The sequence below is a fragment of the Methanolobus sp. genome (assembly GCF_016278385.1).
Lineage (GTDB): Archaea > Halobacteriota > Methanosarcinia > Methanosarcinales > Methanosarcinaceae > Methanolobus.
Window position 1 is genome coordinate 130,768 of record NZ_JADQBY010000002.1, and the last position, 103,570, is coordinate 234,337.

102 protein-coding genes and 2 pseudogenes (1 of these 104 cut by a window edge) are annotated in these 103,570 nt (G+C 41.5%); 56 read left to right on the top strand and 48 right to left on the bottom strand.

What is annotated here, in order from left to right; genetic code table 11:
* The 6 genes from QZZ23_RS01000 to QZZ23_RS01025 all read left to right on the top strand — a co-directional run.
* Positions 1 to 433, top strand: the 3' portion of a protein-coding gene (locus QZZ23_RS01000; protein WP_292466328.1) for a YIP1 family protein. 188 nt of this gene lie to the left of the window's left edge; the window shows 433 of its 621 coding nt (coding positions 189–621); the start codon falls outside the window, past its left edge; the stop codon is at positions 431 to 433.
* Between the two features lie 17 nt (positions 434 to 450).
* Positions 451 to 1,704: a hypothetical protein gene (locus QZZ23_RS01005; RefSeq protein WP_292466329.1), complete on the top strand. Its 1,254-nt coding sequence runs from the start codon at positions 451 to 453 to the stop codon at positions 1,702 to 1,704.
* Positions 1,705 to 1,715: 11 nt separating this feature from the next.
* A complete protein-coding gene (locus QZZ23_RS01010) occupies positions 1,716 to 2,402 on the top strand; it encodes an ABC transporter ATP-binding protein (protein WP_292466330.1) in 687 nt (228 codons plus the stop codon).
* A complete protein-coding gene (locus tag QZZ23_RS01015) occupies positions 2,399 to 3,586 on the top strand; it encodes an ABC transporter permease (protein ID WP_292466331.1) in 1,188 nt (395 codons plus the stop codon). Before QZZ23_RS01010 ends, QZZ23_RS01015 begins: the two co-directional genes overlap by 4 nt.
* A 122-nt stretch (positions 3,587 to 3,708) precedes the next feature.
* Complete coding sequence (locus QZZ23_RS01020; RefSeq protein WP_292466332.1) at positions 3,709 to 4,818, top strand: hypothetical protein; 1,110 nt, start codon at positions 3,709 to 3,711, stop codon at positions 4,816 to 4,818.
* Positions 4,819 to 4,836: 18 nt separating this feature from the next.
* On the top strand, positions 4,837 to 5,994 hold the full coding sequence (locus tag QZZ23_RS01025) for an ABC transporter permease (RefSeq protein WP_292466333.1): 1,158 nt from the start codon (positions 4,837 to 4,839) through the stop codon (positions 5,992 to 5,994).
* Positions 5,995 to 6,007: 13 nt separating this feature from the next.
* Here QZZ23_RS01025 and QZZ23_RS01030 read toward each other — a convergent pair whose 3' ends face one another.
* From QZZ23_RS01030 to QZZ23_RS01040, 3 genes are all read right to left on the bottom strand, one after another.
* The gene (locus QZZ23_RS01030; RefSeq protein WP_292466334.1) at positions 6,008 to 6,436 is read right to left on the bottom strand and encodes an inorganic diphosphatase; all 429 of its coding nucleotides are present in this window, start codon (positions 6,434 to 6,436) and stop codon (positions 6,008 to 6,010) included.
* Between the two features lie 202 nt (positions 6,437 to 6,638).
* The gene (locus QZZ23_RS01035; RefSeq protein ID WP_292466335.1) at positions 6,639 to 7,808 is read right to left on the bottom strand and encodes an ABC transporter permease; all 1,170 of its coding nucleotides are present in this window, start codon (positions 7,806 to 7,808) and stop codon (positions 6,639 to 6,641) included.
* Positions 7,809 to 7,891: 83 nt separating this feature from the next.
* Complete coding sequence (locus QZZ23_RS01040) at positions 7,892 to 8,518, bottom strand: LysE family translocator (RefSeq protein ID WP_292466336.1); 627 nt, start codon at positions 8,516 to 8,518, stop codon at positions 7,892 to 7,894.
* Positions 8,519 to 8,664: 146 nt separating this feature from the next.
* Here QZZ23_RS01040 and larA point away from each other — a divergent pair, with 146 nt between their 5' ends.
* Complete coding sequence (larA, locus tag QZZ23_RS01045; RefSeq protein ID WP_292466429.1) at positions 8,665 to 9,903, top strand: nickel-dependent lactate racemase; 1,239 nt, start codon at positions 8,665 to 8,667, stop codon at positions 9,901 to 9,903.
* 65 nt (positions 9,904 to 9,968) lie between these two features.
* On the opposite strand, the gene eno is transcribed toward larA, so the two are convergent.
* Positions 9,969 to 11,243: a phosphopyruvate hydratase gene (eno, locus tag QZZ23_RS01050; RefSeq protein WP_292466337.1), complete on the bottom strand. Its 1,275-nt coding sequence runs from the start codon at positions 11,241 to 11,243 to the stop codon at positions 9,969 to 9,971.
* A gap of 159 nt (positions 11,244 to 11,402) precedes the next feature.
* On the opposite strand from eno, the gene QZZ23_RS01055 reads away from it, so the two are divergent.
* On the top strand, positions 11,403 to 11,786 hold the full coding sequence (locus tag QZZ23_RS01055) for a transcriptional regulator (protein WP_292466338.1): 384 nt from the start codon (positions 11,403 to 11,405) through the stop codon (positions 11,784 to 11,786).
* 2 nt (positions 11,787 to 11,788) lie between these two features.
* Here QZZ23_RS01055 and QZZ23_RS01060 read toward each other — a convergent pair whose 3' ends face one another.
* The 5 genes from QZZ23_RS01060 to nadC form a co-directional block, all read right to left on the bottom strand.
* Complete coding sequence (locus QZZ23_RS01060; protein ID WP_292466339.1) at positions 11,789 to 12,235, bottom strand: PPC domain-containing DNA-binding protein; 447 nt, start codon at positions 12,233 to 12,235, stop codon at positions 11,789 to 11,791.
* Positions 12,236 to 12,247: 12 nt separating this feature from the next.
* Positions 12,248 to 12,895 (bottom strand): ABC transporter ATP-binding protein, encoded by a 648-nt coding sequence (locus QZZ23_RS01065; RefSeq protein ID WP_292466430.1) that lies wholly within the window; start codon positions 12,893 to 12,895, stop codon positions 12,248 to 12,250.
* Positions 12,896 to 13,079: 184 nt separating this feature from the next.
* Entirely contained in the window at positions 13,080 to 14,186 is a 1,107-nt protein-coding gene (locus QZZ23_RS01070; protein ID WP_292466340.1) for a cell division protein FtsZ, read from the bottom strand.
* Positions 14,187 to 14,278: 92 nt separating this feature from the next.
* On the bottom strand, positions 14,279 to 15,481 hold the full coding sequence (locus QZZ23_RS01075) for a BatD family protein (protein WP_292466341.1): 1,203 nt from the start codon (positions 15,479 to 15,481) through the stop codon (positions 14,279 to 14,281).
* A 193-nt stretch (positions 15,482 to 15,674) separates the two neighbouring features.
* Complete coding sequence (nadC, locus tag QZZ23_RS01080) at positions 15,675 to 16,499, bottom strand: carboxylating nicotinate-nucleotide diphosphorylase (protein ID WP_292466431.1); 825 nt, start codon at positions 16,497 to 16,499, stop codon at positions 15,675 to 15,677.
* 130 nt (positions 16,500 to 16,629) lie between these two features.
* On the opposite strand from nadC, the gene QZZ23_RS01085 reads away from it, so the two are divergent.
* From QZZ23_RS01085 to QZZ23_RS01095, 3 genes are all read left to right on the top strand, one after another.
* The gene (locus QZZ23_RS01085) at positions 16,630 to 17,445 is read left to right on the top strand and encodes an aspartate dehydrogenase (protein WP_292466342.1); all 816 of its coding nucleotides are present in this window, start codon (positions 16,630 to 16,632) and stop codon (positions 17,443 to 17,445) included.
* A gap of 82 nt (positions 17,446 to 17,527) precedes the next feature.
* Positions 17,528 to 18,445 (top strand): quinolinate synthase NadA, encoded by a 918-nt coding sequence (gene nadA / locus QZZ23_RS01090; RefSeq protein ID WP_292466343.1) that lies wholly within the window; start codon positions 17,528 to 17,530, stop codon positions 18,443 to 18,445.
* A 6-nt stretch (positions 18,446 to 18,451) separates the two neighbouring features.
* A complete protein-coding gene (locus tag QZZ23_RS01095; protein WP_292466344.1) occupies positions 18,452 to 19,315 on the top strand; it encodes a geranylgeranylglycerol-phosphate geranylgeranyltransferase in 864 nt (287 codons plus the stop codon).
* A gap of 1 nt (position 19,316) precedes the next feature.
* On the opposite strand, the gene QZZ23_RS01100 is transcribed toward QZZ23_RS01095, so the two are convergent.
* Both QZZ23_RS01100 and QZZ23_RS01105 read right to left on the bottom strand, forming a co-directional pair.
* On the bottom strand, positions 19,317 to 20,546 hold the full coding sequence (locus QZZ23_RS01100; RefSeq protein ID WP_366931287.1) for a methionine adenosyltransferase: 1,230 nt from the start codon (positions 20,544 to 20,546) through the stop codon (positions 19,317 to 19,319).
* 74 nt (positions 20,547 to 20,620) lie between these two features.
* Complete coding sequence (locus QZZ23_RS01105) at positions 20,621 to 21,325, bottom strand: RNA ligase partner protein (RefSeq protein WP_292466345.1); 705 nt, start codon at positions 21,323 to 21,325, stop codon at positions 20,621 to 20,623.
* 448 nt (positions 21,326 to 21,773) lie between these two features.
* On the opposite strand from QZZ23_RS01105, the gene QZZ23_RS01110 reads away from it, so the two are divergent.
* Positions 21,774 to 23,921 (top strand): methyl-accepting chemotaxis protein, encoded by a 2,148-nt coding sequence (locus QZZ23_RS01110; protein WP_292466346.1) that lies wholly within the window; start codon positions 21,774 to 21,776, stop codon positions 23,919 to 23,921.
* A 96-nt stretch (positions 23,922 to 24,017) separates the two neighbouring features.
* Here QZZ23_RS01110 and QZZ23_RS01115 read toward each other — a convergent pair whose 3' ends face one another.
* Positions 24,018 to 26,255, bottom strand: coding sequence for a CDC48 family AAA ATPase (locus QZZ23_RS01115; RefSeq protein WP_292466347.1), 2,238 nt, complete (start codon positions 26,253 to 26,255; stop codon positions 24,018 to 24,020).
* 668 nt (positions 26,256 to 26,923) lie between these two features.
* Here QZZ23_RS01115 and QZZ23_RS01120 point away from each other — a divergent pair.
* From QZZ23_RS01120 to QZZ23_RS01130, 3 genes are all read left to right on the top strand, one after another.
* Positions 26,924 to 27,289, top strand: coding sequence for a DsrE family protein (locus tag QZZ23_RS01120; RefSeq protein ID WP_292466348.1), 366 nt, complete (start codon positions 26,924 to 26,926; stop codon positions 27,287 to 27,289).
* Positions 27,290 to 27,402: 113 nt separating this feature from the next.
* Positions 27,403 to 27,567, top strand: a complete 165-nt coding sequence (locus tag QZZ23_RS01125; protein ID WP_292466349.1) for a hypothetical protein — start codon at positions 27,403 to 27,405, stop codon at positions 27,565 to 27,567.
* A gap of 103 nt (positions 27,568 to 27,670) precedes the next feature.
* On the top strand, positions 27,671 to 28,042 hold the full coding sequence (locus QZZ23_RS01130; RefSeq protein ID WP_292466350.1) for a hypothetical protein: 372 nt from the start codon (positions 27,671 to 27,673) through the stop codon (positions 28,040 to 28,042).
* Between the two features lie 440 nt (positions 28,043 to 28,482).
* Here the strand turns inward: QZZ23_RS01130 and QZZ23_RS01135 are convergent, their stop codons facing one another.
* Positions 28,483 to 29,181 (bottom strand): (5-formylfuran-3-yl)methyl phosphate synthase, encoded by a 699-nt coding sequence (locus QZZ23_RS01135; protein WP_292466351.1) that lies wholly within the window; start codon positions 29,179 to 29,181, stop codon positions 28,483 to 28,485.
* 45 nt (positions 29,182 to 29,226) lie between these two features.
* Between QZZ23_RS01135 and QZZ23_RS01140 the strand changes: the two genes are divergently transcribed.
* Together QZZ23_RS01140 and QZZ23_RS01145 are read left to right on the top strand one after the other, a co-directional pair.
* Positions 29,227 to 29,943, top strand: a complete 717-nt coding sequence (locus tag QZZ23_RS01140) for a HisA/HisF-related TIM barrel protein (protein ID WP_292466352.1) — start codon at positions 29,227 to 29,229, stop codon at positions 29,941 to 29,943.
* A 42-nt stretch (positions 29,944 to 29,985) separates the two neighbouring features.
* Complete coding sequence (locus tag QZZ23_RS01145) at positions 29,986 to 30,231, top strand: hypothetical protein (RefSeq protein ID WP_292466353.1); 246 nt, start codon at positions 29,986 to 29,988, stop codon at positions 30,229 to 30,231.
* Between the two features lie 19 nt (positions 30,232 to 30,250).
* On the opposite strand, the gene QZZ23_RS01150 is transcribed toward QZZ23_RS01145, so the two are convergent.
* From QZZ23_RS01150 to QZZ23_RS01165, 4 genes are all read right to left on the bottom strand, one after another.
* Positions 30,251 to 31,714, bottom strand: coding sequence for a PAS domain S-box protein (locus QZZ23_RS01150; protein ID WP_366931291.1), 1,464 nt, complete (start codon positions 31,712 to 31,714; stop codon positions 30,251 to 30,253).
* Positions 31,715 to 31,723: 9 nt separating this feature from the next.
* Entirely contained in the window at positions 31,724 to 32,116 is a 393-nt protein-coding gene (locus QZZ23_RS01155) for a PAS domain-containing protein (RefSeq protein WP_292466354.1), read from the bottom strand.
* A 145-nt stretch (positions 32,117 to 32,261) separates the two neighbouring features.
* Positions 32,262 to 32,864, bottom strand: a complete 603-nt coding sequence (tmk, locus tag QZZ23_RS01160; protein WP_292466434.1) for a dTMP kinase — start codon at positions 32,862 to 32,864, stop codon at positions 32,262 to 32,264.
* A gap of 69 nt (positions 32,865 to 32,933) precedes the next feature.
* Positions 32,934 to 33,062, bottom strand: coding sequence for a hypothetical protein (locus QZZ23_RS01165; RefSeq protein ID WP_292466355.1), 129 nt, complete (start codon positions 33,060 to 33,062; stop codon positions 32,934 to 32,936).
* Positions 33,063 to 33,187: 125 nt separating this feature from the next.
* Here QZZ23_RS01165 and QZZ23_RS01170 point away from each other — a divergent pair, with 125 nt between their 5' ends.
* Entirely contained in the window at positions 33,188 to 33,871 is a 684-nt protein-coding gene (locus tag QZZ23_RS01170) for a DUF166 domain-containing protein (RefSeq protein ID WP_366931288.1), read from the top strand.
* 9 nt (positions 33,872 to 33,880) lie between these two features.
* Positions 33,881 to 35,611: a DNA polymerase/3'-5' exonuclease PolX gene (polX, locus tag QZZ23_RS01175; protein ID WP_292466356.1), complete on the top strand. Its 1,731-nt coding sequence runs from the start codon at positions 33,881 to 33,883 to the stop codon at positions 35,609 to 35,611.
* A gap of 434 nt (positions 35,612 to 36,045) precedes the next feature.
* Here the strand turns inward: polX and QZZ23_RS01180 are convergent, their stop codons facing one another.
* On the bottom strand, positions 36,046 to 37,482 hold the full coding sequence (locus tag QZZ23_RS01180) for a methanogenesis marker 14 protein (protein WP_292466357.1): 1,437 nt from the start codon (positions 37,480 to 37,482) through the stop codon (positions 36,046 to 36,048).
* A 9-nt stretch (positions 37,483 to 37,491) separates the two neighbouring features.
* Positions 37,492 to 37,884, bottom strand: a complete 393-nt coding sequence (gene trxA, locus QZZ23_RS01185) for a thioredoxin (protein ID WP_292466358.1) — start codon at positions 37,882 to 37,884, stop codon at positions 37,492 to 37,494.
* A 195-nt stretch (positions 37,885 to 38,079) separates the two neighbouring features.
* On the opposite strand from trxA, the gene QZZ23_RS01190 reads away from it, so the two are divergent.
* From QZZ23_RS01190 to QZZ23_RS01225, 8 genes are all read left to right on the top strand, one after another.
* A complete protein-coding gene (locus QZZ23_RS01190; protein ID WP_292466359.1) occupies positions 38,080 to 39,102 on the top strand; it encodes a restriction endonuclease in 1,023 nt (340 codons plus the stop codon).
* 77 nt (positions 39,103 to 39,179) lie between these two features.
* A complete protein-coding gene (locus tag QZZ23_RS01195; RefSeq protein ID WP_292466360.1) occupies positions 39,180 to 39,389 on the top strand; it encodes a heavy-metal-associated domain-containing protein in 210 nt (69 codons plus the stop codon).
* Between the two features lie 35 nt (positions 39,390 to 39,424).
* On the top strand, positions 39,425 to 42,190 hold the full coding sequence (locus tag QZZ23_RS01200; RefSeq protein WP_292466361.1) for a heavy metal translocating P-type ATPase: 2,766 nt from the start codon (positions 39,425 to 39,427) through the stop codon (positions 42,188 to 42,190).
* A gap of 12 nt (positions 42,191 to 42,202) precedes the next feature.
* Entirely contained in the window at positions 42,203 to 42,436 is a 234-nt protein-coding gene (locus tag QZZ23_RS01205; RefSeq protein ID WP_292466362.1) for a hypothetical protein, read from the top strand.
* Positions 42,437 to 42,514: 78 nt separating this feature from the next.
* Entirely contained in the window at positions 42,515 to 42,919 is a 405-nt protein-coding gene (locus tag QZZ23_RS01210; protein WP_292466363.1) for a hypothetical protein, read from the top strand.
* Positions 42,920 to 43,532: 613 nt separating this feature from the next.
* Positions 43,533 to 43,898, top strand: a complete 366-nt coding sequence (locus tag QZZ23_RS01215) for a response regulator (protein ID WP_292466364.1) — start codon at positions 43,533 to 43,535, stop codon at positions 43,896 to 43,898.
* Positions 43,899 to 43,910: 12 nt separating this feature from the next.
* Positions 43,911 to 46,091, top strand: a complete 2,181-nt coding sequence (locus tag QZZ23_RS01220) for an ATP-binding protein (RefSeq protein ID WP_292466365.1) — start codon at positions 43,911 to 43,913, stop codon at positions 46,089 to 46,091.
* Between the two features lie 50 nt (positions 46,092 to 46,141).
* Positions 46,142 to 49,165: a response regulator gene (locus QZZ23_RS01225; RefSeq protein ID WP_292466366.1), complete on the top strand. Its 3,024-nt coding sequence runs from the start codon at positions 46,142 to 46,144 to the stop codon at positions 49,163 to 49,165.
* 54 nt (positions 49,166 to 49,219) lie between these two features.
* Here QZZ23_RS01225 and QZZ23_RS01230 read toward each other — a convergent pair whose 3' ends face one another.
* The gene (locus QZZ23_RS01230; RefSeq protein ID WP_292466367.1) at positions 49,220 to 50,203 is read right to left on the bottom strand and encodes a radical SAM protein; all 984 of its coding nucleotides are present in this window, start codon (positions 50,201 to 50,203) and stop codon (positions 49,220 to 49,222) included.
* A gap of 60 nt (positions 50,204 to 50,263) precedes the next feature.
* Positions 50,264 to 51,124, bottom strand: a complete 861-nt coding sequence (locus tag QZZ23_RS01235; protein ID WP_292466368.1) for a 4Fe-4S binding protein — start codon at positions 51,122 to 51,124, stop codon at positions 50,264 to 50,266.
* A 250-nt stretch (positions 51,125 to 51,374) separates the two neighbouring features.
* Here QZZ23_RS01235 and QZZ23_RS01240 point away from each other — a divergent pair, with 250 nt between their 5' ends.
* Together QZZ23_RS01240 and QZZ23_RS01245 are read left to right on the top strand one after the other, a co-directional pair.
* On the top strand, positions 51,375 to 52,535 hold the full coding sequence (locus QZZ23_RS01240; RefSeq protein ID WP_292466369.1) for a Coenzyme F420 hydrogenase/dehydrogenase, beta subunit C-terminal domain: 1,161 nt from the start codon (positions 51,375 to 51,377) through the stop codon (positions 52,533 to 52,535).
* Positions 52,536 to 52,915: 380 nt separating this feature from the next.
* Positions 52,916 to 53,632, top strand: coding sequence for a class I SAM-dependent methyltransferase (locus QZZ23_RS01245; protein WP_292466436.1), 717 nt, complete (start codon positions 52,916 to 52,918; stop codon positions 53,630 to 53,632).
* A gap of 45 nt (positions 53,633 to 53,677) precedes the next feature.
* On the opposite strand, the gene QZZ23_RS01250 is transcribed toward QZZ23_RS01245, so the two are convergent.
* Entirely contained in the window at positions 53,678 to 54,520 is an 843-nt protein-coding gene (locus QZZ23_RS01250) for a TrmB family transcriptional regulator (protein ID WP_292466370.1), read from the bottom strand.
* Between the two features lie 199 nt (positions 54,521 to 54,719).
* Here QZZ23_RS01250 and QZZ23_RS01255 point away from each other — a divergent pair, with 199 nt between their 5' ends.
* The 4 genes from QZZ23_RS01255 to QZZ23_RS01270 are packed head-to-tail and all read left to right on the top strand — an operon-like array spanning position 54,720 to position 58,635.
* Positions 54,720 to 55,886, top strand: coding sequence for an S-layer protein (locus QZZ23_RS01255; protein ID WP_292466371.1), 1,167 nt, complete (start codon positions 54,720 to 54,722; stop codon positions 55,884 to 55,886).
* Positions 55,870 to 57,078: an FtsX-like permease family protein gene (locus QZZ23_RS01260; RefSeq protein ID WP_292466372.1), complete on the top strand. Its 1,209-nt coding sequence runs from the start codon at positions 55,870 to 55,872 to the stop codon at positions 57,076 to 57,078. The genes QZZ23_RS01255 and QZZ23_RS01260 overlap by 17 nt, the downstream gene beginning before the upstream one ends.
* A gap of 2 nt (positions 57,079 to 57,080) precedes the next feature.
* The gene (locus QZZ23_RS01265; protein ID WP_292466373.1) at positions 57,081 to 57,776 is read left to right on the top strand and encodes an ABC transporter ATP-binding protein; all 696 of its coding nucleotides are present in this window, start codon (positions 57,081 to 57,083) and stop codon (positions 57,774 to 57,776) included.
* A 52-nt stretch (positions 57,777 to 57,828) separates the two neighbouring features.
* Complete coding sequence (locus QZZ23_RS01270; protein WP_292466374.1) at positions 57,829 to 58,635, top strand: methyltransferase domain-containing protein; 807 nt, start codon at positions 57,829 to 57,831, stop codon at positions 58,633 to 58,635.
* 17 nt (positions 58,636 to 58,652) lie between these two features.
* On the opposite strand, the gene QZZ23_RS01275 is transcribed toward QZZ23_RS01270, so the two are convergent.
* From QZZ23_RS01275 to QZZ23_RS01285, 3 genes are all read right to left on the bottom strand, one after another.
* The gene (locus QZZ23_RS01275; RefSeq protein ID WP_292466375.1) at positions 58,653 to 59,246 is read right to left on the bottom strand and encodes a hypothetical protein; all 594 of its coding nucleotides are present in this window, start codon (positions 59,244 to 59,246) and stop codon (positions 58,653 to 58,655) included.
* A 58-nt stretch (positions 59,247 to 59,304) separates the two neighbouring features.
* Entirely contained in the window at positions 59,305 to 59,973 is a 669-nt protein-coding gene (locus tag QZZ23_RS01280) for a hypothetical protein (protein WP_292466376.1), read from the bottom strand.
* Positions 59,974 to 60,051: 78 nt separating this feature from the next.
* Positions 60,052 to 60,729 (bottom strand): class I SAM-dependent methyltransferase, encoded by a 678-nt coding sequence (locus tag QZZ23_RS01285; protein WP_292466377.1) that lies wholly within the window; start codon positions 60,727 to 60,729, stop codon positions 60,052 to 60,054.
* Positions 60,730 to 60,869: 140 nt separating this feature from the next.
* Here QZZ23_RS01285 and QZZ23_RS01290 point away from each other — a divergent pair, with 140 nt between their 5' ends.
* Together QZZ23_RS01290 and QZZ23_RS01295 are read left to right on the top strand one after the other, a co-directional pair.
* Positions 60,870 to 61,241 carry a YnfA family protein gene (locus QZZ23_RS01290; protein ID WP_292466378.1) on the top strand — a complete coding sequence of 124 codons (372 nt, stop codon included), beginning with the start codon at positions 60,870 to 60,872 and terminating at the stop codon, positions 61,239 to 61,241.
* A gap of 2 nt (positions 61,242 to 61,243) precedes the next feature.
* On the top strand, positions 61,244 to 61,588 hold the full coding sequence (locus QZZ23_RS01295; protein ID WP_292466379.1) for a YnfA family protein: 345 nt from the start codon (positions 61,244 to 61,246) through the stop codon (positions 61,586 to 61,588).
* 49 nt (positions 61,589 to 61,637) lie between these two features.
* On the opposite strand, the pseudogene QZZ23_RS01300 reads toward QZZ23_RS01295, so the two are convergent.
* The 5 genes and pseudogenes from QZZ23_RS01300 to QZZ23_RS14640 form a co-directional block, all read right to left on the bottom strand.
* A pseudogene (locus QZZ23_RS01300) lies at positions 61,638 to 61,853 on the bottom strand (DUF1232 domain-containing protein); the annotation flags it as partial.
* A 158-nt stretch (positions 61,854 to 62,011) separates the two neighbouring features.
* Positions 62,012 to 62,800, bottom strand: coding sequence for a TrmB family transcriptional regulator (locus QZZ23_RS01305; RefSeq protein WP_292466380.1), 789 nt, complete (start codon positions 62,798 to 62,800; stop codon positions 62,012 to 62,014).
* A 30-nt stretch (positions 62,801 to 62,830) separates the two neighbouring features.
* Positions 62,831 to 63,910, bottom strand: coding sequence for a hypothetical protein (locus QZZ23_RS01310; protein ID WP_292466381.1), 1,080 nt, complete (start codon positions 63,908 to 63,910; stop codon positions 62,831 to 62,833).
* A complete protein-coding gene (locus QZZ23_RS01315) occupies positions 63,907 to 66,228 on the bottom strand; it encodes an RND family transporter (RefSeq protein WP_292466382.1) in 2,322 nt (773 codons plus the stop codon). Before QZZ23_RS01315 ends, QZZ23_RS01310 begins: the two co-directional genes overlap by 4 nt.
* 261 nt (positions 66,229 to 66,489) lie before the next feature.
* Entirely contained in the window at positions 66,490 to 67,527 is a 1,038-nt protein-coding gene (locus tag QZZ23_RS14640) for an acyltransferase family protein (RefSeq protein ID WP_366931289.1), read from the bottom strand.
* Positions 67,528 to 67,867: 340 nt separating this feature from the next.
* Between QZZ23_RS14640 and gatC the strand changes: the two genes are divergently transcribed.
* From gatC to gatB, 3 genes are read left to right on the top strand one after another with little or no spacing between them, the layout of a single operon-like run.
* A complete protein-coding gene (gene gatC, locus QZZ23_RS01325) occupies positions 67,868 to 68,149 on the top strand; it encodes an Asp-tRNA(Asn)/Glu-tRNA(Gln) amidotransferase subunit GatC (RefSeq protein WP_292466384.1) in 282 nt (93 codons plus the stop codon).
* A gap of 9 nt (positions 68,150 to 68,158) precedes the next feature.
* The gene (gene gatA, locus QZZ23_RS01330) at positions 68,159 to 69,586 is read left to right on the top strand and encodes an Asp-tRNA(Asn)/Glu-tRNA(Gln) amidotransferase subunit GatA (RefSeq protein WP_292466385.1); all 1,428 of its coding nucleotides are present in this window, start codon (positions 68,159 to 68,161) and stop codon (positions 69,584 to 69,586) included.
* A complete protein-coding gene (gene gatB / locus QZZ23_RS01335; RefSeq protein ID WP_292466386.1) occupies positions 69,586 to 71,007 on the top strand; it encodes an Asp-tRNA(Asn)/Glu-tRNA(Gln) amidotransferase subunit GatB in 1,422 nt (473 codons plus the stop codon). The genes gatA and gatB overlap by 1 nt, the downstream gene beginning before the upstream one ends.
* Before the next feature lie 92 nt (positions 71,008 to 71,099).
* On the opposite strand, the gene QZZ23_RS01340 is transcribed toward gatB, so the two are convergent.
* Positions 71,100 to 71,759 (bottom strand): hypothetical protein, encoded by a 660-nt coding sequence (locus QZZ23_RS01340; RefSeq protein WP_292466387.1) that lies wholly within the window; start codon positions 71,757 to 71,759, stop codon positions 71,100 to 71,102.
* A 221-nt stretch (positions 71,760 to 71,980) separates the two neighbouring features.
* Here QZZ23_RS01340 and QZZ23_RS01345 point away from each other — a divergent pair, with 221 nt between their 5' ends.
* The 5 genes from QZZ23_RS01345 to QZZ23_RS01365 all read left to right on the top strand — a co-directional run bounded on the left by QZZ23_RS01345 (position 71,981) and on the right by QZZ23_RS01365 (position 75,795).
* The gene (locus tag QZZ23_RS01345; protein ID WP_292466388.1) at positions 71,981 to 72,130 is read left to right on the top strand and encodes a 50S ribosomal protein L40e; all 150 of its coding nucleotides are present in this window, start codon (positions 71,981 to 71,983) and stop codon (positions 72,128 to 72,130) included.
* 8 nt (positions 72,131 to 72,138) lie between these two features.
* The gene (locus QZZ23_RS01350) at positions 72,139 to 72,882 is read left to right on the top strand and encodes a geranylgeranylglyceryl/heptaprenylglyceryl phosphate synthase (RefSeq protein ID WP_292466389.1); all 744 of its coding nucleotides are present in this window, start codon (positions 72,139 to 72,141) and stop codon (positions 72,880 to 72,882) included.
* Between the two features lie 66 nt (positions 72,883 to 72,948).
* Complete coding sequence (locus QZZ23_RS01355; protein WP_366931290.1) at positions 72,949 to 74,673, top strand: ATP-binding cassette domain-containing protein; 1,725 nt, start codon at positions 72,949 to 72,951, stop codon at positions 74,671 to 74,673.
* 153 nt (positions 74,674 to 74,826) lie between these two features.
* Positions 74,827 to 75,174: a hypothetical protein gene (locus QZZ23_RS01360; RefSeq protein ID WP_292466390.1), complete on the top strand. Its 348-nt coding sequence runs from the start codon at positions 74,827 to 74,829 to the stop codon at positions 75,172 to 75,174.
* Between the two features lie 72 nt (positions 75,175 to 75,246).
* Entirely contained in the window at positions 75,247 to 75,795 is a 549-nt protein-coding gene (locus QZZ23_RS01365) for a hypothetical protein (protein ID WP_292466391.1), read from the top strand.
* A 34-nt stretch (positions 75,796 to 75,829) separates the two neighbouring features.
* On the opposite strand, the gene QZZ23_RS01370 is transcribed toward QZZ23_RS01365, so the two are convergent.
* Positions 75,830 to 76,099, bottom strand: coding sequence for a DUF3303 family protein (locus tag QZZ23_RS01370; RefSeq protein WP_292466392.1), 270 nt, complete (start codon positions 76,097 to 76,099; stop codon positions 75,830 to 75,832).
* A 220-nt stretch (positions 76,100 to 76,319) separates the two neighbouring features.
* Here QZZ23_RS01370 and QZZ23_RS01375 point away from each other — a divergent pair, with 220 nt between their 5' ends.
* Positions 76,320 to 77,969 carry an AarF/ABC1/UbiB kinase family protein gene (locus QZZ23_RS01375; RefSeq protein WP_292466393.1) on the top strand — a complete coding sequence of 550 codons (1,650 nt, stop codon included), beginning with the start codon at positions 76,320 to 76,322 and terminating at the stop codon, positions 77,967 to 77,969.
* Positions 77,970 to 78,054: 85 nt separating this feature from the next.
* Positions 78,055 to 79,029, top strand: a complete 975-nt coding sequence (locus QZZ23_RS01380) for a DUF128 domain-containing protein (protein ID WP_292466394.1) — start codon at positions 78,055 to 78,057, stop codon at positions 79,027 to 79,029.
* A gap of 4 nt (positions 79,030 to 79,033) precedes the next feature.
* Here the strand turns inward: QZZ23_RS01380 and QZZ23_RS01385 are convergent, their stop codons facing one another.
* The gene (locus QZZ23_RS01385) at positions 79,034 to 79,396 is read right to left on the bottom strand and encodes a hypothetical protein (protein WP_292466395.1); all 363 of its coding nucleotides are present in this window, start codon (positions 79,394 to 79,396) and stop codon (positions 79,034 to 79,036) included.
* Positions 79,397 to 79,871: 475 nt separating this feature from the next.
* Between QZZ23_RS01385 and QZZ23_RS01390 the strand changes: the two genes are divergently transcribed.
* The 4 genes from QZZ23_RS01390 to QZZ23_RS01405 all read left to right on the top strand — a co-directional run bounded on the left by QZZ23_RS01390 (position 79,872) and on the right by QZZ23_RS01405 (position 84,171).
* A complete protein-coding gene (locus tag QZZ23_RS01390) occupies positions 79,872 to 81,284 on the top strand; it encodes an ammonium transporter (RefSeq protein WP_292466396.1) in 1,413 nt (470 codons plus the stop codon).
* A gap of 5 nt (positions 81,285 to 81,289) precedes the next feature.
* Positions 81,290 to 81,628: a P-II family nitrogen regulator gene (locus QZZ23_RS01395; RefSeq protein ID WP_292466397.1), complete on the top strand. Its 339-nt coding sequence runs from the start codon at positions 81,290 to 81,292 to the stop codon at positions 81,626 to 81,628.
* 349 nt (positions 81,629 to 81,977) lie between these two features.
* Entirely contained in the window at positions 81,978 to 83,459 is a 1,482-nt protein-coding gene (locus tag QZZ23_RS01400; RefSeq protein WP_292466398.1) for a response regulator, read from the top strand.
* A 406-nt stretch (positions 83,460 to 83,865) separates the two neighbouring features.
* Complete coding sequence (locus QZZ23_RS01405; protein ID WP_292466399.1) at positions 83,866 to 84,171, top strand: (2Fe-2S) ferredoxin domain-containing protein; 306 nt, start codon at positions 83,866 to 83,868, stop codon at positions 84,169 to 84,171.
* Between the two features lie 58 nt (positions 84,172 to 84,229).
* Here the strand turns inward: QZZ23_RS01405 and QZZ23_RS01410 are convergent.
* A pseudogene (locus tag QZZ23_RS01410) lies at positions 84,230 to 84,358 on the bottom strand (IS5/IS1182 family transposase); the annotation flags it as partial.
* A gap of 493 nt (positions 84,359 to 84,851) precedes the next feature.
* Here QZZ23_RS01410 and nifH point away from each other — a divergent pair.
* From nifH to QZZ23_RS01445, 7 genes are read left to right on the top strand one after another with little or no spacing between them, the layout of a single operon-like run.
* Positions 84,852 to 85,673 (top strand): nitrogenase iron protein, encoded by an 822-nt coding sequence (gene nifH, locus QZZ23_RS01415; RefSeq protein WP_292466400.1) that lies wholly within the window; start codon positions 84,852 to 84,854, stop codon positions 85,671 to 85,673.
* 10 nt (positions 85,674 to 85,683) lie between these two features.
* The gene (locus QZZ23_RS01420) at positions 85,684 to 86,001 is read left to right on the top strand and encodes a P-II family nitrogen regulator (protein ID WP_292466401.1); all 318 of its coding nucleotides are present in this window, start codon (positions 85,684 to 85,686) and stop codon (positions 85,999 to 86,001) included.
* A 19-nt stretch (positions 86,002 to 86,020) separates the two neighbouring features.
* Positions 86,021 to 86,401 (top strand): P-II family nitrogen regulator, encoded by a 381-nt coding sequence (locus QZZ23_RS01425; RefSeq protein WP_292466402.1) that lies wholly within the window; start codon positions 86,021 to 86,023, stop codon positions 86,399 to 86,401.
* The gene (gene nifD / locus QZZ23_RS01430) at positions 86,398 to 87,975 is read left to right on the top strand and encodes a nitrogenase molybdenum-iron protein alpha chain (RefSeq protein ID WP_292466403.1); all 1,578 of its coding nucleotides are present in this window, start codon (positions 86,398 to 86,400) and stop codon (positions 87,973 to 87,975) included. The genes QZZ23_RS01425 and nifD overlap by 4 nt, the downstream gene beginning before the upstream one ends.
* Before the next feature lie 13 nt (positions 87,976 to 87,988).
* Positions 87,989 to 89,359, top strand: coding sequence for a nitrogenase molybdenum-iron protein subunit beta (gene nifK / locus QZZ23_RS01435; protein ID WP_292466404.1), 1,371 nt, complete (start codon positions 87,989 to 87,991; stop codon positions 89,357 to 89,359).
* Positions 89,360 to 89,391: 32 nt separating this feature from the next.
* The gene (gene nifE / locus QZZ23_RS01440; protein ID WP_292466405.1) at positions 89,392 to 90,891 is read left to right on the top strand and encodes a nitrogenase iron-molybdenum cofactor biosynthesis protein NifE; all 1,500 of its coding nucleotides are present in this window, start codon (positions 89,392 to 89,394) and stop codon (positions 90,889 to 90,891) included.
* Entirely contained in the window at positions 90,888 to 92,303 is a 1,416-nt protein-coding gene (locus QZZ23_RS01445) for a nitrogenase component 1 (RefSeq protein WP_292466406.1), read from the top strand. Before nifE ends, QZZ23_RS01445 begins: the two co-directional genes overlap by 4 nt.
* Positions 92,304 to 92,437: 134 nt before the next feature.
* Here the strand turns inward: QZZ23_RS01445 and QZZ23_RS01450 are convergent, their stop codons facing one another.
* The 14 genes from QZZ23_RS01450 to QZZ23_RS01515 all read right to left on the bottom strand — a co-directional run bounded on the left by QZZ23_RS01450 (position 92,438) and on the right by QZZ23_RS01515 (position 103,341).
* A complete protein-coding gene (locus QZZ23_RS01450; protein WP_292466407.1) occupies positions 92,438 to 93,019 on the bottom strand; it encodes a nitroreductase in 582 nt (193 codons plus the stop codon).
* Positions 93,020 to 93,031: 12 nt separating this feature from the next.
* Positions 93,032 to 93,373: a ferredoxin-thioredoxin reductase catalytic domain-containing protein gene (locus QZZ23_RS01455; protein WP_292466408.1), complete on the bottom strand. Its 342-nt coding sequence runs from the start codon at positions 93,371 to 93,373 to the stop codon at positions 93,032 to 93,034.
* 6 nt (positions 93,374 to 93,379) lie between these two features.
* A complete protein-coding gene (locus tag QZZ23_RS01460; RefSeq protein ID WP_292466409.1) occupies positions 93,380 to 93,628 on the bottom strand; it encodes a glutaredoxin family protein in 249 nt (82 codons plus the stop codon).
* Positions 93,625 to 93,954, bottom strand: coding sequence for a Rieske (2Fe-2S) protein (locus QZZ23_RS01465; protein WP_292466410.1), 330 nt, complete (start codon positions 93,952 to 93,954; stop codon positions 93,625 to 93,627). The genes QZZ23_RS01460 and QZZ23_RS01465 overlap by 4 nt, the downstream gene beginning before the upstream one ends.
* 21 nt (positions 93,955 to 93,975) lie before the next feature.
* Entirely contained in the window at positions 93,976 to 94,281 is a 306-nt protein-coding gene (locus tag QZZ23_RS01470; protein WP_292466411.1) for a Rieske (2Fe-2S) protein, read from the bottom strand.
* Between the two features lie 26 nt (positions 94,282 to 94,307).
* Positions 94,308 to 94,622: a Rieske (2Fe-2S) protein gene (locus tag QZZ23_RS01475; RefSeq protein ID WP_292466412.1), complete on the bottom strand. Its 315-nt coding sequence runs from the start codon at positions 94,620 to 94,622 to the stop codon at positions 94,308 to 94,310.
* 73 nt (positions 94,623 to 94,695) lie between these two features.
* Positions 94,696 to 96,057 (bottom strand): MATE family efflux transporter, encoded by a 1,362-nt coding sequence (locus QZZ23_RS01480; RefSeq protein ID WP_292466413.1) that lies wholly within the window; start codon positions 96,055 to 96,057, stop codon positions 94,696 to 94,698.
* A gap of 15 nt (positions 96,058 to 96,072) precedes the next feature.
* A complete protein-coding gene (locus QZZ23_RS01485; RefSeq protein ID WP_292466414.1) occupies positions 96,073 to 96,534 on the bottom strand; it encodes a MarR family transcriptional regulator in 462 nt (153 codons plus the stop codon).
* A 221-nt stretch (positions 96,535 to 96,755) separates the two neighbouring features.
* Positions 96,756 to 97,157, bottom strand: a complete 402-nt coding sequence (locus QZZ23_RS01490) for a hypothetical protein (protein ID WP_292466415.1) — start codon at positions 97,155 to 97,157, stop codon at positions 96,756 to 96,758.
* A gap of 165 nt (positions 97,158 to 97,322) precedes the next feature.
* Entirely contained in the window at positions 97,323 to 98,558 is a 1,236-nt protein-coding gene (locus QZZ23_RS01495) for an ABC transporter permease (protein ID WP_292466416.1), read from the bottom strand.
* Positions 98,555 to 99,919 carry a COG1361 S-layer family protein gene (locus tag QZZ23_RS01500; protein WP_292466417.1) on the bottom strand — a complete coding sequence of 455 codons (1,365 nt, stop codon included), beginning with the start codon at positions 99,917 to 99,919 and terminating at the stop codon, positions 98,555 to 98,557. Before QZZ23_RS01500 ends, QZZ23_RS01495 begins: the two co-directional genes overlap by 4 nt.
* A 26-nt stretch (positions 99,920 to 99,945) precedes the next feature.
* Complete coding sequence (locus tag QZZ23_RS01505; RefSeq protein ID WP_292466438.1) at positions 99,946 to 100,635, bottom strand: ABC transporter ATP-binding protein; 690 nt, start codon at positions 100,633 to 100,635, stop codon at positions 99,946 to 99,948.
* Between the two features lie 887 nt (positions 100,636 to 101,522).
* Positions 101,523 to 102,374, bottom strand: a complete 852-nt coding sequence (locus QZZ23_RS01510; RefSeq protein ID WP_292466418.1) for a hypothetical protein — start codon at positions 102,372 to 102,374, stop codon at positions 101,523 to 101,525.
* Between the two features lie 55 nt (positions 102,375 to 102,429).
* On the bottom strand, positions 102,430 to 103,341 hold the full coding sequence (locus QZZ23_RS01515) for a hypothetical protein (protein WP_292466419.1): 912 nt from the start codon (positions 103,339 to 103,341) through the stop codon (positions 102,430 to 102,432).
* Positions 103,342 to 103,570 lie beyond the last annotated feature (229 nt).

Sequence of the window (103,570 nt, forward strand, 5' to 3'; positions counted from 1 at the left end):
AGCTTTTGCCGTCGTTGGTGCTATCATTGGTACTTTATTAGCATGGTTTATATATACTGTTATTTTCTATCTGGTCTCGATCATTTTCCACGGAGAAGGAGATTTCAAAAGGGTCGCAGAATTTGTCAGCTATGGACTCATACCAAGCATCCCTGCATCTTTGATTAATTTGTACATGACCAGGAATGTATTTGCAAAAATTGATTTTACAGTTACAGATCAGAACCTTATCACAGAATCAATAATGTCTGATCCCACTATGAGGATTGCAACAATACTCGGACTCATATTCCTACTTTGGAGCGCAAACATATGGATTTTCGGACTTATGTACTCAAGGAACATCAGTCTCAAGAATGCAATAATGACTGTCGGAATTCCAATAGTAATATACATGCTTTATACATTAGCTAATCTAACAATGTTACTTTAATCATTAAAGAGGAAAACATGTTTAAGAAAATCATCCTGGCTATGATACTCCTGGCCATATTTTCATCTGCAGGGTCTGCAACAACAGAGATAAGACCAACTCTGACCCTTAATTACGAGATCGAACCGCAGGTATTCATGCCAGGTGACATGGGAACCATCACAGTTACCCTTGAGAACATGGCAACCGGCGAGATATATGTTGAAGAGGATGATGAAACACTGGACATGAATGCATACATCGCCAGTGCAAGCCTTGATGGTAACGATGATCTGCTAATACTCGACAAGAGCTACACAGATATCGGGCTTCTCGGTCCTGGGGACACACTAAAACTTACATTCAATGTCAAAGTTAAGGAAAATGCTTCTACCGGAGTACATTTTGTAGACCTTATAATCGTTGGTGGCAGCAACATGTATGACCTCAATTACCGCATACCTGTAAAAGTAGATGACAGGGATGTGAAGGTAATCGTTTCAAATCTTCCGGCAACCCTGATGAACGAAGTATCCACCATCAGTGTTGATGTAGTAAACAGAAGACCAAATGACATCACAAGTGTCATTGTGACAGCCCATGCCGATGGAATGACTTTCAGTCCTTCTGATTATTTTATAGGCAGTATTGCACAAGGAAACAAATCCGCCGCCACGTTTACCCTGAACACCATGTACTGCGAGGAAGAATACAGTGAAGTCTCTTTTTCAGCCACATATTTCAACGGCGACAATCTGCACAGTTCCGCTACAGCGTCTAGGGATGTTAGAATTATAAAACAGTCCCCTCTTGTATTCACAGGAATTGAAATCGAGAGTACTGGTAACAAGTATACTTTCTCAGGGGACCTGAACAACTTTGGGATTACAGATGCCAAGAATGTCATGGTTTCAATTGATGGCATGGAAGGTGTGGAACCTGTACAGCCTTATGCAAATTACTTTATCGGAACCCTGGAAGCGGATGACTTCAGCAGCTTTGAACTCAGCGCCCGGGTAACATCAAAGAATGTTACTGCAATACCGGTACTCATCGAATTCAGAGACCCTGATAACGCCTACACCACTATTTCCCAGGAAATATCTATGGAAGCAGGAAACACTTATTCCAGCAGTGATGATGAAGGAAACTCCATTGGACTCTGGATCGTTGCCGGATTAATTGCCATCGGTATTGTAGCAGTCATAGGCTATTCATGGAAAAAGCGCAGGGATGAAGAAAAAACAGAGGACGGCGAAGAAACTATTGATGAGGATAAACTCATTGAATAAATGGTGCTTACATGCCAAGTCCGCAATACCCAATAGTACAACTGCAAGATGTAAAACGCATATACACATTGGGAAACAATAAGATATATGCCCTTAACGGAGTCAGCATTTCAATTGAAAAAGGAGACTTTGTCACCATAATGGGCTCCTCTGGTTCGGGAAAGAGCACTCTTTTGAATATGATCGGATGTCTGGACCTGCCTACATCAGGAATAGTTAAGGTCAATAATACAGACCTATCAAAACTAGACGATGATGGCCTTACAGCTATTCGCAGGAATAATATCGGTTTTATTTTCCAGCAGTTCAACCTTATACCAACCCTTACGGCCATCGAAAATGTTGAGATTCCCATGATATTCAACGGGGCATCTCCCGATACAAGAAGAAAGAAAGCACTTGAGATGCTCAAAAAAGCAGACTTACCACTGGAATATGCAAGCCACAAGCCTAACGAAATGTCGGGAGGACAGCAGCAGAGGGTTGCAATTGCAAGGGCACTGGCAAACGAACCGCCCATACTGCTTGCAGATGAACCTACAGGAAACCTGGACACGAAAACAGGGCACAATATTATGGAATTACTGAAGGAACTCAATGCTGCCGGGACAACTGTTATTGTAGTTACGCACGATCCGTTATTGGAAGAGTATTCCCACACAACAATCAAAATACAGGATGGGGAGGTCATAGAATGAAAATCATAGACAGACTCCCTTCCATACTCAAAAACAACATGTATGCCGAACTGGCAAAAAGGAACCTTAAGAGGCAATCCGTCCGGACCATACTTGCAGCAATTGGCATCATCATAGGAGTAATTGCAATATCCTCAATGGGAATCCTGGGTAACAGCCTGAAACTCTCGGTCACTGATTCCTTTGCAGACATAGGAGACAAGCTCATTGTATCCCCTGCACCCGGAGAGGATTCCATCACAGATAAGCAGGTAGACCAGATAAGCAAAGTTGGGGGTATAGAAAGTATAATACCTGTATCATCCAGCGGGGAAGTGGTTGAGTACAGGAAAGACGGAGTGGATATACAGTCTTACGTTGCAGTTTATAATATTGAAAAAGATGAACTCGAGAATCTGGTGGAACTTGAAGAAGGACGCTATTTTAAACCCGGATCAACTGACTGTGTAGTTGGTTCAAGTATAGCCAGTAATCTGGAACTTACTCCCGGGCAAAAGATAGAGATCGACGGCAACAAACTGAGGGTTGTAGGCATTCTAAAGGAGAGAGGACTCGGCTTTGATATCAATACGGACAGCGGTGTTTTCACATCATCCGAAATGTACGATAAATTATACCCTGATGCAGATGAAGGATATGACCAGGTCATTGTAATTGTAGAAAACATAGATGAACTCGATGCTGTTTCTGAAGATATAGAGGAACGCATCAATAAGAAAGATGAGCTTGTTACAGTCTTTGCAACAAATGTGATCACAGAAAGCCTTGATGACGTATTCAGGTCTATTTCCATTTTCCTCATGGGCATTGGCTCAATATCACTTCTTGTTGCGGGTGTGAGCATACTCAATGTGATGCTCATGTCCACCATGGAACGTACAAAAGAGATTGGCATAATGAAAGCAGTGGGAGCTTCAAGAAAAGATATACTAAAGATGTTCCTGCTTGAAGCATTGTTCCTTGGAGTAATTGCCAGTACTGCCGGAGCCATATTGACCATTGGGGGCAGCTATCTTGTCATGTTACTGGTCGTCAAGAACACCTCGTACCTTTTCACTTTATCCAGCATGTTCTATATCACAGAAGGATTCTTCTTTGGGATTGCAACAAGCCTTGTTGGAGGCATGTATCCTGCATGGAAGGCTTCAAGGATGAAGCCACTGGATGCGCTGAGATATGAGTGATGCACAATTTCTGGTGCATCCATTATATATTTCGGTTTACTTTCACCCAAAACAATAATCGGATCCATAGATTGATATAAATAGTATCAAACCGAATTTTATTTAGACACAGGAGCCATGATATGAAAACCGCCTTTTTGTCCCTGACAATCTTTATGCTCATAATAAATCTTACAGGTCTTTCTTTTGCAGCAGATTTTGATGCAGGAACCTATGAATTAAGTATTGTGGATATATATTCGGACCTTGAAACATGCGATGTGACACTGCACAGTTCAGAGCAGGTAAGCGGACTTGAAATTGAGATGTCACTGGAACATTCAGGCACAGTACTGGACAGGAAGACTTTCACCATAGACAGCATAGCACCCGGCTCCGACGTAACTAAAGCCTTTGAATGGGACACTAGCGACAAAGGAGATGGAAAGTACACAGTCAAAAGCACTATTTCCGCAAGTGACCGTATAATCTACAGTAGCACATACAGTTTTGTCAATGGAAGGCAGACAATACCAAGAATCACAGTTGATGACCTTGTTCCGAATTCACAGGGATTCAGTGTCATGATCACACCACTGGAAGCAGTGCTTGTTGATGTTGAATACATGCTTATGGATGGATCTGATGTAATCTATTCCGGAACAGAGAAGAAGATATCTATATCCACGCTGCCAACTGAAGTCAGCAAAGACTGGAATGTACTGCTTGAAAATAATAAGGAATACAGCAGCAGAACTAAAGTCAAGCTCTATTCTCCCACCATAAACTACATTGCACTTACAGAGGAGTTCACAGCGATGGATGATGTTTTCATCAGTGACACCTATGAAGATGAAATTGGAGCCAGTGCTACCATCGATGGCATATCACAGGTACCGTTTTCAGGATCAGTTCGATTTACAGTTTCAGAGACAGATGAAAACGGAGGAAATCTCATCGAATCTGTTACCAAGAAATCTCCGGTACTCCTTAACGGCGATGATGAAACAGTAGAAACAATATGGGAAGAGCGCCTTACCACTGGAGTCTATATGCTTGTAATTGAGGTTATTGGTAATGACGGTGACATTCTTGATGTTGAAGAAAGGGTAATCGAATCAGATTACAAACCGCCAGCCGAGCAGACAAATACAACAAGCACGCAGGACACACAGCAATCCCCCGGATTTTTATTTTTAAGCACATTCCTTATCATTGGAGCAACTGCCTTAATGACCTCCAGACAGAGATAACTCTGAAAGGTGTGACCGATGCGATACGAATTGTTCATTGCACTTCGCCATATAAAGGCAAGAAAACGGCAGACGATTCTTTCAGTTGCAGCCATCGGAATAGCAGTCATGATACTTATGGTATCACAGTCTTTTATGGCAGGGTTCACACAGGAACTTTACAGCAAGACTGTTGATAACCTACCCCATGTTGTTGTTTCACCACAAGATGGTGACAACTATATTTACCTTTACAAGAACATTGTCGACAAGATTAATGATATCGATGGAGTGGTAGCATCATCACCTTACCTTATTGGAGAGGCTTCATTCAAATTCAAGGAAAATACTAAAAATGCTGCTATTAAAGGTATAGTACCGCCACAGGAAGATGCGGTTGCCCATACAAGCAAGGACATTATCGCAGGTGACTTCAATGGCCTTACTTATTCTGACAAAAGCATCATTATAGGTGACAAATTGGCAGAGGATATGGAGCTTGATCTAGGCGACAGCGTTGAAGTTTCATTTCCTAATGCAAACCCGGTTTCTCTAAAAATTGTGGCCATCTACGATACAGGGACTGTACTTGATGAAAGCCTGACCTACACCTCACTGGATACGGCACAGGAATTCTATGATACTGAAGATCTCATAAATGGCATTTCTCTGCGCCTTGATGATTTCAACCGGGACAGGGAAATAGCACAGATTATTGAGAATAATGGTTACAATGCCGATGGCTGGACGGTGAACAACCCGGAGATATTGAGAACCATTGCCATTGAGACAGTATCGAACAATGTGACACTGGGATTCATTCTCCTCATAGCATCCTTTGGAGTTGTAAGCACACTGAACATGGTAGTCATGGGTAAAGTGAAAGAAATAGGTATGTTAATGGCAATGGGTGCCACAAAGTCCAATATCAGATTCATTTTCCTTGTTGAAAGCGCAATACTCGGTCTTTCAGGAGCTGTTCTGGGAACTGCATCAGGAGTTGCTCTTGCATTGTCAATTGGTGGCTACCCTCTTCCCGATGGCGTATATGGTCTAGACTTTATACCAGTGGTTGTAAGAGTTAAAGACGTGCTGACAATAATTACAATTGTCTTTTTACTGAATCTCATTGCTGGCATCTATCCTGCACAGAGGGCAGCCAGTCTTGACCCGGTGGAAGCTATTTCCGCAAAATAAACAGAAAAAGATTTTACTTTTTATTTTGCTTTTCAGGTTTTCCATTATACCAGAATATACCCTGAAACCTGCAATATGTCATTTTTCTTTTCAGAATTAAATAGTACACTATCTTGAACGTAGCATAGAGGTGGAAATAAAAATAGAAGATTTGTTTTGAAAAGAAGCCGCCCAAATAGACAATCTCTTTGTTGTCCTCAAGTGAATCATCAATGAATTTGACAACACCATCTGTTTCAGATACTTCAAGAACAGTGCCTTGAGACATCCGGGAGCCTATGACCATCACATCTTTTTCCATGCCATCATCGGCAAGGCTTCCATCGATAAAACCATAGTTGAATATCGTGGGTATGGGAGACAGAAATTCCCGGATAAAATCGGAGCCTTTTTTATTGTACTTAAAAAAACTGTATTTAGGTGTCTCAATCACGACCTTCATAGAAAGTAATTGGTTCGCTTCATAAAAAAACATAGGTGCGAACGGGCAAAGGGGTTGAATGCACAGGTATGGTGACATAAAGTATATTGGAGAGGTACTAAGTAATATACCCGTTCGCAAATATACTAACTACATACAATGATATAAATATTTCGCCTATATACGAACTAAATCTCGCTTTAAAGTGAAAATGAACTAACAACTACTCACTTTCAATCGCTTCAACAGGATCAAGAGCAGCAGCTTTTCTTGCAGGGTAAACACCTGCAACTATATTAATGAGGAATGAGAAGATAATTGCATAGATATAATTCATAAAATCAGCCTTTAGTGGAAGCGTAGTCAGGCCGAAGTACATCTCACTGGGAAGATCAATCTCATATGAAGAAAGTCCAGCTGAGGCAAAGTATCCAAGTACACATCCAAGCAGCACACCCATGGTACCGAGAATGAGAGATTCCAGCAGGAATATCATTGTTATGTTCTGCTTTGAGGCACCCATTGCCATTAACATGCCTATTTCCCTTTTCTTGTCCATTACAACCGTGAAAAGAGTGTTTGCAATGCCAAAGCCTGCTATCATATAGATGAGTCCGTAATATAGCCACACGATAAGGGTCTGAGTATTGAGAAGGTCAAGTATCTCCTTGTTTGCCTCGATCCAGCTTAAAGCATCTAGTCCTGTATCCTGTTCGATGGAATTTGCAATCACATCCGCCTGGAAAGGATCACTCACCCTTACATTTATCCTGCTTGCAACACCATTCTCTTCAAAGAAATCAAGGGCAGAATCAAAACGAACGTAAGCAATGTTTTCATCATCCGAGGTTCCTGTGTCAAATATACCGATTACCTTGAAGGAAGATGAACCAAAACCCGGCATTACAATATCAACATTATCCCCCATGACAACTTCAAGATCTTCTGCAAGTTTATCACCAATGACAATTCCACTGTTACTTCTGCTAAGGGCTAACAGGTCACCTGAAACCATGTCATCGGAGATGCGCAGAACCGCATCCTGAGCATTTGGATGGATACCATTCAGATTGATGCCTTCGGCATTGTCTCTGTGACTTATGGCTGCCTGTCCCACAAACACGGGAGAGACAGCTTCAACACCCTCTATTGAGGCTATCTGCTCAGAATAATAATTGTAGAAATGAACATAATCCTCTTTCTGATCGGATGAACTCACAACGATATGCGGGGAATTCTCTACCGTGGTTGAAACTAGCTCTTCAGTGAATCCCGTCATCATTGACATCAGAACAACGATTACGGCTATTGCCAGAGCTACCGCAAATACTGCAAAGAAAGTCAGACGCTTACGTGCACTTATATGCCTCAGGGCTATTCTCAGTTCATACATGGACTGGCTACCTATATAGAAGAGATTTGACTGTTATAATATAACTATTCTGTGAATATACAAAAGAATAACCCGGTTATGGCTCACTGATGTGATAGAGCAAGCTCGATACCAATGACAGAGTAAATGCCAGCCTTTGTCCAATTGATCTTCTTACCCATACCGGGCTTTTCCATGATCCTAGTCCCTATCATACCGGCAAAGAACGACACAACGAAAAAGACCACTATTGCCTGTATAAAGAACACGGCGCCCAGAAAGACCATTTGCACAGGGATGCTGCCGGAGTCAGCAGTGATGAACTGTGGAAGGAAGGCCAGGAAGAACAGGGAGACCTTTGGATTCAGGATATTCATGAAGATACCTCTTCTGTAAAGCAATGTAAGGTTCCTTTCTTTGACAGAGCCCGGAGATACGAGACTCCCTTCTTCACGAATTGCATTGTATGCGAGATAGAGTAGATAGATAGCTCCTGCATATTTCAGGAGAGAGAAAGCCACTGTTGAACTGTACAATATCGCAGACACACCTAATGCTGCCGCAGTTGTGTGGACCAGCAGGCCGGTACACAAGCCAGATGCAATTGCCATGCCTGCCTTCTTCCCCTGCGATATGCTCTGGGTAAGCACAAAGAGGATATCCGGTCCCAGGAGAAGTGTCAGGGCCACTGAGGCTGCAATGAAGTACAGGAGTTGCGTGGGTTCTATCAATGACTCACCTTTTTAGAATAACTGGTCGGACAACAAATATCTGATAATCACTTATACGAGAACAGAATTCTATAAATAAAGCTTCCTATTTATGAACTACCCAGTTACTATCATACTATCCCGGAGGAATTTCTATCAAAATACCAATCCCTTATGGAAAAGAATTCGTTGACCTTGATGTGAAGATACCACATGAGGTCATTGCGCCCAACCATGTGGAGGTCGGGGACGAATCTCAAATTATCGCCGAATCATTGAAACGCCCTGTTGGAATGGAATCACTAGATTATTTCATACAGAACAGCAATAAGATACTGATACTTGTGAACGATGCCACCAGACCTACACCAACAGCAAGAGTGCTTGTGGAGATGGTCAATATCCTGAGAGAACATAAAGACGTAAGGTTCCTCGTTGCCACCGGTGCACACAGGGGACCCACCGAAGATGAGTTCAGGTACATATTCGGAGAGATATACGATGAGTTCAAAGACAGGATATTCGTCCACGATGCACGCAAAGATGAGGACATGGAATATCTTGGAGTATCAAGCAACGGAACAGAGATGTACCTCAACAAGATGGTGAACGAGTACAGGAATATCATTGTCATCGGAAGTGTGGAACCTCACTATTTTGCAGGTTATACCGGTGGAAGAAAGGCGTTCCTTCCCGGTGTCGCGTCATATAAGACGATCGAGATGAACCACAAACATGCACTATCCGATGCTGCACAGCCCCTTGCTATTAGAGGTAATCCTGTTGCAGAAGACATGGAAGATGCAATGAAAGTGTTAAAGAACCTCAACGTGTTCTCGATACAGACCGTCCTCACAGCAGACCACGGTCTCTACGCAATGGTATCAGGTGACCTTTTCAAGTCCTTCGATATTGCAATTGAGAGAGCGAACGAGGTGTTCTGCTCAAAATGCAGCCGCAAGGGCAATATCGTGCTCACCGCTGCACCGTATCCAATGGATATCGACCTTTACCAGTCCCAGAAAGCACTTGAGAACGGTAAGCTGGCACTCGAAAATAATGGAATTATCATCCTTGTATCAAAATGCAGGGACGGTGTAGGAGATGATACGTTCCTGAACCTGCTATGTTCTGCGAACACATGCGAAGATGTGATGTGCAAGATCGATGAGGGGTACAAGCTCGGCTATCACAAGGCAGCCAAGATGGCACAGATAGGTGTCTATGCAGAGATGTGGGCCATATCAGAACTTGACCATGACACCATCAGGACTGCAAAATTAACGCCATGCCAGGACATACAGGAAACCTTTGACAGGGCAGTTGAAAAGATTAAGGAACAGGGCAAGGAACCATATGCAGTCATACTGCCACAGGGTAGCCTGACCGTTCCACTACTTGAGTAAAGAAAAATATCTGTTTTTATCGAATAAAGAAAAAAGGATTGAGCAAGTTTGAACTGAATTTCAGTTCAAATTTGCATGTAACGTGCTGCTTCTCCCAGGTCCTCTTCAATTCTGAGAAGCTGGTTGTATTTACCAGTACGTTCACTTCTTGCTGGTGCTCCGGTCTTGATAAGGTCTGCACCGATTGCAACAGAGATGTCTGCAATGGTTGTGTCCTCGGTCTCAGCGGAACGGTGGCTTACCACAACACTGTATCCATTGCGGTTTGCCATATTAGCTGCATCAAATGCTTCTGACAGGGAACCGATCTGGTTCACTTTCAGGAGAAGCGAATTTGCCGCACCCATTTCCACACCTTTCACAAGACGGTCGACATTTGTAACAAAAAGGTCGTCACCGACAATGAAAGTATCCCACGCATCATTGGTCAGGGTCACGAAGTCTTCAAATGCTTCCTCGTGGAATGGATCTTCAATAAGAATGATAGGATAGGTTTCTATAAGCTCAAGGTAGTAATCGATAAGTTCAGCTGGTTTTAACAGTTTTCCGTCGATGGAATAATTGTTGCCATCATAGAACTCTGATGCTGCTGCATCAAGACCAATACTTATCTCGGTTTCTGTGTAACCTGCTTCCTCAATTGCACTTACCAGAGCATCAAGGGCATCATTGGTCATCTCTATGGATGGTGCATAACCACCCTCATAACCTACGTTTGTTGCTGAACCGCCATATTTTGCTTCAAGTATTGTACCAAGTGCATGATAGGTCTCAGCACCCATACGGACTGCCTCGGTATAAGAACTGGCACCTTTTGGCTGTATCATGAACTCCTGTATGGAAAGATCATTACCAGCATGTTTCCCACCATTAAGAACGTTCATTGTTGGAACAGGAAGAGTGTATGCATTGATACCGCCAAGATAGCGGTATAATGGAATGTTCAGAGAGTCTGCGGCAGCCCTTGCAACTGCCATGGAAACACCAAGTATCGCATTTGCACCAAGCTCCATCTTGTTCTCAGTACCGTCCAGAGCAAGCATCACACCATCGATCTCACGCTGTTTCCTGACATCTGCACCCAGAAGCTCAGCTGATATTGCTGTGTTCACATTGTCCACTGCATCAAGAACACCTTTTCCTCTGTATCGGTCTTCTTTGTCGCGCAACTCAATTGCTTCATGACTTCCTGTTGAAGCACCGGAAGGAACGCTTGCTCTGCCAAATCCACATGAAGTATAGACATCTACCTCAACTGTAGGATTTCCTCTTGAGTCCAGAATCTCACGTGCGTGAATCTTTCTTATCTTATAATTAGTGTCATCATCAATATACGGCATCCTATTCCACCTTTGCTTACTTAACACCTACTTTGCAATTACCGTATATATTGTTACCGTTTGCTTCCAAGTATTCATCAGGAGAAAATATACAATAAAATAGTAAATTTAATTATAATAACACAAATTATATAAACTTAAAAGTATTATAGTAATTAGATGAAAAAAGGAGATATTGATTTTTTAGGCGAAAAAGGATATGAAATTATCGAACTTTTACAGGGACTGGATGTACCCAGAACCGAAGCCATATCCATTGCCTGCCTAGTTTGTGGGGGGGAGTTGACCTCCCAAAACATAGAACAGGCATCAGGCTTAAGACAACCGGAAGTAAGCATTGCTATGCGTCCTTTAAGGGAAAGAGGATGGATAGAGGAAAGAAGCGAAAAGAAGAATACTGAAAAAGGCAGACCTGTAAAATACTACAAGCTCATTGTCCCATTTGAAGTAATCGTCAAAGCTTTTGAATCAAAAGCCCTTAAAAAGAATATGGAAATGGTTGAAGCTCTTGAGCAGCTCAAAGAACTTAGCAACAACCAGTAAAATTAACTCCTATCTAAAAAGGTAACAGGGGCGAAACCTCTGTTTGGATCAAATATCCTGCTTGCAGATATACCTGCTATTTCCATAATGAATATTTCTACAACCATGAAAACGTCGCTTTCCCCACGCAGACAGCCTGTTTTGACACTATCACCTCTTCCTGCAGCGGAATGAAGGTGTATCTTCGGTTTTCCTTCTTCCCAGAAGATATTACCAATGCCTATGAGCTCATGCGCATCATTGAACTTTGCCCACTGTGGATCAGGAGGTACATCATTAGTCTTCGGACCTACAACAAGGTTTGCTTCTTTCACAGCCCCAAGCATCATAAACATTGCAGACTTTATGTTCTCTGAAACTGCCAGTCCTTCCAGTTCTGAAAGAATATCGTCACCATGATCCAGACGAACTGTAAATACCCTTCCAATGTTTCCTGTTGAATATTCCATAAACTCACCTTTTTATTGATCATCACCGGAATCTCCGAAGATTCGACCATCGACTATTCTTATTATGCGGTCGGTCTTTCCAGCCATTTCCTCATCATGAGTAACAAGAATAAAGGTCTGTCCCCTGTCACGATTGAGTTTTCGCAGCAGGTCATATATCATATCACTTGCTTTAGTATCGAGATTGCCGGTAGGCTCATCGCCTATTACTATGCCAGGATTGTTAGCAAGAGCTCTGGCAATAGCAACTCTCTGGGCCTGGCCACCTGAAAGCTGATTAGGACGATGTTCCATACGATCCCCAAGCCCAACTTCTTCAAGTAGGGAAAATGCCTGTTTTTTTGCTTCTTTTTTAGCCATACCACCTATCAAAAGAGGCATCATTACATTCTCAAGGGCATTGAAATCAGGCATAAGGTGATGATACTGGAAAATAAAACCCAATACTTCATTGCGCACTTTAGACCTCTCTTTATCCGACATCTCAGTCACCACCTTGCCATCTATGGTGATGCTGCCAGAAGTTGGAGTATCAAGAATACCAATCATATGCAAAAGAGTGCTTTTTCCTGAGCCGGACGGACCGATTATAGAAAGGAATTCTCCTTTTTTGATATCAAGGTCTACATTGTCAAGGGCAAGCACCTCAACTCCATTCATGTAAATCTTGGTAAGTCCCCGCACCTGTATGATATTGGACCCGTTGTCATCAGCCAAAATATAACCTCTGGTTCTTTTATTTAGGTTTAGACTATTTCAATCTATTTGAAATTTTATGAAGAAATGAAAAAGAGGATAGCCTTCAAGAGACTAAATTTAAAAAAAATTAACGGAAAAACGGACTTCAATAAGAAGGATCCATTCCGTCTATCTGAGAAAATGCGCGATCGACTTCTTTTACGTTAGCTACACGCTCTTTTTTGTCACGTTCATATTTAATGGCGTCTACAGCTATTGCATAGAGATTCTCGAGTTCGGATGCAGTTTCGAGTGTAAGAACTGCCAGTACCTGAGGAAGTTCACCATCCCGGACAATGATACCTTTGAATACATGGCCTACAGCACTTGATAACTTTTCCACTTCTGTGGATATTTCATCTATACTAAGACGCTCTCTGTCACCCCTGATAATGACCATTGCCCTGCTGGCTTCCTCATAGACATCAGTTGAGAACAACAAACCTGATGGTGAAAGAGCTTTCTGAATAACGCTCCTCACTGGCATTTCTTCTGTAGCCTCATAGAAACCTATAGTTGCAAGTCCTGCACCACCACTCATGACAGTCTTGAAGTCACCAAGATCAGTAACCATCATCATTTCACTGTCAAGTGCATCAAGAAGGAAAAGAATGCGTTTGGCTATCATATCATTGATACCATTGTAGGCAGACTCCATGTTGCCACCCATTTGTTTTAAGAACTGGTTGTCAGCAAGTATGATCCCGTCGGCCCCGCTTTCACGAATATCCCTTAGACAGAAAGCAGCATTCTGAAGATATAATGTACCTTCTTCCCTGAATGGAAGCACCACTACTACATAAACCGGATAATCATGTTTTGCCTTGAGTTCCTTTACAAGCATTGGAGTAAATGAAGAACCAGTTCCGCCAGATGCGGATGTTATGACGAAACAAACATCAAAATTACCTCTTTCTTCTATCTGCCTCATAATATGAGTCTTGTTGTCATCAAAAACGTGTTTGCCGACATTTCTATTGGCTCCAACGCCATGCAGATGAGGAATGTGTATCCTGTCTTTAGCTTTTGTGAAGCTCATCTCCTTGAGATCGTTCACCGCAGTATTGATAGCAATTGTTTGCACATTGCTTTTGTATTTTTGTTGGGACAAGTACTTGGCAAAGCGACTCTTTTTACCAAAAGCCTCCCTGTTGATCGCGTCCAGTATACGGTTTCCGCATTGTCCGTTCCCAACGATGAGTATGTTGAGCAACTAATTCCTCCGAGTTATGATATAAAGTATAATATAATAAAGTATTGTATAAAGAATCTTGTAATTAATATACTTTAAGGCTAAATATAATATCAGAACTTATATTGTTTGTGCCTGTAGTATATCCAACCTGCTATTGCACCGATTATAAGCAAAGGTATTGCATACACATATATTGGCTGCTCCAAAAGAGAGTCATATTTACCTTTGGTGACATAGATACTGTTAGTTACGAAATCTGAGCTAACCTCTTGCAGCTGAGTATTGACACCATCACTGTAAAGATAACTATTTTCAGTAGATAGAGTATAGGTACCTACCTCTGCAGCTTTTAAAGTGAAAGAGTACTCTTTTTCCTGCTGAACACCAAATGATTCCAGATATATTTTTGGGACACCAGATATCGATTCAATGCCCGAACTACCTTTAAAATCCAACCCTTCAGGAACCTGGATATCGACAGTTACACCTGTTGCCGGAGCATCTCCTGTATTTTTAATTTTGATTGTACCCTGAATATTCTCATTTCTGGATACAGTATATTTGTCAAGGGTTGTTGTAAATTCAATATTGGCATTGACAAGATTTTCACCAGCCCCTACAGTAACAACCGGAGAATTGGACGAGGCCTGTGGGAAATTCAAGCCTGCACTATTTGAGAAGGTTGCCGTTGTAGGTGAAAGAGTATAGGTACCGGCTTCGGTAGCTTTTAACTGGTACACAGCTATTGTTTTTGACTCACCGATCTCAAGTGATGTCTGTCCAGTCGGACTTACAAACGACTCATACAGTAAAAACTTAGCCTGCTGGGGTTCCTGGAAGATAACACCTGTTGCCTTGTCATCCCCAACATTTTCAGCAGTAACAGTCACACGTATAAGGTCGCCTACACTAACATCTGATATATCGACAGCCTTTGTAATCTTGAGTTCAGGAGTACCTGAATAAACAGCATATTTATGACCACCATCGATGACACCACTTTCATAGACATCTCCAAGAGGATAATTATTAAGTACTAATGATATCCTAACCACGGGAAGAGTTCCGCTACTTACTGATACAAGGTAAACCTCTATTGTGGAATCATCTTCGAAATCAAGTTCATAAGAATCACCTTCATTTATAAGAAAATCAGCCACTTCATTCCCATTGTTGTATACATAGAAAGAAGCAGATTCTGCACTCGGAAAAGCATCTGTAACATCAATAACAAAGTTGTTTATCTGGTAACCATCACCAGTAGTGACAGTGCCGTTATACAACTCTACAGCCGCAGAGGCATTTCCCGCCATTATGAGGCAGAAAAAAACAATACACAAAGAAATAACGAATGATCGGGTGGTACGAACCATATTTTCCTCGGAGAATAAAGTATGATTTTGTTTTTCAGTAAAATACGCTGTTTTTGATATAAATCTTATGATTATAATAGTTTTTAAAATTATGTGTTGAAACGGTTTTTCTGCCACATTCTATATAAGATTACTATTCAATTATTTCGAGACTTACGTCAATCCACTGTGACTGGTGGATAAGGGAGCCCATGGATATAACGTCTACACCTGTTTTTGCGTAGTCTTCCAGATTGTCAACATTAATACCACCGGATACTTCTATAATTACGTGTTCAGGAATGGATGATCTCATTAACATATCAACAGTATCAGTGACCTCCATTGGACCCATATTGTCAAGCATTATGATATCAGCACCGGCACTTGCAGCAATTATCGCATCATTGGCGGATTCAACCTCTATCTCTATTTTCTGGGTAAATCCTGCCATTCTCTTTGCAGATAAAATAGAATCTTCAATACCCATCATTTTCACGTGATTGTCCTTTATCATTATAGTATCGGAAAGATTGAACCTGTGGGGATCACCACCCCCGGCTATTACTGCCATCTTCTCATACTTGCGAAGTCCGGGGGTTGTTTTTCTTGTACATGCTATCCTTACATCAGAATGCTGGCGGGCTATATCCACACAGCGTCTTGTGTTCGTTGCGATTCCGCAGAGATGACCAAGGAAGTTCAGTACAAGTCGTTCTGCCCGGAGAATTGAGAGAGAACTACCACTTATGGAAAATATGATGCCACCTTTTGAGAGCCTGTCACCATTGCTATGCTCAGTACTATAGTTAATTCCTAAATAATCAAAAAATGATGTTGTCACCTCAATTCCTGCAATAGTACAATTTTCTTTTGTGAAGATAATAGCTTCGACATGCCTTTGAGGAACCAGTTTGCAGGAGATATCATTGTAACCAATATCCTCTTCAAGAAAACGTTCTATTTCGTGTGTAAACATCATATCTATCTACAAGCTATACGGTGAAGGGATTTATATGCTTTCAGCATATAAGCAAAACCTACTTAACTAATCAACATAAGCAGTAATCAACAAATCTACTAACCAGCTCAATTTTCAGGGATTAATGATGCTCAAGATAGGACTTATAGGCTGTGGAACAATCGGAACCAGCATATGTCAGGCAATAGATGATGGTACCATTGAAGCAGAGCTTTTTGCCATTTACGACAGGAATATGGATGACGTGAATAAGCTTATTTCCATCCTAAAGAATTCCAACCCTCGGTTTATGGAAACTGCTGCAATGATAAAAGAGATAGATCTCCTTGTTGAATGTGCTTCACAGGAAGCAGTCTATGAGATCATACCAGCAGCTCTTCATGCACGTTGTGATGTCATGATAATGAGTGTGGGTGCCTTTGCTGATGACAAACTATACAAAGCCATAAAAGAACTCGCAAAGGATAACAACTGCAAGGTATACCTGCCTTCAGGCGCTATTGTAGGACTTGACGGACTAAAATCAGCATCCATTAAAGACATATACTCAGTCACACTCACCACTCAAAAACCACCGAGAGGACTTGCAGGAGCACCTTATATAATAAGGAATAAGATTGAGCTGGACAAGATCAACGAGAAAACTGTTATTTTTGAAGGACCCGCAAGCGAAGCGGTTAAAGCATTCCCGGCAAACGTGAATGTCGCTGCTACCTTGAGCATTGCAGGGATTGGTTTTGAGAAGACAAAGGTAAAGATAGTGGCTAATCCGGCACTTACACGCAATATACACGAGATTACTGTTGAAGGCGCATTCGGAGAGTTTACCACACGAGTGGAGAACGTACCATCCCCCACTAATCCAAAGAGCAGTTATCTTGCATCCCTTTCTGCTATTGCAACACTGAAAAAGATATCGGATCCATTCCAAACAGGTACATGAGCATATGTAACCCAATCATTTCAGGTTCTCTTTTTAACAGGAAATATTGGGTAAAATATTGATTCTAAAAGGTTATGATCTCATGCAGAATATTCAAAATATCATTGAAAGGATACAGGAGTTGAAAATAGAACGCAATGCTGTAATCCTTGCACATAACTACGAAAGAGGAGAGATACAGGACATTGCAGACTTTACAGGGGACTCATTAGGTCTTAGTAAACAGGCAATGGAGCAGGAAGCTGAAGTCATAGTGTTTTGCGGAGTGAATTTTATGGCTGAGAGCGCAGCTATCCTTAGTCCGGAAAAAACGGTCCTTTTGCCGGAAAGATATGCATGCTGCCCAATGGCATCTATGGTTACTGCAGATGCGTTGCGTGAGGAAAAAATGAAATATCCTGATGCTGCTGTGGTCTGTTATGTTAACTCGACAGCTGATGTAAAAGCAGAAAGTGATATTTGCTGCACGTCTGCAAATGCTGTTGAAGTTGTAAACTCTCTTGAAGAGAACGAAATATTATTTGTCCCGGATAAGAATCTTGCAGACTACGTTTCCAGATACACTACTAAAAAGATAATTCCCTGGGAAGGGTACTGCCCTACACACAATCAGATACTGACCACCGATGTGCTTAGAGCTAAGAAAGATCACCCTGATGCAGAAGTACTGGCTCACCCGGAATGTCGAAGGGATGTTATTGATCTTGCAGACAGAGTTTTTAGCACCACTGGAATGGTCGAACATGTTAAGACCGCAGGAAATGAGTTCATCATTGCCACTGAAAGAGGCATTCTTCACAAACTGAGGAAAGACAACCCTGAAAAGAGATTCTACGATGTGTCCGAGTACACAGTCTGCCCGGAAATGAAAGCAATTAACCTTAAGTCATTATTGCTTTCACTTGAGAACATGCAATATGTGATCACTGTTCCTGAAGAGGTAAGAGTCAAAGCCAGAGTCGCACTTGACAGGATGCTGGATATCAAAAGAAGCAGGTAAAAGCTTATGCAGACATATCTGAAACTAATGCGTTCAGGCAATTGCCTCATGGCATCTATAGCTGCTGTGGTTGGGGTTTTTATAGCATACAATATCGTTTTGGCTAATGCCTCCCTTTATAGTTCATATTTAATTGTATTCCCGGCACTCGATGCAGCAAAAGTATTCCTGGTGGTTTTTCTGGTAACCGGAGCAGGCAATGCAATTAATGACTATTTTGATCTCGAAATTGACAGAATAAACAAGCCTGAAAGACCCATATCTTCAGGAAAGATAAGTCTTAGAACAGCATTATATTTCTCACTTGCACTTTTTTCAGTGGGCACGCTCCTTGCAGCATCCATAAACCTGATATGCGGCGTTATTGCCTTTGTTAACTCACTGCTCCTCATATATTACGCAAGTAGCCTGAAACGAACGGCACTGCTTGGAAACATCTCAGTGGGATACCTCACCGGTTCAACTTTCCTTTTTGGAGGCGCAGTGTTCTTTGAAAATGATGGAATCAATGGGGTATTTGTCCTCTTCCTGCTGGCAACCCTGGCAACCGTCGCCCGTGAGATAGTCAAAGATATAGAAGACATTGAAGGTGACAGGGAAGACGGAGCACGCACACTACCAATAATCGTTGGAGCCAAAAAGGCAGCTTATGTGGCATCACTCATAGGCCTTGTTGCTGTGCTGGCAAGCCCGCTGCCTTACCTGCAATCACTAATGAGCATACGCTATCTGATCATAGTTGCTGTAGCAGACATAATCTTTGCAGTAGCAGTCTATGAGATACTGGGGAAGAATAATCCGGCGAAATCATCAAAAATGTTCAAGATGGCAATGGCCTTTGCACTTATATCCTTCATAGCAGGAGCCTGAATCAGCATATCGGGATCATGCCCCTGGCAAGCTGCATGCAGAAGTCCTGTATGTGTTCCAGTTCAAAATCAATAACCTCTTCCACTTCTTTTGTCACGGAGTCAACGGAACCTTTTGTCATAATTATCTGGGCCTCTGCCACCTTGGGCTTATCAATAGCAACACCAATGTCACTCAAAAGCCAGATATACGCCTCTTTTACGTCAGGAACCTTTTCCACTATTCTTCCTGCAATATGATGAGACAGGACATTGTATATCTTGCCAACATGACTCACCGGGTTCTTTCCTGCTGCTGCTTCACTGCTAACCGGGCGATTAAGCGGTATGATACCATTTACACGATTGCCTCTGCCTACCTGTCCGCAATCGGCATCTTCGGCTGAGGTTCCCGTTACACTGGTATAGATACCTTCCATGCCACGTCCCGGAATGTCAAGATTGTTGAAAGAGACAGATGCATTCATCTGAACACCTTTTTCTTCCATGTAATCAACAAGAAATGCATTCATGACTCCAAAAAGGTCTTTCTTCATGTTGAAATAATGTTGTTCGGAATCTACAAAAGAATCAATCAGCGGCATGGCAACAGTAACATCAAAGTTATTTTTCCGCCTTATACCCATAATCTTGACATCCTCACCCGATTCAGGATATTCATCCTTGAATCTTGAGGAGTTCAGATGTTTTTCCATATCCAATACTACCTTTTCAGTGAATGACAGAGGAGCGTAGCCCACGGCGGCTGATGTGTCGTTGGAACCAAGTATACCTTTCTGCCTCCGGAAAATGTCTGTCAGTTCGGCAGAGCCAGGCTTAAGTTCAACCTGATATTCTACAAAATCCGGTTTTACAAAACGTAGTTTCTCATCAAACCACCTTTTTGCAGTATCCACTGCTATGTTGGCAACATCTATCTCCGTATCCTCGGCCTTAAAAGTTGCACGGTCACCAATGACAAGAAGCATTGGATCAACCATGACGCCTCCTCCGAAGATACCTGCGGTTTCCCCGGCAACCAGCAGGCATTTATCGATATTGTGATGCAGTATAGCATCGAACTTTTCAAGGTATTCAGTACACAGGTTAACAGATATCTGGTCCATGATTGCATCACAGATGCTGTCAGGATGTCCCAGTCCTTTTCTTTCCACAATTTCCAGATGTTGTTCAGGGGCACTTGCCGACCTGAATTTCTCTACTGTTATATTTCTCAGTTCTATTCCTCCCAAAATATGTTACCCACTACTGGAAGCCAAATTAACAATTTAACGATACATAAATAAGATCTGTATGGGATTAATAACTATTCTTTTTCAGGTGCTGCCATACCAGCAGATTCTGAATGTTTAAGGTATTCCTGCAAAATCATAGGGAATGTGTTTGCAGGCACAAACCTTACACCCAGCTCCTCAGCCCACTTCTGTATCCCAAAATCACTTGCAACTACCGCTGCATCCAGTTCTTTTGCAAGTATGAGCACGTCTATATCTGGGGCACTATCAAGAATACCATACCGAAGGGCAGAGCGATATTTGTTCCTGAATTTACCGATGTGCCCACCAATAACCCTTTTCTCTATATCAAAACTAATATCTTTCTTAGTTTCTGCTTTGGTGTCAAGAAGCAGACATTCGGTGGATGCATCCCAGATAGTTTCCTCGGCAATGACCATGCCCTTATTGATGCGTTCCCTCATATGCGAAACATATTCATGGAAAACTTTTGAGGGTATCTGCACATTATACCTATCAGGAGCCTTCTTCACAAGCCATGTGTCTATCTTTGCAATGACATCACTGTCACATCCATTGTTCTGTGCAAACTCGTGCAGCTCTTTATAAACCGATGGAAAAGGCACGTAACAACTTATACCAAGGTTTAGCCTGGAACTGGCTATGAGGTCCAGTATCTCCTTCATTCCCCCACATATACCATCTTCCCCAAGCTTTTCTCTTGTCTGCAGATCGGTCAATGCAGTTGTATCCAGAACAAAACGTTGCCTTAGCATGTGATTACCTTCGTGTTGAAACATGTAATATTAACTGCTCTCATAATATAGATGGGCGGAGTAGGGTTAAAGTATTTTGGTAGTCACCCACATACAAGAAAAATCATAATACCGATGTTATTTATTTTAAATGTATTAATGTTACTTAGAATTATATTCAAGAAAGTGACAAACAAGAAGTTCAATACAACAATGTATTATGCTATGGAAATTACAGGCACAAAACAATAAGATTGAATGTCAACTTAATTTACAGTGTGTTTTTGCCATATAATATAATATATATTTCATGGAAGAATAAAAATAATTGTAACTAGAATACACATCAATAGAACCTACAATGTTATTTAGTAATAAATATAGTATGTTTTAAATATAATAAAGCAGTATTTATATGTTGGTGTGACGGTGTTGCACAAATAGAAACAAATTAAACAGATGGGAAAAAATGAATTTTAAAAAAATGAATATCAACACTAGACTAATTCTATACATCGTTACAAGTGTTACTATATTGATGGCCATAAGCACCTACGTAATCGTTGACAAGGTGACAGAACAGGAAATGAATATGGCCTATTCTGAATCTGAAAACATTGCCAGGGGTTATGCATACCAATATGACAGCGATATGCAGTCAAACCAATTACTTGCACAAACACTTGCAAACACCATGGAGAACTATGGAACAGGTGACAGGGATGAAGTAAATGCCATCCTGAAGAGCCTGCTGGAAGAAGACCAGGGACTGTTGGGGACATATGTTGCATACGAAGCCAATGACTTCGATGGGAACGATGCAGAATTTACAAACACACAGGGACATGACTCTACCGGACGATTTATCCCATATTGGAGCAGAATCGGTGGTTCTGTTGCTCTTGACCCTCTCGCTGGTTATGAAACAGATGATTATTACCAGTTACCAAAATCCCTGAAACAGGATGTTATTCTTGAGCCTTTTGTATATGACGGAGTAATGATGATCAGCTATGTATCCCCCATAATAAAAGAAGGAGATTTCATAGGAATTGCTGGTGTGGATGTTTCACTTGATTATATAGACGAAGAGGTTTCAAAAGTCAGTGTCTTTGATACGGGATACGCATTCATGGTCAGTAATTCAGGAATGTTCATGTCACATCCTGATGAAAAGAGCTGGATAGGCACAAAGTACCTTGCTGATTTCGATGACCCGGAAATAAACAAAATGGCAACTGATATTAAGAATGGAATCAGCGGACATGTGGAAGTCATTGATCCTACAACAGGCAAAGAAGTGACCATGGTTTACCACCCGGTAGAAACTGCTGATTTTGCATTCGTACTGAGTATCCCTGAAGAAGAGATGTTCGCAGGAGCAATGGAACTCAGGAACCAGTTGATTATCATATCTTTAATCGCAATCATTGCAATGGCAGGAATATCCTACTTAATAGCACGTTCTATTACCAAACCGATAGAAAATATCGTAGATGATTTCAAGAATATATCGACCGATGCGCTTGAGGGTAAACTCGACAGAAAAGCAAAAACCGATGTAGGTGTGGACTTCGAAGCAATCCCCAAAGGGCTGAATGATATTATGCAAACTTTGAATGGAATCATCACCGATATCAGCAGGAATTCAAATGTTATTGCCAGTACATCTGAACAGATGTCTGCAGCTATTGAGGAAGTCACAGCTACATCCGAAGATGTATCAAGAACTATTGGCGACATTGCAAAGGGAGCACACGAACAATCCTCAAAGGCAGAAGACATCTCCCGTGCAATGAATGACATGACTTCAAACGTCCAGGACATAGCTGTTAATGCGCAGAGATCTGCCGAGATTGCCATGGAATCAAGCAAACATACAAAAGCTGTAGGAGATAAGTCAGAAGAACTGATGAAACAGATGGAAGAGATACAGAGAACATCCATCGAATCTGTGAATGCGATAAGAGAACTGGAATCTAAATCCAAGCAGATTGGAGAGATAGTCAACCTCATCACTAATATCGCTGACCAGACCAACCTCCTTGCACTCAATGCTGCCATTGAAGCAGCTCGTGCCGGTGAACACGGCAGGGGTTTTGCAGTTGTCGCTGATGAAGTCCGCAAACTTGCAGAGGAATCAGGTAGCGCAGCAAAGCAGATATCAGGCCTTATCAATGACATCCAGATGGACACTGATATTGTAGTTGAATCTGTGGAAAAAGGCAATACCACGGTTTCCAGCGGTGTTCAGGCTCTTGATGAAACTGCCAGAGCCATGAGAGAGATCGTTGAAGGGTCTATCAAGGTTGCTGAAATGGTACAGGATATTGCCGCTGCTGCCGAGGAACAGTCTGCTTCCATCGAAGAGATTACAGCTTCTGTTGAAGAGGTCACATCAATATCCCAGGAAGCAGCTGCGGGAACTGAAGAGACATCCGCATCTGTAGACCAGCAGGGTATCTCTATGCAGGAACTGGGTCGAAGCTCACAGGAACTTGCCGGCATGGCTGTTGCGATGCAGGAAATGGTAAACAAGTTCGTGCTCGATAGTGAGGATGTTGTGGAGCATGAGAATGCACCTAAATTGAAAAATAGCGGAAAGGGACTGCATTGATTGTCCCTTTTATTTTTGTTTTTATTTTTTTGATTTGGAATTGAAGCCATAATAGTGATTTGCCAACAAGTTGCTGACAATCAAACTATCTGCAATTCACTGATACGCCCTCTCATCCTCACTCGTGCTCTTCTCATCCTCATTTGCCGCATATCTGGCAAAAGATTCAGCCGCCTGTTCGTAGAAACTCATGGCGCTGCGGGAAGTGGTTGGTTTGACGCGTTTTTTAGCTTTGAGGAAGTGTTCGGCTGTTATTTTCAGACGGGCGGCTCTTTCCATGGCTTCTTCCTTGCTGAGACCGGGAGTGATTATTTCACGGAGAGCCAGCATTGAGGCTTCACGACAAATAGATTCAATATCAGCACCTACGTAACCCTCGGTAATATCGGCAAGCTCACGGACATTCACACCTTCAGCCAGTGGTTTGTCATCCAGATGGATTTTGAATATCTTTTCACGGCCCGGCCTGTCAGGAGGACGAACGTAGATAAGACGATCAAATCTTCCGGGGCGTAGAAGGGCGGGGTCTACTATATCAGGCCTGTTTGTAGCTGCAATTATCACGACATCTTTCAGTTCCTCGACACCGTCTATCTCGGTGAGTATCTGGCTCACTACACGCTCTGTAGCATGTGCATCTACACTGGAACCACGTTCTGATGCCATGGAGTCAATCTCATCGAAGAAAATAATAGTTGGGGCTGCCTGCTTGGCCTTGCGGAAAGTTTCACGTACTGCACGCTCGGATTCTCCCACGTAACGGCTGAGAAGTTCAGGACCCTTGATACTTATGAAATTTGCCTCGCTTTCAGTAGCAACTGCCTTTGCAAGCATGGTCTTTCCGGTTCCGGGCGGACCAAACAACATGATACCACGTGGTGGTTTGGTACTTACCGCATCAAATAGTTCAGGATATTTCAAAGGCCACTCGACAGCCTCGATCAACTCCTGCTTGGCTCCTTCCAGACCGCCAATATCCTCCCAGCTCACGTGCGGAACTTCAACGAAAACTTCTCTCATGGCAGAAGGCTCTATATTTTTCAGAGCCTCATCGAAATCTTTCCTTGAAACTTCCAGCTTTTCTATGAACTCCGGCGGAATCTCATCTTCAACATCATCGATCTTTAGTTCAGGAAGCAAACGTCTGAGGGCATGCATTGCAGCCTCCTTGCACAGGGAGGAAAGGTCAGCGCCCACAAAACCATGCGTTACTGCAGCTATTTCCTTCAGGTCCAGACCATCCTCAAGAGGCATGCCCCTTGTGTGTACATAAAGAACCTGCAACCTGCCGCTTGAATCAGGAATACCTACTTCTATTTCCCTGTCAAACCTTCCGCCACGACGCAGTGCTTCATCAATTGAATTGGGGCGATTGGTGGCAGCGATAACTATAACTTTGCCTCTGGAAGCAAGACCGTCCATCAGGGACAATAACTGAGCAACTATCCTGCGCTCCATCTCCCCAACTACCTCATCGCGCTTGGGAGCTATGGAGTCGACTTCATCGATAAAGATAATGGTCGGTGCATTGCGCTGTGCCTCCTCGAATATCTCACGCAGCTTCTGCTCACTTTCACCGTAATACTTGGAAACTATCTCAGGTCCGCTAACTGAAATGAAATTAGCATCGGTCTCACTGGCAACCGCTCTTGCTATCATAGTCTTGCCCGTACCTGGAGGACCGTAAAGAAGGACACCTTTTGGAGGGTCGATTCCCAGTTTATTGAACAATTCCGGATGTTTGAGCGGGAGCTCTATCATCTCACGCACAAGTCCCAGTTCCCTCTGAAGGCCTCCGATATCCTCATAGGTCACCTGTCCGGCGGTGGTCTCTCCAATAGCCGCCTTCTCCCTGAGTTGTATCTGGGTATTCCTTGTCACAACCACAGGACCCGAAGGTTTGGTTGAAAGTACCACGAAAGAAATAGGATTGTTCACTGTCTCAACACGAATGTTCTGTCCCTTTACAACAGGACGACCTTCCAGTATCCTGAGAATAAAACGTGCACCGCCAATAAGATGTGTTTCCCGTGTAGGAGCAAGAGTGACAGCCTCAGCCTCCACTACCTGAACCTTTCTCAGGGTCACCTTATCATCGATACCCACTTTTGCATTATTACGCAGATTACCATCGATCCTTACAAGCTCCTTGCCTGCATCCTCAAGATAACCCGGCCAGACTATCGCATAGCACTTTTCCTTACTCTTTATCTCAATTATATCGCCACTAATGGCGCCTATCTGCTGCATGAGAGTCTTATCGAGCCTGGCAATTCCCCTGCCTGCATCACGAGGATATGCCTGACCAACACTAACGGTGATCTCATCTGTCATGTCCTGTCACCTTATGGTTTCCTATAATTCCGGGGTCGATGGTCTTCATTAATAATATATTCAGCAGAAGTATGATTTAACGCTTCTGGGGTTTTAGGATAGTGGTTGATGGAGAATACATAATTCGTGGGACTCAAATTATCAGGGATTTTCTGAAAATGTACCAAGTCAAAGAAAACGAGCACTTTATTAAAGGCAGGTTGTATCCCTACCTATAACCCATAATAAAGGAAAATTTGATTATGAAAGTATGTTCTCTATTCTCTGGTATCGGTGGCTTTGAGCGTGGTATATTTCGAGCTATTTCGGATTCCGAGTTTGTTTTTGCTTCTGAAGTACTGTTTAAAAAATAATTATTATTTGATTGCAGCCTGCTGCATTTATCGTTTATCACCGACATGTTTTTTGCCTTACTGATGATTATATTCGAAGAACATTTATAAACTAGTACATATTTAATATATATGTAATTTATTGTATTATGTATTAAGACAAAACTAATTTAAGTAACAGCTTTAATTTTAAACCTAAACGCCTAAATTGAATAATATTACTGTAGATAACTGCCATATGGACAATACCAACTAATGAATAAAATTAGTAATGGATGAATTTTACACATATTCGCTACAAACAAGATTGCTGGAACATACAGTCACGGTGTATATATGACAGAAGTTACGAAAGTATTGCTGCTTCTCAAGGATATGGTCTACGAAAGCACTAGCCCCATGGAAATCCTTCGTTTTTCAAATTACTATTGCAATAAAGGTCTTGATGTGGTGATTATCATATTCGGCCCAATGGGTGTTATCCTTGGAAAAGCTGATAAATGCGGATGTCCTGCCTACGATGACAAGATAAGAGAATGTATGAAACAGGGTGTACAATTCAAGTGCTGCAAACTTGGAGCATCCATTATAGGAATGAAAGAGGAAGAGCTTATCCCTGGTATTGAGCTCATTGAGTCGCATGAGATAGCAGAAATGCTTCTGGAATACTGTAGGGAAGGGCAACTGATTGTTACGTTATAATGTAATCCGGATGCCCTCAAACCTAAATAGCCATAAGGCCGCCTTCTTCATAATGTGTGTTATTTCTAGTCTTCCCATTCTGCCAAATAAAGGAATTGAAAAAAGGTGACAACATGGCAAGACCTACGATATGGATTCCTCTTGAAGATGTCAAGGGGCTTAAAACATTAGTTGCAGAAGGCAAAACACAGGATGAGATTGCAGACTATTACATGGAAAAAGGCATTGAAGTAACAAGATCCACAATTTCACGCAAAATGAAAGAGTGGAATCTCTAAATTACTAGTTAAATGTTACATAAAACCCATAATAGAAGAAGTTTTGAAATTGACAAATGATAATAAAAAAAGATATATATGGAAAAAATAATATATTACTGATATGGAAAATGAACAACAAAAATTCGATGTCTACAGAGTTGTCTCAGCAGATTATTGTTCGAATTTAGCAGTGAGTTTTATTTTAGTATTTTGGGTTGCATATGCTGTTTTTTATTTACTACAAGTCATGCCACCAGATTTTATGCGGAGATGGAAAATAATGACAACATCGATAAGTATTATTTCACTTACTTTCTTAACTTGGCGAAGGCATTTTTTTTATTCTATTTATATGAAAGGTGTGGATGTAACTGGCCACATTCATTCAGCAGACGCATTCAAAACTGGTGGTTCAAGAATTGAATACAAGTATGAATATCAAGGTGAAAGATATTGTAGAGGAAATGCGTTAACACATAAAATATTTTTCTAATATCATTATCATGCTGGTGATGAAGTAGTCCTCATGATTAATCCAGAAAAACCCAAATGGGCGATTATAAGACACATCTATTTCTGATTTGCTATATCAGTGAGAAATATAATGTGAACTTACCAAAACTGCCAATTAAAAGAAGATCTTCCAACAGCATTTCAAAAAATGTCTTTTTCTATATATACTAAATCTGTTTTTTCGTGTTCCATCATAAGTGAAGGAAGATTATTTCCTATTACATTGACTAATCGGAAAGATTTGCTCGGCCATTTGTAAAAGCCCCCGTTCTGCTTCAGACAGAAATCACAGTCCATGCAATTGAAACCCATCAGCCACCTATCCCACAACAATAGCAAGGCTGAAGCGTAAAGAGGATGTCAAAAATATAAATCAAAAAGTAATTCAAAAAACAGAATTAAAAAAGACGTAACTTAAAGTTACATCTCTTTCTTCAACTTATCAACAAGTTCTGCCTTAATGCAGGAATTACGATCTCCGCCGCAGACCATGCCGCGCACGCCGATGATGTCCGGCTGGATGCGCTTGAGTACCGGAATATCATCAAATATGAGTGAGCCGGCAATCGCCGATAGGAGACCTAGTTCACGAATAGCAGCTGTGAAAATAGTGAGTGATTCCTCATCCATGAACTCGAATGTGGAACGACCGTCCTTGATTCCTGTGTCCACCATTACCACATCAACACCTGCTTTTGCACCGATTGCAGGAAGCAGTTGTGGGTTTATGGAATTGATGCGCTCATAGTCAGAATAACCTGATGCAACTACCTTTTTCTCAGGGTCAAAGTCCTTTACTGCTTTTGTGATGTTAGTAAGCATTTCAAGAGCCTGCTCTTCAGTTTGCACATCATACAGACCAACCTTGATATAATCTGCACCTGCAACTGCGGCGCCAAGGGCGGCAAGGGATGCAGTACCGGGCTTGAAATTAAAATCGCCTATGGTTGCGCTGATAGGTTTTTCGGAATTAATGGATTCCTTCACAGATCTTATAATCCATGGAAAATTTGCACCAAGTGAACCTTCCTTTGGATTCTTTACGTCAACAATATCAGCACCGCCTTCGTGCGCAGCGATGGCCTCTTCCGGATTGATAGGACTGATGAGTAATTTCATAATATAAACCTCTTTTTTATAGCATGACAGATGTATCAATTATATATGTTTCGTATCATTTTCGTTCTTGATATATTCAACCGGACTGTAGTTCATGCGCAAGGCGGGAATCGTAGTGAATACAAGCCCATACACTTTTCCAGCCATATATGCAATACATCCGATGCTGTAAAGATAGTGGATGCGGTAAAACCGGCAGAAGTATACATAGCAGACCTCAACCTGCTGGAGAAGATCGGCAAACGGGAAAAGAACTTTGATATTATTCGTGCCGTTTCTGAAAAGGCAAAAGTAATGCTGGACCCCGGAGTTAAATCTGTTTCCGAAACAGAGGACATAATGGAAATAGTACGATCCGTCATACTGGGAACTGAAACCGCATCTCTTGATACCATCGGGCAGGTCAGCTCATTGTACCCGGAAAGGGTCAATGTCAGCATTGACAAGAAACATGGCAAAATACTCACAAACGACCCTTCCATGCCCGATGACCCATTCAAGATAATAGAACTCCTGAACGAATACTACTTGGATGACATCATCATTCTGGACCTTGACAGGGTTGGCACATCAAGTGGTGTGGATTCACAATTTTTAAGTAAGATTGCCTCCATCTCTGACCATAATGTGCTTCTTGGCGGCGGTGTCCGCAATGTGGAAGACATTGAAGTACTAGAAGAGATAGGGATAAAAGGAGCACTTGTTGCAACCGCGCTTCATAACGGTTCAATCCCACTTCAGATGGTTCAGCAAAATCATTAATAATGTACGATTAATCATAATATATCATTTATCGGTGTAATCATGGCAGACAATGAAGAAACAGTTGAAATTGCAGATATAGGCGAAAACTACGGTGAAATAAAGATGGGAGCAGGCTGGTTCCTGACCATCACCCTCGCATCAAGTGAAAGGTATGAGAATGAGTACATAGAGATTGCGAAAGAGCGAGGCGGACAGAAAAAAGCACGTTTCAACCTCAATCCTAAATATGCCCGTGTACTTGGAGCAGCCCTCATTAAATTCGCAGATGAGAACAAACTGGAGTGAACGAAGATCGGACACTCATCTATTTTTTAAACGTTACCCAGAAAACACTACCTTTTCCTTCGGGATTATCAGCTACACCATAGTCGCCACCATGTAGCCCCATTATCCTTTTGACGATGGCAAGTCCCAGACCCGTTCCCTTAATGCCTTTCTTATCAGCACGCTTGAACCGGTCGAACAGAAATGGTTTATGCCCATCATCAATTCCGTTTCCACGGTCAGCAACCGCAACCTTCCAGACATTTCCGTCATCGATGATATCAACACTGATAACACCATTCTCGGGTCCGTATTTTATAGCATTGGATAAAAGATTGATAAAAACCTCACTGACAAGAGGGTTCACACAGGAATAACATGGTCCCTCCGAAGAGAACTCCACAGTGACACCCTTACTTTCGATCTGCCGGGAAAGGTCGGATATCGTACTCTTAAAAAGTGAAGCAATATCTATTTTCTCAAATTCTATCTCTTTAATAGAGTTGAGCTTCTCATATCTGGAAGCGCTTTCAAGAAGGCTTATCAGACTAGCATTACTCTCGGATATCCTGCTCAGGAAGTGAAGCTTCTTCTCATCCACTTCTATTTCCTCAAGAAGCTGCGTATAGGCACCAATAGCACTAGCAGGGTTGAGGAGGTCATGTCGTATGATATCGGAAAAAAGGTCCTTAAGGCTATTCAACTGTTCAAGCTCCTCAGTACGTTTTTGTAGTTCCCGTTCTGTGTCCTTCAAATGAGTTATGTCGAGTACTGCAAAAGTAACACCTTCTGACAGGGACTCAGAATATATCGGGGTCGAACTCAGAATAACATCAATTACTTCACCATTCTTACAGACCATTCTTGTCTCTATAATCCCGATTCCCATCTCGTTTATCTGAGAATATTTCTCCGTACCCACGCATTCATACGACCTGTCATCGGGATATATCATCCTAGAATTCAGGCCAATGAGCTCTTCCCTGGAATAACCAAGCATCTCACAGAACCTGTCATTGACCTCCGCAAACACCCTGTCGGAAACAACACCTATACCGGCAGGTGTTGCCCTGAATATGCTCTCAATACGTGCCTTACTTCGCTCAAGCTCTATTTCCTTCATTTTCCTGTCAGTTATATCGAGAATTATGCCTTCATATCGGAAAGGAGTATCACCACCATTCTCTGTGAGCAGGGATATCTCGTTCACCCAGATGACATCACCTTCTTTACTTAGCAGACGATAATCATCGGAAAAATATATCTGGTCTGTGCTCTCAAACGCATCCACATCCGACACCAGTTTCCCAACATCATCAGGATGAACTATGTCAATGTATCTCAGGCCTCCCGATAAAAAATCCTCTTTAGTATACCCTAACTGAACGATGTTATCGGAAACATATTGAACAGGCCAGCCCTCTTGACCGGACCATCTAAAAGCAATGATGGGTATTCCTTTGTATATGGATTCAAGGTTCCTGATCTTATGTATCTCGTCGATGAGGACTTTTTACTTGTAGTAGTGCTCGCTCACTTCTTCCACATAGGCAATGATCCCTTCATAATCCCCATCCTTACTGAAAAAAGGCACCATGTGTACAGAAATGAAGATATGTTTTCCTGCCGGGGTGGCTACAGATATACGCTGCTTAAAGGATACTTTAAGGGAACTTTTAGTGTCACGATACAATTGCCCCAAACAAGAATCCCCCTCCAGCATACAGGCAGGAAGATCACGGAAGAGATTCTTTCCCAGCATATCCTCTGAAGACACACTCAGGATAGCTTCCATTGACCGGTTAAATAGAAGAAGATCATCGTTCCTGTCAAACACGCATATCCCAATCGGTGCATTCTGAACAATGAACGGATTAAGCATTGTCGGATCATTCCTCGTTTTCATGGGTTCTTGCGAAGATAGATACTACATATTGATATACATGTCAGCCAGCTATATAAAAATAGAGAGAACATGTTCACTTACTGGACCAGATACGTAAAAATAACTGTTAGGTACGTAAACATGGCACGAAAATCAGATTAGCACCTTACCGCAAAAAGGAGAGAATTATATCAAGAACATCAGATTCTATATCATCGATGTTTTTATCAGTACATATTACAACAAATCTTTCCGGGTCCTGCTTTGCAAGACGCAGGTAATTCTCCCTCACACTCTCAAGGAAGCCTATCTTCTCGAATTTTGTCTTGTCCCCTCGATTACCACACCGCTCAACAGCAATTTCCGGATCAATATCAAAAAGGATCGTCAGATCAGGAACCACTGTCCAGCCCTTGTGGATGCCCTGTATCCATTCCATTGGGTCAGGAAACCTGCCCTCCAAAGTCACAGCCTGATAAGCATACCTGCTTCCTGAATAACGATCGGAGATTACGTTCTTTCCGCTTTCAAGTGCAGGAAGAATGAGCTTGGAGATATGTTCCGCATGGTCTGCGGTGAAAAGCAAAAGTTCTGCAAGGTTGTCAGTATCTGAATGTATTGCACGGTCCACTGCCTCTCCTATCCATCCGGTAGTCGGTTCCCTTGTGAAGATAAAATCGGAAAAATCAGGATTTGAATTCAGACGAGCCGTAATCGTTGACTTGCCGGAACCATCTATACCTTCCAGAGTGATGAGTTTACCTTTCATTGACATCAGCAAAGAAAGTAAAGGAATACTATTTAGATTATTTGTTCCATAATACTGATAACTACCTTATCATGTCCTTGAAACATCTTCACTACCGCACTGGGGACATGTTACAGGGAAACGTTCAGGGTTTTCCATAAACAGGAAGTCGCAGGTGTTACATCTGAAATATACCTTATTTTGGTCGTAGTCATCCATGATATTTCCTCTAAATAATGATTATAAATTATATTAAATATACTAATCGGTTCATATATATCTTATTTACATATTCTATTAATACTTCTGGCAAAGCATATATGCAAAGGAAAATAACCCTAAAAATGAGAAAAATGACAAAGATAGGAGTAATCACCAGGGGGAAATACGGGAACCGGCTTATAGAGACTATCTTTTCAAAAACTGATTTAAATGTAGTTCGCACTTCCGTTCCGGAGCAACTACCGGAGTTCATCGATGAACCAGATGATTTCCTTGGCGGACTCGACATAGACAACTCGGTATTTGATTCAGACATTGTCATCACCTATTCACTTCATCCGGACATTACTGTGGCAGTAGCCCACAAAGCAGGAAAAGCAGGCGTTAAAGCCTTAATTATTCCAGGAGGAGCTGCAAAAGCACCTGTCGTGGAACTGCAAAGCATAGCAAAAAAATATGGAATGCTAATTGAAGTCGAAGATATTTGCTGTACTCTCCAGGAAAAAACTGAGACAAAGGAGCTTTGCTCGTGCCTTTCAAGTCCGGTTCTTGATATTAACATCGATAAAGGTATAATAGAGTCAGTGGAAGTATTATGCGGGGCTCCATGTGGAAGCACATGGCATATGGCAAAAGAACTTGTGGGAACAAAGGTGGAAGATGCACCTGCCAAAGCCGGATTGCTTATACAACAATACCCCTGCAGGGCTGTAAGGGGAAATATGGGTGGCATCCATGAATCCGGCGAAATTCACAAAAATGCTGTAGTGGAAGCACTCAATAAAAAAAGGAAGAAAGCTGAATAGTGGTGAAACATGGACAACATTCAGATAGCTGAGATGTTCAACCGAATGGCAAGACTTCTGGAATTCAAAGGCGAGAACCAGTTCAAGATCAGAGCCTATATAAATGCAGCCAGAAGCATTAAAGGACTGGATGAAGAACTGAAAGTGCTATACATAAACAGGAAAATCGACAGCGTACCAGGAATCGGGGAAGCACTTAAAGGAAAGATAGTGGAAATGCTGGAAACCGGGTCATTTGACACTTATGAAAGGACCGTCAAAGAAGTACCATCAGGCATTATCGATATCATGAACATTCCGGGCATTGGCCCAAAAATGGCACGACTTTTCTATGAGAAACTAGGTGTTAGGTCAATAGATGAACTCAGCATTGCTGCCAGAGAACACAGAATACGAAGACTTCCAAGGATGGGAGAGAAACAGGAAGAAAAAATACTCAGATCCATCGCAAGGATGCAACTGGACAAAGACCATGGAAGGCACCCAATAGCACTTGCCATGGAAATTGCAAAAGAGATAAAGGAAGAGTTATGCCTAGAACCGCATATTGAAAATGTTGTTATTGCAGGAAGCCTCCGCAGAAAGCAAGATACTGTTGGGGATATTGATCTGATAGCAGTTTCCGATGAGCCTGAAAAAACAATCCTGTCGTTTGTGAATATGAAAAGGGTAGAAGAGGTGCTTGAATCAGGAAAATCCAATGGCTCAGTGATATACTCTAAGAATTTCCATGTCGATCTAAGAGTAGTGGAAAAAACGCATTATGGTTCAATGCTTCAACATTTTACAGGATCAAAAGAACACAATATCCATTTAAGAAAACTTGCCCTTTTGAAAGGATATAGCCTGAATGAGTACGGATTTACAGACAAGAATACAGGCAAGCTCATCGAATGCAACTTGGAAAAGGATGTATATAATTTTCTGGGACTGGAATTCATGCCGCCTGAACTCAGAGAGGACAGAGGAGAAATAGAAGCCAGTCTTACTGGCAAACTTCCCAGATTAATTGAGAGGAAGGATATAAAGGGAGACCTTCATGTCCACTCTACCTGGAGTGACGGAGTAAACACTATTGAAGAGCTTGCTGAGGCTGCAATACAAAGAGGATATGAGTACATTGCAATTACTGATCATTCACATTCCACAGGCATAGCCAACGGATTGTCAGAAAAAAGGTTGCTTGAGCATATTGACGAAGTTGAACGCCTCAATGAAGAGTATGAAGATATAAAGATACTTTCTGGCACGGAATGCGATATAAGAGCAGATGGTAAGCTTGATTACAGTAATGATCTGCTGCAACAACTTGACATTGTTATCGTGGCGGTTCATTCAGGAGTTGACCAGGATAGAAACAGGATGACAAAAAGAATAGTTGCTGCACTTGAGAATGAACATGTAGATATCATTGCCCATCCGACCGGCAGGAAATTTGGCAAACGTCCGGCTTATGATGTTGATATGGACAAGATAATTACAGTTGCAAATGACAATGAAAAAACTCTGGAAATAAATTCATCACCCTGGAGACTTGACCTGAACGATACCAATGCAAGAAAGGCAAAAGATCATGGAGTGATGCTTGCAATCAATACGGACACCCATGCCATAGATCATTTTGACAATATTGACTTTGGAATTGATGTTGCAAGAAGAGCATGGCTGGAAACGGATGATGTGCTTAATACCATGAATTTAAAGCAATTGTGCTCAAGACTTGGCATTTCCAAAGAATGATTTGATAAATATGATACAAAAAAGAGAACATATGTGCAAAATATGTCAAATATATTAGATGAAAAATAATTATTCGATTAATTGGTTATTCGTTCAGAAAAAAAGCAAAAACTATAAATTCTGGTTCTCCCAATCAGATTTTGATAAATCAAAATCAGAGGTCGAATTATTTAAAAGTGAAAATGTAGTATACCAGATTTTCGACGCTTTGTGCTTCGTCCGTAGTTAAACGCATCATTCATGATTGGTTATGAGGTGCAATTTTGAAAGGTACAAAAAACAACAGGCATGACAGGTCTATGAAAAAACATGAGATCGAGTTCCAGAAAGAAATGAAAAGACAGCAAAAAAGAAGAATTTGAATATATCGCTTTTCAAATTACTTTCACAATACAATAATTAAATGGCAGGAAAGAACCTGCCAATTCATATTATTACTTATTCTGCAATTTAATACGTTGCCCAAGTATGCAGTTCCCTCCCCTGTGACCACCCAGCGGATTGAAAGTAGTACCCAGGGAATTCATGCACCTTGCCATTACAGCAGCACCACGTGCAAGACCATCGTCAACAAATACAACATGCTCTTCGATCTTGTTATTGATACCCAGATCATGCAGGTACTTTAGTATGAGTTTTGGCTTGTTGCCGGTGATACCTGCCCTTCCGGTAACACCTATTGCAGTATCTTCAAAGACAAGACCTTCGTCCTGTGCCACTTTAATAAGACGCTGCACCACACGTGCCATGACCTCATCGATAACTGCAAACAGGATTTTCATGTTATGCTTTTCGTAGATCTCAGCACCAAGCTGTGCAAGTTTATCCATGTCAGAACCATTGTCTCCTACGTCGCAACCAATGAGTACTACGTTTATGGCATCTGCGGCCTCTGAGTTCACAGGAACGCTACCATATCTCTTGCGGCCTTTAGGCACCTTTTCGATGACAATGTAATTCAATATTTTCTCAGCATATTCATTTATGACCTTGCCTTTCAGTTTCAGTGCAAGACCATCCAGGGATTTATCATCGAAAATATCAAGTGCAGTGCCTTTCTTGGAATCAACCATGCCGGTTCCCTTGATAATGGCATCAGGAATCGCACCAGCGTAGCCACAGAAGTTGCCTATGGTTTTTGCATAGGGAAGATCCGGACTGATTATCCTGCCGTCAAGTGTGGTACCGAAATCCATGGAAATACAGGGATTGCGGAAATCCACATCAACCCATTTAGCACCTTCTTTGATTCCTGCTGTTGCAAGCTCTCCTTCCATTTCATTGGCAACTATCTCAACACCTGTTGCTCCGGTAGGAGGAGTCACACTTGCCACTGCACCATCAAATATCACTTTTTCAAGTTTTGAATATTTCTGGAACCTATCCGGGATATTCAAGATGGACATTGGTGGAGTCATACGGTTTGGTGGCACACCTGCCATAAGACAACCGTCTGCCAGTGCCTTGATGAACTCACCGACCTCATCAGGAGAATCGAAACCAGCGACAACACCTGTTGAGCGAACAACAAAATGTACATCCGTCTTGATATCGAGATTTGCATCTTTCACAGCTCCAAGAAGCGTGTTCTTAACCAACTCCCCGACCGATTCCCTTGTCAGTTCAACGCCGTTCAATGTCTTTCCAAATACCTCTTCCCCGGGTTTTGGTGGCCGAACATCCCTTGTCATGCTGACTGTTTTCTTAACGAGCCTGGTTTTACCATCTTCCAGATTTGTCGCTGTCAGAATGCATTTGGTAGTTGTGTTACCAACTTCCACCGATGCCACGATAAAATACGATTTTGATTTGTCCTTCAGATCAAGTAAACGTACTGAAGGGCTTTCTGCAATTCTGGGTTTATGAGCCATTTCTATTCCTCACATATAAGGCTGAAGTTTCTGGATGATTTTCTGTTTAGGGACAGCACCAATTAGTTTATCAATGAGCTTACCTTCCCTGAAAATAAGCATTGCAGGAATGCTGGATATTCCTAAATTAACTGCTGTCATTTTTTCCTCGTCTACGTTCAACTTGCCAAAAACAACTTTTCCCTGCATCTCAGTCGCCAGTTCATCAAGAACAGGAGATAGCATACGACAAGGACCGCACCATGGCGCCCAGCAATCTACAAGGACAAGCTTGTATTTTGATACGAACTCATCAAACGAAGCATCAGCAATTGTTACCATATTTGAAGGATACTGTTTCTGCTCTAAAGACTGTTGTATCTCTAGAATCCTTTTTTGCCTGATAGATTCTAATTCATCCATTGGATTCACCCTTTTGAATAATATTATGTTTACAGATATTTAACTGTGAACATGATTTCACATAGATATCGGATTTCTTCTATTATCGGATTTCAATGCATTTAATTGTTTGTATGGTTATGCAATAACTGAACAATACCGATCCAATCTGGGAAAAAAGGATAAACTGCAAAACAATAGATAAAAGGGATATGAATGGCAAAATGGACACTTGAGAATCTACTTTTGACAAAACCACATGAGTTCGAAATACTTCTATCAAGACTTTTTTTGAGCATGGGATACAAGACAGAACTCACACAATATTCCAGAGATAGGGGAGTTGACATTGTAATCAAAATAGAGAACTTTGGACTCTCACATACGTGGCTGGTACAGGCAAAACGATATTCAGGATCAGTTGGTGTGAAAGAGATCAGAGAATACAGTAGTCTGAGGTACAGGGACCGCGTAGATGGAGTTATTATAGTTACAACATCCACATTCACAAAAGAAGCCGTGGAAGAAGCAGCCGAACATAATGTCAAACTCATAGACGGAAACCTGCTTACAGGAATGCTCAACCACTATCTTCCTGATGGATACATGGAGATAAATAACCATTTGAAGAAGGATATTGAAAGGGATTCTGATGGAATCGGTAGCGGAGCGATTTTAAAAAATGGAGAAGAACTCCTTGGAAATGAAGCGGTGATGATTGGAAATGAAAAATTTACACTGAGTATCACAAACAGGAACCTTTTCCTGAAAAAGGAAAGCTCCGGAATTTTTTCGAAGAATTCTCAAATAGAAGAGAGAATCGAAGTGAAAGAAATAGTAGGCCTACATACCGAAGCAAACAGATTCATGCTCATTACAGGAAACAAAAAGCTCAGAATATATCCAATCAGTTCCAGAAAACTTTCGATATTAGTAGAGATATTCGAAAGTCTCCGTCCTGAATACCTTAGAGGAGAACATTTAATCATCTCATCCCGAAACGGAACACAACTTACAATGCTCACGAACAAACGCCTTGTTGTCACCGATATTTCAGAAGGGATGCTGAGTGAGATATACAACAAAAAGATAGTGGGAGTGGAAATAAAAGGCGGCTTCCTCAAAAGGGATCAATTACTTGTTTCAGAAGATGCAGGTACTGTAATCAAACATCTTTTTGATATTGATGATCCGGCTAAATGGAAAGACATGATAGAACAAAGCGTGAGAACATGTTGAACTTTTGATTGTAATTCACAGGCGTGAAGCCTATATAACCGGTGCATCAAATGAATATAATCAGGAGAAATAAAAAAATGGTTACAGAAACAATTAAGATAGAAGGTATGATGTGCGGACATTGCCAGGCAAATGTTGAAAAATCCATTGGAGCAATTACCGGAGTCAGTGAAGTAAAGGTTGACCTTGCGGCAAAGCAGGCAACAGTTACCTTTGATGATTCTGTTGCAGGCCTTGATGCTATCAAGGCAGCAGTAGCAGATGCAGGTTATACTGTTGTAGTCTAAAAATATATCCCTTTTCTTTTACTTTTTCCAACAACATGAAAGCAGATATCAAAGTCTATGGTATGACATGCATGCATTGTCATAAACGTGTGACTGATGCAATATCAGCCCTTAATGGAGTGAATTCTGTTGAAGTCAGCCTTGAGGATGAAAAAGCATCCGTGGAATTCGATGCTGACAGGATTAGCCTTGAGGAAATCAAAAAAGCAATTACCGATGCAGGATATGAAGTTGGTGGAGATACTTGTCAGATTCCTGATGAAGGTGAGGCTGCATGTCCCATTATAATTGATGACGTGGAACCAGAGGAGAGTAAACCGGAACCAGGTTCTGTGAAGGACATTGCCTTCAAGGTTTCAGGAATGCAATGCTCTGCCTGCGCACAGAACATTGAAAAAGCCCTGAATAAACGGGATGGTGTGATTTCTGCTTCAGTGAACCTGCCTATGGAAAGGGCTTCAATCAGCTATGATCCTGCCATCATCAGCCCGGAAGATATAGAAAAGACAATTGATTCTATCGGGTATCATGTTATGAAGGAAAGGATAGTCCTTGAGATCGGCGGAATGAAGTGTGCTGCCTGTTCCCAGAACGTTGAAAAGGTACTGAAAAGACTGAAAGGTGTCAGCTCGGCAAGTGTTAATATTACCACAGGAAAGGCACAGGTGGAGTATAACTCATCCCTTGTCTCCATAGATGATATCAGAAAAGCCGTGGATGGTATCGGATATTTTGCCTCCCTGCCTGCCGATAGGAAAGAAACAGAGGACAGGGAAAGACAGGAAAGGGAACATGAAATAAGGCAGCAGAGGAATAACCTGCTTATATCTATTACAGTCCTGATCCCAATTATGCTTGGAAATATGAGAATGATGTTTCCGGGTCCGTTTGGATTTGTGCCAACCCTGTTTTCAGACAAGAACCTGTTGTTCCTCCTGGCAACCATTGTTATGGTTTTCCCGGGAAGACAGTTCTTCGTTGGAACATACCGTGGCCTGAAACATGGCGTTACGGACATGAATTTGCTGATAGCTACCGGTACCGGGGCAGCTTATGTTATCAGTATTGCAGCAAGTTATCTTAATCTCGGACCCGGCTACGAGAATGTGTATTATGATACCGCCGTGATGCTTATCACATTCATAACCTTTGGAAGATACCTGGAAGCAAGAGCAAAAGGAAGGACATCCGAATCCATTAAGAAACTCATTGGCCTTCAGGCAAAGACCGCACGCATTATTGTTGCCGGTGAAGAGAAGGAAGTACCTGTGGAAAACGTACAGGTAGATGACATCGTCTTTGTAAGACCTGGAGAAAAGGCACCTGTAGATGGTGTTATTGTCGAGGGTTCTTCTGCCATGGACGAGTCAATGATAACAGGTGAGAGCATACCTGTTGAAAAGAATGTGGGCGACATGGTCATCGGTTCCACACTTAACAAGTCAGGAGCATTGAAATTCAAAGCCACCAATGTTGGTGCTGATACTGCACTTGCAAGGATAATCGAACTCGTGGAAAATGCCCAGACTTCCAAAGCACCCATACAGCGTATCGCTGATGTGGTTGCCGGACATTTCATTCTTATAGTACATGTTATCGCACTTGCAGCATTCTTCTTCTGGTACTTCATCGGGTATGAGAGATTCGATGTTGCACTGCATTCAGGAATAGCAAGTCCGTTCCTGTTCTCTTTGCTTATTTCTATCACCGTCCTTGTAATATCATGCCCATGTGCCGTAGGACTTGCAACACCTGCTGCCATTATGGTGGGCACTGGAAAAGGAGCTGAGAATGGCATACTCATAAAAGGCGGTGAAGCCCTTGAGAGAACTTTGAAGATAGACACTATTGTGTTCGATAAGACAGGAACTCTCACAAAAGGCAAACCAGAACTTACAGATATTGTGCTGACTGCCGGACATGACAGAGATGATGTGCTTGCATTTGCTGCAAGTGCTGAGAAAGGGTCCGAGCATCCCCTTGGTGAAGCCATTGTGAAGGCTGCCGAGGAAAAGAAGCTGAAAATTAGGAATGTAGATAATTTCAACTCCATTGCAGGACATGGTGTTGAAGCCACTATCGATGGCAACCGGATACTTCTGGGAACCCGTAAGCTCATGGAAGACAATGATGTTGACATCTCATTACTTATTGAGAATATGGAAAAACTTGAAGCCGAAGGCAAGACCGCCATGGTAGTTGCAAAGGAAGGGCAGGCCATTGGCCTGGTTGCCGTTGCAGACACACTCAAAGAAAACTCCAAAGAAGCCGTTGAAAAGCTACAAGATATGGACATTGAAGTTGTGATGATAACCGGAGACAACCGCAGGACAGCAGATGCCATTGCATCCCAGCTTGGTATCAAGAGAGTGCTCTCCGAAGTACTTCCCGGAGACAAGGCTTCAGAGATAAGGAAGCTTCAAGAAGAGGGCAGGATAGTTGCAATGGTGGGAGACGGTATCAATGATGCACCTGCACTCACTCAATCCGACATCGGCATCGCAATGGGAGCAGGAACCGATGTTGCAATGGAATCAGCGCAGATAGTCCTGATAAAGAACGACCTGCGAGATGTACTCGCATCCATAAGGTTGAGCCGATTGACAATGAACAAGATCAAGCAGAACCTGTTCTGGGCATTCGGTTACAACAGTATTGGCATACCACTTGCAGCCGGGATACTGTATCCGTTCATTACCAAAATAGTCATCAGCCCTGAACTTGCAGCGGCTTTCATGGCTATGAGCTCTATATCGGTCACAACCAATTCCCTGCTTATGAAACGCAGCAGGATAAAATAAGGAGATGGTCACATGGATAATGTTTCAGGGAACAATACAGGAAAATACGCACTTATTGCAAGCATAGCTTCTTCACTAGTGCTTGTCATGATTTTTGCAGTGCTTTCTTTCATAGTGAACAGTTCCAGAACAATACCACTGTACAGTCAGGTGGACATCATTGCAGGCATGGTCTTTGTGTTCATTCTTAGTATGATAGTGTCAGCTTCGGTGTGGCCTGGGATTATTGAGAAAAGGGTGAAGTGATAGTATTGTAATAACTTGGGCCATACATTATAAGTTTATTAATATTGGTGACATGAAATGAATAATAGTCCGAAAACGATGCCTGAAGCTGAAGTTAGTCTTAATCTTGCACTATACCTTATTCTAAATGATTTTGTTACATCGAATGTAATGGTAGCCATCGATGGAGCACAAATTAAAACAGGCAATAATATTCACTTTCCAATTGAAGAGTTTATGGCAAAAAAGAATTGCAAAATGATTAAAAAACAAAATGATTGGAGAGGAACTTACAGAGTAGATAATGCTGCATATAACATTGAAGTTCATTCTACCCCAGGAAAAGGAGATGTTGTTGCTAAATTGATTAGTGGTGTTGATTTGCGCGTTGAAAGTAAAAAAGGACCTCTTACAAATAGTAAAAGTTCTAAAGAATATCCATTAATTAGAGAAGCAATTGGTCAACTTATACTATTGGAGAATATAATGACAACGATAAATTAGCGATTGCAATTCCAAATACACCAAAATTCAAAAGCCTTTCTGAAAAATGGAAAAAAGCATCCCTTATTCAAAAAAATAATATTTGTTTTTTATTAGTTGATAGAAATGGAAATGTAGAGAGAATTGAAGAGATATTGCATTAAATATCTCACAATTTTGGGCTCTGTAGAAATCCTATCAAAATCCATAGACTGGAAATCGGATAGTATGCCAACATCGTGTAACGTATTTGGCAATATTTTTAAGTTGTAGTATTGTCCAAACTTGTTGTACTCATAACTATAGACCTATCCGTGCAAATACATAACACTTTTTGTATGAAGCATTATATACTAATAGGGACATATAAATTATTCACATTAAAGACGATGCCCCTTCCAAATATTTATATTAAATAGACTTCGGTTTTTATTTCTGCTGGAAAACAATTAGGAATATTGCTCTGATGTGTTTCATTCTAGGGAGCTAAGTGAATGATATATCAAATCGTCTACGACAAAAGCAAGCAAACTCCTACATTAGTTAACAGTGTGAATGTGAAGATAGACACATATAAATACACGTACAAAATATAATATGTATGATATATAACTGTCGTTAGTAAGTGATCCCTATGACCAGAATATTAGTAGTCGAAGATAATTCCATGAATATGGAACTAGTGACATACCTTCTTCAATCAAATGGAATGGAGGTCACACAAGCTGTAGATGGGCCAGAGGCATTGGAAAGAATCAAGAACGATCTCTTTGACCTAGTATTACTGGATATCCAGTTGCCTGGAATAGACGGATTAGAAGTCCTGAAAAAGATTAAAGAAAATCCAGCTTTACAGCAAATGCCAGTTGTTGCTTTAACCGCACATTCCATGCAAGGTGATGAGCAGAATTTCATCAGAGCAGGTTGCTCAGGCTACATTTCAAAACCTATCGATGTATCTCTATTCATGATGGAAGTACGCTCTTTCATAACGATATAAGGGGAGTTCTTTATGCGAATATACCCTAAGACTCTGCTGACACTTGGAATTACATTCCTTTGTTTGTTTATCCTTTTGGCCGTTGCTACCGATCAGATCATTGGGAACAGTTATGGATCTCTGGAAGAAGATGATTTAGCAAAGAATGTCGAAAGGGCACAAAATGCAATCTGGGCTCAGGCATTAACTGCGGATATGACTGCAGCAAGTTTTGCAGTATGGGATGATACCTTTTACTTCCTGCAAGGATATGATGATTCCTATGTAGAAAGAAACATTGTTCCTGAAGGACTGGCCTCCATGCAAATCAATATGATGTTGTTCTATGACACTTCTAATGAGTTGTTCTATGGAATGGAAGCTGATTTAAACACTTATGAAGAAAAAGAGATATCTAATTCTTTACTGGAATACATAGGTTCAAACGAATTGCTTTTCTCTCATCCCACAAGTGATGATTTCATAACCGGTATACTAAACTCGCCGGAAGGTCCATTGCTTATTTCCTCCTGGCCCATTACAAAAACCTCTGGAGACGGTCCTATTGTGGGTACCCTTGTTGTTGTAAAAAATCTGGACTCTCCATGGATAGAGAACCTTGAAGAAGTGACCCAGTTAGATTTAAATTTAGGAGCCTTTAGTGAAACAAACCACTCATCCGGCATCAGCACTGCACCTTCGACTTTAGCAGAAACAGGTGACCTGAATATAACTTACTTGAGTGAAACATCTATTATGGGGTCCAGCATACTGAGTGATATCAATGGAAACCCTGCGTTAGTCTTAGATGTTGTGATGCCGAGGGATATTTACCAGCATGGTAGATCTTCAACCGAATTCATGATGTATGCACTCTTGATCATTGGGGTGGTTTTTGGCATTGTCCTGACATTTTCAATAGAAAGGTCTGTTCTGTCTCGTTTGACCTTATTAAGCCGTAACCTGACTGCCATCACTGATAGCAAGTCCATTTCTTCCCGTCTGGAGATTTCCGGGAATGATGAATTACATGATCTTTCAGTGACCATCAATGACATGTTGCAAGTTCTGGAAAATGAAGTAAAGGTCCGTGAAACTTTGAACTTATTGGAGTCCAGTCTGGAATCCATAAATGCCGGCGTTATGGTTGTAGATAGGGATTCGCGGCTGATCATGAATGACAAATTCATCAATATGTGGAATATTAATGTAGAATTAATATCCCAAAACGATGCTTCAAAAGTGTTGGAATATATAGCAAGTCAAACAGATATTACAGAAGGAACTACTGAACTGCTCGAAGAGCTGGAAAACTGTTCAAATGGATTCAGTATGACTTTGAACGTAAACAACAAGGCTGTTTATGACTGGTACGTAGGACCATTGAACCAGAATGAGAATATTGTGGGTACTATCTATTGCGTAAATGACATCACTAATATCAAAGAAGCAGAGCGAAGCCTTATCCTGGCCAAGGTTGCAGCAGAGACTGCAAATCGTGCCAAGAGCGATTTCCTCACAAACATGAGCCACGAACTTCGTACTCCCCTGAACTCTATCATAGGTTTCTCTGACCTAATGATAGGTGGCAGCGTTGGGGAACTGGCTGACATGCAGAAAAAATTCCTGGGTAATATCTCTACAAGTGGAAAACATCTGCTATCTATTATAAACAACGTGCTAGATATTTCCAAAATCGAAGCAGGTAAAATGGAGTTGAATTGTGAACCATTCGGTATATCAGGGGCCATTGATGAGGTCAAAAAGCTTGTATCTCCACTTGCAGATGAAAAAGAACTAACAATAGAGTTTGTCATGGATGAGCAACTTGAAAATATATGTGCTGACAGAGTAAAGTTCAAGCAGATTATGTTCAATCTTGCAAACAACGCCATCAAGTTCACTCCAAAAGGTGGAAAAGTCACAATTTCTGCACTAAGATTCCAGAATAAAGTGCAATTCACTGTAACGGATACAGGCATAGGGATCTCCGAAGAGAACAAGAGTAAGTTATTCCTGCCTTTCACACAGCTTGATTCAAACATAAACCGTCTTTATGAAGGAACAGGACTTGGCCTTTCCCTGGCGAAGCAATTTGTGGAAATGCATGACGGTAAGATCTGGTTTGAAAGTGAGTTGGGAAAAGGTACATCTTTCACCTTTGAGTTGCCTTTGAAAACTGAAACTGTTGTAGATGCAAAAAGGCCGATATGAACTTGCTGAACGGAAATGTATAAGAAATGATGACTAAAGGGGATTGATCTATGCGAATACGCAATAGAACACTGATGATTCTTGGAGCTATTTTTCTAGTCCTGTTTGCCATTTTGCTTGTATCCACCGAACAAATAATGGGAAGCAGTTTTGCTCGCCTGGAAGAAGATGAGGTTTCGAAGAATGTCGGAAGAGCGGTGGCAACACTAGACTATCGTATCGCCACCCTCACTAGCACAGCAAATGATTGGGGTCATTGGGATGATACTTACAATTTCGTGCTAGGAGAAAGTGACGACTACATCACTAACAATCTCGAGGCCTCTGTAATAGCAAACCTTCAGTTAAATATGATGCTATTCTATGATGCTTCGGGTCAACTATATTATGCAGAGGGGGCAGATATTGATAGTTATGAAGAACGAGATGTTTCGACTGCCTTGCTTGAATATCTGGCCACTCAAGAGTTATTATTTTCCAGACCATCCCACCCCGTTTATTTGAGTGGGATTATCGACACTCCCGAAGGACCTCTCCTACTTGCTACCAACCCTATCACTCCAAGTATAGATGATGAAGCCATAGTCGGAACCTTAATAATTGCGAGGTACCTGGATGCATCCTTAATTGAGGAACTTGAAGAAACAACCAGTTTATCTCTAGATACATGGAGTCTCAATGTTGGGGATACAGCATCAGATCCTGTAAAGTTGTCTTCAGTTTTAGAGGCCAATGGGACTTTGTACATCCATCATGCCAGCGAAACTTCTATTATAGGAACTACTGTATTGAATGATATTAATGGGAATCCTGCATTGGTTTTAGAAGCGGAAATGCCAAGAGGTATCCACCAGCAAGGTAAGGCTGCTATAAATTATGTAACTTTTATAATCCTGCTCATAGGAATCATATGTGGAATTGTAGTTGCGATATTATTGGAAAAATCAGTGTTATCAAAATTGTTCTTACTGAGCAACAATCTTACTCAGATAACTGACAGTGGATCACTTTCCTCTCGTGTAGAGCTGGAAGGTAATGATGAACTGAATGATCTCGCAGATAACATAAACTACATGCTAGAGGGACTTGAAACAAAGGAGATAGAGTCCCAACAGGTTGAAACAGAGAATAAACAAAGAATGGAAACTGTTCTATCTAGCATTATCTGCGGTACACTCCTCATAGATGCAGAAACTCATATAATAGTTGATGCAAATCCAACAGCTGTAGAAGTCATCGGCCTGCCTAAAAAAGAGATAGTGGGTAATGTCTGCCATGATTATATATGCCCGGTAAACACAGGAGAAGGTCTTTCTCATCATCACGGATCGACAATAAATAAGTCGGAAAGTATATTGATCAATGCATATGGAAATGAGATCCCGATACTTATATCCATTGTGCCAGTATCGCTTTTTGATAGAACATATCTGGTTGAGAGTTTTGTGGACATGACAAGGATAAAGGAAGCTGAACAAAACCTTTTCCAGGCCAAGATAACCGCGGAGATGGCCAATCGTGCCAAGAGCGAATTCCTTGCAAACATGAGCCATGAGCTACGCACACCCCTTAATTCAATAATAGGTTTCTCTGACCTGATGATTAGCGGCAGTGTCGGAGAACTGGGTGACAAGCATATAAAATTTTTGGGCAATATCTCCACAAGCGGAAAACATCTGTTGTCCCTCATAAACAATGTACTTGATGTTTCCAAGATAGAAGCAGGTAAAATGGAGTTGGACTATGAACTATTCGATGTATACACTACCATTGGTGAAGTAAAACAGTTAGTAGCTCCCCTTGCGGATAAGAGCGAGCTCAAACTGGAAATATTAAAGGACGAAAGCCTTGAAAAAATATATGTTGACAGACTAAAGTTCAAGCAGATCCTGTTCAACCTTGCAAGCAACGCCATCAAGTTCACTCCCATAGGTGGAAAAGTCATTATCACTGCAGTAAGGGTTCATGACAAAGCACAATTTAGTGTGAAAGATACGGGTATCGGTATATCCGAAGAGGACAGGAATAAGTTATTCCAACCCTTCGTGCAGCTTGAATCTACTACAACCCGTAGATACGAGGGGACCGGACTTGGACTTTCCCTTGTTAAAAAAATGGTGGAGATGCATGGCGGAAGTGTCTGGGTAGAAAGTGAATTGGGAAAAGGTACAACTTTTACTTTTGAATTACCTTTAGAACCTGCTTTAAACAGAGAGATTACTGCTAAGATAGTGGCTATTCCTGCTAAGGCATCAACTGAAAGCGTAGTGAATGTTACGGGATCCAGGATATGTGTTCCACAAATAATCGAACCATCCAATTCAAAGGGTGACGAACCCCTTATACTTGTGGTGGAGGATGACGATGCTTCCAGGGAATTGCTTGAAGCAACATTGGTATATGAAGGATATCGTGTGGCATCTGCAAAGAACGGAAAAGAGGCTCTTGAGCTTGCCAACGAGATGAAACCTTTTGCTATCACTCTGGATATCATGATGCCAGGCATGGATGGCTGGGATGTACTGAAGCATTTGAAAGAGAAAGAGCCAACCCATGAGATCCCTGTAATAATCACTTCCATGCTGGATGAAAGGGAACTGGGCATCATGTGGGGAGCGGTGGAACATTTCATCAAACCCATTCAAAAGAATGCATTACTTAATACACTGGATAAGGTGAAAGGAAATATCTCAAGATCATCGCTTAGTGTGTTGGTGGTGGATGATGAAGTAAATGCAGTGGAACTGTTAGCTGCGATGCTAGATAGTGAGGAGTTTGATGTGCTAACAGCTTATGGAGGTCAAGAGGCCATAGACATTGCATTTAAAAACCATCCTGACGTGATCGTACTGGACCTCATGATGCCAGAAATCAGCGGCTTTGATGTGATAAAATCGCTCAAGGCAAATCCGGATACCATTGATACTCCTATCATTATCTGTACTGCAAAAGATCTGGAACCAACTGACCTAGATGCACTTGATGGGAACGTTTCCCATATCATACACAAAGGTCTGTTCAATAGAGAGAAGCTTATTGGTTGTATAAAAGTTGTTCAAAAACAGGTTTTGTAGAAAATAAGTTTTCTACAGAGCCCAATTTTGCTCCAATATTATAACCGTTTAATGTTAGTCCTCTAAATCAACATGCGGATTAATATCGCATCCCGTACATGGCAGGCACATTGTATCAAAAGTGTCGGCACGCAGACAATACTCGTCCAGTTTTTCCTTCAGGAAACGGTTGAGATGCAGCAACCTTTCTGCTGATGGCCGCTCTATTGTTACTTCACCTTCACGCAAAGGATGTCTGGCAGCTGCCCTGAGAATTGGTACAACTCCTATGGATACGAGTTCTTCAATACCTTTCTCTGCAGATTCATCTGTTTCACCAAGACCGATTATGAAATTTGAGCAGACCTTATTCTTCCCGAAGATCTTGACACCTTGCCTTAGTGAATCAAGTAAGAATTCAAGGTCCTGATTAGGACAAACCTTTGCGTGAATCTCACGGTCCATGGTCTCAACATTGTATTTTAGCTCTCTTGCACCAGCTGCCTTGAGCCTGCGGGTGGAGTCTTCGGTCGGATATACGGAAACACCAATTGGCACATTGTATATCTCCCTGAGCCTGCGAATGAGTTCTTCAGCCCTTTCAACCTCGTCCTGTGCAGAGACTTCAACGCCTGATGTAATGGAAATTGCATTCATCCTGCCAGTATTATGGGCATCTTCGATCATCTTCAGCATCTGATCCATGCTCTTGACCTTGCCGCCAAGTTTTGGAACCGGGCAGAACTTACAATCATAAATGCATTTTTCACACATGGTTATGAACGCCTGATCAGGGCAGTGGATGAGTTCTTCTTCAATACTGCCTCTTGCAATCTCAACACCGTCCTTTCTTATCACAAGGTTCCCATTTTCCATTTCTGCATTTAAAGAAGATTCTTTTTTGACAGCAAGACGCACACGGTGCCCACCTGAATTGAAGAAGAAGGCCACATTTCCGGCCCCTGGACCGGCTGTGGGGATGGTCAGGTTATGGATTAGTGCAGGATCCATATTTACGGAACCTACTGAGATGAGTTGTGCTTTGGTTTCTGGTTTCATGAATTCTCCGATAACCAAAAGAATGGTCGGTTTTGGTAATCATAACTATATAGGCTATTTTTACCTGAGATACTTTATTGTTTCCCTAAACTGGTCTATACCGCAACGGTCGATGACATCACCCAGCCTTTCCCCTTCAAGGGCATTCTGGCGATAATAAGCAATGGTCTTTTCAAGTACATCAAACACAACTTCCTCGTCGTCAGTCTTAAGCAACTTCTGGCCCATGCGTGGCTTTTTACCAACCTTGCCTCCAACAAATACAGTGAATCCCTGTTCTTTTATTTGCATGGCATCTTTCCGACAGGCTGCAATGCATAAACCACAGGATACACACTTATTCATGTCCAGATATAAGCTGCCGTTCTCTATTGTTATGGCAGACATCCCACATGCTTTTTCACACTGCCTGCACATGACACAGTTTTCCTCAATAAATAGCGGTTCTAAAAAACCCATAATACCAAAATCATTTTCCTGAACTTTCAGACAGGATGCAGGACAGCCGGTTACCGCTATTTTGAATTTATATGGGACAGGTTTTGCAAAGTATATTTCATCTATTTTTTCACATATGCCCTGGCAGTCAATCAGACCGCGTTTACACACCCTGTCACCCTGGCATGCCACAACGGCCCTTATCTTCTTTCCTGATGCTCCGGGACCGATTCCTGCAGACATCATCTGTTCACTTGCGTCCCCTGCATTATCTAAATGAACGAACGGTATCTCAATTCCCTGACGTGATGTTATGTGAACATAACCTTTGCCATACCGGTCTGCAGCATCGGCTACCGCTCTGAGATAGTCGGATGTCACATTGCCACCTGCTGCATGCAGACGCATTGAGAAGTAGTCATCCTGTCTCTGGGAAAGGAAACCGTTGTCTTTGAGCAGGTCTTTATCTGTATTTTTTGCCATTTGGGTCACTTTCTGTTCCAGTTTATATGGAATTTACTTGAAACGCCTGTAAATAGTGAAGGAAGATGAAGGCTATAATATTACACGAGATATTGTAAAAGCGTTTTGGATAATATCAAATCAATACTAAAATACAATGAATAATCATTACCATGCGAACCTTCATCATTATTTAATTCAAATTTTGTTTTATACCATAAGAACAATATGACGCATCCTAAAAGGACATCCGTGATCCTGGGAGATTGAGATGCCTATTGATCCTATATGTAAAAAAATAGTCCCTGAGGACTCTCCGTGTAATACAGAATACGGAGGGAAAAAGTATCATTTTTGTTCAGATTGGTGCCAGGTTAAGTTCGAGCACCTCGAAAAAAGCGTAATACGAATGAAGAGATCGATCCCTGAAAAAGAGCGCATATCTTTTGGGAAACTAAGGAAGGATATAATAAAGCAAGGGATATGTACTCTCTGCGGAGCCTGTGCAGCATCATGCGAGTCCATTGCTATAAAAAATGATCAGCCCACACTTGTTGACAAGTGTACGGCATGTGGTGTTTGTTATAACCAGTGCCCTCGAACCATAACCACAGAAGAAGGACTGATCGGGAAACTGCGCAATGCTTACAGTGCACGTTCAGCACTCCCTGATATCAAGGGACAGGATGGCGGAGTTGTGACTGCAATGCTGTCCTATGCACTTGATGAAGGACTCATCGACTGTGCCATTGTCACCAAAAGATCGGAAGAAGAGCCGTGGAAACCTGTACCTATGATTGCACGAACATGCGAGGAATTGCTGGATTCCTCAGGCAGTATGTACAGCCACAGCATGACGATGAATGCCTTAATGAGTGCCATAAAACAGGGATGGAGAAGTATTGCTTTTGTGGGTCCAAGTTGTAATATCGATGCCGTCACCAAGATGCAAAAGAGTCCATACGGATTCTTGAATCTTTTCATGAGAGCAAATATTCTAAAGATGGGACTTTTCTGCATGGATACTTTCAATTTCGAAGGAATAAAGGAATTTGTAGAAAGTAAGAACATACGCCTGGAAGATGTTGAATCCATGAAAATACGCAAAGGTCAGTTCGAATTCCACACTCCTGAAGAACTTAAAGTCTATCCTCTCCATGAACTGGACATGTACAGGAGCAGTTCGTGTAAATTTTGCACGGATATGGCTGCTGAGAATGCCGATATTTCTTTTGGTGGCGTTGGTACACCACAGGGCTGGACTACGGTAATTGCCCGCTCCGGCCTGGGATACGAGCTGTATAATGAAGCTGTAGACAATGGTTACATAGATTCACACCTGCTGGAAGAAAAAGAGATGAAGGGTGCTCTTAATCTTGCGAAGATGAAGAAGATCCAGATGTATTCACTCAACCGTAGGCAAAATATTTGAGATTTTATGGCGGCCCTGATACTGCCAATCTATTTTTATTAATTATTGTAAAATACTGTTGTGCAAATGAGATAGCAGTTTCGTAGATTCCTTCTTTTCAAAATAGAACATTAATATTATCATTTCCCCTGTGCTTGATAAAATTAATGAAGATTGAACAATTCTGACACTTACAGTTACTTTTACATGCCTTGCAATTGTATTTATGACAGGGATGCTGAAAGGAAATATCAGAGAGTAGTGACACAAAAAAACCTACTTTTTTAAGCATCATCATCCAATATTCTATTATGACTTCCTATGACTACGTCCACGGTTATTCCGAAAGAGAATCTGTCCGCCTCTGTGAACAGGCAAACACGCTGTAAGATCTCCTGCACATCGATACAAAATACCCCGCAAGAAGCAAAGTTCTTGAAGCCGGTTGCGGCATCGGTGCACAGACGGTAATCCTCTCAAGGAACAACCCACAGGCACAGATAACGTCCATCGACATATCGGAGGACTCCCTGAACAAAGCAAAAGAACGTGCCGCAAAAGAGGGAGTCAAGAATGTGGAGTTCCGCGTGGAAAGCATCTTCGACCTCCCTTTTGAGAATGAGAGTTTCGACCACGTTTTCGTCTGTTTCGTACTCGAACACCTAAAGGAACCAGTTCAGGCCCTTGCTAACCTGCGCAGAGTGCTCAAAAAAGGAGGCAACATCACTGTCATCGAAGGCGACCACGGCTCATGTTTTTTCCACCCCGAAACAGAGGACGCAGTGAAAGCCTGGAACAGCCTTGTTGATGTTCAGGTAAGACTTGGTGGTAATTCACTCATTGGCAGGCAGGTTTATCCGCTAATCAAAAAAGCAGGCTTTACTGACATTACAGTCTCACCCCGCATGGTTTACAGCGATTCCAGCCGTCCTCACATGGAGGAAGGTTTTGTTAGAAGGACCATAATACCTATGGTTGAAGGTGTTAGAGAGTGTGCCATTGAGATGGGAATTATTGATGCGGAGTCTTTTGACAGAGGGATTGAGGATTTGCACAGGACGGCGGCGGAGTACGGGACTTTTAATTATATGTTCTTAAAGGGCGTGGGGAAGAAATAAAACAAGAAATAACAGTATAATGTTTCACACTTATTTTATTAAAATTTAATCTAAATCAGATATTTCTTTTGCTACTGACCACATCTCTTTAAATTTCACATGGAGCTCTTTTGACATTATCGGGTCATTTACCATGACCATACCAAATATTTTATCTGAATTGATCGGATCATTGATTTCCAATATAACCAGTTGTTTGTCGATCAATACAAATTTATGTAGAGTTTCCAAATACCGTATGTCGAGATGCTTAGAAATATTCTGCATTATTGATTCATTTCTTACTGACTCTTTCAATTGCATTAAAGAAGCAGATAGAACCGGATTTGGATCTATTATTTTAATTTTCACTTCTTTTTGCATCAAAGGAAGAAGAGTATCATTGAATATTGAAGGAAACATATCCTTAAATTGTTCAGATCCCATTGACTTGATCGTTCTTGGAACAACAACACATATTTCTTTTTTTGCCCCCCGATAAACCCGCCTAATCATTTTCATGACTTCTTCGTTTCCCATTGCAGCTGACCAAAATATATTTCCTTCTTTTACCTGGCTGCTATAGTGGGACAGGTTACCCTCAATAGTATCTATTGTCTCCCGAAATGTACCAAGTTCCCTATTTATTTCATGCTCTTTTCGAAGGTAATAATTTTCGAACGCAATATTTGCCTCTACTGCACGATATTTTTTTGGTCTTGAATGTTGGACTTCAATAAATCCCATATTATCCAGGTTTTCTAAAACAGCATATATCTTACCCATGGGGATTTTTGATAGTTTAGATAAATCAGTGGCTTCTATAAGTCCTTCCTTCAATGTGGTCAAATATGCAACGGATTCGTATTTGTTGAATCCAATATTCCTTAATAATTGCTCATTTTCCATAATTCAACCTACTCATGGTTTACTATAGAGTGAAATTGCTATATCTAAACAACCATATAGTTGTTTATATAGATAACGTAATCTTGTCCCATACTATGGGAATTACCAATGTCTTTACGAAAATAGGATCACACATCCCACAATAGAAAATCGATAACTCTAACTGGATTATGAAGCACAGTCATAAGAGGTATTCTTAATGAAACAAAATATGAAACACATTCGTATGTTTATGACAATTTTATTATTGACCTTTATCGGTACCTCAATGGTTTGTTCTGCAGGTGTCAATGGTATTGGAATAACTAGTATGGAAATCACACCTCAGCCAGCAGAACCAGGAAATGATCTTACTCTAAAAATAAGGGTCATCAACGAGGGCGTGGAGAGCATCGAAGACTTTTCATTGAAAATAGACGTGAAATATCCTTTTTACCTGAAGAGCGAAAGTAAGAATTTCGAGAACAAGAGAACATTGAACATTGGTTCATCTGTCGATAACACCTATTATTTGGCAATTGATCCCAATGCCGTCTCTGGAACTTATCCGGTGGAATTCGATGTTTACATCAATGACGTGATACTTAATCCATCTGATAACAATGTATACATACAGATCATAGGGAAACCAGATCTTACCATAAAAGCTGATACTATTGACAGAATAGCCCCTGGAGATACGTTCCCATTGCAACTATCAGTAAATAACATTGGCACCGGAATGGCGAAGAATATCAAGGTCAGTTCTGAATCGGAGAGTATTTTGATGCGTGGATCTAACATTGAACTTATCAGTAAGATAATGCCAGCGGAAACATCACAGATAGAATGTAATTTCATTGTGAAAAATGATCTGGAGCCTGATGCATACAAATTCCCTGTTAAACTTGAATATATCGATGAACAGGGAACCAGCTATGCATTGACCTACGACATTGGGCTAAATGTACTAAACCGGGCAGAGGTTGGCATCCAAAATATAAAGATCACACCTACGCCAATCACACCTCTGGATAAAGTTCACATTGCAGGTATTGTCGAAAATACAGGAAACGGTGACGCAAAACAAGTAGTTGTACAACTGATGACTGAAGAAGGAGATTACAAGTCTTTTATCGGCCAGCTTAAAACTGATGATGATGCACCTTTCTATTTAGATATTGATCCGGGATCTGCAGGTCAGAAAAACTTCAATCTCACCATAGCCTATATCGATGATTTTGGCTCACATAATGTAAATCAGACAATCCCAGTCCAGGTCACCAGACCAAAAAGCAACGTGCTCCTGGCCATTTTCGTGATCTTGGTTATAGCCGGATCCGCCTATATGATACTCAAAAAGAGGCAGGATGGAAATGGACAATAATGACCTCAAAGTAATGACCTTTTTAGCGTATAAGAACCTCACTAAAAGCAAAGTTACTTTCATGGTCATTGTTGCCGTAATGGCAATGAGCTTTCTTTCCATTACATTCTTTGCATCAATCATTGATGGTCTGGGTTACGAATTTGAGGAAGGGATGATAAGGGGACAAACCGGACACCTCATGATCGAACCCCAGGAAGATGAACTTTACATTTATGATTCAGCTAAACTTGTAAAGAACATCAGAAGAATTCCCGAGGTTGTGGGAGTAGCAAGGAGACAGGATGCAAGTGCAGTTGCCAGGCATGAAAATATAGAGATTGGAAACCCTGTTCTTTTCATAGAACCTGAAAATGAGAAACATGTTTCAGATTATTGGAATAGTGTCCTTGTGGGGGAGTATCTTTCCCAAAGAGATACCGAGGAGCTGCTAATTGGAGCAAATCTGGTAAAATCCTATGCCGAAGAAGGAGATACTCAAAAAAGGTTTGATGTAGATGTTGGGGATAGAATCACATTGAGTTTTAGCAATGGATTTGTAAAAGAGTACAAAATAAAAGGCATATACAAGACAGGATCACGCTTTGTCGACGACAAAATAATAATTAATTTTGATCAGTACCAAGCTATATTTAATTCTACAGATGATGTTGCATCTAACATTTTAATAGCACTTCCGGAAAGAGGTATGGAAGAATACTATACAAGAGAGATTATTGATCTTGGTGTCAGTGAACAGATCAACCAATGGCAGACAAAAATGGGAGCTGTCAATCAGTTTGTAGGGAGCCTTCAGATCACAAACCAGATAACTGGTACAATTGGACTTCTCACGGCTTTTGCAACGATATATATCATTATATTCATCAATGTCACAAACAAAAGAAAACAAATAGGAATACTCAAAGCAGTGGGAATCAAAAAACAAATAATCCTGGGATCATATGTCCTCCAGTCATTTGCTTATGGCATTACAGGAGTTATAATTGGAAATGTGGTAATGCAACTATTGCTATTGCTTCTGTCAATACACCCACTTAACATGCCAATTGGGCCAGTAATCCCTATTTTGACTACCGAGAGACTTATGGTGACCAGTGCAACGCTTATATTGGCATCAATAATAGCCGGTTTTTTCCCATCTAAAAAAGCGGCTGATGAGAACATACTGGATGCAATATTTGGAGGATGAGCATGGGAAGGGCTATCATCAAAACCGAGCACCTTGAAAGAGTTTACATAAATGGTGCAGTAAAAACATACGCTCTTCGGGATATCAGTATTGAGATCAAAGAAGGTGAGTTTGTTGCCATCATGGGAAAAAGTGGAAGTGGAAAAAGCACTTTGTTGCACCAGTTGGGACTTTTGGATAAACCTACTAAAGGAAACATAATCATAGACGATCATGACGTCATCAACATCTCTGAAAAAGAAAGGACAAGATTCAGACTTGATGAATTAGGCTATGTTTTCCAATCATATAATCTTATACCGGAACTTACCGCCATAGAAAATGTCTATATCACACCAATGGCAAGGAATTTTAAAAAAGAAGAGTACGAGAAAATGGCAGAGGACATTCTTACTGCAGTTGGGCTTAATGATCGGATGTATCATTACCCATCTGAACTTTCCGGAGGGCAACAGCAAAGAGTATCCATTGCAAGAGCACTTGTAAATAAACCAAAGATACTTTTTGCGGATGAACCCACTGCAAACCTTGATTCTGCATCCTCAGAAGATGTCATAAATCTGTTCCGGAAATTCAACCAAGAGATAGGTCAAACCATAGTAATGGTAACCCATGAAATTGAGGAAGGTGAGAAAGCAGACCGGATCATCTGGGTCAAGGATGGATTACTAGATATGGACAAACAGCAGAATATCTGATTTTACAGACAAAACACGTGCATTTTTAAGTCTATCCGTACAATATTCTACTATGGCCTCCTATGACTACGTTCACGGCTATTCCGAAAGAGAATCTGTCCGCCTATGCGACCAGGCAAACACACTGGAAGAACTCCTGCACAGCGATACAAAATACCCGGCAAACAGCAAAGTGCTTGAAGCCGGATGTGGTATCGGTGCCCAGACGGTAATCCTCTCAAGGAACAGCCCACAGGCAAAAATAACATCCATAGACATATCAGAGGACTCACTGAACAAAGCTAATGAACGTGCTGCAAAAGAGGGAGTTAAAAATGTGGAGTTTCGTGTGGAAAGCATCTTTCACCTCCCATTTGAAGATGAGAGCTTCGACCACATTTTCGTCTGCTTCGTGCTTGAACACCTAAAGGAACCGGTTCAGGCTCTTGCAAACCTGCGCAGAGTACTCAGGAAAGGGGGCACTATCACCGTCATTGAAGGCGATCACGGCTCATGTTTCTTCCACCCGCAAACAGAGGACGCAGTAAAAGCCTGGAATAGCCTTGTAGAAGCGCAGGCAAGGCTCGGAGGCAATTCACTCATCGGCAGGCAAATCTATCCGCTTATCAAAAAAGCAGGCTTCACTGACATTACAGTCTCACCCCGCATGGTTTACAGCGATTCCAGCAGGCCACACATGGAGGAAGGTTTTGTGAGAAGGACCATTATTCCTATGGTTGAAGGTGTCAGGGAGAGTGCCATTGAACTAGGAATTATTGATACTGAGAGTTTTGACAGAGGGATTGAGGACCTGCACAGGACTGCAGCGGAGTATGGGACTTTTGTTTATAGTTTCTTTAAGGGGGTTGGGAGGAAATAAACTCCCTAGATGTCTAATTATTTGAACTGACGATCCAAATCATTTGCCAGTTTGTTTAGTGGACTTGCACTGGCAAAATGCTCAGATTGTGACGAAGCAACCAGTATACCTCCTAATATTGTTGCAACGTCATATTCACCCAGAACCTGATCAAGGAATGAGAATCCAATTCCTAACCATAAGTCGTATTCCACTTCACTAAAATCGTCAAAAAACAAAATGATACCCACTTTATCAGGCGATTGATCCTTTATTAGCACGTAATGGACATCTTTCACTTTGACTTTTTTCTCTCCATACACCACATCATATGGTTCCCTCCTTGGCCTGAACTTAACAACAGACCATTTATCCATTTGTGGAGCAGCAGAATAGAGCTTTTTAACATCTTCAAAAGCAGAAATAATTCCACCTGCACTTAAAACGAACTCTCTTTTTCCATTGACAATTGGACCAAATTCAAAGACAATATCTTTGTTTACCTGCATCATTTGAGAATGAAGCTCCTTGAAAACAGAATCCTGGTCTTTTTCAAAATTCAGTATCTTTTCTTCGTTTTTCTGGAACCATGACCAGAATTTTTGTTCTTTGCTTTTAAAAATGGAAATCATAGCACCACACATCATAATATTTTAATTGATAGTAATTGGGACAGTGTATAAATATCTATCAACGTTTCCCTTTAAATGCTAATGTTCTTACTATAGATATCTCTTCATAAGTAATATCGAGAGAATCAGGTATAGGCCTGTGATTACCTAATAATCTCTGAAGGACAGTTGGTTCACTTTCTCCTATTATCTCAAGAGCTTTTTTTGCTGCTCTTTTTACATCTTCAACAGTACCTTCAGAAGTATAAATCACAGCAAAAGCAGTAGCTGACCAAAAACGTTCTTCTTTTGATGGCCACAGACCTTTATCCAAATTAGCAGACATGAGTTCCATTAATTGTTTATTTGGCTTGAGTTTAGATGCACGAAGCCAGCTTCTAAGCCTTTTAAAATCATGACCAATAAGATTAGTACCTATATCTGCCCATTTTGTATAGCATTCATATGCTGCAAGATAGTCACGCAAATATTTTTCTAAAATATATCCTTTCACTTGCAGGGAATAAGCCATACCAACATCATCATTATAATGTTCCATGGCATAATCAAGGATTTTTATTGCTTCAGATACTTTATAGTTATCACCTGTTGAAGCAATATTGTGGGATTTGTCTGCGCAGTTTTTCATTTTATGATAGTCTGTAGGAGACCTCCTGAGCCTAACAAAAAAATCATGTTTTATGCCCTCATTCCATTCATTTGACACTACAATTTCAGATAATTTCATGATAACAAATAATCTGCAAGAATATATTACATTAACTAAAAGAGTTGAAAATTATACTTTTATTCAAATGCAAAAGAACTACACTTTCCTCCCCACAATCACAAACCCATTCACCCGCTTCCCTGTCCTTGTCACAAACTCATCATTCTTGAAATACTCAACCTCAAACCCGTTCTCGATCAGCAAAAGAACAAGCTCTTTCTCAGTAAAATGATGAGCAATATAAGCAAGTTCCCCGGTGTCCTCATCATAAGCAACGATTGAACCCTCCTCTTTTGTCACCGGCAGGTCATTGATGTAGCGTTCACGATAGAGCTTCGAGTGCCAGGTCTGTCCGAAATCAGCGATGTAGAGATGACCTTCTGGTTTCAGAACTCTGCACGCTTCCCGGATTATTCTGCCACGGTCCTCTTTTGAGACAACTGTGGTCAGGAAAGCCTGCATTACTGCAACATCGAAGCTTGCATCGGGGAAGGGGAGAGTTGTGGCATTGCCCTTAACGAACAATGGGATTTGCGGGCAGTTCTGTGATTTAGAAAAGGATTTTGCCATACTCAGCACCTCAGTGTTGACGTCAACACCGGTTACCGAATAGCCATGCAATGCCAGGGGAATACTTACTTTTCCATTGGCACAGCCGATATCAAGGATATGGCAGCCTGGAAATGTGTATTTGTAGATGTTCGGGTCAAGCTCAATGGTTGTTGGGATGTTCTTTCCCTCAATTTTTGACCATGAAGATGATTGGCTTTCCATTAGACAGACTCCGTGATATTTTAGCTACTTGCCTTTGCCCCTTATAATAGGCCTGAAGACTATTTGAACATCTGGTACACCAGATATCAACAGAGCCTGAAACAAACGTTTTATTATGATAACTGTGAGAAGTAAATACCATGACACAGATAGATGCCAGGTGCACCTCCAGAACAAAAAGTATGATCCTTACCATTCTCCTGTTTATCCTTGCAGGTATTTTTGAGATTGGAGGAGGGTACTTTATCTGGCTCTGGATACGGGAGAACAAAGATATCAGCTTTGCACTACTCGGAGCTATCACCTTGTTCCTTTACGGAATCGTTCCAACCTTCCAGACCTCACATTTCCATAGGATATACGCCACGTATGGAGGCATATTTGTGGTTATGTCGCTGTTATGGGGTTGGGTGTTTGACAGAATTCCGCCGGACACTTATGACATCATAGGCTGTATTGTAATTCTTGTTGGCGTGGGAATCATTTACTTCTGGCCCAGGGAAGGTGAATAATCATGAACGAAGGATCGGTATCATTTGCACTCGTATCCCTCGGACTGTTCTTCCTGGCCGCCCTCTTTGAGATTGGCGGAGGATACCTCGTATGGTTATGGTTGAGGGAAAAGAAAGGCATATGGATAGGGTTGCTGGGAGGAGTCGTGCTTGCAGTCTACGGGATCATCCCCACTTTTCAGCCCGCACACTTCGGAAGGGTGTATGCTGCGTACGGAGGAATATTCATAGTCTCCTCACTTATATGGGGAAAGTTCGTGGATAGAACAGAGCCGGACAGGTATGAAATAATTGGTGCCTTGATAGCTCTTATAGGCGTATTCATCATGTTCTATATTCCAAGATAAAGCATCCACTTGAGAAATGTCAGTTTTCCAGAGAACACTTTGATGGTTTTTTACTGGCCAGCTTCTGCTCAGCCTCATACCTGCACTCCCTCATAACAGGTTCGGGAATCAGTTTCCTGACCAACAGGAACCCCAGAGGAACAAGAATAATATCATCAATTGTTCCTATGACAGGAATGAAATCAGGAATCAGATCGATCGGACTTAAAGCATAGATGGCAACACCACCTGCAAGCACCCGGGTGTACAGAGGCAGATCAGTCCGTTTGCTTGCCAGAGAGAGAGTCTTTGTGTGTAGCTGCACCTTGTAGAATTTTTCCTTTAATAATGCTTTAGCTGCTATTTTTACTATACCCATTGATTAAACCTCCAAAAGATGCAATTATTTGAGAATATGTCACACGTACATAACAAAATTACGCATCAAATATTAATCGGTCTGGAAGTATCCCACTCTGCTTCAATAAAATGTTTGAAAATACGTACATGTTCTTTTCCATTGTACCATGTGGCATTAAGGTTCATGGGAAAGTTTTCATCCTTTACAGTAACAATCAAGAGTTCTTCATTGTCGATTACCAGTATCCCGCCCTTAAGAGGAGTGGCATTGCGCTTTTCTTCATATACCCTAACCTCTACTCCGGGAAACTCTTCTGCTATGTCATCAACATGGCTTTTATCCCGTCCGGTGATCTTTACCTTCACACCTTCGCTGATCTTTTTCATGATTGCCTGCTTTATGCTTTCCATTATAGGATAGACTTCAATTACCCTGTTCAACGAGGAATATGAAGAAGCGAATATGATCTCCTCCCGGGCTGATTCCAGCATCCCTACTATCTTATCATTAACATTCTGCACACCGCTGATACTCCATACGGAATCTTCCTCCACATTTCCTGCATTTGCATGGTAGAGAAGCTCAAGTTGTTCCAGGGAAAAAATAACGGCGTTCTCGTAATCTACTTTCAGCCGGTTGATCACCGTATCAGGAGCCTTTGCCTTGTAACGCATAGGCTTAGTGTTCTGAGTCTCAATAAGCCCCTTGTCTGTGAGCTTATCTATGACACCATAAACAGCAGAGCGCGGTATCCCCGAAAGTGCGTGTATATCCGCGGCAGTTCCACTCCCGTACTGCGTAAGTACGACCAGCGTCTTCGCTTCATAAGAAGTAAGACCCAGTCGCTGAAGTGATTCGATCAATTCATCCATAATCGTCCTTAGTTAATTACCTTCTATTTGTTATTTTTCTTCTTTCGTACCCTTTTTCTTTGATCTCAAATACAGAGGTGTACCAATGAAACCAACCAGAAGAACAGCGCCAACCATAGTAGTTCCGTTTAACTTAGATTCGGAAGCATCAACACCTACAGTTGCCTTAAGACCTTCGGAATACTGGCTCTCGTCATGCTCATCCTTATATTTGACCTCAGAGTTTATAGAGTATGTCTTCACTGTAGCATCATCTGCAACGTTTACCTCGAAGGTTGCGGTTTTTGAATCGCCTGGATACATGTCTCCAAGATAGGCCTCATCATCTGTGGTCGTAAAAGGATCAACAACACTTATCCTTGCGATACAATCGTATGCAATATCATCTCCGGTATTAGCGTATGTGATATTGATATTTTCCTGGTCCCCTGCCTGAAGATCAGATTCAGTCTTAATCACCTTGAAATATGGTTCATCCTCAACGACCACCTGAACGTACATTGTCTCGTTCATATCCTCATACCAGTAGTAAGTATCGCCGTATGGAGGAGTGACAGCTGAATCCTTCTGGTACCTGTAGGTCACATAAAGCTTCAGATCATAAGTACCAGCCTTTGCATTGTCGTATATTTTGATAGGAAAAGCTGCGGGTGAATCAAGTGATTTGCCTGAACTTATAGAACCCAGAAGCAATGTGTCAAGCTGGATATCTATAGGAGCATCAGAATCCACCAGTGAAAGTGTTGCGGTTATGGACTCTGCTTTTGTGATAGCTCTGTCAGACGCAAGTTCAGCTGACATAAATGACCTTGTGAGAGTTTCACCAATCTGGCCATCCCTGAAATCATCTTCTATTTCATCATCATCTGCTTCGTATCCTGTAATCTGCCCGTCATTCATCAAGTTCACATACAGGATTGCTTCGTCACCCCTCTCGAATACATCATCGCAGGCGAGATTTGCTGTCAAATGAGGGGCTCCATACACATCATAATAATCACTTGCAATTTCTGAAACAACATCATCATCTATGCTTGCGGATACAACCTGCATGCTGCTAATTAGCAGGAGTGCGATTGTAAGCAACTTTACATTTTTAAGTGAAATCATATACTCACCTTATTATTCTCTATATTTTTTTCTGCAACTTTATCTGATACTTTCCGTCCTGATCTCCACAAATCCAGGTTTACCATGATAGGTGGCAGGACGACAACTGTACTGAACAACGAAAAAGCCACAGCTATAACCGTAACCTTTCCAAAATCGCTTAACATCGGGAATGATGATATTATAAGGGCTGAAAAACCGAATATTACAGTAGAACCCGATGCAATGATAGCTGGCCCTACTGAGGAAGCAGCCTTTTCCATGGCATCATATGGCTCTATACCCTTATCACGTTCCTCAAAATACCGTTCAAGCATAAGTATTGTAAATTCAGCTCCAATGCCTATTGAAAGAGCACCAAGAGTAGCAGTTAAAGGATTATAGGCCATGTCAAGGAGATACATCACACCGCCAATCCATCCTGTTACCATCACAATTGGCAATATTGTGGACAGGGCCTTCAACCAGTCCCTGTAGATAACCAGCATACCAAGGAAGATGATAGCCATTCCGAGGTATCCCATCTGAGTCCTGCCTGATGTGAGAGCACCTATAATGGAAGTGGACATTACCTTTGAACCGGTAGCAGTTACCGAAACACCTGCTGGTGGAGTGTACCACTGCAGATCACTTTCTATCTGATCGATGGTGGCTGAAACCTGTTTGGAAGAGAGATCACTCTCAAGTTTCAGGTTCAGAATACCGAGATTGCTACCTTCTATGTACTGATCAGTGACAATAGAAGACATGCTGTCTGTAATGGCAATAATCGTGTCTTTGTCAGAAGGTATTGAGCCATAACCCGAGTATACCAGTGAACCGATGCTGCTGGAGCCTGTAATATGACTATTGCCTTCTTCTTCCATTTCAGAGAAATCCACCATCCATTGCAACACATCCGGCTCCATTATATCATCAGCTTTGACGATAATGTTGATCTGATCTATGCCGCCCATGACACTGGTCAGCTTGTTCAGGTCCTGCAAGGCCTGCATATCCTGCGGTACAAAGTCTTTTGTCTCGGTCTGTACCCCTACGCGCTCATCAGCATATAGTCCTGCAACTGCAAGGATAGATGCTAGAGCAATGATGATCAATGGCCTCTTTGCAGAGAACATTGTGACTCTGGAAAGCAGCTTTCCAATAGCAGTTTCCTTTGGTTCTGCCTGCTTTACAGGAGCACGTTTCCCAGAGCCAGCGCATTGCTTTTTTTCAGCCCGTCTGTCAAGTATGTACAATATGGAAACAAGAACGAACATAGAAGCAAGATAACACAGGAGTACCCCGATAAGGCTCATTTTTCCAAAGTCCTGTATCATCGGGACCGGGGATATCAGAAGGGCAACGAAACCAAGGCATGTAGCCACAACGGCAACACCAACTGCCGGACCGGTGTGTTTTATTGTATCGATTATAGCCTCTTCGACACATTCGCCTTTTGCAAGCTCTTCTTCCATTCGGTTATGGAACTGGATAGCATAGTCTGCCCCAAGTCCGATAAGGATAGGAAATACCGCCATGGATGCCATTGTCATGGGTATACTGAGGAAACCCATTGCTCCGAATGTCCATATCAGACCAATAAGAACGACAGGTATTGGCAGAAGACTCCATCTTACATGCCGGAACACTATAAGCAGGGCAATTATCATCAGAACAAATGCAAGAAGAAGCATTGTCTGAAGACTGGAACTCATCTCCTCTGACATTGCTATTCTGAATGCAGGTTCACCTGTTGCAACTGCGGTGGTACCGGCAGGAAAATCAACCACTTCGATTGTCCTCTCAACCTGGGTAAGAACCCTTGCCTTGCTTTCCTCGTTAATATTTCCAGGCATCTGGATCATGATGATCGTATGCGTAGTATCAGGCATGAACTGGTCAACATAAGTAGAAGGCAATTGATCGATAATTGTAAGGATCGTGTCGTCATTATCTGGTATTTCAGCACGACCGGTCATGGAATATGCTGCATCTTTAACCAGAGATGCCATACTGATAACATTCTCTACATCCTTGTCCTGTTCTATTATGGCATCAAAATTGTCAATTGCTGCCAGAACTTCGGACTCCTGGACATCGCCAGAATCTACAAGCACCATTACAACTTCGCTTCCAAAATTACTCTTGTAGATGTGATCATAGTTCTGATAAATCTCCGACCCCTTTTCAACAAAAGTGTCAGTTCCACTTTTATGCTCTATCAGGCCTGCGCCCTGAAATGCCACAAGCATCAGGAGAATCGCTACGATAATAATTCCCATGGGCCATTTTTCTATAAATGTCCCTATTTTTTCGAAGATTATTTTTGCAGACATGATAACTGTCAGTATTACAGTACTAACACAATATATAGTTTATGATTAACACCTATTTGCAATTATATTAATACAAAATACTCATTGGTCCTAACAGATTAAAATAAAAGAAGGTTCTAAAACATCAAAAAATACAAAATAAGAAGACATAATCGTATCAATCAGAAAATATCAGATTTATGAAAGAATACAAAGTCAGCCATTTACGTGCCCATATCTCTGAGGGAAATGAGCATCGCTTTTGGTCATAAGAATAAAATATCATTTTTTGTGTAGAAGTTTAGACTCAGAAATCTGAATATAATATCCGATTACGAACGTTGCCGGAATACCAAGAAGTAATACCGCTAACCCACCAATATAGGGATTGAACATAAGACCTGCACTATAAAACAAAGCAAGGATTGGACGATGGAAAAGATATACGCAATAAGATGACGTTGAAACAAGTAAGAAAAAATTCTGTAATCTCACGGAAGAGATTTGCGAGATCTTTCTGCCAGCATAATATGTCAAAAAAATGAAAGGCACAACTAACATATAAATAATAAAAATCTCGCCGAATATGTTCAGTGAACTCATACGACGAAAAACCGGGAATGTGCTGATATATAAAATAAGCATTATTGGAATAAATCTACTGAAATTCATGTTCGAGAAGATGTTTTTGTGGCTGGAGATTATACCTGTGATAAATACAAAATAATAATAGAAAAAACGGACCTCAATAATATTGAAAAGTACATGAAGAGCGGCAAATATTACAACAATAAAGATGGACCTCAAAACTATGTCATTAAGATTCCGGGATTTTATTACCAGTACTGGATAAAGCAGATAATACAACAGAATCAATCCAATGTACCATAAGGTCAGAATTGGAGTGACATATTCTGGTGCAAGCAATACCTGAGCTCCAAGGAAGTGTATTAAGTAAGAAGTAAAACTCGCCTTAAACGGTAACGCAAAATCAAAACCAATATCTTTGAAAATAAGCTCAAATGTTATAAAGAAAGAGATTAAAGCGATCAAATAGAGAGGATAAATCCTAATTAACTTTTTTTTGTAAAAACTAAAAATATTACCTGATTTTAGATTAGAAGTTGTAGCATAAAGCAAATATCCACTCATAAATATGAAGAGACCTAACCCTAAATGACCAACATGGAAGAACTCATTTATTGAGGTTAATGAACCTATTCCATACCCAGGCAAATGAGTTAATAAAATTAATAAAATAGCAATAGACCTCATGAAATCAAATTCAAACTGTCTTTTCAAAGTATAATCACCAACCATCTGAAAGATTCAGAGTCTTACCTCAGAGTAGGCGCCTAATATATTTATGCAAATTGGTCGAAATATAGAAAAATATTTTGATTAACAATCTTAATTCTAAAAAATAAAATTAGAGAAAGAGATAGCATGCGATCTGAAATATATAAGCTTTAAATTTAGAGATTTCACTTGCTCCATTTAAGAGAATATAAATCCACCAAATTAGAATGGAGAGAAAAATAGCCTAATTTGAGAATATCAATATGCTTTATCTTAACCAACATTTTTAATATAATCGTCTGCTTTTCTAACACTTAAATATCTACACATTATACCCTATTTCAAATTCGAGGAACTTACGATGATCACTAAAGAAGAAGTAGAACACGTAGGCTGGCTCGCACGCATCGAAATCGATGAGAAAGAATCCGATGCTTATGCGCAGAAGCTCAACTCAGTGCTGGACTATTTCGAACAGCTCGATGAAGTTGATACTGAAAATGTGCCACCTACATACCATGTTGCAGACATTATGAACGTATTCAGGGAAGATGTTGTTAAGCCATCCATGCCACAGGAAGATGTGCTTTCAAACACCGAGAACAAGCAGGAAGGCAATTTCAAAGCCCCAAGGATCATGTGAGGTGTGCAAATGGCAGCATGGACAGACATTTCAAACATAAAGCAGAAGATTGCGGACTCGTCAGCCGAGGAGGTTACAGCAGCCTACATCGAGACCATCGGTAAGAGTAAGATAAACGGATTCACAACCGTCTGGGACGAAGCTATTAACACAGCTCGTGAGATTGACTCAAACGGCCACGATGGACCTCTGGCAGGAATTCCAATCGCAATCAAGGAAAACATATCCACAAAAGGACTGTCTACAACTTGCTCATCAAAGATACTTCAGGGATATGTGCCACCATATGACGCACACGTCATCGAGAGGTTGAAGGAAGCAGGTGCAGTAATTCTTGGAAAGACGAACATGGACGAATTCGCCATGGGCACATCTACCGAGTCAAGCTGCTACGGACCTACATTCAACCCATGGGATATGAGCAGAGTTCCCGGAGGTTCATCAGGTGGCAGTGCCGCTGTTGTTGCAGCAGGTGAAGCACCTATATCCCTTGGATCAGACACCGGCGGATCAGTTAGATGTCCGGCAGCATACTGTGGTGTGGTAGGACTTAAACCAACCTACGGATGCATCTCAAGATACGGACTCATCTCCTATGCAAACTCACTTGAACAAATTGGCCCTCTGGCAACAACCGTTTCAGACATAGCAACAATCATGGACGTTGTTGCAGGATATGACAGCAGGGACAGCACATCCATCAACAGGGAGAACAACTACAGCGATGCCCTGAAAGATGATGTAAAAGGAATGAAGATCGGTGTGCCTGAAGAGTACTTCGGAGAGGGTATCGACAAGGATGTCGAAAAGTCTGTATGGGATGCCATCAGCAAATTCGAGGACATGGGAGCTACTTACGAGAAAGTATCCATGCCGCACACAAAATATGCACTTGCATCTTATTATATCATAGCCATGAGCGAAGCTTCATCCAACCTCGCCCGCTTTGACGGAACCAGATACGGACTCCGTGCAGAAGGCGAAAACTGGCATGTTATGGCATCAAAGACACGTGCAGAAGGATTTGGAACAGAGGTCAAACGAAGGATACTGCTTGGAACCTACGCACTTTCAGCGGGCTACCATGACAAGTATTACCTTAAAGCACTCAAGGTAAGGACACTTGTAAAGCAGGACTTTGATAAGGCTCTTGCTAATGTTGATGTGCTTATGGCACCTACCATGCCAGCATCGGCATTCAAGATAGGCGAGAAGATAGAGGACCCACTTTCACTTTACCTCGCAGATGTCAACACAGTACCTATCAACCTTGCAGGTGTGCCATCTATTTCAGTACCATGTGGATTTGTAGACGACATGCCTGTTGGATTGCAGATAATAGGCAAGCAATTCGATGAGAATACCATCATCAAGGCAGCCTACTGTTTTGAGCAGAACACCAATCACCATACCAGAAGACCCCGGGAGGTGGCATAATGGTTTACGAGAACCCTGACGGAGTCAGAATAGGACTTGAAGTTCACGTCCAGCTGAACAAGCTCAACACAAAGCTGTTCTGCGGCTGTTCCACAAAATACCACGACTCCGAACCTAACACTCATGTATGCCCTGTATGCCTGGGACTTCCAGGTTCACTACCCGTCATCAACGAAAAGGCAGTTGAATACGCCATGAAGATAGGGCTTGCACTGAACTGCAGCATTGTTGAGCAGACCCAGTTCCACAGAAAGAACTACTACTACCCTGATCTTCCAAAGGGCTTCCAGACCACCCAGTATGATTTCCCGATAGCAGGTGAAGGGAAGATAGTCATTGAAGGGGAGGATGGGGAACGTGTCATTGGAATTACACGTGCTCACATGGAAGAAGACCCCGGAAGGCTTCAGCACATGGGAAGCATTGACAAATCCAAGGGTACACTCATCAACTACAACCGTTCCGGAATGACCCTTATTGAGATTGTCAGTGAACCGGATATGAGAAGCCCAAAAGAGGCAAGACGCTATCTTGACAAACTCAGGAGTATACTCGACTACCTTGATGTTTTCGATGGTGACCTTGAGGGAGCTATGAGGGTAGATGCCAATGTCTCCGTGTTTATGGGTGAGCGTGTTGAGGTTAAGAACATCTCATCCTTCAAGGGTGCTGAAAGGGCACTGCTCTACGAAATAATGAGACAGAAGAACCACATCAGACGTGGTGGCGAGATAACTCTGGAAACCAGGCACTTCGATGAGGCCAGAGGTGTGACACTGTCCATGCGTACCAAGGAAACTGAGAATGACTACCGTTACTTCCCTGAACCTGACCTTGTACCTTTAAGAGTGGCAGACAGAGTGCCGGAGATACTTAAAACATTGCCGGAACTTCCTGATGCAAAAAGAGCGCGTTTTGTCAAAGAATACGACATCATCGACATGCACGCAAGGGCGCTCACCACTGAGATAAAGGTAGCCAACTTCTACGAAGATGTGGCAGCAAAGGTAGACCCAAAGGCAGCGGCAGTGTGGGTTGCAGATATCCTCAAGGGAGAACTCAATTACCGTGATCTGAATATTGATGCTTTCAATGTGGGTGACATCGCAGAGATCATCACTCTGGTAACCGAGGAGAAGATCACAGAAAGTAGTGGTGTTGAGATTATACGCACCATCCTTGACAACGGAGGAAAACCTCAGGATATTGTCAAAGAAAAAGGACTACTCAAAGTAGAGGATGACATCGTGGCAAAGGCAGTAGAGGAGGCAATTGCTGAGAACCCTGAAGCTGTTGCAGATTTCCATGCAGGTAAGGAAAAGTCAATGAACTTCCTTGTGGGCAAGGTTATGCAGAAGACAAAGGGACGCGCTGATGCCCGTGAAGCAAGAGAGAAACTCATTGCGAAACTGAGTGAATAAATTTTAAAATAGAATGGGGATATAACCCCATTTGCCACCTTTTTTTACAGACATTTGACTAAAATTCACCGTTTGGTGGCTCATTATTAGAGTTAAAGGTGCTTTGAATCAACATTCTCAAGGAATGCCTCGCCGCGTACTGTGATAACGTAAGTCGTTTCATCTTCTTTTTCGATATAGAGGGTATCCACAAGCATATCAAGATTCAGCCTAGCCTGTACATCATTGAGATCGAACTTGGTCTTGACCTCATCAAAAGTCATTTTGCCTTCACCCAGACTTTCAACAATGTGCCTTCGGACAGGATTCTGCATGGCTTTCAAACCAGCCCTGTGGTCCTCAGTGGGATTCTCCTTGAGCTTGCCTTCTTTCTTTGCTTCCTCGTACCACTCATCTCTTCTTTTCTTCAGATCACCTTTTGGTTCGTCCTTTGGTTCGACGCCCTCAAGGTAGTCCTCGCCACGTGGTGTGATGATATAGGTGATCTCATCCTCTTTTTCAATGTACAGAGTATCCTCGAGCATTCCAAGGTTCATTTTCAGAGGCATGTCTTCAAGGTTGAATTCGACCTTTAGTTCGTCGAATGTCATCTTCTTTTCATTCAGAGTTTTGAGGATGTTCCTTCTGACAGGGTTTTGCAGAGTCTTCAGTTTTGCGTCGTGTTCCTCTTTAGGACTTCTTTTGAGCTTCCCCTCTTTTTTTACCCTTTCGTACCATTCCTGCCTTCTTTGTTCCTTATCATCATTGACCATAGTAATCGTTCATTATTAATTATTATATTTGATAAATAGTTTTTCCTGTAAGAAAGAATATCCGGAAGCAATATATATACCATAGAATAGTATGACAGAACTATTTAATAGGACTCGAAAATGAGCACGGATTTGCCAAAACAATTATATGTTTTGAGCATCATGTAAGCAGCCTATCATTCAAATTCATAATACATATTACAATCATTTAGGTGAAAATAATGGCAAGATTTCCAGAAGCTGAAAATAGAATACTGATTAAGAAGATTTGCATGGAATGCAATGCTCGCAATGCAGTCCGTGCAACAAGATGCAGGAAATGCGGAAACAAGGGCCTGCGTATGAAGTCCAAGGAAGCAAAGGGTGGCTGATCGTTTTCATGCAAGTGGAAGAGTACCTCAATAAGATCGCAGAAAGCGAAGGTACAGTTCACTTGACACTTATCGACCCGGCATCCCAGACTCCGGAAGAGGCTGCAGAGATAGCATATGCTGCAACTCTAGGAGGAACGGATGCCATCATGGTCGGTGGTTCCACTGGAGCCGGAGGAGTAGTTCTGGATCAGACACTCCTTAAGATTAAAGAGAAGACAGACAAACCAACCATTCTGTTCCCAGGCAACGCAGCCGGTGTCAGCCGATATGCTGATGCTATATTCTTCATGAGCCTGTTGAATTCCCGTGATATCAATTTCATCACGACCAGTCAGGCAATGGGAGCGCCGCTTGTTTACAAGAGTGGTATTGAACCGATATCTATGGCTTACCTAATAGTGGAGCCTGGAGGAACGGTTGGTTGGGTAGGCGATGCCAGACTCATACCAAAACATAAGCCTGAGCTTGCAGTTGCCTATGCACTTGCAGGAAAATACCTTGGCATGCACTACACTTATCTGGAAGCAGGCTCCGGTGCTAATGCACCAGTGACTCCCGAGATGATAGGTGCGGTAAAACATGTTCTTGGAGACAACAAACTAATAGTTGGTGGCGGAATACGTGACGGTGAAACTGCAAAATTATGCGCCCTTGCAGGAGCCGACATGATCGTAACCGGAACGATTCTTGAAGAGAGTTCAAATGTCACTGCAAAGATAGAAGAGCTGGTCTCAGCTATCAAGAAGTAATTATTAAAGGATTATCCTTTTTTTCTAATATCTCTTCATACCAGCTGCAACATTCACGGAGGTCTGATGATGCTTGAAGTATGCAATGTCGTAAAAGAGTATGAATTCAATAACGAAAATAAAAGAATTCTGGATAACATATGTTTCAATGTTGCAGACGGAGAAATCCTCGGAGTTACCGGGAAAAGCGGATGCGGCAAAACCACCATTTTAAAAATACTCAGAGGACTTGAGGATTTTGATTCCGGTTATTTCAAACTTGATGGGGAAAGAATCGAGCCAAATGCAGGAAAAGATAAACAGAAATTTCTTGCACGCAAAAGTGCAATACACCTTCAGCGCAATTTTGGGCTCTGGAACGGACCTGCAATTGAGAATATAATTCGCAAGCTGAATTTCCTGATAGAAGGTCACGAAGGACTCCCAGAACCTGATGACCTCAACTATGATGAGTTATACGAAGAAGCCATGTATTACATGCGTCTTGTAGGACTTGAGAACAAGGCAAAGCATTCTGCAAACCTTCTGAGCGGTGGAGAGAAGCAAAGACTCATACTTGCACGCCAGCTTGCAGCAAAACCAAGACTTTTACTTCTGGATGAACCTGTGACCATGACCGGTCCCGGCACAAAACAGGACATGCTTGATCTCATTAAGAACATCAAGACAGAACTGAACATCCCTATTATCATCGTTTCACACCTCCCTGAAGTCCATCTATACCTTGCAGACAGGGTCGCATACCTGGAAGAAGGCAAGATCATTGAGATTGGCGAAGCTGAAAACGTACTGAAACATTTCCTGAAGGATATCGAAGAACAGGTTCCACTTACCGACAAGGCAGATAATGACCCGATAATAAAGGTAACAGGACTCTCAAACCGTTTTGTCCTTTTGAGGGTAGGAGAAGTGCTAAAGTTTGAAGACCTTTCACTTGACATCAACAAAGGAGATATTACTGCACTTATCGGACCTTCCGGTGCAGGAAAGACAATACTTCTGAAGATGATAGCTGGCCTCAGGATACCAAAAGAAGGAGATATCAGTTATTTGCATGATGGAAACTGGATGAACATCACCGACTTTACCCTCCAACGCATGGACCTGCGCAGGAAGATGAGCATCATGCATCAGGAGTTCACACTTTCGCCCCATTCTACCATCAGAGACCAAATGGCATTCAAACTGCGTCTTAAAGGTGAAAGATCACTTGATTATGCCCGACAAAAGGCTGCAGAACTTGGTATATCGGATGAAGTACTTGATACACTTTACAGGATAACTGAAGTTAACGAAGAAGAGAAAGACAAGACGCTTCGGGAAATAAACCAGTCCATTGAAGTATATTCCAAGCTATTCCCACAGATCACAAGAGAGGATGTCGATGAGCATGCTGTCGAGATATTTGGAGCTCTTGACCTTCCACTTTCAATACTCGATAAAACCCCTTACCAGATAAGCGGCGGAGAACATGTTAGAGCATATATTGCACTGGCACTTGTATCACGCCCTGAAATACTGATCCTTGACGAGCCATTCGGTGACCTTGACCCGGTCACCCTCAGAGATGTTACAAACTCCCTGAAGAAGATTAATCAGAAATTTGGTACAAGCATCATATTTGTAAGTCATCACATGGACTTTGTAAAGGAAGCTGCAAACAGAGCCATTCTTATTGATAAAGCAAAGATAATCATGGATGGCAAACCGGATGATGTATGCAGCAAACTCATTGAAATGAGTAATGCAAAGTACCTTGAGCATGATATCAGTGAACTGACTGGGAATTGATTTTTTAGATTATATTCTTTTTTATTTTATTTCCTTTTTTAGTTTGCCTGACATTTTGTGATTTTAACACTAAACTTGACGGTGTCAAGCCAGGCATATCCCAGAATAAGATATTTATTGTAACACAGGATAATTAATCACTGGAGATTTAAAATGAAAGACGTTTCAGATATCACAGAAATCATGAAAAAGGTTGGTCTTTTTGGAATCGGTTTGTGGGCATTGACAGAAGAGAAGATACAGGACATTGCCGACGACCTTATCGAGAATGGGGAAATCAAAAAAGAAGAGGGTAAGAAATTTGTTCGTGAGGTTATCGACGAACAAAAGAAACAGAAGGAAGAAATTGAGAAAAAAATCTCATCAAAAGTACAAGATACCTTCAGCAAAGCTGATGTTGCTACAAAAGATGAGGTCCAGGAACTCAAAGATATAATTAAAAGTCTCGAGGAAAAGATAGAAAAACTCGTTGGCTCTGATGATGAGGAGAAGGATGTTTAACCCTAAAACGGAGGAATAAACTTTAGCAAAAGCGACAACCTCTTTCTGCTTTTTTCAAAGATGCTTTATTCTTTGATATATGAACAGACAGGAGGGAATCCGGATGCACCATTGGATGAATGGAGCATTCATCCACCCTCACCCTGCACAGGAGATATACTGGATATAGAAGGAAAAACAAATCCCGGTGAAACTATAGGAATGGCAGTTTCATTCACAATATACACCCCGGTCATTGATAATGAATATAGATACGTATTCAAAAATATCAGAATACCCGGAGGAAGTAACAGTTTTCTGGTAAGATCACAAAAAGTCGATGATCTGAACTTTATCGTTCATATGTTCGTGGATTTTAAGCGTAGCTTTGACGCCGAGGGCGGAATCGCTGAATTCTTCGAAAAGAACGTTCCAGCCGGAAACTATGAGATCGTAGTTGAGGGAAACGCACAGGACGGTGAAAAGGAAGTAAAGATCGATTTTGTAGCTACCCAGACTATCAAGGCAGACGAAGAGGGCAATTTTTATCATAAATATGATACCAGTGCACTGCCTGATGGGGAGTTCACTGTGAAGATAGGAGACAGTAAAAAAATAATCACATTAATGCCTGCTAATTAAAGACAAAAATTGAACAATAAAGGAAAAAAGGGAATCACAGTCCCTTTGCAATCATAAGTTTTATGAAATCTATGGATTCCATTACAGGTACGCTGTCTATCACACAGACATCCGACCATGGAATATTGAATTCTGCATACGCTTCTGAGCTTTCTGCCTCATAGAGAATGAAATACCTGCCCCCATTGAGGTCTACCCACTGGTTAATTACATTAATACCTGCAGGTGGTCTTAAATTCTTAAAATGTTCAATTACCTTTTCACTATCATGGGGATCCCATGAGCTTATATCAAAAAATAACATTCTTCCTCACTCCTCATTACTATTTTCGAACAATTTGTCAGATAGTTTCTGACTATAAACAATTTGGAGTGCTAAATTATAAAACTGTTCCTCTAAATTTTTAAATCCAGGTATTGACGATAATTTAATAATAAAGCCAGCCATAAATAATACTACATCCAAATAAAAAAATCAAAGTACAAGGACGATTATGAGACCCCGGAAACTCCATAGATATTCAATGATCAAGAGATATGGGAAGATCGTTGATGCTCTAGTTAAGTATGAATTTGGACATATTGTTGACAGGCTTGGAATCGGTAATATAAGACCTTTGAGATCAAGGATCAAAAAGCAGGAAAAAGTTATCAAAGACACCGATTCCGGGCCCACGAAAGCCAGGTTGATGCTGGAAGAACTTGGACCTACCTACATAAAACTTGGCCAGATCCTTAGCATGCGCCAGGACCTGATACCTCCTGAATATATCAGGGAATTTTCCAAACTCCAGGATGATGTGCAGCCTTTCGGGATTGAAGAAGTAGAACATTTGATCAAGGATGAACTAGGTTCCGGTATTGATGATCTTTTTGAGTATTTTGACGAAATACCTATTGCTGCAGCTTCGATAGGCCAGGTTCACCGTGCAAAATTAATAAGTGGTGACGAAGTAGTGATCAAGGTCCAAAGACCTGGGATCCGGAAGATCATAGAAGCAGACCTGGATATTATGTACAGTATTGCAGCTTTTGCAGAAGAACACCTGCCAGAGGCGAGGTTATATCGCCCTGTCGATATTGTAGAGGAATTTGAACGCTCTATCCATGCAGAACTTGACTACAATCAGGAAGGCAGAAATGCCGAGCACTTTGCCCGCAATTTCCAGGATCATACACGCATATACATCCCAAAGGTCTACTGGGACCATACCAGCATGAAAGTGTTGACCCTTGAATACATTGACGGTGTCAAAAGCAGTTCCTTTGAGGAACTTGAAAGAATGGAAGTCGATAGAAAAGAAATAGCCATCGATGTGCTGAATGCATTTATGAAGCAGGTATATGATGACGGATTCTTCCATGCAGACCTCCATCCTGGAAATATTTTCATAATGAAAGATGGCAGGATAGCACTTCTGGACTTTGGAATGGCAGGATTTCTTTCCTACGATATGCGCAATTTGCTCATTGATGAACTTATTGCCATTACAAGAGGTGATACTGCACTATATATTGAGCTTTTAAGAGACCTTGGTTCAATAGAAGACGAAGTAGATACGGCATTGCTTAAGATCGACGTTGATCACCTACTATACAAATACTACGGAAGGCCACTCAGGCAACTTAACACCGCACAAATAATGGAAGAAATGATCAATCTGCTGAGAAAATACCAGGTAAAGGTTCCGACCAATGTTGCACTATTATCAAAAGGCGCAATGACCATTGAGGGTTTTAGCAGCATCATGGACCCGCAGATCAATCTGACAATTGTAGCAGAGCCTTTTGCAAAGAAAGCAATAAAGGATCGTATTCGTCTCACTAACATTGCAGGCAGTGCGTATAGAGATATTAGCAACTGGTCACGTGTCCTTCACAGAGCACCCATGAAGATATCCCACATACTTGATATCGCAGAAAGGGGCTACCTGAATTTGCGGTTCGAGCACCATGGTTTTGATAGAATAGTTGCTGAAATAGATGCTGCAAGCAACCGCCTTGCCTTCAGTCTTATCATTTCAGCCATAATCGTGGGCTCTTCCCTGATAATACAAACAGGAATGGAACCCCATATATGGGGGGTTCCGTTAATGGGCGTCATTGGTTTTCTGATGGCAGGGTTTTTGGGAATGTGGCTGGTAGTATACATTCTTCGAACGGGAAGAATATAAATTGAACAGTACATCTTAAATAGACATAGAATATAACTAATACGCCGATGACAATGGCCATCGATAACCATCTTTGAGTGAAAAAATGACTGATCCAAACGTTGAGAGAAAGCTTGTCGAAATTATGCGCATTATTAGTGAAAGTGACAAGCCAGTGGGTGCGCGACTTATAGCTGATGAACTCCACAATCGCGGTTATGCAATAGGAGAACGAGCCGTAAGGTATCATTTACGTATACTGGATGAAAGAGGATTCACTAAAAAACACGGATACATCGGGCGCACTATAACTGAACGTGGAAAGAAGGAGCTTAATGATGCACTTATAAGTGATAGGTTTGGTTTTGTCATTACCAAAATTGAAGAGCTTATGTATAAAACTGACTACGACCTGGAATCAGGCAAAGGCAACGTTATTATCAATATCACGAACATAGACAAAGATGATTACGATAATGCTACGGAAATCATAAGATATGCAATGGATCATGGTGCGACCATCAGCCCAAGAGTAGGGATAATTGAAGAGGACACGGACCTTGATATTTACGTGCCAGAGGGGAAAGTGGCCATTGCAACTGTGTGCAGTATTACTTTTGACGGTTTACTTTTGAACAACGGTGTTCCCGTAGTTCCTATTTACGGCGGCCTCATGGAAATGCAAGATTATAAGCCTGCAGGTTTCCTGGACCTTATATCATATAGCGGGACATCCATTGATCCTATTAAGATCTTCCTCAGGCGTAAAGCAACGTCCATACTCCAAGCGATTGAAACAGGCAACGGAAACATGCTTGCAAACGTACGTCAGATTCCGTCATCTGCAGCTCAAAAAGCAGCAGAGATACTGGAAATGGCAAAAAAAGATGACATCAGCGGTCATATTACAATTGGAGAACCTGATGAGGATGTCCTTTATGCACCCATAGAACGAGGAAAAGTAGGCATCCCTGTAATGGTAGGCATCAACTCTGTTGCTGCTGTGGAAGAAGCTGGTATCCATGTTGACACACATCCGGTGTCAACAGTAATGGAATACAGCAAAATGAAAAAGCTTTGAGGAACTATTCAAGTTCCGCAAGCAGATATTTATTGTTTTTGATGGTGCTCATTATTGAAAAATAACCTCTCCCTAATTCAGTGGAGAGGATCTTATATGAATCCTTATCCATTATTCCGGCGCATTTCAATGCATGGTATATGGACATGACATTTTTTATTTCACCATCAATCCATCTTTTTCTCTGATTGACATGAAGATTACTCCATCCTGATATTATATACATAGAACCAGTGTCTTTCAGAACCTTCTGTACCTGTTTCACCCACATGTCAGAAAAGTACCTGTTGTTTTCCTTTGAAACTTCAACGTAACCCTTCACTACGTGCTCTTCCTTGCGATTATAGAGTTTGTGGAGGAAGGTCACCTTCTATTGCAAAAGGAGAATCTGTAATTATGAGATCTACAGAGCCATCGGGAATATAAGATATAGCTCCGGAAATATAGTCCATGTTATAATAGACATCTTGCATCAACAGAATACAAGTTCCAGTATATATATACGACTATGAACTATATATATTATTCGTGAAGTCACTAAACTTTTTTAACTCCCGCAATATTGAACTCTTGATCCGCCGCATAGAAGAGAGAGAGACATGGCAAAAGTACGGAAAATAGCCAACTCTTTTTATATTGCTTAAAGTGAAAAATAACTAATGTGTGGGATTTGTCAAGTTTCTGCCGAGTTTAAGCCGTGGAAACGGATAACTTTGTAGGAAAATTAGAATATAAACTAATATAACACGCTAAGTTACCGAATAAAAACAATTAGTTTAAATAATATGAAGTCTACACATAGAATCCGCCTTCCTATAGAGGCAAAAACAAAGGTGTTACTCATGTATGGAATATCACAGAAACTCAATTACAAGATGATCTGGCAGGCTTTACTGCTAATGAGCGTCATATCTATGCTATTTATAGTTCCTGCATCAGCAGGAACAGTTGAAGAAAACAGCGAATCAATTGCAAACCTCCAGACTGCACTTACGGTCTTGTGGTTGATTATTGCAGGTGCAATAGTATTTCTGATGCATGCAGGTTTCTCACTTGTTGAGATAGGCCTGACACGTACAAAGAACACAGCCAACATTCTCATGAAGAACTTCATGACAATATGTCTTGGTATCGTAGTATACTGGGCAGTCGGCTGGGGAATCATGTACGGTGCTGATTTTGCAGGTCTTATAGGTATTGACCAGTTCTTCCTGGTTGGTGCTGACAATGCACTATGGAACAGCTGGTGGTTCCAGATGGTCTTCGCAGCAACCGGTGCAACAATTGTTTCCGGTGCAATGGCTGAGAGGACTGACTTTAAGGCATATCTTGTTTACACAGTATTTATGGTAGCACTCATCTACCCTGTATACGGACACTGGGTATGGAGTGGTGCAGGAATACTCACAAGCGGATTCCTCGTAGACTCAATCGGTGCATCTTTCCATGACTTTGCAGGATCTGGTGTTGTACACTCAATTGGTGGATACTCCGCTCTTGCAGGTGTATTAATTGTAGGTGCAAGAATTGGAAAGTTCAAGAACGGCAAGGCAATACCAATACCAGGTCACAGCCTTCCACTGGCATTCCTCGGTACCATTATACTGGCATTCGGCTGGGTAGGATTCAACGGTGGCAGCACCCTTGATGGTAACGACCCATATGTTAGTATGGTAATTGTGAACACTTTCCTGGCAGCAGGTGCAGGTGCAATCATGGTCATGATCATCACCTGGATGAAGACCGGAAAGCCTGACCCATCCCTTACTGCAAACGGAATGCTTGCAGGTCTTGTAGCAATCACAGCACCCTGTGGTGCAGTTACTAACTGGGCAGCGATTGTCATTGGCCTTGTAGCTGGAATCATAGTATACGCAGGAGTAATGTTCAATGAAAACACGCTTAAGGTGGATGACCCTGTGGGTGCAATCGCAGTACATGGATACTGTGGTACCTGGGGACTTATCGCAGTAGGTATCTTTGCACTCGGGCAGGGCGAAGGTTCAATGCTGGCAGATGCAGCATATACATCAGCCGGAGCAGGACTACTCTACGGTGGATATCAACAGTTCCTAATTCAGGTAGTCGGTGCAATACTCAGTATAGTCTGGGCATTTGGTATCTCATTCATAATCTTCAAGGTACTCGACTGGACAATAGGACTTCGTGTATCTGCAGAACACGAAATTGCAGGACTGGACATTGTAGAACACGGAATCAGCGCATACCCAGAATTCATGATTCAGGAGGAGTGATTTAAATGATGAAGATCGAAGCAATCATAAGGCCAACAAAGATCCACGAAGTCAAGGATGCACTTGATGAAGCAGGATTTGAGAGTATTACCGTAACTGATGTGAAAGGCCGCGGTAAGCAGAAGGGCGTAATGCAGCAGTGGAGAGGACGCAAGTACTGTGTCGACCTGCTGCCAAAGATCAAGATGGAAATGGTAGTCAATGATGACAGCGTTGACAAAGCGGTTGACGTCATCATGAAGACCGCAGCAACCGGTTCTATCGGCGACGGTAAGATATTTGTTTACCCTGTGACCAAGATCATCAGGATCCGCACAGGAGAAACGGACGAAGAAGCAATTTAAGTGCTTTCTTCCTTTTTTATTTTTATTTTTATTTATTTGAAAGAACAATCACAGCGAGCCCCGGAAATTCAATATACCTATTGCACAGGATTCTGCAAGTCCAGTTGTCAAATTATATAGTGCTTCCATAGTTTTTCGGGGCTCTTCCCTAACTACATTTTTGCATTACGTTTTTTATTTTGAAGTAATGGATATTGGGAATGGGAACGGGAGCAAAACGTAGGCATATGGAAAAACATCATGATTCAGACCTAATTGTCAAATCAGGAGAAGCGATCTAAATCGGCAGATAGAAGTCCATAAAACAGCACAACTCTAATATATAATCCATTGTATAATAAACCGAGAGATGCACCTGGATCACAGACACAAAATATTACTCGTTGATGATGAGAAGATAAACATAGCAATTCTTACATCCTACCTTTCTGACACCTACGATATAATTTCAGTATCAAACGGTGAAGATGCACTTGAAGCAGTGAAAAAAGAAGATCCAGACCTCATACTTCTTGATGTGGTTATGCCTGGAATGGACGGATTCGATGTCTGCAGGATAATCAAGCAGGAGTATAAACTTGATTTTATACCTATAATAATGCTTACTGCCCTGAAATCCAGGAACGACCACCAGAAAGGCATTGAAGTTGGTGCGGATGATTTCCTGAAAAAGCCCGCTGAAAAGTTTGAGCTGAACAAAAAGATAACAGCCCTGCTACGAATCAAAGAACAACATGATTCACTCCTCACAGACAGGAACAAAGCATACGACTATCTTGACCATGTAGGTGTTTTGATAGCAGTTCTTGACGACAATTACAAGCTTGTCCACATCAATAAAAAAGGAGCTGACATCCTTGGATATAACAGGGACAATATCATCAATAGAGACTGGATGGATCTTTTTGCCGCGGAAAGCTATAGAGAGCATATCAAAAACAGATATGATAAACTTCTGAAAGGAAATTGTATTGGGTCCGAATACCACGAATACCCCATAATGACCATCACGAGGAAAGAAAGACTTTTCAGGTGGTATGATTCGGTCCTGAAGAATGAAGAGGGAAAAATAAACAGCATCCTGATATCAGGAGAAGATATCACAGAGAAGAGAATGGATGAAATTAAATTAATGGAATATGCAAATCAATTGAAGCATTCCAATGATCTAAAGGACCTTTTCACCGACGTATTGCGCCATGACCTGTTAAATCCTGCCGGACTTATTAAATCATTTACCGAGATACTCGAGGAAAAAAATCCCAGCGATGAACAAAAATACATAATCGATAATATCAAAAAATCAAATTTGAAACTCATTGAACTTATCGAAGATGCAGCACATCTTGCAAAGCTTGAATCCATGGAGGAAATGGTTTTTGTAAGAATGGATATAGGGTCAATAATAACAGACCTGGTTCATAGTTTTACACCAGAAATAGAACGCAAAGGTATCAAAATAGAGATGAAAACAGGCGTCTCTTATCCTGCACTCGCCAACCCGATGATACGGGGCGTTTTTTCCAACCTGCTTTCAAACGCAATAAAGTATAGCCCCGACAATACCACCATCATGATAAGAGTTGATGATACTGCTAACAGATGGAAAGTGAGTGTTACAGACCAGGGAAATGGCATCCCTGATAAAGACAAAGAAGCTGTTTTTGACCGTTTTAACAGGCTACATAAAGAAAACATAAAAGGAAATGGAATCGGGCTTGCTATAGTGAAAAGGATTATGGACCTACATGAAGAAAGTGTGGGAATCAATGACAATCCTAAAGGTAAAGGAAGCGTTTTCTGGTTCACATTGAAAAAGATTCAGAGATAAAAACTGAAATTACAACTTACAATCAAGAAAAGATGCACAGCAGATGTGCAGCTTTGATTCTCTTTCTTTATCTCTGCCTCAAAGGAATCATAGCCCTTTGAACTACTATTTTTATGCCATTAATTTAAATATCACCGTATTTTTGCATCCTGCACAGGTTGTATGATATCTTAAAACCAATAATGAACTTACCGGTATCAACAGAAATACTAATTTTTAATAATGAGCTTGTTTCTTTTTTTGCTAAGCCGGGGAGAAAAGAAGCTAAAGTATATGCCGATAAAATTGTGATGACAATGGCCAGCTAGAGATATCTTTAAGTATTAGCACATCAGTAATTGCCTTCCGTATATAGTGTATTTTTGTTGAAGAAATAGCTTAAAACATAAATTTAAAGAGGTTTATCATGCAAAAACCAAACAAGCATATATTTATTTGTGCAAGCACAAGACTAAACGGAAAGGTGCAGGGCGCATGCAAGAACAAAGAATCACATAATCTGGTCGCGATGTTTAACGAAGCAATAATGGACAGGGATCTGGAAAGTGAAGTGATGGTTACTTCGACCGGATGTGTAGGTCTTTGTGAGAAAGGACCCATAGTTATGATTTATCCTCAGCAGGCATGGTACGGAGAAGTAACTGAAGATGATATTGAGGACATACTTGATGCATTGGAGGAAGGTGCAGTCGTAGACAGATTGAGCCTATGAAGAAACTGAATGCGATATTATAAAACGAGTTGTTCAATTATATTGAATAACTCGCTTTTTATGGCTCTGTAAAAATCCTCATATGAATAATAAGTATAACCTTGGCATACTTGTCAAGTTTATGCACCAATAGTTTGAATTTAACTTCTTTTGCCTGATTCAAGGACTTTTTGGCCATGAGTTCTTCCCCTGATATCCAATATGGAACAAACACAATTACCCCTTTGTGTTTTCTTGTAACGAGTAATATCCAGGGGATTTGTCCTTTTTAAATTATTATTTGAAAATAAAATCTGAAGTAGGTTTTCCGCATAAACCAAATTGAAATTTTTTAAATTTTGCCTTGACCGAAAAATTACAGTCAATACTTGGAATGTGGGTCTTTCGGACTATATAAGCGTTTACCTAAAACGGACAAAAATATCGTTTTTAGCTAGAAACGGACATAACGATCATACATTTATACATTATACAGAATGTTGAAACTATGCACTCCATAGATGACGTTTTTTATATATAGAACCTAAAAGTCACATCTAACATAATAGATAACTTTAAGTATAGTAACATAGTACATAGGATTCCGTTGTACGGTACACCTTAAAGCAGCTCCAATAACACACATTCGTACAACAAATCCAATAAAAAAACACAGCAAACAAGTACAGAGGTAAAAGACCATGCGACAAGTAGCAATATACGGAAAGGGCGGAATCGGCAAGTCAACGACTACACAGAATCTGACAGGTGCACTCGCCACTATGGGAAAAAAGATACTGTTGGTAGGATGCGACCCAAAGGCAGACTCAACAAGAATGCTCCTTGGAGGTCTTAACCAGAAGACAGTACTTGACACATTAAGAAGTGAAGGCGACGAATCTGTTGAACTCGACAACCTGATACAGCCAGGGTTTGGCGGTATAAAGTGTGTCGAATCAGGCGGACCCGAACCTGGTGTCGGTTGTGCAGGAAGAGGAATTATCACATCAATAAACCTGCTGGAAAACCTTGGTGCATACGAAGAAGATCTGGATTACGTTTTCTATGACGTACTCGGTGACGTAGTATGTGGAGGTTTTGCAATGCCAATTCGTGAAGGAAAGGCAAAGGAGATCTACATCGTTGCCAGTGGTGAACTCATGGCAATTTACGCAGCGAACAACATCTGCAAGGGAATTCAAAAGTACGCAAAGGGCGGTGCACGTCTTGGTGGAATCATCTGTAACAGCAGAAACGTAGATGGAGAACGCGAACTTCTTGAAGCTTTTGCAGAAAGGCTTGGAAGCAAGCTCATTCACTTCGTACCAAGAGACAATATTGTCCAGCGTGCTGAGATCAACAGGAAGGTAGTTATCGAATTTGACCCAGACTGTGGTCAGGCAGAAGAATATAGAACACTGGCCAACAACATCGAAAATAATGACCTGTTCGTTGTCCCAAAGCCAATGGAAATGGAAGACCTGGAAACAATGATGGTAGAGTTCGGAATTGTAGAACTTTGAGGTGAAATAAATGCAGATGATTCGTGCAATTGTCAGGCCAACCAAGGTATCTGACATCGTTGAAGAACTTGAGAAGGAAGGCTTTGTTTCCCTTACCAAGACCGATGTATTCGGAAGAGGAAAGCAGAGAGGTATCCATACAGCTGAAGTACAGTTTGACGAACTTCCAAAGACAATGCTCATGATGGTAGTTGAAGATGAGAACAAGTCAAAAGTTCTGGATATAATCAAGAGTTCAGCACACACAGGAAAGTACGGAGATGGGAAGATCTTCGTGAACCCTGTTGAAAGTGCATACACCATACGTACCGGCGAAAGCGGACTTTAAACCCGGAGGGGATTTTCAAATGAAGGAAATAACGGCAATAATTCGCATGAACAAGGTGCACAAGACCCTCGATGCACTTTCAGAGTGTGGATACCCTTCTTTCACCGTGGAAAAGGTAATGGGCAGAGGAAAGCAAAAGGGATTATGCTATGAATTCGATCCACCACTTCCTGAGCAGGAAGGAGTGTCATCAAAGAACTGTATCCCATTCATTCCAAAGCGTCTGTTCACCATTGTTGTCGATGATAAGGCAGCAGACAAGGTTGTCCAGAGGATAATCAACATCAATCAGACAGGACATGCGGGGGATGGAAAGATCTTCGTAACAGACATACCTGAATCCTGCAGGATAAGGACAGGAGAAGAAGGCGATATCACTGTAGGGAGGGAAGAACAATGAGTTCTGAAGTCGAACAGTCACAGGATCTCATTGATGAGATGATGAAGATCTACCCTGAGAAGGTTGCAAAGGACAGGAGGAAGCACTTAACGGTCAAGGATTCCTGTTCCGAAAATCACATCGAGGCTAATGCCAAGACAATACCAGGTATAATGACAAACCGTGGTTGTGCCTATGCCGGTGGTAAGGGTGTGGTAATGGGACCTATCAAGGATATGGTTCACATCACACACGGACCAATTGGCTGTGGATATTACACCTGGGGAACCAGGAGAAACATGGCCAAGGCAGAAGATGGCGGTGACAACTTCCTGCAATACTGTTTCTCAACCGACATGAAAGAAACAGATATTGTATTCGGTGGTGAGAAGAAGCTCAAGGCAGCTATCGATGATGTAGTGAGGATATTCAAGCCAGGAGCAATCTCCATCTGTGCAACATGCCCTGTAGGGCTTATCGGTGATGACATCGAAGCAGTAGCTGCGGAAGCAGAGAAGGAACATGGTGTAAAGATAATGTCCCTTCGCTGTGAAGGTTACAGAGGTGTAAGTCAGTCAGCAGGCCACCACATTGCAAGTAATGTGATCATGGAGCACATCGTTGGTACCGAAGAACTGGAAAATCCAACACCATTTGACATCAACATCTTTGGTGAATACAACATTGGTGGCGACCTCTGGGAGATCAAGCCACTCTTTGAGAAGATCGGGTATCGTATCGTTTCAAGTTTCACAGGAGACGGTTCATACCACAGTCTTGCAAAGGCACACCATGCAAAGCTTAGTATCCTCCTCTGTCACAGGTCAGTTAACTACACTAACCGTATGATGGAAGAAAAGTACGGAGTCCCATGGTTAAAGGTCAACTATGTAGGAATTGAAGGCACAAAGAAGTCACTCAGGAAGATGGCTCAGTTCTTCGATAATCCAGAAATTACAAAGAAGACCGAAGAAATAATAGAAGAAGAGATGGCAAAGATCCAGCCTGAACTTGAGAAGTATAGAAACAAGCTTCAGGGCAAGACAACATTCATCTACTCCGGCGGATCAAGGTCACACCACTACCAGAATCTCTTTGAAGATCTTGGTATGAAGGTTCTTGTTGCAGGATACCAGTTTGCTCACCGTGATGATTACGAAGGAAGGCAGATTCTGGACGGTTTGAAGGAAAAGGCATCCAGCGGAATGCTTGAAGATCTCCACTACGAGCTAGAGGAAGGATTTGAACCTGCTATCAGTGAAGAACGTATGCAGGAATTAAGGGAAAAGCTTGGTCTGATGGCCTATGATGGAATGATGCCGGAAATGAAGGATGGGACGATCGCTGTGGATGACCTCAACCACTACGAAACTGAATTCCTCATCAAGGAACTCAAGCCAGACCTGTTCTGTTCAGGTATCAAGGACAAGTACATGGCACAGAAGATGGGAATCCCATCCAGGCAGATCCACTCCTACGACTACAGCGGACGTTACACCGGATTCTCAGGTGTACTTAACTTCGCAAGGGATGTCGATATGGCAGTGAACAACCCAAGCTGGAAGCTCATAAAGACCCCATGGAAGGCAGAGTAAGGGAGGAAGAAAAATGTTAGATTATACTCCAAAGGAAGAAGTTAAGAGAGATGCACTGGTGGTAAATCCTGCCAAGATATGCCAGCCAATTGGCGCATCATATGCTGCAATGGGTATACACAACTGTATGCCTCACAGCCATGGATCGCAGGGATGTCTCTCATACCTGAGAATGTGCCTTACAAGACACTTCAGGGAACAAACTGTAGGAACTACCAGTAGTTTCTATGAAGGAACTGCCGTTTTCGGTGGTGCATCCAATCTGAAGAAGTCACTCAGCAACATTGAGGCAGTATACACACCAGAAGTTATTGCAATTCACACAACATGCCTCTCAGAGACAATTGGTGATGATGTAAACTCTATCATTGAAGACGTAAAGATGGAAGAGCTCATTGACCCTTCGATCAAGCTCTGTGCTGCATCAACCCCCAGTTATGTGGGTTCCCACGTAACAGGCTATGACAACATGGTAAAGTCATTCGTTACAACCTTTGCCACAAAGACAAAGCCAAATGGTAAGCTTAACCTTATCCCAGGTTTTGTGGACCCTGGAGACATACGCGAGATGAAGAGAATACTCTCCATCATGAAAATCCCAACTATTGTATTCCCAGACCAGACAGATGTGTTCGATGCCGGAATTACCGGAGAAGGAGGACTCTTTGCAAAGGGCGGTACCCCAATAGGAGATGTTGAGGACAGCGCAAACTCAATGGGAACGATTGCGCTCTGCGGTATGGCAGGAGGCGCAGCAGCAACTGTATTCAAGAACAAGTTCAAGATGCCAGTACAGATCGGACCTGCACCAATTGGTGTTCGTTACACTGACAGATTCATCATGAAGGCAGCAGAACTTGCAAATGTCCCGATCCCGCCGGAACTGGAACATGAAAGAGCGAGAATAGTCGATATGATGACAGATGCCCACCCACACTTCTACGGAAAGAAGGTAGCCATATTCGGTGATCCGGACATACTCGAAGGTCTGACAAGCCTGGTGCTTGAAATGGGAATGGAGCCAACTGTAATCCTATCTGGATCAGAGAGCAAGGCTTTCGTGGAAAGAGTTTCAGAGATGGTACACCCACTGTATCCTGACTCACATATCCTTGCAGGAGCAGATTTATTCACACTCCACCAGATCATAAAGAACGAGCCTGTAGACATGCTGATTGGTAACACCTATGGAAAACACATAGCACTTGCTGAAGATATTCCACTGATCAGAGTCGGTTTCCCAATCATGGACAGGGCAAACCTGCACTACTTCCCCGTCATGGGATACGCAGGAGCAGCTCGCATGATCGAGTGGATAGGAAACACATTCTTGGACATTAAAGACAAGACAATTCCTGAAGAGGAACTCGAGGTCGTTCAATAAAACGACCTCTTTATATTTTTAGGAGTGAGAACATGCCAGACATTACAAGCGTGGTAGACACGCTGGATGAAAGAAAGCCATACATAGAACTGAAGCAGGCAAAGAGCAGCGGAGAACTTGCATGTGATAACACATCCATAGCAGGTTCAATGAGCCAGAGAGCCTGTGTTTATTCCGGTGCTCGTGTGGCGCTGAATCCGGTGACAGATGCTGTACATCTTGTACACGGTCCAATCGGATGCGCAAGTTACACCTGGGATATCAGGGGTAGCCTGTCAAGTGATAAGGAAACGTTCCGTACCAGTTTCTCAACTGATATGAAGGAACTTGACGTAGTATTCGGTGGAGAGAAAAAACTCTCAAAGAGCATCGACGAGATTGTCGAGTTATACAAACCTCCTGTCATATTTGTCTATTCAACCTGTATTGTCGGTATAATCGGAGATGACCTTGAAGCGATTTGCAAGGAAGCAAACGAGCGAGTGGGCATTCCTATAATACCTGTACAATCAGAAGGTTTCAAGGGAACTAAGTCTGATGGATATAAGGCAGCATGCAATGCACTTATGCAGATCATCGGAACAAAGGAACCTGAGATCACTTCAGAATACAGGATCAACATCTTTGGTGACTACAATGTAGCAGGAGATGTCTGGCTGGTAAAGCCCCTCTTTGAAAAGATGGGAATACAGGTCATCACTTCCATGACAGGCGATGCAACTGTAGATACTATCTCAAAGTCACACGGAGCCCAGTTGAATCTGGTTCAATGTTCCGGTTCCATGACATACCTTGCAAAATGGATGCAGAAGGAATATGGGATTCCTTACACCAAGGTGAGTTACTTTGGAATAGAGGATCTTGCAATTGCACTTAGAACAACAGCTGAGTTCTTTGGTTCCGAAGAAATGATGAGAATCACCGAAGATATCATCGAAAAGGAAACAGAGAGAATAATGCCCGAGATTCAGGCAATCAGAAAAAGAGTTCAGGGAAAGACAGCAGCAATATACATGGGCGGTGCTGCCAAGGCACTTACATTAATAAAGGGCTTCCGGGAACTTGGAATGGAAGTCGTTATAATAGGTACTCAGACCGGAAAGAGAGAGGACTATAAGCAGATCAGCTACCAGGTGAAGGATGGAACGGTCATTGTAGATGATGCAAATCCATTGGAACTTGCCGACCTTCTTGTTAATCAGAAGGCAGACCTGATGGTAGCAGGTGTCAAAGAAAGATTCCTGGCTTACAAGCTTGGAGTCTCGTTCTGTGATTTCAATCATGACAGAGTCATTGAGTTCGAGGGATATGACGGATTCCTGAACTTTGCAAGGGAAATTGACATTTCAATAAACAGTCCTGTATGGAAGTATGTTGGAAGCAAGCTGGGAGATTCAAATTCAGGAAGCTTGGAAATAAAGAACACCAACATGTCTGCAGAACAAAACACAGCAGAATCAAGGAAGGTTGTAGGGGAGAGAAGCAATATGCGCGATATTGACATAATTACATTACAGGGGTCTGTGGCATGAGCGAGCGTAATTATACGACGGTCAACCCCTGCATAATGTGCCAGCCTATTGGCAGTGTAATGGCATTTAAGGGAATAGAGGATTCAATGGTTCTATTACACGGTTCCCAAGGTTGCAGTACATATATGAGACTGCACCTTGCACACCACTTCAGGGAACCTGTGGACATAGCTTCAAGCTCACTTAGTGAGAAGGGTGCAGTCTACGGTGGAAGCGAGAACCTGAAGAAGGCACTTAAGAACATAATATCACGATACGACCCGAAGGTCATCGGCGTTTCAACAACATGTCTTGCCGAGACGATCGGGGATGACATTTCCCGTATAATAAGTGAATTCAGGCAAGAGGAAAACATTGGCGATGAAAGAATAATCATCCCAGTCCCAACACCCAGCTATGAGGAAAGCCACAACAGTGGATACATCAAGGCTGTAGAGGCTATTGTCAAGACCTTCACACTGGAAGACTCAAATAAGGAGATATTCAATAACAAGCTCAATGTCGTGCTTTCAGAGAATATCTCGCCTGAAGATACCAGGGAAATGAAGCATATTTTCACTGGTATTGTAGGACACAATTCATTCATACTCCTGCCTGACATCTCAGAGACATTTGATGCACCCATGACCGGAGACCTTCACAAGATACCCCTGGGAGGAACTACACACTCTGATATTGCAGATATGAAAAATAGTGCAGCAACTATCGGGCTTGGAATTACAAATGATAACAGAGCAGTCAACTATCTCGAACATACATTTGAGATTCCTGCACAAAATCTGCCACTTCCCATAGGACTTGAGTACACTGACATGGTACTGAATGCATTGTCAGAGGTATCCGGGATGGAAATACCTGATGAGTTCCAGAAAGAAAGAGGAAGACTTATCGATGCCATGGTAGATGCTCACAAGTATGTTTATGGTACGAAGGTTGCAATCTATGGTGACCCTAACAATGTGCTGGGAATGTTATCTCTGGCACTTGAGAACGGCATGCATCCAACACTTGTGGTTGCTTCCAGTAAGTCACCAAGATTTGCAGAACATGCTATTGAAAGAGTTGACCAGGTAAAACCAGATTGCGATGTTACGATTCTTGAAGATGTAGACTTTGATACATTCAATGACGCAGTCAGAAAGGTAAAGCCTCAGATGCTTATTGGCAACTCCAATGGAAAGTACATTGCAAAGGATATGAACATCCCGTTGATAAGATTCGGGTTCCCAATACATGACAGGGTCGGTGCCCAGAGGATACTGACACTTGGATATAAGGGAGCAATGCGCATGCTCGACAGTATCACCAATACTATATTGGAAGTACAGGATACTGAAATAGCTGCGAAATGGTCTGAACCGGAAAGCTATGTTCCGCTCGGCGAAAGTAACTTTCACTCCGCAGAAGCGTGAGGACAATACAAAGAATGTGTGAATAAAATTTGGCGTTTCTTTATTAGAAATTTGCCAAATTTACTTTTTTTGTTTAAAGTTCAACTTTTAGATTCAGAACGGTGCTTTAATACCGATTTAATCTGAACACCATGTCAGTAAATCCAGACGACCTCAGGTTCTTTCTTGGGAATCTCCTCAGTCTCTGTGGTCGGATATCCGAAGACTATGGGTGCAATTACCCTATAATCAGGTGTGATGCCAAGTTCTTCCAGAATCTCAGGATTATCCTGAATGAAACATCCTGTTCCGATCCAGCAGCTTCCAATACCCATCGAATGAGCTGCAAGCATCATATTCTCAGCACATAGCGCACAGTCATAGTCAGCGGTCACACTTGCATTGTTGCCAAGGACTATAATAAGGACAGGTGCATCGTAAAATATATGGAATTCATCATTTGCAAGTTCCTTTTTGAACTCTACAGCAGCGTCATTGGTAGCTTCATCCAGCATTGCAAGCAAACGTGGTTTACAATGATCGGACATTCTTTTCATCATCTCACGGTTCTTCACAACAACAAAGAACCATGGCTGGCTATCAAAACCTGATGGTGCATGAATACCTGCATCAATTATTGTTTTTATATCTTCGTCATTGATGTCCTTATCAATATATTCACGAACACTTCTACGTGCCTTTATATTTTCAATTACACTATTTTCTTCCACTCCCATTGAAATCACTCCTTATTTTTTAGATTCAAGGAATTCTTGCAGAGATATCTGCATAAGACTGTCAGGATCTTCAATATCCTTGTGTACGTAAAGACCACACCAGCATCGTTTCATTGCATCATAGTGTTCCCTGTGAAAAGGTATGCAGGGACAGACAAGTTTCATATCATGCTCCCTTTCACCCGTAAGACCCTGGCATGGACAAAAAGGACTCCCTTTTTCCTTTTCGATGTTTACTTCCTGCTCAAGCAAGAAATCAACCAGTTCCGTATCAGGACTGAATTTATATCCCAGGGGACCCACAACCTTTGAGAACATGGCCCTTAGCTTTTCCTTTCTCTTTTCAGAATCCATCTGACATCATAACCCCATTAATTTAGAATATTTATCAGGATTGTATCCCACAACCACATCATCGCCTATTTTCACAAACGGGAAAGACATTTCCGAACCATGTGCCAGACAATCTTCCTTGATATCTCTTTTTGTTTTATCGTCTGCCTTATCATAATCTACATACTCAAAAGGAATATCGTGTTCCCTGAAGAATTTTTTTGCCCTCATACACCAGGGACAGGTACTGAGGGTATACAGAACTACTTTCTTCATATGCCTGCACCTTCCAGATTTACAAAAACACTGCCATCCATAACCTTCGTTTCATAAACAGGCACCTTGATCTCTATTGCATCAAGGAACTCACCGTTGCGAATATCAAACTTCCAGTCGTGACATCCACATTTTATCACATAATCTTCCAGAGTGCCTTTTGATAAAGGACATTCCATATGAGGACACTTGTTGGAAATTGCAAAAAAGACACCTTCTTTCCTGAGAAGAAGAACCTTGTTACCTTCAAGTAATAATGCTGTTTTCTCACCGTCGGGAAGTTCATCTACCCTTATTGCCAGAATCCATCTACTTTCCACGTTCATAAATTCATTCCTGCTGCATATTTATGTGAGAATGGATATTTTTCCATCCTTCACCTGCGTTTCATATACATTTACCTTTATCTTATCGGATGCAACATATGCTCCGGTGCGAATATCAAAGGTCCAGCTATGACAAGGACATTTTAGAGAGTAGTCTTGAAGAATACCTCCTTGCAGAGGACAATTCATATGCGGACAACGGTTCTCAAGGGCATAGACTTCCCCCTCTTTACGAATCAGGATGATTCGCTGATCTCCAATATCGACTGGTTTTATTTTACCTTCTTTCACTTCATTATCATTTGCAGCGATTATCCACGAAGTCATTTTAAATCCCCTTATAGTCGAACATATCATAGATAGACAAGTATTTCTCCGTCTTCTACCTTATTTTCATAAACCTCAAGAACCTCATCCTTTTCCCCAAGGTATTTACCAGACCTTATGTCGTACTCCCAGCCATGACACGGACATTTCAGGATAAACTCATCACTGAAGGTTCCTTTAGAAAGACGGCATCCCATGTGCTTACACTTGCCGGAAAGAGAGTAGATTACTTTATTTTTCCTAATCAGAAGTACAGGATTTCCCTTTACCCTGACAAACTTCATATTCCCATCTTTCAAATCACTGTCTTTAAGTGCAAAAAACCAGGATTGTCCTGACATTCGTACCTCCTATAAATAATCAGGGTTCCAAAAATATAAATAGTTGTCGTGGAATAAAAATAAAGTATCAAGCTCATTCATTGATACTTCTGTGCTGGAAATAACGATATTCCCGCCATACAAGGAACATACTTATAGTGGCAGCCATGAGATCCGCTATCGGAAATGCCATCCATACTCCTGTAAGATCGAAGTAGTACGGAAGAAGAATTACCAGAGGTATCAGGAACAATATCTGACGGCTCATTGAGAGGAAGAAAGATGGTTTTGCTTTGCCCAATGACTGGAACAGCGTCGTTCCAATTACATTCAGACCAATTAATGGACTTGCCAGAACCATTATCCTCAGAGCATATGCTCCACTACTTATGAGGTCAGCATCTGTGCTGAACATACTGAAGAATGTGCCTGGAAATACCGACAGCATAATTAAACCTACCACACCAAAGAGAGTGGTGATTAGTAATGAGGTCCTGACGGATTCATTTACCCTTGCATAATTCTCTGCTCCATAATTATAGCCGACTATTGGCTGCAGACCATGAGATATACCTATTATAGGCATGAGAATGAGCATTATCAATTTGATTGCAACACCAAACACCGCTATTGAAAGGTCGCCTCCATAGATAACAAGTACATTGTTCAGTACAAGCATCATAAAACTGTTTGATGCACCCATTACAAAGGAACTAAAACCTATCAATGATATTTCTTTGATAAGATGGAATTTTGGAGCAAAATTTGATAATTTGATCTTGACTTGACTTTTCCCACCCAGATAATAATACACAAGATACAGAGTTCCTGCCAGTTGTGCAAGTACAGTCGCAAGAGCTGCACCTTTTACACCCATACCAAAGCCGAACATTAGTATCGCATCAAGGAAGATGTTCAGTACTCCTGAAAATATCATGTTATTCATGGCAACTTTTGAGTTACCTTCAGCCCTTACAAGATTGTTCAGCACAAAACCAAATGTGAATGCCAATGTTCCCTGCAATATTACAACAGAGTATTCCTTTGCATAGAAAAGATTGTCAGCAGTGGCACCGAACAGATTCAGTATTGCATCTACGTTGAAGAAAAAGAGAATCTGAAAAACGACACTAAGTATCAGTGTATAGCTAAAGACATTCCCAAGAGTTCTTTCAGCTTTGTCCACATCCCCGGAACCCAGCATACGTGATATCACCGAAGAACCACCGACGCCTATTCCAATGGATATTGCCATCATAAGCATCTGCAAAGGAAAAGCAACAGCTACGCCTGCAATTCCAAGAATGCTCTGCTCACCCAATGCCCTCCCAACAAAGAATGTGTCCACCAAATTATAGAATGCCTGTACAAGAAGTCCTATTATAGCAGGTGTGGACAATTTCCATAATAATTTGTTAATACTCTCAGTTCCTAAAAACTCACTTTTGTTGTTCATGAAGTTATCCTGATATCAAATGCTAGTTTGTTTTTTATTCTCTGACTTTTTGTCAAATTCTATTAGGGTATTTCTGCCTTTGTCCAGAAGTTTCCTGAAAATGGTTTCCTCTTCTTCTGTGAATTCTGAAAGGAGGATTTGGTTCCACTCGTAGAGGGTTTTATTTATCAGCGGGATTATCTCCCTGCCTTTATCCGAGATGAAAACACGGTATATCCTTCGGTCATCCTCGTCCTTTTCACGATAGATGTAACCTTCTTTTTCAAGAGCCACTATGGCTCGTGTTGCAGTGGCTTTGCTCAGGTTGAGATGTCGTGCAAGGCTTTCCTGAGAACAGCCACCCTTATGTGAGAGCGTTAGTAAAAATGCAAACATCGGTCCTTTCAGATTATAAGACCCGAGTGCATTCTCAATGTAAAGATGATTATGCGAGAAGATGAAAGCTATTTTCGCACCGATTCGTTCAGATTGCCTCACTAACATCACTCCACACACATTAGTTTCACATGAAACTATATCGTTTAACGTGAAACTAATATATAAATGATATGGAAATAATGAATATGGGGATGAAAAGTTTGACTAATCGAAAGTCGTGAATAACTAAAACCATCCCGAAGGGTCCGGCGAAGCCGGTACGATTCGAAAATATCAATAAAATAATCAGTTGACTTTAACTCTTTTTCTGAATACCGGAGTTAAAAAACACGATTTCTCCCATAAAATTGATAGTCTGCAATCCTGGCAGGCATATTTGAAGGAGCAGTATTCATTTCACTCTGCTGAGCCTGTAGTCTCATATTCTGCATGTTCTGGTTTTGCATATTATTCTGTTGTGGAGCTTGCAGAGTCTGCATGTTCTGAGTATTCTGCATTTGACCTTGTCCAAGTCCTAATCTCTGACCCATATTGGAATTAAAGAACTGCTGACTGATCGCATAGTATATCTGCTGGGCTTTAGCCTGCATGCAAACTGAAACACCATCCTCTATGGAAACAGAAGAAAAGGAGAGAGTCGAATCATCATTTTCAGCAGCCACAGAATAAGCCGAAAACAGAAGTAAAAGTGCCACAAATGTAAACAATATCAGTTTCTTCATAGCATTTAACCTTACTTTTCTATACAATCCTCTATTCAATCATGTTTATTTTTTCCTTACTTCCCCCACTTGTTCCTGAATATAGTAAAGGGGTCATATGAAGCGTTAAAACTCCATATGAAACCTGCCAATTCCCTTCAGGAGAGGAATCTTAATATTACTTGTTTATTCGTATCTCAGTGCATCCACTGGCTTCATCTTCGATGCGTTGTATGCAGGTATTACACCTGAGAGCACTCCGATAACTACTGCAATGGAGATTCCCATTAGCATGAGATCAGGAGCTATCGTTGAACCCATAGATGAACGCATAATTGAAATTCCAAGGTACGGCAGCATAGAGGTCAATCCAAGACTCAGTACTATGCCGAGCACACCACCTACAAAACCTACCAACGCGGAATTTACCAGAAATATCATCATAATATCACTATTTTTAGCGCCGATGGCTTTCATTGTCCCGATCTCCTTGGTCTTTTCCATGACAGATGTGAACATTGTGTTTGCTATTCCCACAGAACCAACTACAAGAGATACACCTGCTATGGCTCCCAAGAAGAGGGTCATTGAGTCCATCATCTCACTTGCGGATTCGGCCTGTGAAAGTGAATCGGACACAGTGAAATCCCGATCGTCGTCATTAACGATATGCCTGGATATCATAAGTTTCTCTTCGACAGCATCCACCACAGTCTCCACATTATCGACGTCGTCTGCCTTTACGACTATAGAATCAAAAACATCACGCTCTGCATTATCTATGATATCCACTGCTGCATCTATTGGCATGATGATAGAACTATCACTTTCACCATTGTCCAGTATGCCCACAACTCTGAAAGACTTACCTTCGATAGTAAGCACACGGTTAAGGCCTACTTCCTCATCGAACATTTCATGGGCTATCCTGTATCCTATTACTACAACATTGTTGTCAGTGGCTTCCAGCAATCTGCCTGATTCCAGATCGTACGTCACAGTATACTGCCATACCTGCGGGTCGACCCCTTTCACAGAAAGATCGGCGGCCTCACCCATGAAATACACTTCCATCCCGTTGCCGGATATCTGACCATATATGTAATCGATATTCTCAACCAGTTTTATGGCCATTATATCCTTATCTGTCAGTTCTGCATCCGAAGAAGATGAAGAGGTATCAGTTTCCCGACCGGGACCAAAACCTGACTGAGCCTTGGTATAACCCGGGGTGACGGTTATTGATGTAAGGTCCATGTCAGCAAATCTTGATTCCATATCTGCACTCATACTATCACTGAGCGCCATGATAGTGACCACAGAGCCAACACCAATAACGATACCTATGATAGTGAGCCAGCTTCTGATCTTACTGTGAATCAGGATATTTGTAGCAAGCTTCAGATAGGTACTTCGCCTCATTGCTTTTCCTTCTTCAAGATCTTATCTTTAAGGTTCTTAATTTCTACACTTAGAGGTTCATAGGTACCTTCTTTGAGCATCTTCTTTTTCCTGTAATTGAATCCTACAGCCAAGACTATCAAAAGTGCAGCACCATAGAACAAGTAACTGTTAGTTGATGAACTCTGATTAGCCCGGCTACCAGGACCCGTTCCTGCTGCCATGGTACCACCAGTTAGCTCTTCTATCTGAACCGTTTTCTCAACTGAGTTTCTCTGACCTGCTGAGTCTGTGTACTCAATTAGAACAAGAAGCTCATTTTCAGATTCCATCTGTTCCTGCCTTGCTGTTATCTCCTCATCTGTCATCTCTGAAAAGTCCGGACGTGCCTGGGCCGTACCGGACGAATCGTCATCATTGGAAGAAATAGAACCCACCTGGGATATTGAGAATGATGTTATGGTATAATCTCCCTTCTCAAGGTTGCCGACTATTGTAGATGTGCTGCCAGTGGCCTGGAAGTTATCCTGCTCAGGTATTGATACCTTGACCGAGTAAGCTTCATTGTTACCTACGTTCGCAAGGGACAGGGAAACCTCACCTTCATCACTCTCAGAGTAACTCAGGTCAAAGTCAGTGGCTCCTCCCACAAACATACCTGCCTTGGTTTCGATAGTATTGATGTTTGAATCATAATCCTCAAATTCCAGGGTGATATCAAGCTGATACAATCCCGGATCTGCATTCACATCTGCCATTACAGAGTATGCTACTGATACTGATTCACCCACATCAAGATAACTTATGTACTTGGTATTGGATGAATACACAGGCAGAATAATACCTGTTGACTCATCCCATGAAACTGCCATGTTCTTGAGTGGAGAACTTCCTGTATTGGTAATTACAAATTCTATAGGTTCCACGGTTGCAACATCAATATTAGATTCACTTATTGTGACAACCTGTGCGTACTCCTTACCCTGTATATCCACATCAACGGTTGTCGAGACACTTGAATCAGTGTCACTGTCGCTGACAACTACATCTATACCATAGATATCCTCTGCAACATCCGCATCCACCTTCAGTTTGAATTTGACAAGAGTTGCATCTTCTTCATCCTGACGAGCTTCAAGGAAGGATATTGTTTTAGTTAATGATTCTCCGGATACCTGTGAAAAGGGATACTCCGGTTCTATCTCAACTACCACATCTGTAAGGTCATTACTTCCTACATTCTGAACACTTATAGTAAGTTCTACTGTTTCACCGGGTCTTGCCGGGTTCGGACTCTGGGTCATCAGATCCACTTCCACTCCTGATACACCGGCGGAGATACCGGCCGATGCAGTGCTTAGTGACAGGATCAGAATTAACATCAATATCAAAATTTTTCTCATTAAAATCACATCGCTTCACTGTTTTTTATCTCTATACTGTCAACCATTCCATCTCTGATATGAACCACACGATCTGCATACTTTGTAAGAGCGGGATCATGGGTGATCATTATGATAGTTTTACCCTCATTTTTATGAAGATTGCTTAAAAATTCAAGAATATAGTTTCCTGTTTCACTATCCAGATTCCCGGTTGGTTCATCTGCAAGAATTACCTTGGGGTCAACTGCCAGAGACCTTGCAATTGCAACTCGTTGCCTTTGACCTCCAGATAATTGTGAAGGAAGATTGTACTTTTTATCAGAAAGAGTGACTACCTCAAGGAGAGCTTCTGCTCTCTTCCATGAAAAATCTGAATCTGCTTCCTGGAATTCGAGAGGAAGCATGACATTTTCAATTGTGTTCAAAGTAGGTATCAAATTGAATTGCTGGAAAATGAAACCTATTAGTTGTCCCCTGATCTGAGCAAGCTCTGATTCCTTCATTTTGGAAATATCCTTATTATTCAGTTCAACAACACCCTTGCTTGGGAGGTCAAGGCATCCCAGAAGGTTCATCATCGTACTCTTTCCGCTTCCACTAGGTCCAAGTATAGCGATAAATTCACCGTGAAATATCTCAAGATCAACGTTTTTCAAAGCTGCAAACTCGACCTCACCCATCTTGTATATTTTCCACACATCAGTAAGGCGCATGAGAGTTTCAGGATTCTTGCCTGAAGAGTTATTTTCTACATTCGATTTATCGATGACATTTTTAAAAATCTTAATAGAATCATCTGAAGACTTGTTTTCCACATTAGCCTTATCAGTGATATTCTTAACAATCTCAATATAATCATCTGAAGACTTGTTTTTCACATTCGTAAGATTCTCTTCCATGATCAGCCTCAATATTTAGATCCCGAATAATCAACTATTATATATTATTATACTAATTAAAATATGTGTAACTCATATGTTAATATAAATACAGAATTCATTTTGAGATTCATTCTCACCTAAAGAAGATATGTTCAACAAACGAACCATCTGTTCCAAACTTAGTTTCCCATACAAAGAAGAGAGAACATATCCAGACCCAGATTGAGTTTTCTGATGACATTCAGAATCCTGCAGAATAAAACCTATTAACTTGATCTGTGTATTCATATCTTTCATTTTTGTCTCCAATTTCGAATAAGGGACACCTGACGGATAAGTAGCAGGTATCTCTTATACGAGTGGGGTGGTTGGTTGTTGGTATGTCGGTGACACCGAATTGGATGTGGTTGGGGGTTAGGTATCACCAAACTTGGATGGTATGTTTCAGCAATCATTTGCTGGACAATTCCCAATTGATTATTTTTAATAAAAGGATACTTACAGGAAAATAGATTGAAAAATAGAAATATTTAACAATGAAGCTTTTTCATGCAACCATAATAAAATAAAATCATTAAATAGGTTTTAAAACATTATCAAACGTCTAATTAGACTTTATTTTGCTAAATAAGCACTATAAAAGGATACTCAAAAAAATTATCAAAACCGACTCACAAAAATACTTCCACAAACCGGATAGTTCAAATCAAAAGGGAGGATCAATTATCTTCCTCATCTACCAGGAACAGAACATTCCCACGTCCTTTCTTGAATTTCTGAATCTTGCCCCTCTTTTCAAGGTCAAGAAGCATGAGACTGACCTTACCTTCAGAGTATTTAAGGCGCTTACGCATGTCTTTCTGCGTCATTCTTCCACCCTGTGATATCAAGATATCAAGTATTTCCTGAAGGTCTGCCGGAACGGGTTCATCGGAAAGAATTGGAACTTCTACTTTAATATCATCCCGCAGAGAAATACTTAAGGGTTCATCAATGATTTCATCTGTAGTTGGACCAGCATCCATTTCTGTCACTTCAAACTCCGGTCCTTCCTCAATATCTTCAACAACCTTTACTTTGTTCTCAGGAACAACATAAGGAGATGCTTCCGGTTTTAATTTCTTTGTTATAGGGGACTTTGGCTTCTTCATTATCTGTGATACCAGAACAACCAGAAGGAGAGCAAAAACGACTATAGCCCTAATAAGGATCCAACGACTCTTGTCAGGAGTAGAAGTGGTACTTTCACCTGTAGATCCTTCACTGGAACTAGAATAGGATGGCAGGAGCAGAAGATCCAGAACATAACTTCCCTCATCGAAGACAATGATAATATCTTCTGCGTAGTAGGTTAACTGGTCATCTTCATAATAACTTGCAGTGATATTATACGTCCCGTTTGTTAACTCAAAGGAGTAAACACCATATTTTGCAACCATTGATTGTGATGGTGTGGAGTTCACCTCTATTATTGCATTGTCAAGTGGCTCAAATGTACTCCATTCATAAGCTACGCCGTGCACAGTTGCAATCTCAGCTGCTCCGGTGATGCCTGACAATAGTAAGATCATGACAATACAGCTAATGCAGGATATTACTCTCATATTACACAACCCGGACCTTATATCAACCACTCTCAAATATTGGTTGTACCCAGTTACTCTCATTTCTGACAGTACCATCATCAAAATAATAAACTCCTTCCCCAATAAGTTCAGCTTCGCCTGTACCTGTTGTACGAAGAATTATATTATCTGCCATCATGGCAACAGTAAATTCAGAACCTGAAACTGATACGTTGCCTGTCACATTCGCATATGAAAATGCCTCATGCGGAACCATTAAACCATTATCCGGACCTCTTTCGGGCATTTCCTCACTCTCAAAATCCTGTTCCATTTTAATCTGAACGTCACCTGAAAAGTCAACTATAGAGAATCTGCCTTCTGACAGGAAAAAGTCCACATCTAAGTCCCCGGACAATATAGAAATACCACTGCCTCTGGCAACCAGACTACTGTTCTCTGAAATAAGCAAAGGACCTGGAAGATATGATTTTATCTCATCAAATATAGGCTTAAGTTCTGAATTTGCACGAATGATACTCTCCCGTGACAATTTAAGGTACTGTTCCTTATCTGCTTCTAAAGAAGAATTTTCAGCCTGTGCCAAGTATGTCCGGGCTTCAGACACGAATCTGGAATAATCATTAACGGTCTGTTCCAGTTCATTGATATCGTTACCTTCTGCTTTCAGACCTGTAATTACCTTATCAAGACGCACTACCATGTCCTCAGATTTATGAATATTGTCCTCAAGGAAAGCTGTCTCATCTAAAGGAGATAAACGTGAGAACTTATCGATGAGATACTCATCCTCATGAGGCGATTCCCGCACAGTAAAAGGAGACTTGTGCAGAAGATCGCCACGATCCTCTCTTTCATCAGGATGTTGTTGCATATCCCCTGAATCCACCATACCCGAAATTACAACGAGTAACATGAGAAATACCAACACTACAAAAGGCATCCTTTTCATTGGAGATCACATCTTTAAGAACATATTAGAATATATATCAGATTCCACAACAGGTAAACAGAGGGTAATCTAACTTAAACGTTTTCTTTGTATTTAAAGAGACTGAATAATATATAAATGCATGCCACTTGATAGGGATAAAATGCACACATACATAAACCCTGAATTAAACAGAGAGGATTTCGATAAACTGCTATCAATCCCCCATACAATTTAATAAAAATTAAAT

Excerpts from the sequence above, each read along its gene's own strand:
- QZZ23_RS01315 (WP_292466382.1), bottom strand. The coding sequence starts at position 66,228 with ATGTCTGCAAAAATAATCTTCGAAAAAATAGGGACATTTATAGAAAAA.
- QZZ23_RS01295 (WP_292466379.1), top strand. The coding sequence starts at position 61,244 with ATGAACGAAGGATCGGTATCATTTGCACTCGTATCCCTCGGACTGTTC.
- QZZ23_RS01165 (WP_292466355.1), bottom strand. The coding sequence starts at position 33,062 with ATGGATGACTACGACCAAAATAAGGTATATTTCAGATGTAACACCTGC.
- QZZ23_RS01200 (WP_292466361.1), top strand. The coding sequence starts at position 39,425 with ATGAAAGCAGATATCAAAGTCTATGGTATGACATGCATGCATTGTCAT.
- trxA (WP_292466358.1), bottom strand. The coding sequence starts at position 37,884 with ATGGATGAATTAGAATCTATCAGGCAAAAAAGGATTCTAGAGATACAA.
- QZZ23_RS01475 (WP_292466412.1), bottom strand. The coding sequence starts at position 94,622 with ATGTCAGGACAATCCTGGTTTTTTGCACTTAAAGACAGTGATTTGAAA.
- QZZ23_RS01145 (WP_292466353.1), top strand. The coding sequence starts at position 29,986 with ATGGCAGACAATGAAGAAACAGTTGAAATTGCAGATATAGGCGAAAAC.
- QZZ23_RS01265 (WP_292466373.1), top strand. The coding sequence starts at position 57,081 with ATGGGAAGGGCTATCATCAAAACCGAGCACCTTGAAAGAGTTTACATA.
- gatA (WP_292466385.1), top strand. The coding sequence starts at position 68,159 with ATGGCAGCATGGACAGACATTTCAAACATAAAGCAGAAGATTGCGGAC.
- QZZ23_RS01275 (WP_292466375.1), bottom strand. The coding sequence starts at position 59,246 with ATGATTTCCATTTTTAAAAGCAAAGAACAAAAATTCTGGTCATGGTTC.
- QZZ23_RS01395 (WP_292466397.1), top strand. The coding sequence starts at position 81,290 with ATGATGAAGATCGAAGCAATCATAAGGCCAACAAAGATCCACGAAGTC.
- QZZ23_RS01210 (WP_292466363.1), top strand. The coding sequence starts at position 42,515 with ATGCCTGAAGCTGAAGTTAGTCTTAATCTTGCACTATACCTTATTCTA.
- QZZ23_RS01515 (WP_292466419.1), bottom strand. The coding sequence starts at position 103,341 with ATGAAAAGGATGCCTTTTGTAGTGTTGGTATTTCTCATGTTACTCGTT.
- nadC (WP_292466431.1), bottom strand. The coding sequence starts at position 16,499 with ATGTTTACACACGAAATAGAACGTTTTCTTGAAGAGGATATTGGTTAC.
- QZZ23_RS01065 (WP_292466430.1), bottom strand. The coding sequence starts at position 12,895 with ATGAATGGAGTTGAGGTGCTTGCCCTTGACAATGTAGACCTTGATATC.
- QZZ23_RS01085 (WP_292466342.1), top strand. The coding sequence starts at position 16,630 with ATGCTCAAGATAGGACTTATAGGCTGTGGAACAATCGGAACCAGCATA.
- QZZ23_RS01105 (WP_292466345.1), bottom strand. The coding sequence starts at position 21,325 with ATGCTAAGGCAACGTTTTGTTCTGGATACAACTGCATTGACCGATCTG.
- QZZ23_RS01425 (WP_292466402.1), top strand. The coding sequence starts at position 86,021 with ATGAAGGAAATAACGGCAATAATTCGCATGAACAAGGTGCACAAGACC.
- nadA (WP_292466343.1), top strand. The coding sequence starts at position 17,528 with ATGCAGAATATTCAAAATATCATTGAAAGGATACAGGAGTTGAAAATA.
- QZZ23_RS01195 (WP_292466360.1), top strand. The coding sequence starts at position 39,180 with ATGGTTACAGAAACAATTAAGATAGAAGGTATGATGTGCGGACATTGC.
- QZZ23_RS01060 (WP_292466339.1), bottom strand. The coding sequence starts at position 12,235 with ATGGAATATTCAACAGGAAACATTGGAAGGGTATTTACAGTTCGTCTG.
- QZZ23_RS01405 (WP_292466399.1), top strand. The coding sequence starts at position 83,866 with ATGCAAAAACCAAACAAGCATATATTTATTTGTGCAAGCACAAGACTA.
- QZZ23_RS01140 (WP_292466352.1), top strand. The coding sequence starts at position 29,227 with ATGTTTCGTATCATTTTCGTTCTTGATATATTCAACCGGACTGTAGTT.
- QZZ23_RS01240 (WP_292466369.1), top strand. The coding sequence starts at position 51,375 with ATGCCTATTGATCCTATATGTAAAAAAATAGTCCCTGAGGACTCTCCG.
- QZZ23_RS01225 (WP_292466366.1), top strand. The coding sequence starts at position 46,142 with ATGCGAATACGCAATAGAACACTGATGATTCTTGGAGCTATTTTTCTA.
- QZZ23_RS01125 (WP_292466349.1), top strand. The coding sequence starts at position 27,403 with ATGGCAAGACCTACGATATGGATTCCTCTTGAAGATGTCAAGGGGCTT.
- QZZ23_RS01220 (WP_292466365.1), top strand. The coding sequence starts at position 43,911 with ATGCGAATATACCCTAAGACTCTGCTGACACTTGGAATTACATTCCTT.
- QZZ23_RS01310 (WP_292466381.1), bottom strand. The coding sequence starts at position 63,910 with ATGATTTCACTTAAAAATGTAAAGTTGCTTACAATCGCACTCCTGCTA.
- QZZ23_RS01375 (WP_292466393.1), top strand. The coding sequence starts at position 76,320 with ATGATCAAGAGATATGGGAAGATCGTTGATGCTCTAGTTAAGTATGAA.
- QZZ23_RS01470 (WP_292466411.1), bottom strand. The coding sequence starts at position 94,281 with ATGACTTCGTGGATAATCGCTGCAAATGATAATGAAGTGAAAGAAGGT.
- QZZ23_RS01205 (WP_292466362.1), top strand. The coding sequence starts at position 42,203 with ATGGATAATGTTTCAGGGAACAATACAGGAAAATACGCACTTATTGCA.
- QZZ23_RS01360 (WP_292466390.1), top strand. The coding sequence starts at position 74,827 with ATGAAAGACGTTTCAGATATCACAGAAATCATGAAAAAGGTTGGTCTT.
- QZZ23_RS01250 (WP_292466370.1), bottom strand. The coding sequence starts at position 54,520 with ATGGAAAATGAGCAATTATTAAGGAATATTGGATTCAACAAATACGAA.
- QZZ23_RS01390 (WP_292466396.1), top strand. The coding sequence starts at position 79,872 with ATGTATGGAATATCACAGAAACTCAATTACAAGATGATCTGGCAGGCT.
- gatB (WP_292466386.1), top strand. The coding sequence starts at position 69,586 with ATGGTTTACGAGAACCCTGACGGAGTCAGAATAGGACTTGAAGTTCAC.
- QZZ23_RS01455 (WP_292466408.1), bottom strand. The coding sequence starts at position 93,373 with ATGGATTCTGAAAAGAGAAAGGAAAAGCTAAGGGCCATGTTCTCAAAG.
- QZZ23_RS01270 (WP_292466374.1), top strand. The coding sequence starts at position 57,829 with ATGGCCTCCTATGACTACGTTCACGGCTATTCCGAAAGAGAATCTGTC.
- QZZ23_RS01030 (WP_292466334.1), bottom strand. The coding sequence starts at position 6,436 with ATGAAGGTCGTGATTGAGACACCTAAATACAGTTTTTTTAAGTACAAT.
- nifE (WP_292466405.1), top strand. The coding sequence starts at position 89,392 with ATGCCAGACATTACAAGCGTGGTAGACACGCTGGATGAAAGAAAGCCA.
- gatC (WP_292466384.1), top strand. The coding sequence starts at position 67,868 with ATGATCACTAAAGAAGAAGTAGAACACGTAGGCTGGCTCGCACGCATC.
- QZZ23_RS01215 (WP_292466364.1), top strand. The coding sequence starts at position 43,533 with ATGACCAGAATATTAGTAGTCGAAGATAATTCCATGAATATGGAACTA.
- QZZ23_RS01180 (WP_292466357.1), bottom strand. The coding sequence starts at position 37,482 with ATGGCTCATAAACCCAGAATTGCAGAAAGCCCTTCAGTACGTTTACTT.
- QZZ23_RS01155 (WP_292466354.1), bottom strand. The coding sequence starts at position 32,116 with ATGAAAACGAGGAATGATCCGACAATGCTTAATCCGTTCATTGTTCAG.
- QZZ23_RS01055 (WP_292466338.1), top strand. The coding sequence starts at position 11,403 with ATGAAAAAAGGAGATATTGATTTTTTAGGCGAAAAAGGATATGAAATT.
- QZZ23_RS01170 (WP_366931288.1), top strand. The coding sequence starts at position 33,188 with ATGAGAAAAATGACAAAGATAGGAGTAATCACCAGGGGGAAATACGGG.
- QZZ23_RS01135 (WP_292466351.1), bottom strand. The coding sequence starts at position 29,181 with ATGAAATTACTCATCAGTCCTATCAATCCGGAAGAGGCCATCGCTGCG.
- tmk (WP_292466434.1), bottom strand. The coding sequence starts at position 32,864 with ATGAAAGGTAAACTCATCACTCTGGAAGGTATAGATGGTTCCGGCAAG.
- QZZ23_RS01510 (WP_292466418.1), bottom strand. The coding sequence starts at position 102,374 with ATGATCTTACTATTGTCAGGCATCACCGGAGCAGCTGAGATTGCAACT.
- QZZ23_RS01110 (WP_292466346.1), top strand. The coding sequence starts at position 21,774 with ATGAATTTTAAAAAAATGAATATCAACACTAGACTAATTCTATACATC.
- QZZ23_RS01480 (WP_292466413.1), bottom strand. The coding sequence starts at position 96,057 with ATGAACAACAAAAGTGAGTTTTTAGGAACTGAGAGTATTAACAAATTA.
- QZZ23_RS01495 (WP_292466416.1), bottom strand. The coding sequence starts at position 98,558 with ATGAGGCGAAGTACCTATCTGAAGCTTGCTACAAATATCCTGATTCAC.
- nifK (WP_292466404.1), top strand. The coding sequence starts at position 87,989 with ATGTTAGATTATACTCCAAAGGAAGAAGTTAAGAGAGATGCACTGGTG.
- nifH (WP_292466400.1), top strand. The coding sequence starts at position 84,852 with ATGCGACAAGTAGCAATATACGGAAAGGGCGGAATCGGCAAGTCAACG.
- QZZ23_RS01505 (WP_292466438.1), bottom strand. The coding sequence starts at position 100,635 with ATGCGCCTTACTGATGTGTGGAAAATATACAAGATGGGTGAGGTCGAG.
- QZZ23_RS01235 (WP_292466368.1), bottom strand. The coding sequence starts at position 51,124 with ATGGCAAAAAATACAGATAAAGACCTGCTCAAAGACAACGGTTTCCTT.
- QZZ23_RS01020 (WP_292466332.1), top strand. The coding sequence starts at position 3,709 with ATGAAAACCGCCTTTTTGTCCCTGACAATCTTTATGCTCATAATAAAT.
- QZZ23_RS01255 (WP_292466371.1), top strand. The coding sequence starts at position 54,720 with ATGAAACAAAATATGAAACACATTCGTATGTTTATGACAATTTTATTA.
- QZZ23_RS01010 (WP_292466330.1), top strand. The coding sequence starts at position 1,716 with ATGCCAAGTCCGCAATACCCAATAGTACAACTGCAAGATGTAAAACGC.
- QZZ23_RS01190 (WP_292466359.1), top strand. The coding sequence starts at position 38,080 with ATGGCAAAATGGACACTTGAGAATCTACTTTTGACAAAACCACATGAG.
- QZZ23_RS01340 (WP_292466387.1), bottom strand. The coding sequence starts at position 71,759 with ATGGTCAATGATGATAAGGAACAAAGAAGGCAGGAATGGTACGAAAGG.
- QZZ23_RS01260 (WP_292466372.1), top strand. The coding sequence starts at position 55,870 with ATGGAAATGGACAATAATGACCTCAAAGTAATGACCTTTTTAGCGTAT.
- QZZ23_RS01025 (WP_292466333.1), top strand. The coding sequence starts at position 4,837 with ATGCGATACGAATTGTTCATTGCACTTCGCCATATAAAGGCAAGAAAA.
- QZZ23_RS01290 (WP_292466378.1), top strand. The coding sequence starts at position 60,870 with ATGACACAGATAGATGCCAGGTGCACCTCCAGAACAAAAAGTATGATC.
- QZZ23_RS01465 (WP_292466410.1), bottom strand. The coding sequence starts at position 93,954 with ATGAACGTGGAAAGTAGATGGATTCTGGCAATAAGGGTAGATGAACTT.
- QZZ23_RS01015 (WP_292466331.1), top strand. The coding sequence starts at position 2,399 with ATGAAAATCATAGACAGACTCCCTTCCATACTCAAAAACAACATGTAT.
- QZZ23_RS01355 (WP_366931290.1), top strand. The coding sequence starts at position 72,949 with ATGATGCTTGAAGTATGCAATGTCGTAAAAGAGTATGAATTCAATAAC.
- QZZ23_RS01380 (WP_292466394.1), top strand. The coding sequence starts at position 78,055 with ATGACTGATCCAAACGTTGAGAGAAAGCTTGTCGAAATTATGCGCATT.
- QZZ23_RS01305 (WP_292466380.1), bottom strand. The coding sequence starts at position 62,800 with ATGGATGAATTGATCGAATCACTTCAGCGACTGGGTCTTACTTCTTAT.
- QZZ23_RS01120 (WP_292466348.1), top strand. The coding sequence starts at position 26,924 with ATGACAGAAGTTACGAAAGTATTGCTGCTTCTCAAGGATATGGTCTAC.
- QZZ23_RS01345 (WP_292466388.1), top strand. The coding sequence starts at position 71,981 with ATGGCAAGATTTCCAGAAGCTGAAAATAGAATACTGATTAAGAAGATT.
- QZZ23_RS01230 (WP_292466367.1), bottom strand. The coding sequence starts at position 50,203 with ATGAAACCAGAAACCAAAGCACAACTCATCTCAGTAGGTTCCGTAAAT.
- QZZ23_RS01400 (WP_292466398.1), top strand. The coding sequence starts at position 81,978 with ATGCACCTGGATCACAGACACAAAATATTACTCGTTGATGATGAGAAG.
- QZZ23_RS01450 (WP_292466407.1), bottom strand. The coding sequence starts at position 93,019 with ATGGGAGTGGAAGAAAATAGTGTAATTGAAAATATAAAGGCACGTAGA.
- eno (WP_292466337.1), bottom strand. The coding sequence starts at position 11,243 with ATGCCGTATATTGATGATGACACTAATTATAAGATAAGAAAGATTCAC.
- QZZ23_RS01115 (WP_292466347.1), bottom strand. The coding sequence starts at position 26,255 with ATGACAGATGAGATCACCGTTAGTGTTGGTCAGGCATATCCTCGTGAT.
- nifD (WP_292466403.1), top strand. The coding sequence starts at position 86,398 with ATGAGTTCTGAAGTCGAACAGTCACAGGATCTCATTGATGAGATGATG.
- QZZ23_RS01005 (WP_292466329.1), top strand. The coding sequence starts at position 451 with ATGTTTAAGAAAATCATCCTGGCTATGATACTCCTGGCCATATTTTCA.
- QZZ23_RS01130 (WP_292466350.1), top strand. The coding sequence starts at position 27,671 with ATGGAAAATGAACAACAAAAATTCGATGTCTACAGAGTTGTCTCAGCA.
- QZZ23_RS01035 (WP_292466335.1), bottom strand. The coding sequence starts at position 7,808 with ATGTATGAACTGAGAATAGCCCTGAGGCATATAAGTGCACGTAAGCGT.
- polX (WP_292466356.1), top strand. The coding sequence starts at position 33,881 with ATGGACAACATTCAGATAGCTGAGATGTTCAACCGAATGGCAAGACTT.
- QZZ23_RS01095 (WP_292466344.1), top strand. The coding sequence starts at position 18,452 with ATGCAGACATATCTGAAACTAATGCGTTCAGGCAATTGCCTCATGGCA.
- QZZ23_RS01500 (WP_292466417.1), bottom strand. The coding sequence starts at position 99,919 with ATGTTAATTCTGATCCTGTCACTAAGCACTGCATCGGCCGGTATCTCC.
- QZZ23_RS01285 (WP_292466377.1), bottom strand. The coding sequence starts at position 60,729 with ATGGAAAGCCAATCATCTTCATGGTCAAAAATTGAGGGAAAGAACATC.
- QZZ23_RS01075 (WP_292466341.1), bottom strand. The coding sequence starts at position 15,481 with ATGGCGGGAAATGCCTCTGCGGCTGTAGAGTTGTATAACGGCACTGTC.
- QZZ23_RS01420 (WP_292466401.1), top strand. The coding sequence starts at position 85,684 with ATGCAGATGATTCGTGCAATTGTCAGGCCAACCAAGGTATCTGACATC.
- QZZ23_RS01350 (WP_292466389.1), top strand. The coding sequence starts at position 72,139 with ATGCAAGTGGAAGAGTACCTCAATAAGATCGCAGAAAGCGAAGGTACA.
- QZZ23_RS01280 (WP_292466376.1), bottom strand. The coding sequence starts at position 59,973 with ATGAAATTATCTGAAATTGTAGTGTCAAATGAATGGAATGAGGGCATA.
- QZZ23_RS14640 (WP_366931289.1), bottom strand. The coding sequence starts at position 67,527 with ATGGTTGGTGATTATACTTTGAAAAGACAGTTTGAATTTGATTTCATG.
- QZZ23_RS01370 (WP_292466392.1), bottom strand. The coding sequence starts at position 76,099 with ATGTTATTTTTTGATATAAGCTCATGGGATCCCCATGATAGTGAAAAG.
- QZZ23_RS01445 (WP_292466406.1), top strand. The coding sequence starts at position 90,888 with ATGAGCGAGCGTAATTATACGACGGTCAACCCCTGCATAATGTGCCAG.
- QZZ23_RS01460 (WP_292466409.1), bottom strand. The coding sequence starts at position 93,628 with ATGAAGAAAGTAGTTCTGTATACCCTCAGTACCTGTCCCTGGTGTATG.
- QZZ23_RS01490 (WP_292466415.1), bottom strand. The coding sequence starts at position 97,157 with ATGAAGAAACTGATATTGTTTACATTTGTGGCACTTTTACTTCTGTTT.